Source organism: Telluria sp. Soil_C_11 (genome assembly GCF_057657395.1).
Genome location: NZ_JBDGIN010000002.1, coordinates 1 through 109,664, shown reverse-complemented (window position 1 = coordinate 109,664; position 109,664 = coordinate 1). Strand labels below are relative to the sequence as shown.

Sequence of the window (109,664 nt, the reverse complement as noted above, 5' to 3'; positions counted from 1 at the left end):
CGAGGTCGTCATCGGCTGCAATATCCACGACTGGATGGAAGCCTATGTGCTGGTGGTGGAGTCGCCGTATTTCGGCAAGACCGGGCCGGATGGCCAGGTCCATCTCGCCAATCTGCCGGCCGGGCGCTACCGCCTTCAGCTGTGGCACCCGCTGCAGAAGGCGCGCGTGGCGGCCAGCGAGATCGAGGTGGCGCCGGGCGGCTCCAGGCTGAACCTGGCGCTGGATGCGCGGGCGCGCGAACCGAGGCCGCACACCGAGGTCGACCAGGACCGCTACTGAGATAGAGGAAGCATCGTCCATGGTCCTGCCCTCGCTCCAGCGCCGCATCGTCCTCGTGTTCGTGGGCCTGCTGGTACTGGTCATGGGCCTGGTGCTGGCCCTCGTGCATGACAGCAGCGCGCGCATCGTCGGCAGCGAAGGCCGCAGCGAACTGGAAGTCGGCGCCAAGGTGTTCAAGCGCCTGCTCGAACAGAACCAGCGCCAGCTGGAGACGGCGGCCGGCGTGCTGTCCGCCGACTTTGCCTTCCGCGAGGCGATCGCGACCCAGGACCAGCCCACCGTGCGCTCGGTGATCCGCAACCACGGCCAGCGCATCCACGCCCAGGTCATGATGGTAGCCGGCACCGACGGCGCGCTGATCGCCAGCACCCAGCGCGAGACCGCCGCCGGCGACGCCTTCCCCTTCCCCGACCTGCTGCTCGAAGCGGAAGCCGCCGGCCGCAGCGCCGGCTTCAGGCAGATGCGCAACGGCCAGCTGTACCAGGTGGTGCTGGTGCCGATCATGGCGCCGCGCCGCATCGCCTGGGTGGCGATGGCGTTCCGCGTCGACGACGGCTGGGCGCGCGACATGGCCGAGATCACCGGCCTGGCCGTGCACGTGGTGCGCTTCGGCGCGCGCGGCCCGGTGCTGCTGGCGTCCTCGTTCGCGGCGCCGCAGCGCGCGGCCCTGTCGCTGGCCAGCCTGCCGGCGGCCGGCCGGCAGGACGTGCAGGACTTGCAGGGCGAGCCGTGGCGCACCATGCGCCTGCCGCTGGACGGCGCCATGCAGGCCGTGCTGCAGCTGCAGGTGGCCCAGGTGCAGGCGCCGTTCAACCTGCTGCAGTGGCGCCTGCTGGCGGTGGTCGGCGTCGCCGTGCTGCTGTTCGCGCTCGGCAGCGTGACCCTGGCGCGGCGCATCGTCAGGCCGCTCGACGAGCTGTCGAAAGCGGCGCAGCGCATCGCCCAGGGCGACTATGGCCAGGCCCTGCCGGCCCTGCCCCAGGACGAGATCGGCCAGCTCGCCGCCAGCTTCGCCCATATGCGCGACGGCATCGCCAGCCGCGAGGAACGGATCGTCCGCCTGGCCTACGTGGACGGGCTGACCGACCTGCCGAACCGCACCCGCTTCCTGGAGACCTTCGCGCGCCTGCCGGCCGGCGCGCCGCGCGCGGTGGCGGTGCTGAACATCGACCGCTTCGCCATGATCAACAACGCGCTCGGCTACCAGGTCGGCGACCGCCTGCTGCGCGAGGTCGGCACGCGCCTGTCGCACCTGGCGCATCCGCCGCTGATGGTGGCGCGCCTGTGGGGCGCCCGCTTCGCCTTCCTGCTCGAGATCGAGGGCGAGGATTGCGCGCGCGCCTTTGCCGATGCCGTGCTGGCCCAGTTGCGCGACCCGATCACGCTGGACGGCCAGCGCCTCGACATCGACGGCAGCATCGGCATCGCCCTGTATCCGCAGGATGGACTGGACGCGGGCACGCTGCTGCGGCGCGCCGAGCTGGCGCTGGCGGCGTCCAGGCGGCGCCGTTCCGGCCTGGCCTTCGCCCATGAAGCGCGCGCCGAACCGGCGCCGGAGCAGCTGTCCCTGATCGGCGACATGCGCGCGGCGATGGCGGGCGGCGCGCTCGGCGGCGAATTCCTGCTGGCTTACCAGCCCAAGCTCGATTTGAAGACCGGACGCGTGGTCGCCGCCGAAGCCCTGCTGCGCTGGCGCCATCCGGAGCGCGGCATGGTCCCGCCGGGCAGCTTCATCCCCTTTGCCGAACAGACCGGCTTCATCCGCGAAATCACGCCCTGGGTGCTGGACGCCGCGATCCGCCAGCTGGCGCAATGGCGCGCGGAAGGACTCGACATCGCCGTGTCGGCCAACCTGTCGACCCTCGACCTGCTGGATCCGGCACTGCCCGGCAGGGTCGGCGGCCTGCTGGAGCGCCACGGCGTGCCGCCGGCGCGCCTGTGCCTGGAGATCACCGAGAGCGCCCTGATGGACGAGCCGGCGCTGGCGCTGGCCCACCTGAACGCGCTGGCGGCGCTCGGGGTGAAGCTGTCGATCGACGACTACGGCGTCGGCCAGGCCTCGCTGGCCTACCTGAAAAGCCTGCCGGTGAATGAGCTGAAGCTGGACCGCAGCTTCATCACCGCGATCGCGGACTCGCCGCGCAACGCCGCCATCGTCGAGTCGACCGTCATGCTGAGCCATGCGCTGGGCCTGTCGGTGGTGGCCGAGGGCGTCGAGACGGCGGAGGAACTGGACTGGCTGCGCGCCCACGGCTGCGACGTGGCCCAGGGCTACCGCATCTCGAAGCCGGTCATGGCCGCCGAGCTGCCGGGCTGGGTGGCCGCGCAGCGCGCCGGCGAAGGCTACGCGAAGATCGACGTGCGCGTGGCCGGCCTGTCGACCCAGCCCTGATCGAAACGGCCGGACCACAGCGCGCTGCAGGTTGCCCGGCACTCGTCGAGCAGGCCATGCGCCTGCGCATACCGGACCATGCCATGCAGCGTCGATTCGTTCAGCTTGTCCATCACGCTGCGCCGGAAGGCGCCGATGGTGTCGGTGCCCATCTGCAGGATGTGGGCGCTTTCGATCGGCGTCATCCCGCACACCGCCATCGAGAAGACCTGGAATTCGCGCTTGCTGAAGGTGTCGTGCGGCTTGCTGCGGACATCGTATTTGCGCAGGCCGGTCGCGAATTCCGCCGCCAGCGCCGTGCTCAGATACACCTGTCCGCTGGCGACGCGCTTCACCGCGGCGCGGAACTGCTCCGCGCTGCAGTTCTTCATCAGGTAACCCTTGGCGCCGTTGCGGATCGCGTCGACGCCGAAGGTCAGTTCATCCAGTGCGGTGAACACCAGCACGTCCGACCAGGGAGAGTTGTCGCGCAGCTGCTTGACGAGGCTTGCGCCGCTGCCGCCGGACATCTTCGGCTCGACGATGATCAGTTCGTAGTAGCGCGCGCACAGCTTGGTGACCACTTCCATGCGGCTGCCGGCTTCGTCGATCTCCAGGGACTGGGCCTCCCTGCCAAGCAGCGAATGGATGCCGAGCCGCGCGACACCGCTTTCTTCGACGATCAGGGTCCGAATCATTCGACGCTCCAGGCTGATTTGTACGCAGAATGATGTCGATTATATATTTATAAGTTTGCGGTGGATCAGCATGGTTGAAAAAACCACGGTCCTGCAACGCCGCCATGCGACATGGCTGCGTTGCGGGACCCATGCCGGGTCAGCGTGCCGCCACGGTCGACCTGACCACGATCCGCTCGGCCAGGCGCGAGCTCGGCACATAACTCATCGTCATGTCGTCGCCGAAGGTGCCCTGGTTGAATTCCATCGCCACGTTGCCGTCGGCGGTGACATACCTGTCGGCGGACAGGGCGATCAGCCGCATCGGGGGCTGGTCGTCGATCTTCGCGAAGATGCCCCTGGAAGCGGACTTCACGTTCAGGCGCCAGCCGTTCGACATCGCGTAGGTGCCTTTGATCTGGTCGGTCTGGTCGGGCGTGACCATGACGCCCCGCTGCGGCGCCGTCACGTGCACGGTCGATACGGATGAATCCTCGGTGAGGGGATAATCCCGCGATTGGGCGTTGGCATGGGATGCAACCATCAGCAGGGACACGGGAATTGCCAGGAACAAGGTACGCATGATCTTCTCCTTCAGGAAGTGCTGCTTCCAGTCTAGGGCTGCGTCCGGCTGTTACAAGGGAATTGGCGCGGGCATCACGAAACGGTCTCGATTTGACGAAAACGAGATCATTACGAAATGAGTCATGCCTTGGCCGCCTGCGCCGATTTCAGTATCGGATCAAGCAGGGGCCATCGCCGGCAGTTCGACGAAGAAGGTCGTGCCCTGCCCCTCGGCCGTTTCGAACCGGATCCGCCCGCCATGCTCCTCGACGATGGTCTTGCAGATGCTCAGGCCGAGGCCGGTGCCGCCTTTGCGGCGCGAGTCGGCCGCATCGGCCTGGGCAAAGCGCTGGAAGATCCGGTCGCGGAAGGCTTCCGGAATGCCGGCGCCGTGGTCGGTGACCGACACCCGCAGCGTGCCGCCATGCGCTTCCAGGCGGGTCAGGACTGCGCCGCCCGTGTCGGAAAACTTGATCGCGTTCGACAGCAGGTTGGTCAGCACCTGGGTCAGGCGGTCGCGGTCGACGTCGGCGCGCACGGCGCCGGCGCCCTCGCCCGCCTCGAACCCGAGCGTCACGCCGGCCTGGGCCGCGAAACTGCCCATCGCGGCCAGCGCGGCTTCAAGGATCGGCTGCAGCGGCTGCGGCGCGCGGTGGTAGGCCATCTGCCCCGCTTCCATCTTCTGGATGTCGAGCACGTCGCCGATCAGGCGCACCAGGCGTTCCGAGCTGGCGCTGGCGACCCCGACCAGGCCGCGGGCGTCCTCCGGCAGCTCGCCGGCCATGCCGTCCGCCAGCAGCGACAGCGAGGCGCTTATCGCGGTCAGCGGGGTGCGCAGCTCGTGCGAGACGGTGGCGACGAACTCGTTCTTCAGGCGTTCGATTTCCTTGCGCTCCGAGACGTCGTGCAGGAACACGCTGAAGAACACGCCTTCGCCGGTGCCGACCAGGCCGACCGTCATCTCGGCCGTCAGTTCGGTCCCGTCGCGCCGCACCAGGCTGCGCTCGACGCGGCGCCCCAGCAGGTCGAGCTCGCCTGTTTCGCGGAAGTGCCGCAGCGCCTGCCGGGCGCTGTCGCGGAAGCGCTCCGGAATGGCCACCTCGATCAGCAGGCGGCCCACGGCTTCCTGGCGGCTCCAGCCGAACATGGCCCGGGCCGCCGAATTCCAGTCGGTGATGCGGCCGTCCAGGTCGACGCTGATGAAGGCGTCCTGGGCGGTCTCGATGATGTTCACGATGCGCTGCTGGCTGGCGCGCAGGGTGCCCAGGGCGCGCTCCAGTTCCAGCGTGCGCTGCTCGACCCGCAGCTCGAGCGTGGCGTTCAGGTGTTCCAGTTCGCGGCGCCGTCCGACCAGGTCGCTCACCAGCTGGTCCAGGGTGCCGGACAGGGCCTCCACTTCTTCGTAGCCGCCGCGGCCCGGTGCGATCGTCACGGTCTCGCCGGCGCGGATGCGGCGCGCCGAGTGCGCCAGTTCGTCCAGCGGCCGGGTAATGCGGCGCGCCACCACGACACCCACCAGCGAGCACAGCGAGGCCAGCAGCACGCCGGCCGCCAGGCCGAAGTCGCGCAGGCGGCGCACCGGGGCGTAGGCATTGTCGACGTTCTGGCGCACCAGCACGGTCCAGCCCAGGCCGGGATATTCGCCGTGGCCGTGGCCGCGGGCGAAGCCGACCAGCCAGGAGCGGCCGTCCGGCCAGGTCTCTTCCAGGTAGCCGCCCTCCTGCCGCGCCTGGGCCGCCTTCAGCCCGGCCAGCGAGAGCCGGCTGCCCTGCCAGCCGGGCGGGCCGAGCAGGACGGTGCCCTTGGCATCGACGATCAGCGCCTCGACCTGGCGCCGGGTCTCGACCGGCGCGATCACGGACCGCTCGACGTCGCGCGCCCACTGCCAGGACAGGTGCACGCCCAGCACGCCCTGGGGGTTGCCAGCCTGGTCCGGGACCGGGAAGGCCAGGTCGACGAAGCGCCACGGCTCGTCCTGCTGCGGCAGCAGCTTGGCCAGCAGCACGGCCTCGTGCACGTCGCCGGCGTGGACGCCGCGCAGCGCGTCGCGGAACCACGGGCGCCTGGACACGTCGGCGCCTTCCAGCAAGCCCTTGGCCGCGACCTGGACCTTGCCGTCCAGCCCGGCGATCCCGATCCAGCTGTAGTCGCCGTAGCTGTCCTGCAGCTGCTCGAGGGCCGCGCGGCGGCGCGCCAGCGGGCTGTCCGGACTCAGGCTCTGGCGCTGGGCGATCAGCCGCACTTCGCGGTAGCGCTCGTACATGCCGCGTTCCAGCTTGTCGGACGTCTGCAGGGCCAGCTCGGCCAGGCCGTAGCCGATGCTGGACTTGACCTGCTCGGTGTTGCGGCGCTCGATCACGGTCACCAGCAGCACCGCCAGGCCGATCGACAGCAGGGAGAAGGCGAGCGCCAGCCAGGCGGCCAGGCGGCGCGGCAGCAGGGTCATGGGGAAGGAGCGGGAGGACGGCATCGGGATCGGGTAGGAAAAGGCCGCCGCCAGCGTAGCACACCACGATGCCGTACGGACACAAATCCATGGCCGGATCGGCGGCTACCGCACGGCCATGTCGGATTTCCGGTAAACTTCAGCTTTACAGCCGTAGAAATCACTGATTTTGTCCCAGGAATCCGTCATGCAAGACAACGCCGCCGCTTCGTCCAACCTCGTCGACTACGTCACGTCGTGTACCCTGCCGACGCCGTGGGCGCAGTTCACGCTGCACGCCTTCGTCGAGCACTCGACCGGCAAGGAGCATCTCGCGATGACCCTGGGCGACCTCTCCACGGGCGAACCGCCGCTGATGCGCATCCATTCGGAGTGCCTGACCGGCGACGTGATGTTCTCGCAACGCTGCGACTGCGGCGCCCAGCTCGAGGGCGCCCTGAAGAAGATCGCCGCCGAAGGGCGCGGCATCCTGCTGTACCTGCGCCAGGAAGGCCGCGGGATCGGCCTGGTGAACAAGATCCGCGCCTACCGCCTGCAGGAAGCCGGCGCCGACACGGTCGAGGCCAACCTGCAGCTGGGCTTCCACGCCGACGCCCGCAACTACGAGCTGGTGCAGCCGATGCTGCGCCATTTCGGCATCGCATCGGTGCGGCTGATGACCAACAACCCGCGCAAGATCGACGCCCTGACCAAGCTGGGCTTCGAGGTCGCCGAACGCGTGCCGCTGCTGGTCAACCGCAATGCCTTCAACAACGGCTACCTGAACACCAAGCAGGCCAAGCTGGGGCACATGATGACGCCGGCGGCGGAGGTGGTGCTGGACGGCGAGTTGTAAAGTTACCGTCGTCCCCGCGCAGGCGGGGACCCAAGTTCTGTTTGATCTGCCGATATGCAGGCAAACTTGGATCCCCGCCTTCGCGGGGACGACGATGGCTGCGCGAGCGACGTATCGCCCATCGGGCGCGGCCATCGTGATTTCTCTGGCAAGATGCCCGGATGCGACTCGCCCCGATCGCCATCCTGATCTGCACCGCCTGCGCCCTGGCTGCCGTCCGTGGCGCCGCCGCTCCTGCCGTGCCGAAGAACGTTACAACAGTTCAAGGTGCCGGCAGCAAGCCGGCTCCCCAGCCGCCGCTGGTCATTCCGCCCGCCACGCCGCCGGCCACCACCCCGCCTGCTCCCGGTCCCGGCGAGACCGACGAAACCACGGCCCTGCCGACGCCCTCCAGCGCCGCCCAGCAGCTGTACTCGGCCGCCCGGTCCGACCTGCTGCAGATCCGCATGCTGCTGAGGAACGGCAGCAGCCAGTCCACCGTGGGCTCGGGCTTCCTGGTCGGCACCTCCAACCTGGTGCTGACCAATTACCACGTGGTGTCGCAGATGGCGCTCGACCCGGAGGTCTTCAGCGGCGAGTACGTCGACACCGACGGCAAGACCGGCCCGGTGGAACTGATGGCGGTCGACGTGCTGCACGACCTGGCCGTGGTGCGCGTGAACCGCGCCGGCACCGGCTTCTTCCAGGTGCCCGACCACCCGGTCCGGCTGACCCAGGGCCAGTCCCTGTATTCGCTCGGTAACCCTCTCGATCTCGGCTTCGCGATCTCGGAAGGCGCCTACAACGGCGTGGTCACGCGCAGCTTCTACGACCAGCTGATCTTCACCGGCCCGATCAACTCCGGCATGAGCGGCGGACCCAGCGTGACGGCCTCGGGCACGGTAGCCGGCGTCAACGTCTCGAAGCGCCTGGACGGCGAGTCGGTCAGCTTCCTGGTGCCGGTCCGCTACGCGCAGGAGCTGCTGCGCAAGGTCGGCGCCCAGCCGCATCCGCCGAAGAATTTCAATCCGCTGATCGCCCAGCAGCTGCTGGCCCACCAGCGCGAGATGATCGACCGCCTGCTGGCCGAGCCGCTGACGATCAAGACCATGGGCCCCTACCACGTGCCGGTGCGCGAGTCGCAGCAGTTGCGCTGCTGGGGACGTTCGAACTTCCGCCTCGAAGCCGAGTACACGGGCGATTCGGTGAGCTGCGCGATGGAAGTCGCGGTCTACGTCTCCGACACCCAGCAGACCGGGCACGTATCGATGTCGCACCTTTACCTGCGCTCGGCCGCCATGCATCCGCTGCAGTTCGCCCTGCTCGCCAGCGGCCGTTTCAGCGTCGACCGCGCCGGCGCCTCGCGCGACGTGCGCCTGACCCGCCCGTCCTGCACCGAGCAGTTCGTGCACACGGCCACCCTGCCGCTGCGCGCCGTCACCTGCGTACGCGCCTACCGCAAGTTCGCCGGCCTGTACAACTTCACCCTGCTCACCGCCAGCACCGACGACGGCCGCGCCAGCCTGCAGAGCCGCCTCGACCTGGCCGGGGTCTCCTTCGAAAACGGCCTGCGCACCACGCGCGCCTTCCTGTCCGCGCTGGGACGGAGCCGGCCGCAGGCGGTGCGCCGATGAGCGGCCCCTGGACCATCGAGACCCTGGCGCGCAACGGCGACGTGTTGCAGCGCAGCCGCGTCGAGACGCTGCCGATCCGGATCGGACGCGGCTACGATAACGACCTGATCCTCGACGACGACTACGTCGCCGCCTGCCATGCCGTGATCGAGCTGAACCCCGCCGGGCGCCTGCTGCTGCGCGACCTCGGCAGCAGGAACGGGATCGTCCATCGCGGCCGGCGCCGGCCGGAGCTGGTGCTGTCCGGCGACACCGTGGTGCGCATCGGCCATACCTCGCTGCGGGTGCGCGCCGCCAGCTTTCCGGTGGCGCCGGAACTCGAGGACCGCACCTTCCACCGCTGGGAAGGCGTGCTGCCGGGTGCGACGGGACTGGTGCTGGCCGGCGGCGTCGCCCTGTTCGCGCGCTGGATCAGCGACACCCAGGTCTTCGAGCTCGGGCGCTACTTCGAGGCGCTCGCCTGGAGCATCGGCGCAGCCCTGCTGTGGGGCGGTGTATGGGCCTTCGCCAACCGCTTGTTCGGGCGCCACGCGCGCCTGGGGCGTCACCTGTTCGTGTTCGGTTGCGGGCTGGCCGCGCTGACCGTGACGGCGCTGCTGGGCGCCACCGCCGCGTATGCCTTTTCGGCCGAATCCATTTCCCATTACGCCTCGCACGCGGCGACACTGCTGATGGCGGGAATGGTCTATTTCGGGCTCTGCACCGTCACGCCGCAGCACCGGCGCCGCTACCGCTGGGTCGCCGCCAGCCTGGCGGTGCTGGGCTCGGGCCTGATCCTGACTGTCAACCTGCAGCGCACCGGCCGCCTGGCGGACGAGCTGTACATGGCGGTGCTGCTGCCGCCCGGGGTCCGGGTCAGCCGCGACCATGGCATCGACGAATTCATGCGCGAGGTGGAGGGCATGAAGGGAGGACTCGACCGCGGCCGCGGACGCAAGCCGGGCGAGGATGCGCTGGAGGATTGATCTTGTCGCCGCGGCGTCTCAATGCCGGCCGCGCCAGCCGCCTCCATGCCCGCCCCATCCGCGTCCACCCCAGCCATGTCCGGCCCAGCCCGAGCCGCGCCAGCCATGGCCGCCGCGATAGCCGTAACCGCCGCCGTAGCGGTGTTCGTAATAGCCGAAGCTGAGCGAAATCGGCGGTCCCGCATACACCGGTCCGCCATAGCTGTAGGGGTAGGTGTAATAAGGCGCGGACACCGGCGCCCCATCGTAGGCCGCATACGGCGGACCATAATAGGCGCAGCCCGACAGGGCCGCGCCCGCCAGCGCCAGTGCCAGGCGCTTCGCCATGCTGATGTTTCGGGATTCCATCGCAATACTCCCGTTCGTACTTCCTCCTTTCATTCTAGGCCGGATGGTACTAATTACAATTTACTTTTTTCATTGCAGCTGGTCCTGCAAGGACGGGGCGCCCGCTACCGCAAGCGCCCCGCCTGCCTGCGCAGCTCAGTGCGTCGTTGCGCCCCGCTGGCCCTGGCTGCCCGACTGCGCGCCGGCCTGGGCGCCGGACGGCACGCGCTCCTGGCCGCCCTGGGCGCCCGGCGAAGAGGCGCCGCGCGCGCCATCGCCGCCGGGGCCCGCCTGCGCGGCGCCGTTGCCGGTGGCGTGGGCGAACGGATCGGCGAACTGGCGCACGGTTTCCTGCTGGGCGCGCAGGCCACGCTCGGTCTGCTCGGTGGCGTCGCGCGCCACTTCGTCGGCCAGGGCGCGTGCGGTGCGGGTGGTGTTCTGGACGTGCTGCTCGGTCACCCGCGCCATTTCCACCTGGGCGTCGGCCGCCAGGCGGGTGATGTGCTGCTGGTAGGCGCGCAGCTTGTCCGTGGTCGGCTGCGCGCGCGCGGTGGCGGCGCTCAGCAGTTCGGTCTGGCGGTCGGCGCTCAGCACCTGCTTGCTCGCCAGGGTGGTTTCCTCGATCAGGGTTTGCACCAGCTGGATGTTCAGGTCGCACATCTGCTGGAAGGAGCGGAACAGCGACTTGGAGATGTCGTTCAGGAATGCGGTCTGGGCGTCGACATGGGTGCGCACCGCCGGCGCCACGCTTTGCGGAAATGGGTACATGCGTTTGCCTCGCTTTAAGAATAGTGGATCGGAAAAGGCCACGGCGCCGCATGGGCACGGCAGGTCAGCCCCTTTGCTGCACTGCCGCATACCGTGGCGCGAAGCTAGAAGACTAAAGGTGCGCCGTCATGCGCATTTGAGATGAATTAATCGTGCCGGACTTGAAATCAGGACGGTGCGTCCTGCTGCGGCTGCGGCTGCGGCACCGGCAGCGCCGCCCCGCAGTCCTTGCAGAAACGTGCTCCCGGTTCATGTCCGCCGCTGCCGCAGGCGGCACAGTGGCGGACCGCCAGGATGCGTGCGGCGCCGCGCCGGCGGTCGTTGCGGCTGGCGGCGATCTCGGCCGTGACGATGCCGGTCGGCACCGCCAGGATGCCCCAGCCCAGCAGCATCATGAAGGAAGCGATCGCCTTGCCCAGGTGGGTGTGCGGCGTGATGTCGCCGTAGCCGACCGTGGTCATGGTGACGGTGGCCCAGTACATCGCGACCGGGATGCTGGTGTAGCCGTTCTTCGGCCCCTCGACCACGTACATGACGGTGCCGAGGATCAGGATCGCCATCAGCACCACCGACAGGAATACCATGATCTTGCGGCGGCTGGCGGACAGCGCCTCGCCCAGCCGCGTGTATTCCTCGATGTAGAGGGTGAGCTTGAAGATCCGGAACACGCGCAGCAGGCGCAGGATGCGGATGTCGAGCAGCAGCTCGGTGCCCGGCACCAGCAGCGAAAAATAACTGGGCAGCACCGCCAGCAGGTCGATGACGCCGTAGAAGCCCGTCGCATAGCGCCAGGGCCGCTGCACGCAGATCACGCGCGCCAGGTATTCGGCCGTGAACAGCCCGGTGAAGGTCCACTCGGCGATGTTCAGGAGAGCGCCGTGGTCCCGGTGCAGTCCCGGCACGCTGTCCAGCACCACCACCAGGATGCTGAGCAGGATCGCGAACACCAGCGCGATGTCGAAGCGGCGCCCGGCCGGGGTGTCGGCCTCGAAGATGATGTCGAACATGCGCCGCCGCAATCCGCCCGGCGGCTTGCCGTACGAGTCCGGCACCTGCGATACGTAAGGCGGGGCGGCGGGCTTGTCCGGCTTCACTTTGAGGCCGGCCCCTTCAGCTCGATCATATTGCCTTCCGGGTCGTGCAGGTAGATCGACGGCCCCTCCCCTTCGGCGCCGAAGCGCGATTCGAGCGGTCCCGCGTCGACGCCGTGCGCCGCCAGGTGGGCACGGATCGCGGCCTCGTCGAAAGGGTCGATGCGGAAGCACACGTGGTCGACATTGCGGCCCTCGCGGCCGGGCGCGGCGCCGCCCATGCGGCCCAGCTTGCCGTCCACCGGCACCAGGTCCAGCATCGCGCTGCCGGCGCGCAGCTGCACCAGGCCGATCTCGTCCTGGCGCCGCACTTCGGCGCAGCCGAGCACCTCGCCGTAGAAGCGCTGCATGCGCGCCAGGTCGACCACGCGCAGTACCACATGGTCGATCTCGCGGATCGCGATCGGGCCGCGCGGACCGGGCGCCCCGTCAGTCGGCATGGCGCTCGACCCAGGTGGCAAAGCATTCCATGAACTGCTGCAGGAAGCCGTTCAGCGATTCGTCGGTGAGCCTGTCGCCGTCGAACTTGTTGCCGATCCCGCCGATATACGCCTCGGGCGACTGCATGCAGGGCATGTTGAGGAACACCAGGCACTGGCGCACCGCGTGGTTGGCGCCGAAACCGCCCAGCGCGCCCGGAGAATTGCTGACCACGGCGCAGGGCTTGCCGGTCCACGCCGCCTTGCCGTAGGGACGCGAGCCGACGTCGATGGCATTCTTCAGCACGCCCGGCAGCGAGCGGTTGTACTCGGGCGTGCAGAACAGCACGCCATCCACCTCGCGGATGCGGTCGCGGAACTCGGTCCAGCGCGGCGGCGGCGACTCGGTCTCGTCATCCTGGTTGTACATCGGCAGATGGGAGATATCGATGATCTCCAGCTCCAGCGTGGGCGGAGCGACCAGCATCAGCTGCTTGGCCAGCTTGCGGGTGAACGATTCCTTGCGGAGGCTGCCTACCAGTACTGCGATCTTTCGCGTTGCCATGGGGATCCTCTGATGTTGTGCGGATGTCCACATGATAGCGCGGAAGCCGGCGCCGGGTGGCCGGCCTCGTGCGCCGCCATCAGCAGGCCGGCTGGCCGGCGCCGGCCCAGTAGCGCTGCCAGATACGGTCGTGGTAGGCCATCAATGCGGGCTGGGCCCGGGCAGCATCCTGGAGCGGACCGGGAAACGGGTGTTTAATGAGCGTGTGCAATTGGCCGAACAGGCTGGCATCGACAGTGCTGGGCACGGCGCCGAACAGGTAGTCCTGGCTGCCGAGCAGGGTGGCGACGGCCTGCAGTCCGGTGCGGCCGATCGCGATGACCTCGTCGTAGCTGTGGCGTCCGATGCCCTGCTGCCATGCCTGGCGCTTCACGTGGCGCCGAATGCGCGGCAACAGTATCGGAAACAGGAACGGTACAAGGGGCTGCTGCCAGGCGGGGACGCTGCGTTTCGCGTAGTCGAGCAGGAGCGGCCGGTAGCGCTCGAAACCGTCGTCGACGCTCCAGCGCAGGTAGAGGCCGACGAAATACAGTTGGCTTTCGACCAGCGCCTTGATCGCCTCGGCCTGGGCACATTGCAGCGGGCTCAGGTGTGTATCGCACAGCGCGCGCGGATCGTGCCGCTGCAGATGCGCGATGATGAAGGACGAGTCGGCAATCAGGCGGCCGTCCACCAGCGCGGTCGGCAGCTTGGCCTTCGGCATCTCGCGCGGGCCGCCTGTCCGGGTCTCGTAAGGAATGCCGGACATGCGCAGCCAGGTCTCCAGCTTGACGACGAACGGACTGATGTCCGGCGTTCCGGCGCCCTCGGGGTAGCCGTACTTGTAGACGACGATCATGTGTGCCCTTCCGCAAACGGTGCAGTGGTCGTTCCACTGTAACGCCGGACCGGGGCGCGGTCTACCCTCAACCCGGAGAGGACATCGCCGCACCCGCTCAGATGCGCCGGCGCCGATACTCGTCCAGGAAGCTGGCCGCCTCCCTGTCGTCCAGCACCTTCACCGGATCGCCATGGTGGGCATACAGGTAGGGCGCCCCGCCCGCCCGGTCGGTCAGCTTGGCGCGGATCAGGAAGCGCGTCCCGGCCGGATACACGGCCGGGTCGCGCAAGGCGCGCGCGCACTGCACGCGCATCGAAGTCGCGTAGGCCTGCCCGGCCATCGGCTTGATGCGCAACGTTCCGGTGCGCGGATCGACGGCCGATTCGACCGCGACGTCGCGGTAGGCCCAGGGATCGCGCGCCATCTCAGGCCTTTGCCGCGGCCGCTGCCGGCGCGTGCGGGCGCGCTTCGCGGATCGGCAGGTTGACCAGCGCGGCGGCCAGCGCCAGCAGGATGTCGGCGTACCACATCCACGAATAATCGCCGAAGTGGACGAAGGCCAGGCCGCCCAGCCAGGCGCCGAAGAAGCCGCCGACCTGGTGCGACAGCAGGGTCAGGCCGAACAGGGTCGACAGGTAGCGCGTGCCGAACAGCTTGCCGACCAGGCCCGCCGTCGGCGGCACCGTCGCCAGCCAGGAGAAGCCCAGCGCGGCGGCGAACAGGTAGAAGGTCAGCGCGGTCTTCGGCGCCAGCAGGTACAGGCCGATGATCACGGCGCGGCCGCCGTAGATCGCGGCCAGCAGCCACTTCATGCGGTAGCGCTGGCCGAGCGCGCCCGCGATCAGCGAGCCGGCGATGTTGAACAGGCCGATCAGGCCGAGCGCCTTGGCCGACACCGCGGCCGGCAGGCCGCACAGCGCAACTTCGCCCGGCAGGTGGGTCACCAGGAAGGCGATGTGGAAGCCGCAGGTGAAGAAGCCGGCGTGCAGGCACAGGTAGCTCTTGTCGCGCAGCGCTTCGCGGACCTGGCGGCCCAGCGTGGTTTCATCGATCGCGGCGGCCGCCCTCGCCGGCGCCTTCTGGCCGCGCATGAGGAAGGCCAGCGGGATCGTCAGCAGCGTGGTCGCGGCCAGCGAGATCATCGCCACCACCCAGCCGCTGGCCTGGATCACGGCCTGCACCAGCGGCGAGAACACGAACTGGCCGAACGAGCCGCCGGCGTTGATGAAGCCGGCGGCGAAGTGCCGGCGCCCGGCTGGCAGGCGCTGGGCGGTGGCGCCGATCAGGATCGAGAAGCTGCCGGCGCCCGCGCCCGCCGCCGACAGGACGCCGAGGGTCATCATCAGCCCGAACTGCGAGGAGACGAAAGGCGTGGCCGCCAGGCCGAGCGCCAGCATCACACCGCCCAGCACGATCACGCGCGCCGGCCCCCATTTGTCGGCCACGGCGCCGAACACCGGCTGCGAAGCGCCCCACATGAACTGGCCGACCGCCATCGCCAGGCTGATCGAGGCGACTCCGAGGCCGGTCGAGGTATTGATCGGCGAGAGGAACAGGCCGGTGGTCAGGCGCGCCGCCATCGTGATCATCAGGATCGCGCTGGCGGACAGGATCAGGAGCCAGGCGGCGCGCGGGCTCATTGCGGTGTCGGTGGTCATCTTGGGGGGCCGTGTTGTCTTTATTGCCGATAGTGTGGCACGGCGCGTGAAGACTTGCAGAGGACGGCATAAAAACGTCGGCCCAGCGCAGGCGGGGACCCAGGTTCTGCATGGGCTATCGAAACGCTGGCAAACTTGGGTCCCCGCCTTCGCGGGGACGACGGGAGGGTGCGGAGTCGGGTCGGGCAATGCCCGGCACGACGAATCGGACTGTTCAGGCCTTGACCAGCAAGGCCACCGCCTCGGCCGCCATGCCCTCTTCGCGGCCCAGGAAGCCGAGCTTCTCGTTGGTCTTGGCCTTGATGTTCACCTGCTGCGGCGAGACGCCGATGTCTTCGGCGATGCGCGACACCATTTGCGGGATGTGCGGCGCCATCTTCGGCTGCTGGGCGATGATGGTGGCGTCGATGTTGCCGATGGTGTAGCCGGTGGCGAGCACGCGCGAGGCCACTTCGCGCAGCAGGGTGCGCGAATCGGCGCCGGCGAACATCGGGTCGGTGTCCGGGAAGTGCTTGCCGATGTCGCCGAGGGCGGCGGCGCCCAGCAGCGCGTCGATGATGGCGTGCAGCAGCACGTCGGCGTCCGAGTGGCCGAGCAGGCCGAGGCGGTGCGGGATGGTAACGCCGCCGACGATCAGCTTGCGGCCTTCGACCAGGGCGTGGCAGTCATAGCCGGTCCCGATACGGAACGGCGGAGTGGGGTTATACGATGCAAGAGCCATGGCGTTCACACGAGTTCGGGTTGGGACACTGCCAGGTACAGCTCGGCGATCCGGATGTCGTCCGGCAGGGTCACTTTCAGGTTGCGGGGATGTCCTTCGACTAACTTGGGGGTCAATCCGAGGGCTTCAACCGCGCTGGCGTCATCGGTAATCGACGCCGGATCGCTGGCCGCCTTCAGGGCTTCGGCCAGCAGCTTGAAACGGAACATCTGCGGGGTCTGCGCCAGCCACAGGCCGTTGCGCGGAATGGTGCCGCAGGCTTCGCCTTCGATGCAGCGCTTGACGGTGTCGACCACCGGCAGTCCCAGCAGGCCGCCGACGGGATGCTCGCCGACGCTGGCGATCAGCTTTCCGATCAGCTCGGCGGTCAGGCCGGGACGGGCGGCGTCATGCACCAGCACCCAGTCGGTCGGCGCCAGGGTGTTGGCCAGCACGGCCAGGCCGTTGCGCACCGACTCCATGCGGCTGGCGCCGCCGCAGCGCAGCACGGTCACGCCATGCGTCGGGGCGACGGTGTCGATGTAGGGGTCGTCCGGGCTCACCACGACGAAAGTGTGCGCGATCAGGTCGCTCGACAGGAAGGCGTCGAGGGTATGGCGAAGCATCGGCTTGCCGCCGATTTTCAGGTATTGCTTCGGGCTGCCCGCACCCATGCGGGCGCCGACGCCGGCAGCCGGGATTAAGGCAAAGTAACGTGGTGCTTGATTCATTTATGAGCTTGTTGACGAACGTGGGTGTCTTGTCGATCCAATAAGAGACTGTACCTCACCTTGGCAAACTTTGCTGAGACGCGCGTATTCACCCGCGCTGTCAATACGGGCCTGCAGCCCCTTCGCCCTGCCCATTTCGCGCTTGATGAAGGGCATCCAGCGTCCGTCCAGTTCAGCCTGCACACGCGACAGCGACTGGCCTTGCGGCGCGACCACGGGACGGGCGTCGAACCGGCCCGCGAGCGCATCGCGCACCGTCCTTTCCACTTTCGGCAGGAATTCGACGTAGGCTTTGAGGTGGCGCATCTCATGCGCAAGTATTTCGCGGTACGCGCAGGTTCCCGGTGCGAACTCGCTGCCGACATACACCACGATGGGCAGGTAGGACAGGCTGACCGCGATCCGGGGCGACATGCATTCCATGCCGCTGTCCGGATCGCTCGCGATGCTGCCTTCGACGCTGATCGCGACCCGCGACTCGGCGCGCGTCAGCCCCAGCACGTACTCGCCCACGCGCTCGCGCTTGAGGCGCGTGAGCTCGCGGTAGGACAGGCTGTTGTCGACGCGGTAGCCAGTGTCGTGCGCTTCGACGCTGACCGCGGGGCGCCGGCCGGCGCCGCCCGGGCCGGCTTCGCAGCGGGCCCCGACCGGCGTGCCGGCGGCAGCCTCGCCCGCCGCCAGCATCAGCCAGAGAGGCAGGCCCAGCGCGAGCAGCGGCCGCAGCGCCGGCGTCGGCATCTCAGGTGGGTGTCCAGGTGCCGGCGGCGAATTTCTCCAGCCAGAAGGTACCGATGATGGTCTTCACGTCGGTGATCTCGCCGCGCCGGACCATCTCCAGCAGTTCCGGGATGGTGGCCGTGAACAGTTCGAGGAACTCGCCTTCATCCAGCTTCGCCTCGCCCTGAGTCAGGTCGCGCGCCAGGAAGATGTCGAGGTGTTCGTCGGAATACGCGATCGCGTTGTGGATGGTGCAGACGAAGTTCCACTCCTTCGCCGTGTAGCCGGTTTCCTCTTCCAGCTCGCGCCTGGCGGTGGCGAGAGGAAGTTCGCCCGGATCGATTTTCCCGGCCGGGAATTCGATGAAGACACGGTCGTTCGGATAGCGGAACTGGCGCTCCAGCAGCACGCGGCCGTCCGGCAGCAGCGGCAGGATCACGACCGCGCCGGGATGGCGGATGAATTCGCGCTGGCTCTCCGAGCCGTCGGGCAGCTTGATGCGGTCGCGCGTGACTTTGAGGAAGTGGCCGTCGTAGGCCAGCTCGCCGTCGATGCGGGTTTCTCTGAGGTGGGAATCCATGGATGCTCCGGTGATGCGTAGGTTTTCGACAGCACCGGCGCCATGGACGCGGGTGCTCAGCTCCGGCGCTTTCTCAGGTAACGCAGTACGAAACCGGGGAAGGCCAGCACGACGAACATGCACGCCGTGATTGCATAGAATTCCCAGGTCTGGGGAAAGGCATTGCCGATCCGGGATTCCAGCAAACGGGCGAGTCCGCCGACGACGAAGTATAAAACAAACAACTCGAGAAGGCGCACGACGAACAACTTCGCGTGCGCCCTGCCCTGCGCTGGCTTCAGGGGAATGAAGCCGAACACGCTCTCGTTCAGGAAAGGCAGGTTGGCGAACGCGATCGCGACCGCGATCACCAACCAGGTTGCCAGGGACAGGTCCACCGGCGAGTCTTACGAACCCAGGGTCTGGGTCATGGCGTTCAGGCATGCGCTCAGCAGGCCGTTCGGCACCACGCCCAGCACCACCACCAGCACGCCGTTCAGCGACAGGGCCACGCGCATGTCGATCGGGGTCACGATCGGCGAAGCGTCCACCACGTCGTCGAACCAGATGGTCTTCACCACGCGCAGGTAGTAGAAGGCGCCGATCAGCGAGAACAGCACGGCGACGATCGCCAGCCAGTACTGGCCGGTCGCGACCACGGCCTGCAGGACCGCCCACTTGGCCATGAAGCCCATCATCGGCGGCACGCCGGCCAGCGAGAACATCAGCACGGTCATGACCAGGGCGTACCACGGGCTGCGCTTGGCCAGGCCTTTGAAGTCGGAGATTTCTTCCGCTTCGAAGCCCGAGCGCGCCAGCATCATCACCAGGCCGAAACTGCCCAGGGTGGTCAGCACGTAGGTGATGGTGTAGTACATGGCGGCGCTGTAGGCCGGGGCGGCGTTGGCGGCGTTGAACGCATCGCGCGGTCCGGTGGTGCCTGCCATCATGCCGAGCAGCACGAAGCCGAGCTGGGCGATGGTCGAGTAGGCCAGCATGCGCTTGATGTTGGTCTGCGAGATCGCGGTCAGGTTACCCACGGCCAGCGACAGCACGGCCAGGGCCAGCAGCATCTGCTGCCAGTCGAAGGCCATCTGGAGCAGGCCTTCGGCCAGGATGCGGATCATCATCGCGAACGACGCCAGTTTCGGCGCGGCGCCCAGCAGCAGGGTCACGCCGGTCGGCGAACCCTGGTAGACGTCCGGCACCCACATGTGGAACGGGACCGCGCCCAGCTTGAAGGCCATGCCGGCGACGACGAACACCAGGCCGAACACCAGGATGGTGTGGTTGGCGGCGCTGGCGGCGGTCAGCTTGGCGATCGTGGTGATGTCCAGCGAACCGGTGGCGCCGTAGATCATCGAAATACCATAGAGCATGAAGCCCGAGGCCAGCGAACCCAGGATGAAGTACTTCATCGCGGCTTCGGTCGAGATCGCGTGGTCGCGGCGCATTGCCACCAGCGCGTACAGCGACAGCGACATCAGTTCCAGGCCCAGGTAGATCGGCAGCATGTTGTTGCCGGAGATCATGATCATCTGGCCCAGCATGGTGAACAGGGCCAGGACGTAGAACTCGCCGCCCATGTTACCGGACATCATGCCGCGGTCGCCCGAGTACTGGCGCGAATACACCAGGGTGATACCGACCGCCAGGTAGGTGAACAGCTTCAGCAGGTTCGCCATCGGGTCCGACACGAACATGTTGAAGAACGTATAGGTCGTGGTGCCGGCGTTGAAATCGGCCCAGGTGATCACCGCGCAGCCGACCAGGGTCAGCAGCGACAGGATGTAGGTGATATTCCGCTTCCCTTCCTTCAGGAACATGTCGATCAGGAGGATCGCGCAGGACGCGACCACCAGGAAGATTTCCGCGGACAACGGCGCCATGTTGATGGACGCCGCCGAAAGAGTCGTATTAATCATCGGATTCATATCGTTGTAGTTTCCTGCTTAGTGCAACGGCGGCAGCTTGCTGACCGACACGTGCTGCAGCAGGTCGGCCACCGACACTTGCAGCGAGTCGGTGAACGGCGCCGGATACAGGCCCATGTAGATGGTCAGGATCGCCAGCACGCCCAGCATGAAGAACTCGCGGCCGTTCAGGTCGGTCAGTTCGGCCACGTGGCGGTTAGCGATCTTGCCGAACACGACGCGCTTGACCATCCACAGCGAGTAGGCTGCGCCCAGGATCAGGGCGGTGGCGGCCAGCAGGCCGGTCCAGAAGTTGAACTTCACCGCGCCCAGGATCACCATGAATTCGCCCACGAAGCCGGAGGTCGCCGGCAGGCCGCAGTTGGCCATCGCGAACAGGACCGAGAAGGCGGCGAACTTCGGCATGGTGTTCACGACACCGCCGTAGTCGGCGATTTCACGCGAGTGCATGCGGTCGTACAGCACGCCGATGCACAGGAACATCGCGCCCGACACGAAGCCGTGCGAGATCATCTGGACGATGCCCCCCTGCACGCCGATCTCGTTGAAGATGAAGAAGCCGAGGGTGACGAAACCCATGTGGGCGATCGACGAGTACGCAACCAGTTTCTTCATGTCCTTCTGGACCATCGCCACCAGGCCGATGTAGATCACGGCGATCAACGACAGCACGATGATCATCGGCGCCAGGTAATGCGAGGCGTCCGGGGCGATCGGCAGCGAGAACCGCAAGAAGCCGTAGCCGCCCAGCTTCAGCATGATCGCGGCCAGCACCACCGAACCGCCGGTCGGCGCTTCCACGTGGGCGTCCGGCAGCCAGGTGTGCACCGGCCACATCGGGACCTTGACGGCGAAGGCCATCAGGAAGGCCAGGAAGATCAGGACCTGTTCCGTCATGGTCAGCGGCAGCTGGTGCCATGCCAGGATGTCGAACGAGCCGCCCGACTTGTTGTACAGGTAGATGATGGCGATCAGGGTCAGCAGCGAACCCATGAAGGTGTACAGGAAGAACTTGAACGCCGCGTACACACGGTTCGGGCCGCCGAACACGCCGATGATGATGTACATCGGGATCAGGGTGGCTTCGAAGAAGAAGTAGAACAGCAGGCCGTCCAGCGAGACGAACACGCCGATCATCAGGCCCGACAGCATCAGGAAGGAGCCCATGTACTGGGCCACGCGCTCCTCGATCACCTGCCATGCGGAGATGACGACGATGATCGTGATGAAGGCGGTCAGGGGCACGAACCAGAGGCTCAGGCCGTCGATGCCGAGGTAGTAGTGGATGTTGAAGCGAGCGATCCAGGCCGCCTTTTCGACGAATTGGGGGCCATGGGCGATATTGCTGAAGCTCGACATCAGCGGGATGGTCGGCAGGAAGCTGACCACCGCGCCGATCAGCGACAGCACGCGGGTGAAGCCCGCCTTGCTGTCACGGCCGACGGCCAGCACGATCATACCGAAGATGATCGGAAGCCAGACCGAGAGGCTCAGGTACGGGTAGGAGGAAATCGTGGACTGCATCTTGTTTTTCTCTCTGTTTAAGCGTGCCAGAACGGGAAGAAGTACAGCAGCGTACCCAGCACGCCCAGGATCATCACGAACGCATAGTGGTAGATGTAACCAGTCTGGAACGTACGGACGACGGTCGAGAACCAGCCCACCAGCTTGGCGGAACCGTTGACCAGCAGGCCGTCGATCAGGACACGGTCACCGATCTGCCAGAGGCCCTTGCCCAGGCCGCGTGCGCCGCCTGCGAAGAAGACCTCGTTGAACTTGTCCATGTAGTACTTGTTGTCCAGCAGAGTGTGGATCGGGCGCAGTTTGTTGTAGAACCAGGCCGGCACACGCGGATTGATCATGTAGCAGTAGTAGGCGGCGACGACACCGGCCAGGGCCAGGATGAACGGCAGCGAGGTGAAGGCGTGCACGCCCATCGCGGCGGCGCCGTGGAACTCGTGCGCCAGTTCTTCCATCGCCGGGTGGTTTTCGCCGACGAAGATCACGCCCTTGAAGAAGTCGCCGAACAGCATCGGACCGATCGCCAGGAAACCGATGATGACCGACGGGATCGCCAGCAGGATCAGCGGCAGGGTCACGACCAGCGGCGACTCGTGCGGCTTCTGGCCCGGGGCCAGGCCATGGTGGCCGTGTGCGTCTTCCTCTTCTTCTTCGTGGTGCGCGGTGGCTTCATGCAGCGCGGTCGGATCCTTGCCTTCGGCGCCATGGTTGTTGTCATGGGCGTGGTGGGCGTGCTCGTCATGGTGGTCGTGCGCATGGGCCTTGCCGAAACGCTCTTCACCGTGGAACACCAGGAAGTACATGCGGAAGGAGTAGAAGGCGGTAATGAACACGCCGGCCACGACCGCGAAGTAGGCGAAACCGGCGCCGGCCATGCCTGCGTGCTTGGCGGCGGCCACGGCCTCGATGATCGAGTCCTTCGAGTAGAAGCCGGCGAAGAACGGGGTGCCGATCAGGGCCAGCGAGCCGAGCAGCGAGGTGATCCAGGTGATCGGCATGTACTTGCGCAGGCCGCCCATGTTGCGCATGTCCTGGTCGTGGTGCATGCCGATGATGACCGAACCCGCGCCGAGGAACAGCAGGGCCTTGAAGAAGGCGTGGGTCATCAGGTGGAACACGGCCACGTTATACGCCGACACGCCCAGCGCGACGGTCATGTAGCCCAGCTGCGAAAGCGTGGAATAAGCAACCACGCGCTTGATGTCGTTCTGGATGATGCCCAGGAAGCCCATGAACAGCGCGGTGATCGAACCGATCACGACGATGAAGGACAGCGCGGTGTCCGACAGCTCGAACAGCGGCGACATGCGGGTCACCATGAAGATGCCGGCGGTAACCATGGTCGCGGCGTGGATCAGCGCCGAGATCGGGGTCGGGCCTTCCATCGAATCCGGCAGCCACACGTGCAGCGGGAACTGCGCCGACTTGCCCATCGCGCCGATGAACAGGCAGATGCAGGCCGCGGTCAGCAGCGGCCAGGTGGTACCCGGCACGAACATGGTCGACAGCGCGCCGGCCTTGGCGAAGGTCTCGCCGTAGTTCATGGTGCCGGTGGCGGCCAGCAGCAGGCCGATGCCGAGGATGAAGCCGAAGTCGCCGACGCGGTTGACCAGGAAGGCCTTCATGTTCGCGAAGATCGCCGTCGGACGGGTGTACCAGAAGCCGATCAGCAGGTACGAGACCAGGCCCACCGCTTCCCAGCCGAAGAACAGCTGCAGGAAGTTGTTGGACATGACCAGCATCAGCATCGAGAAGGTGAACAGCGAGATGTACGAGAAGAAGCGGTTGTAGCCTTCGTCCTCGGCCATGTAGCCGATCGTGTAGATGTGGACCATCAGCGACACCGAAGTCACCACGCACATCATCATTGCCGACAGCGCGTCGATCTGGAAACCGACCGTCATCTTCATGGTGCCGATGGTCATCCAGGTGTAGACGTCGCCGTTGAAGCTTGCGCCATCCAGCACGTTCATGAGCGTCATGATCGAGATGACCATGGCGATGAAGACGCCTGCGATGGTCGCGGTATGCGACACCTTGCGGCCGACCACGTTCCCGAAGAACTTGGTGCCGAGCAGGCCGGCGATCGCCGAGCCCGCGAGCGGCGCCAGAGGCACCGCCAGCAAGAGGTTAGGGTTAATTGGCCCCGTCATTTTCTATAGCCTTATGTCTTGTTTATCGAGGAGTTCACAGAACAAACCGATTAGCCCTTCAGGCTGTCGAGGTCTTCCACGTTGATCGTGTCCAGGTTACGGAACAGGACCACCAGGATCGCCAGGCCGATCGCCGATTCGGCGGCCGCGACAGTCAGGATGAAGAACACGAAGATCTGCCCTGCTGCATCACCCAGATAGTGCGAGAAGGCGACGAAGTTCAGGTTCACTGCCAGCAGCATCAGTTCGATGGCCATCAGCAGGATGATGATGTTCTTCCGGTTCAGGAAAATACCGACCACCGAGATCGCGAACAGGATCGCGCCGAGGATCAGGTAGTGAGCGAGCGACAGAGTCATGGAGCCTCCTTCTTGGCTTCTGCGGCGGCCACTGCGGCTGCATCGATCGCCTTCTGGTTCACCGCCTGCATCTTGACGATGCGCAGGCGGTCGTTACGCTTGACGCGGACGGCGAGCGCCGGGTCGATGGCTTTGGTGTCCTTGCGCTTGCGCAGGGTCAGGGCCACGGCGGCGATGATCGCCACCAGCAGGATCAGGCCGGCGATTTCGAAGCCGTAGATGTACTGGGTGTAGATCAGGCGGCCGAGTTCGCGGGTGCCGCCGATGTGGCCGACAGCCGTCTCGAGCGGGGCTTCGCCCTGGCCGAGGAAGCCGCGCCACAGGACGGCGGCCATCTCGACCACGATCAGGGCGCCGATCGCCGAGGCGATCGGGAGGTAGCCCCAGAAGCCTTCGCGCATGCGGTCGATGTTAATGTCGAGCATCATGACGACGAACAGGAACAGCACCATCACGGCGCCGACATAGACCAGCACCAGCACGATGGCGAGGAACTCGGCCTTCAGCAGCATCCAGATGCCGGCGGCGTTGAAGAACGCGAGCACCAGGAACAGCGCGGCGTGCACCGGGTTCTTGGCGGTAATGACGCGCAACCCGGCGATGATCATGACCGCCGAGAACACGTAGAACAGAACAGTTGTGAATTCCATGACTTACGCAGGAGCCCTCTTGTTATTAGCGATATTTCGCATCTGCTTCGCGAGCAGCGGCGATCTCGTTTTCGTAGCGGTCACCCACGGCCAGGAGCATTTCCTTGGTGTAGTACAGGTCGCCACGCTTTTCGCCGTGGTATTCCAGCACCTGGGTCTCGACGATCGAATCGACCGGGCACGATTCTTCGCAGAAGCCGCAGAAGATGCACTTGGTCAGGTCGATGTCATAGCGCGTGGTGCGGCGGGTGCCGTCCTCGCGCTGCGCCGATTCGATCGTGATCGCCATGGCCGGGCACACCGCTTCGCACAGCTTGCAGGCGATGCAGCGCTCTTCCCCGTTGGGGTAGCGGCGCAGCGCGTGCAGGCCGCGGAAACGCGGCGAGATCGGGGTCTTTTCTTCCGGGTACTGGACGGTAATCTTGCGCGACAGCGCATACTTGCCGGTCAGCGCCAGGCCCTTGAATAGCTCGGACAGCATCAGGCTGCCGAAGAAATCTTTTACTCGAGTCATTTCTGCGCTTCCTTACTTCCAAATGTTCCACGGCGTCTGCATCACGGCAGCAACCAGGACCAGCCACACCAGGGTCAGCGGGATGAACACTTTCCAGCCGAGGCGCATGATCTGGTCATAGCGGTAACGCGGGAACGTCGCGCGGACCCAGATCATCATCGACACGACCAGGAAGGCTTTCACGGCCAGCCAGAAGAAGCCGCCGAAGGCGCCGCCGAACTCGAGGAACGAGAACGGAGCCTGCCAGCCGCCCAGGAACATCACCGCGGTCAGGGTCGACACCAGGATCATGTTGGCGTACTCGGCCAGCATGAACATCGCGTACGACATGCCCGAGTACTCGACCATGTGGCCGGCCACGATTTCCGATTCGCCTTCCACCACGTCGAACGGGTGGCGGTTGCACTCCGCCAGGCCGGAGATGAAGTAGATCACGCACAGCGGCAGCAGCGGCAGCCAGTTCCACGACAGGAAATTCAGGCCGTGGGCCGCCATCGAGCCGACCGCCTGCTTGGCCACGATGTCCGAGAAGTTCAGCGAACCGGACACCATCAGGATCACCACCATCACGAAGCCCATCGGGATCTCGTACGAGATCATCTGGGCCGAGGCGCGCATCGCGCCCATGAAGGAGTACTTCGAGTTCGCGGACCAGCCGGCGATGATAATGCCGTACACCTCCATCGAGGTGATCGCCAGCAGCAGCAGCAGGCCGGCGTTGACGTTGGCCAGCGCGACTTCCGGGCCGAAGGGAATGACCGACCACGCGGCCAGGGCTGGCATGATGGTCATGATCGGGCCGATCACGAACAGCGGTGCGCTGGCCTTGGCCGGGATCACGATTTCCTTCAGCAGCAGCTTGACGCCGTCGGCGAGCGGCTGCAACAGGCCGATCGGGCCCACGCGGTTCGGGCCGACGCGGATCTGGATCCAGCCGATCAGCTTGCGCTCCCACAGGGTCAGGTAAGCCACCAGGCCCATCAGCGGAGCAACGATCACGAGGATCTTGATGACCGTCCAGACGAACGACCAGGCGGTCGCACCGAGCACGTTCGCGCCGCCGGCATTGAAGCTATTAATTACATCAGGCATCGACATTTTCATTAAGCCTTTTCAATCGAAATCGGACCGAACATGGCGCCCAGCGACGAGGTCAGCTGGTGAGCCGCGGCCACGCGCACGACGTTCGCCGGCAGGCGCGCATCGACGGCGGCGACCAGGGTCGCGCTGCCCTCCCCTTGCTGCACGGTGACCATGTCGCCGGCCTGCACGCCCAGCACCTCGGCCAGCTTGGCCGAAATGGTGGCCAGCGGGGCCTGGGCGTCGGCGGTGCGCAGCAGCGGTTCCGAACGGCGCGCGATGGCGTCGGCGAAGTAGATCGGCACGTCGGCCAGGCGCTCCAGCTTCAGCTCGCCGTCGGCGCCGTCGGCGTACCTGGCCGAGACCGGGGCCAGCTTGGCGACGTTGTTCAGCTTTGCCGACAGGTCGGTATTGCCCTTGCCCAGCGCTTCGTCGCGGATCGATTCCGAGTTCTCGTAATCGAAGCCCGACAGGCCCAGCAGGTTGCCCAGCACGCGCAGCACTTTCCAGGCCGGACGGGTCTCGCCCAGCGGCTTGACGGTGCCGTTGAAGCTCTGTGCGCGGCCTTCGCAGCTCACGAACGTGCCGGCGGTCTCGCTGAACGGCGAGATCGGCAGCAGCACGTCGGCGTAGTCCATGCCGTGCTTGAAGGCCGACATGGCGACGACCATCTCCGCGCCCTGCAGGGCCTTGATGGCTTGCTGCGGGTTGGCGGCGTCCAGTTCCGGCTCGGCGTTCAGCAGCACGTAGGCTTTCTTCGGCTGGGCGAACAGGTTCGCAGCGTTCTTCGAGACCGCGTTCACCAGGTAGCCGCCGACGGTGTTGGCGGCGTCGACGAAGTAACCGAGCTTGGCGCCGGTCTGTTCGGCGATCCACTGCGCCACGGCGTGCAGCTGCGACGCCTGCGGATGCTGTGCGGCGGCGTTACCCAGCAGAATAGCGCCAGGAACGTCAGCGCCCGCCAGGTCGGCCGCGCCTTCCACCACCAGGGTGGCGGCGATGGCTTTGGCGGCGTCCGTCGCCTCGATGCCCTCGAAGCCGGCCGGGGCGTTGACACCCTTGGCGGCGGCGATGGCGACGGCGATGTCCGACAGCGCGGCCAGCCAGTCCGACGGCGCGGCGATCAGGCGGCCGGCGGTCGGGATCAGGTTGTCGTCGTCCGAACCGTGGACGATCGCCAGCTTGGCGCCCGACTTGACGGCGGCGCGCAGGCGGGTCGCGGCCAGCGGGTGGTCCTTGCGCAGGAAGGAGCCGACCACCAGCACGCGCTTGAGGGTCGACAATTCGGCGACCGGCATGCCCAGCCACGGCGTGACCGCGCCGTCCAGCGCGAAGTCGCTCTGGCGCAGGCGGAAGTCGACGTTCTCGATACCGAAGCCACGCATGGCTTTCTGCAGCAGGTACAGTTCTTCGACGGTCGAGTGCGGCGTGGCGACGGCGGCGATGCTGTCGGCGCCATGCTCGTGGCGGATGTTGCGCAGGCCGTGGGCGACGTATTCGAGGGCGGTCTGCCAGTCGGTGTCGATCCACTTGCCGTCCTGCTTGATCATCGGGTTGACCAGGCGGTCGGCGTTGTCCAGCGCCTCGTACGCGAAGCGGTCCTTGTCGGACAGCCAGCACTCGTTGATGTGTTCGTTTTCCAGCGGCAGCACGCGCATCACCTTGCCGCCCTTGACCTGGACGATCAGGTTGGTGCCCAGCGAGTCGTGCGGCGACACCGAACGGCGGCGCTGCAGTTCCCACGGACGCGCCGAGTAGCGGAACGGCTTGCTGGTCAGCGCGCCGACCGGGCACAGGTCGATCATGTTGCCCGACACTTCGGAGTCGACGGTCTTGCCGACGAAGGTGGTGATCTCCGAGTGCTCGCCGCGGCCGACCATGCCGAATTCCATCACGCCGGCCACTTCCTGGCCGAAGCGCACGCAACGGGTGCACTGGATGCAGCGGCTCATCTCTTCCATCGAGATCAGCGGACCGGCTTCCTTCGGGGTCACGACGCGCTTTTCTTCGCTGTAGCGCGAGCCGCTCTTGCCGTAGCCGACCGCCAGGTCCTGCAGCTGGCATTCGCCGCCCTGGTCGCAGATCGGGCAATCCAGCGGATGGTTAATCAGGAGGAACTCCATCACCGACTTCTGTGCCTGCACCGCCTTGTCGCTGTGGGTGCGCACGATCATGCCCGGCGAGACCGGGGTCGCGCAGGCCGGCATCGGCTTCGGTGCCTTTTCGACTTCCACGAGGCACATGCGGCAGTTCGCTGCGATCGACAGTTTCTTGTGATAGCAGAAGTGCGGGATATAGGTTCCCAGTTTATTCGCGGCGTCCATCACCATGGAACCTGGCGGGACTTCTACTTTCTTGCCGTCTAATTCAATTTCAACCATTTGATCGTTACCTGACCTGGTTTAAAGGTATGCGGGCACGAGGCAGTGCTTGTGCTCGATGTGATATTCGAATTCCTCGCGGAAGTTCTTGATCATCGCTTCCACCGGCATCGCCGCGGCGTCGCCCAGTGCGCAGATGGTGCGGCCCTTGATGTTGAAGGCGATGTTGTTCAGCAGGTCCATGTCTTCCGGACGGCCCTGGCCGTGCTCGATACGGTGGACCATGCGGTACATCCAGCCCGTGCCTTCGCGGCACGGGGTGCACTGGCCGCACGATTCCTCGTAGTAGAAGTAGGACAGGCGCAGCAGCGACTTGACCATGCAGCGGGTCTCGTCCATGACGATCACGGCGCCCGAACCGAGCATCGAGCCGGCCTTGGCGATCGAGTCGTAGTCCAGGTCGGTGTCCATCATGACTTCGCCGCGGATCACCGGGGCCGACGAACCGCCCGGAATCACCGCCTTGATCTTCTTGCCGCCGCGCATGCCGCCAGCCAGTTCCATCAGCTTGGCGAACGGGGTGCCCAGCGGGACCTCGTAGTTGCCCGGACGCTCGACGTCGCCCGAGATCGAGAAGATCTTGGTGCCGCCGTTGTTCGGCTTGCCCAGCGCCATGTACTCGGCCGCGCCCAGGTTCAGGATGAACGGGACGGCGGCGAAGGTCTCGGTGTTGTTGATCGTGGTCGGCTTGCCGTACAGGCCGAACGAGGCCGGGAACGGCGGCTTGAAGCGCGGCTGGCCCTTCTTGCCTTCCAGCGATTCCAGCAGCGCGGTTTCTTCGCCGCAGATGTAGGCGCCGTAGCCGTGGTGCGCGTGCAGCTGGAAGCTGAACTGCGAACCCATGATGTTATCGCCCAGGAAGCCGGCGGCGCGCGCCTCTTCCAGCGCCTCTTCGAAGCGCAGGTATTCCTGGAAGATCTCGCCGTGGATGTAGTTGTAGCCCACGGTGATGCCCATCGCGTAGGCGCCGATGGCCATGCCTTCGATCAGCGCGTGCGGGTTGTAGCGGATGATGTCGCGGTCCTTGAACGTGCCCGGCTCGCCTTCGTCGGTGTTGCAGACGAGGTATTTCTGGCCCGGGAACTGGCGCGGCATGAAGCTCCACTTCAGGCCGGTCGGGAAACCCGCGCCGCCGCGGCCGCGCAGGCCGGAGGTCTTCAGGTCGGCGATGATCTGCTCGGGCGGGATGCCCTCTTCCAGGATGCGGCGCAGGGCCGAGTAGCCGCCACGCTTGACGTAGTCGGCCAGGTGCCAGTTGTCGCCGTTCAGATCCTTCAGGATCAGCGGATTGATGTGGCGGTCGTGCAGGCTGGTCATTTGTTCAGTTCCTCCAGCAGGGCGTCGATCTTTTCGTCGCTCATGAACGAGCACATGCGGTGGTTATTCACCAGCATCACGGGTGCGTCGCCGCAGGCGCCCATGCATTCGCCTTCGAGCAGGGTGAACTGCCCGTCTTCGGTGGTGCCGCGGTAGTCGATGCCGAGGGCATCCTTGATGCGCTGGCCAGCGCGCTCGCCGCCCGACAGGGCGCACGGCAGGTTGGTGCAGACGGTGATCTTGTGCTTGCCGACCGGCTTCAGGTTGTACATGTTGTAGAAGGTGGCCACTTCCTGGACGGCGATCGCAGGCATGCCGATGTAGTCGGCGATTTCCTGCATCGTTTCCGGCGCCAGCCATCCCTTTTCGACTTGCGCGTGGGCCAGCGCGGCCATCACGGCCGACTGGCGCTGGTCAGCCGGGTATTTCGCCAGCTCGCGGTCGATTTTCTTTAAGCACTGCTCAGATAACATTTTTCTCTTTCCTTCCGTCGCTCAGGTGACCACTCAGCGGTCGATCGAGCCGAACACGATGTCCTGGGTACCGATGATGGTGACGGCATCGGCGATCATGTGGCCGCGCGCCATCTCGTCCAGGCTCTGCAGGTGCACATAGTCCGGGGTACGGATCTTCAGGCGGTACGGCTTGTTGGCGCCGTCCGACACGATGTAGATGCCGAACTCGCCCTTCGGGTGCTCGACGGCGGCATAGGCCTCGCCCGGCGGCACGTGGAAGCCTTCGGTGAACAGCTTGAAGTGGTGGATCAGCGATTCCATGTTCGACTTCATGTCGACGCGCGACGGCGGCGCGATCTTGTTGTTGTCGATCATGACCGGGCCCGGGTTCGCAGCCAGCCAGGCAACGCACTGCTTGATGATGCGGTTCGACTGGCGCAGTTCTTCCACGCGGACCAGGTAGCGGTCGTAGGAGTCGCCGTTGGTGCCGACCGGGATGTCGAATTCCATCTTGTCGTAGACCGCGTAGGGCTGGGTCTTGCGCAGGTCCCAGGCCACGCCCGAGCCGCGCAGCATGGCGCCCGAGAAGCCCATCGCCTTCGCGTCTTCCGGCGACACCACGCCGATGCCGACGGTACGCTGCTTCCAGATACGGTTGTCGGTCAGCAGGGTCTCGTACTCGTCCACGTAGCCGTCGAAACGCTTGGTGAAGCCGTCGATGAAGTCGAGCACCGAACCCTGGCGGATCTCGTTCAGCTCGTCCACCGCGCGCTGGCTGCGCACCAGCGACGGGCGGTGCTTCGGCATCTGGTCCGGCAGGTCGCGGTACACGCCGCCCGGACGGTAGTAGGCCGCGTGCATGCGCGCGCCCGACACCGCCTCGTAGACGTCGAACAGGTCTTCACGGTCGCGGAAGGCGTACAGGAAGGGACCCATGGCGCCGATGTCCAGCGCGTGCGCGCCCAGCCACATCAGGTGGTTCAGGATACGGGTGATCTCGTCGAACATCACGCGGATGTACTGCGCGCGGACCGGGGCTTCGATGCCCAGCAGCTTCTCGATCGCCAGCACGTAGCCGTGCTCGTTGCTCATCATCGAGACGTAGTCGAGGCGGTCCATGTACGGCACCGACTGCAGGTAGGTGCGGGTTTCGGCCAGCTTCTCGGTGCCGCGGTGCAGCAGGCCGATGTGCGGGTCGGCGCGCTGGATCACCTCGCCGTCCAGCTCCAGCACGAGGCGCAGCACGCCGTGCGCTGCCGGGTGCTGCGGACCAAAGTTCAGGGTGTAATTCTTAAGCTCAGCCATTATTTCATCCCGTAGGTTTCTTCGCGGATCACGCGCGGAATGTTTTCACGCGGCTCGATCGTCACGGGTTGGTAGATCACGCGCTTCTGCTCGGGGTCGTAGCGCATCTCGACATAGCCCGAAATCGGGAAGTCCTTGCGGAACGGGTGGCCGATGAAGCCATAGTCGGTCAGGATGCGGCGCAGGTCGCCGTGACCTTCGAACAGGATGCCGAACAGGTCGAACGCTTCGCGCTCGAACCAGTTGGCGTTGCGCCAGATGCCGGTGATCGACTGGACCAGGGGCATCTCGTCGTCCGGGCAGAACACGCGCACGCGCACGCGCCAGTTATGCTTGAGCGACAGCAGGTGCACGACCACCGCGAAGCGCAGGCCATCCCAGGTGCCTTCGCCATAGTTCAGGTAGTCGACGCCGCACAGGTCGATCATTTCTTCGAAATGCAGCGACACGTCGTCGCGCAGGGTCTGCATCGCGGAAAGGTAGTCGGCGGCCTTGACCACCACGGTGACTTCGCCGAGCGCCGACGAAATGGCGGCGCGCTCGCCGAGCGCATTCTTCAGGGCGAGCTCAAGGACTTCGAGTTTTGTCGTCATGATTTAATTCGGCAGGTTCTCTTATCGCGCGATGGTATTGGTGCGCTTGATCTTGTTCTGCAGCTGGATGATGCCGTACAGCAGAGCTTCAGCAGTCGGCGGGCAGCCCGGGACGTAGACGTCGACCGGCACGATGCGGTCGCAGCCGCGCACGACGGAGTACGAATAGTGGTAGTAGCCGCCGCCGTTGGCGCAGGAGCCCATCGAGATGACCCAGCGCGGCTCGGCCATCTGGTCGTAGACCTTGCGCAGCGCCGGCGCCATCTTGTTGCACAGGGTGCCGGCGACGATCATCACGTCGGACTGGCGCGGGGACGGACGGAACACGACGCCGAAGCGGTCGAGGTCGTAGCGTGCGGCGCCGGCGTGCATCATCTCGACTGCACAGCAAGCCAGGCCGAACGTCATCGGCCACATCGAACCGGTACGCGCCCAGTTGATCAGCTTATCGGCTGTGGTGGTAACAAAACCTTCGTTTAAAACGCCTTCAATAGCCATGGCTTATTCCCAATCAAGGGCACCTTTCTTCCAGATGTACCAGAAACCGACAACGAATTCGGCGATGAAGACCATCATCGTGACGAACGCCGGCCAGCCCAGGTCACGCATCGAGACGCCCCATGGGAAGAAGAATGCCGTTTCCAGATCAAACAAAATAAAGAGGATCGCGACCAGGTAGTACCGGACGTCGAATTTCATGCGCGCATCTTCGAATGCTTCGAAACCGCATTCGTACGGCGACAGCTTGGCGGCGTCGGGACGGTGCGGACCGATGATGCGGCCAAGGAGTTGCGGAGCGACGCCAACGCCGATGCCGACAAGGATGAACAAAAGGACGGGGAAGTAATTCTCGAGGTTCACAGCAGAGAAGCCTTAGTTGAACGATCGGTTGATAAAACACTGCATGGGAGCAGCACCGCATCGGACAATCCTGGCTCTATGCCTTCGACCAGGATCGTTCGATCAGGATTCCAGGCTCGCCTGGACCCCTGAAGATCCTCGTAAAAAAGCCAGCTAAGGCAAGGAGCGGAGCTCATTCGCCCTAGCTGGCTTCTGTATCTTGGTGCCGACGGCGAGACTCGAACTCGCACAGCTTGCGCCACTACCCCCTCAAGATAGCGTGTCTACCAATTTCACCACGTCGGCTGGAGACCAGTATTTTACCCTGCCTTAGTACCTTTTTTCAATGCACAAATTGCGTTGGCACAAGGAAAAACACTTATTTTCTCTACTTTATTTTCGCTGTATTCACAGCCTGGCGGGTCGAGAAGCCGCCAGGGCTTGCTGGCGGAGAGAATCCACCGATACTACACCACCCCAAGCAAGCCTGCATGGAGGGGTCCGCTTTTGCCGTGCGGACCGGGAGCCTGCCTTACTTGGACGGAGCCGGGGCCGGAGCGGCCGGCACGCCAGCCGCCGGCGCCTGCGGCACATCCTGGGTCGCAGCAGGCGCCGGAGCCGTGGCGGCCGGGGCCGGCGCGGTATTCGGAACGGCATTGCCCGCATTGTTCGCCGGAGCGGTCACCGGAGCCGGTGCGCGTTCCATCACGCCACCGCTGACGCTGGCCGCCGGACGGCTGGTGCCGAAGTAGGCCAGGGCCAGGGTCGAGGCGAAGAAGATCGCTGCGGCGATGGCGGTCGACTTCGACAGGAAGTTCGAAGAGCCGCTGGCGCCGAACAGGCTGCCGGACGCGCCGGAGCCGAAGGCAGCACCCATGTCGGCGCCCTTACCGTGCTGGACGAGCACGAGGCCGATGATGGCCAGCGCGGACAGGACCTGCAGAACAACGATCAGATTGAACAACACGTTCATTATTATTCCATTCCAAGGTTAACTACGTTGCAAATTCTTACTCGGGCGGGATTCAGCTGGCGTGGATAATAGCCAGAAAATCCTGCGCCTTCAACGCCGCCCCGCCGATCAGGCCGCCGTCGATGTCGGGCTGGGCCAGCAGTTCACGCGCATTCTCCGGCTTCATGCTGCCGCCGTACAGGATGGCCACGCCATCCGCCGCCTCGCCATTGCGCGCCCGCAGCTGGGCGCGCAATTGCGCATGCACTTCTTGCGCCATCTCCGGCGTCGCGGTCCTGCCGGTGCCGATCGCCCACACGGGTTCGTAGGCGACCACGATCCTGCCGACCGCATCGGCCGGCAGCAGTTCCAGCACAGCGCCGAGCTGGGCGCCGACCACATCGAAGGTCTGCCCCGCTTCGCGCTGCTCCAGCGTTTCGCCGACGCAGACGATCGGGGTCAGGCCCTCCTTCATTGCCGCCTGCGCCTTCTTCGCCACCAGCTCGCTGCTCTCGCCGTGGTAGGCGCGGCGCTCCGAGTGGCCGACGATCACGTAGCGGCAGGCGAAGTCGGACAGCATCTTCGCGCAGATTTCGCCGGTATAGGCGCCGCCCGAGTACGCCGACACATCCTGCGCGCCCCAGGCGATCGGACCGCCCTTCAACGCATCTTCGCACTGCTGCAGGTAAGGCGCCGGCACGCACACGGCGACCGATGCCTTCGCGCCGTCCAGCCCTGCGGCGATCCCATCCAGCAAGGCCGCGTTGGCGGCACGGCTGCCGTTCATCTTCCAGTTGCCTACGATGAGCTTGGGCCGCATCAGAACCTCACGGTCAAATAACCCGCTATTTTAGCGGTCGTTGAAAGGACGGTCAAACGAAGGTTGACCAATTGCATGGTTTTCATGGTTGCTTCCAATTTGTGGGTATTCTGTCGCCGGGTGGGCCTAGCTGGCGGCCACCTCGAGCATGATCTTGCCGACGTGGGCGCTGCTCTCCATCAGCGCATGGGCCTGCGCCGCCTCGTCGAGCGGGAAGGTGCGATGGATCACGGGGCGGATCTTGCCGGCCTCGATCAGCGGCCAGACGCGTTCGCGCAGTTCGCGCGCGATCTGCGCCTTGAAGGACACCGGGCGCGGGCGCAGGGTCGAGCCGGTCACCGTCAGGCGGCGGCGCAGCACCTGGCCAAGGTCGATCTCGGTGCGGGCGCCGCCGAGCAGCGCGATCAGGACCAGGCGGCCGTCGTCGGCCAGGCAGGAAATTTCGCGCTTGAGGTAGTCGCCGCCGACCATGTCGAGCACCACGTCCACGCCCTTCCCGCCCGTCAGTTGCTTGACGATCTCCGAGAAATCTTCCGTCTTGTAGTTGATGGCGCGTTCGGCGCCCAGCTGCTCGCAGGCGCGGCATTTGTCTTCGCTGCCGGCGGTGGCGAACACGCGGTGGCCCATGGCAGCCGCAAGCTGGATGGCGGTGACGCCGATGCCCGAGCTGCCGCCCTGCACCAGCAGGCTCTCGCCCGGCTGGAGGGCGGCGCGCTGGAACACATTGCTCCACACGGTAAAGAAGGTCTCGGGCAGGGAGGCGGCTTCGAGCGGGCTCAGGCCCTTCGGCACCGGCAGGCACTGGTCCAGCGGCGCCGCGCAGTACTCGGCATAGCCGCCGCCCTGCACCAGCGCGCACACCAGGTCGCCTTTGCTGAAACCGCTGTCACCGAGGTCGCCGTCGACGATCTCGCCGGCCACTTCCAGGCCCGGCAAGTCGGAAGCGCCCGGCGGCACCGGATACTGGCCGATCCGCTGGAACACGTCCGGGCGGTTGACGCCGGCGGCGATCACACGGATCAGGACTTCGCCGGCCTTCAGTTCGGGCACGGGCCGCTCGCAGGGCTGCAGGACTTCGGGACCGCCGAACTGCGTGATTTCGATAGCGCGCATGGTAGTGGGAATGCCTGTTAAATAAGTGGCAATTGTACGCCACCGGCAAGCCCCTTACCAAGCGAACGCCCGCTCAAAAATTGCTGATAACGCTATCAATACGCAAGTAAATGCTCTTTTGCATCCTCAACGCGATATTCGGGAGGCTGAACGGGTCGCTTGGAAACGTCGTTCCCGCGCCTGAAAACGTCGTCCCCGCGAAGGCGGGGACCCAAGTTTGCAAGCGTTTCGATAGCTCACAAGACTTGGATCCCCGCCTGCGCGGGGACGACGGTTATAACGCGGGGACGGCGGTGATAAGTTACGTGGTGTTACTGACGACAATTACTTCTTGTTGTCGTTCTTGTGGCTCTGCGAGCCGGCCTTCGCATGCTGCTCCGAGGAGCCGCCGCGGGTTCCGCCGCTGCCGCCGCTGCCGCCGCCGCTCTGCTGGCTGCCGCCACCCTGGCTCTGCTGGCTGCCGTCATTCTTGTGGCTCATCGAGCCGGCACGGCGTGCCTCTTCCGAGGTGAACTCGTGGGCATTGCCCGAAGCGTGGGCTGCCTTGCCGCCTTCCGACGCGATTTCGCGCTGCTTTTGCGGGTCCATCGAGGCGAAACCGCGGTTGCTGGTGTCGCTCTGGTTGTTGCCCTTGTTGCCGCCGCCTTGGTTGTTCGATGCCATGATTGCCTCCAATAATAGTTGGGTTATGCACCAGCCCGTTGCAAAACTGGCTGAGAGAGAATCATGGTAGCCATCGTGGACGCGCCCGCCCACCATCGATACGCCATAGACTTGTAGGACTATGCCTTCGTGGGGCGTCGGCGCCGTCTTTGCATCAAAAAGCAACTCAAGGGCTGCCGGCCCCCGTGCGCGACTGGATCGGCAGGGGCGTGCCGGGCTTCCAGTTGCGCGACAGCGCCTGCGCTTCCTCGATCTGTTCCTGGGTCATCTGGCGCGCGATGAGGGCACGCTGCTCGGTCGCGCTGTGGTGGCCGTTGGCGGCCGCCAGGTTCCACAGCATGTAGGCGATCACCATGTCCTGCGGCATGCCGGCGACGTGGTAGCGGTACATCAGGCCGAGCGCGTGCTGGGCATCCGGATGGCCCTGCTCGGCGGCCTTGCGGAACCAGGTCACCGCCAGCTTCTGGTCCTGGGGCACCGCGTTGCCGGTGTAGTACATCGCCCCGATCACGTACTGGGCATCGGACTTGCCCTGCACCGCCGCCTTGTAGTGCCAGGCGAAGGCCTGCTTGTAGTCGCGCGGCACGCCGCGGCCCATGTAGTACATCAGGCCCAGCAAATGCTGCGCATCCGCGTTGCCGGCCTTGGCAAGCGGCGTGATCTCCTTCAGCGCCAGCGCATAGTTGCGGGCGTTGTAGGCAGTAGCGCCTTCCGTGAAGCCTGCCATCGCACTGCCGGTCACTCCCAGCGCCAGCAGAATGGCAACGATTAGTTTTCTCATTGTCTCGTTCGGAACGGAATGCCCTGTGGGTCCTCGCCCTCCGGGTCTTGTTCTTGTTGTCGTTCTGTAGGGTCTTATTTCCAGCTCACCTTGCCCAGGCCGTCGACCGCCACCTTGCGGTTCAGCGGCTTGCCGTACACCGTCACCGAACCCATGCCGGACAGGTTCAGGTTCGCATTCTGGTGCGCCGTGACGCTGGCGTTGCCTAGGCCCGACAGCTCGACGTTCACGCTGTCGGCAGTAAATTCCCTGGCGTCCAGGCTGCCCAACCCGCCGAGGTCGGCCTTCAGCCATTTCGCGCGCCCGCTCAGGGTCACGACGCCGGCGCCATGCAGGTTCAGGTCGACGCCCTCGCCGCTCAGGCTCTGCAGCTGCATGCTGCCGATGCCGCCCAGGCTGGCCGACACCAGCCGGTAATTGCAGGAGATGCGCATCGATCCGGCACCGTCCAGGCTCAGGTCCAGCTCGTCACCGGAGAAGCCGGAGACGTCGGTCGAGCCGAGGCTCTCGGAACTCACCTCGCGCAGCGCCGGCAGGGTCAGCTCGGCGTGCAGCGAGCCCAGGCGCACGCGGCCGTGGATGTCGGTGTCGATGTTCAGCGTATCCCCGCTCTGCACCGTGACGGTCTTGGCCAGCCAGCGCGGATCGCCGCTCAGCGTGAGCGTGGCGGTATTGCCCTGGCGGATCCGCAGGTCGACCGCGCCGTCCAGCTTGACGCGCACCACGCGCGCATCGATGGGGCGCGTCTCGGTGGCGACCTCGGGCGCTGCCTGCGCGATCCCGTAACACACCGAGAAGGCCGCTGCCGCCATGCCGAGCTTGAAAACCTTGTTCATCCCATTCTCCGAAATCCATGTTCCTGTTGTGCAAGCGTACCGTGCTCCCTGCAATTGTGCTACCTCGACAATTTCCAGGTTGGCATCACTACAGCCTCAGGGTAACCGTGCAACTCGTCCATGCCCATGGGATTGCGACGAACTGCAGAAAGCGCGCCCCGAGCGACACGACGGCGGGAATGACATGCAGATCCGGGCCGGCCATTATGCGGGAGGCCTGGTCGGGAAATTGTATGAATTTGTCATCGCCGCCACTCAGGTTGATATTGCTCTTGAACAAAAGGTTACTTTTTTGCATGGCATTACGTTAAGATAAACCGCTGCCTGGATACGATCCGGACAGAAAGACGCAGTTTCGAGTTCAGCCCAAACCAGAGGTTATCAATGCGCATGCGCCTATTACCCGCCCTGCTGGCCGGAGTATCGCTGTCGATGTCCGCGTACGCCGCGAACAGCGACCAGTGGACCCTGCCGGTCAACGTCAAGAAGCTCGACAACGGCCTGACGGTCGTCGTCTCCGAAGACCACAGCTCGCCGACCGTCGGCGTGTCGGTCGTCTACCATGTCGGCATGCGGCTCGAGCCGCGCAACCGCACCGGCTTCGCCCACCTGTTCGAACACCTGATGTTCCAGGGCACGCCGAACGCGCCGAAGGGCGTGTTCGACCGCACCATCACCGGTGGCGGCGGCCGCAACAACGGCTCGACCCGTCCGGACTTCACCAACTACATCGAGACCGCGCCGGTCTCCAGCATCGAGCCGATCCTGTGGCTCGAGGCGGACCGCATGAAGACCCTCGACTTCAACCCGGCCACGCTGAAGAACCAGCAGGACGTGGTGAAGGAAGAGATCCGCGTGAACGTGAAGAACCAGCCCTACGGCGGCTTCTACTGGATCGACATCAGCCAGCTGGCCTTCCAGAAGTGGGAGAACAACCACGACGGCTACGGCAGCTTCGAAGACCTCGAAGGCGCCAGCCTGGACGACGTGCGCGGCTTCCACCGCGACTACTACGGCCCGAACAACGCGGTGCTGGCGATCGCCGGCGACGTGACCCCGGCGCAGGGCTTCGCGCTGGCGCAGAAATACTTCGGCGGCATCGCGAAGCGCCCGACGCCGAAGAGCACCGACTTCAGCGAAGGCCTGAACACCCAGGAAAAACGCATCGAGCAGAGCGATGCCCTGGCCCAGGTGCCGGCCGTCGCCGCCGGCTGGAAAGTGCCGGCGCGGGCTAGCCGCGACCAGGCCCCGATGGCCGTGCTGTCCGAACTGCTGGCCGGCGACGACGCCTCGATGTTCTACCAGGGCATGGTCAAGGGCCGCGAGATCGCCCTCAACATCCAGGGCGGCTTCGGCCTGACCGGACCGTTCGAATACGATGGCCCGACCCTGTTCACCGTGTTCGGCCTGTACAAGCCGAACAGCAGCGCCGACGCCATGCTGGCCGCGATGGACGAGGAAATCGCCAAGGTCGCCAGGAACGGCGTCGACGACGCCACGCTGAAGCGCGTCAAGACCCGCATGCTGGCCGACTGGAACAACCGCCTGGAGAACTTCCTGAACCGCGCCGACACCCTGGCCAAGCTGCAGACCCTGTGGGGCGACGCCAACGTGGTCAACAAGGTGCCGGGCTGGATCGAGGGCGTGACCTCCGCCGACCTGCAGCGCGTCGCCGCGACCTACCTGGTCCCGGCCAACCGCACCGTGATCGACCGCAAGCCGGTGGCGAAACCCGCCCCGCCGGCAGCACCGCAGCCGGCAAATACGGCGGTCACCACCCCGGCCCCGGCCGAACAAAAAACCGCGCCGGCCGCCGCCGGCGTAAAAAATTAAGGAGAGCACGATGAAAAAACTGATGCTCATTTCCGCCATCTCGATGGCGTTCGCCGGTTCGGCCTTCGCGGCCGAAGCTGCCGCCCCGGCCGCCCCGTCCGGCATGCCCGCCTACGCCAAGGACAAGCCGCTGCCGTCCCCGCACATCGCCAAGAAGACCCTGGCCAACGGCCTGCAGGTCTGGGTGGTGCCGCGCAACGGCGTGCCGCGCGTGGACATGGTGCTGGCCGTGCGCGGCGCCGGCTACATCGCCGACGACGCCGCCCACCCGGCCTTTGCCAACATGATGGCCGGCCTGCTGAACGAAGGCACCGCCAAGCACGATTCGCGCGCCATCGCCGAACTGGCCCAGGGCCTGGGCGGCTCGGTGGGCGGCTCCGCCAGCGCCGACGGCATCACCGTCAGCGCCAACGCCCTGGCCTCGAAAGCCGGCCAGATGATGCAGCTGCTGGCCGAAGTGGCGCGCACGCCGTCCTTCCCGGCCAAGGAAGTGGCGCTGGCCAAGGCCAATGCGCTGCAGGCCCTGCGCGTGGCCGAGACCCAGCCGCGCTTCCGCGCCGACCGCGCGCTGAACCGCGCCCTGTTCGGCGAGCACCCCTACGGCCACACCGACCCGACCGTGGAAGGCATCAACTCCGTCGACGAGGCGCTGCTGCGCGCCGAGCACGCCAAGCGCTTCCGTCCCGACCAGGCGCTGCTGGTGATCACCGGCCGCATCAAGGAAGGCGAGGCGCTGAAACTGGCCCAGCAAGCCTTCGGCGACTGGAAGGCCGAAGGCAAGGCGCCCGCCGTGGCCAAGTCCGCGCCGGCCGCCGCCAAGCCGGTCCACATACTGCTCGAGCGTCCGGGCAGCGTGCAGTCGACCATCCGCCTGGGCGGCTCCGGCATCGCCGCCACCGCCGCCGACCAGGTGCCGCTGCGCCTGGCCAGCACGGTGCTGGGCGGCGGCTTCTCGAGCCGCGTCAACATCAAGCTGCGCGAGGAAAAGGGCTATACCTACGGCGCCTCGGCCGGCGCGCGCATGATGCGCGAAGGCGGCAGCATCGTCGGCGGCGCCGACGTGCGCAACGAAGTGACGGGTGCGGCCCTGACCGAGTACTTCAACGAGTACAAGCGCATCGGCAGCGAACTGGTCTCGCCGGAAGAAATGCGGATGCACAAGCGCTACGTGGCCGGCGGCTACCTGCTGAGCAACCAGATGCAGCGCGCCGTGGCCGCGACCCTGGCGAACAACTGGCTGGTCGGCCTGCCGGCCGAGTTCCTGTCGCAATATGTGCCGCTGATCGAGAAGGTCACGCCGGAACAGGTGCGCGACGTGTCGAAGAAGTACTTCGCGCCCGAAAACCAGTCGATCGTCGTGGTCGGCGCCAGCCAGGCCGTCGGCGAGCAGCTGAAGGCCTTCGGCGACTTCACCGTCACCGACAAGTAATCACGCGAAGGCGAACCGAAGCCTCCCGGGTGCGAGCCCGGGAGGCTTTTTTCATGGATCCGTTTATTTCTTGGCCGACTGCTTGCTGCCGCCGCTGGACGACTGCTTGGTCTCGCCGTGCTCGGCGCGCTGCTTGTTGACGATGCGCGACGCTACCTCTTCCTCGCGGCCGGGATAGCGGTGTTCCTTCTTGAACTCGGTCTCGAGCTTCTTGTACTCGCGCTCGCGTTTCGGGCTGGCTCCCTTGGGCATGATCGCCTCCGTCTGGTGGTTGGGTGCCGCCAGATTAGGACGATTGCGATCACGATTCGGTGCGATGACGAACGTAACGCGCGCGTGGCATGTTCAGCCTTGAAGCGCTTTCTCGAGGTCGGCCAGCTCGGCCGGCTTGACCAGGTGGGCATCGAAGCCCGCCTCCTGCGCCTTGCGGCGGTCTTCCGGCGAGCCGTAGCCGGTGTGCGCCACCAGCCGGATCGACTTCAGCTCCGGATGCTGCTTGAGCATGCGCGCCACCTCGTAGCCGTCGACGTTCGGCAGTCCGATGTCGAGCACGATCACGTCCGGACGGCGCTCCAGCGCGAGATCGATGATGTGGGTGGCGTCGGCCGTGGTGGTGGCGTCGTAGCCCATCTCGGCCAGCAGGAAGGCCATCATCTCCATGGCGTCGACGTTGTCGTCGACCAGCAGCACGCGGCGGCCGCCCTGGCCGCCCTGCCCGCCCTGTTCGGCGACCGGCGCGGACTGCTCCGGCGCCGACGTGCGCAGCACCGGCAGCTCGACCGTGAAGGTGCTGCCCATGCCGATCCCGGGGCTGGTCGCCGACAGGTGCCCGCCGTGCATCTCGAGCAGGCGCGACACCAGCGACAGGCCGATACCCAGCCCTTCCGGCGCGCGGTCCGGCGGCACCGCGGCCTGCGCGAACATGCCGAAGATGCGCGGCAGGTTGTCCTCGGCGATGCCGATGCCGTTGTCCTGCACCGCGATGCGCACGGTGTCGCCGTCCAGCCGCACCTCGACCCTGATCTGGCCGCCCTTGGGCGTGAACTTGGCGGCGTTGTGCAGCAGGTTGCCCATCGACTGCGCCAGCCGCACCGGATCGCCCAGCACCCAGATCTGGCGCTCCGGCTGGACCACGTCCAGGCGGTGTTCGCGCGCCGCGATCAGCGGGCCGGCGGTCTCGATCGCCTGCGCGATCACGCCCTTCATTTCGACCTCTTCCTTGCGCAACGCGATCTTGCCTTCCGAGATGCGCGCCACGTCCAGCAGGTCGTCGACCAGGTGGGCCAGGTGATCGACCTGGCGCGTGATGACTTCGCGCGCCTTGGCCTGGCGCTCGGGGGCGCCGGGGCCGGCGGAACCAAGCAGCGCGGCGGCATTGCGGATCGGCGACAGCGGATTGCGCAGCTCGTGCGCCAGCGTCGCCAGGAATTCGTTCTTGTTGCTGTCGGCCGCGCGCAGAAGGCTTTCCATCTCCTTGCGCCGGGTGATGTCGCTGGTCACGCGCGCCACCCGGTACACCTCGTCGCGCCCGTCGCGCACCGGGAACAGGCGGTCGCGCACCCAGCGCGTCGGGCCGTCCTTCGAGACGATGCGGAATTCGGCTTCGTAATGCGGGTGTTCCTTCATCCCGCTCCACAAGCCTTCGACGTAGGCGCGGTCATCCGGGTGCACGGCATCCATCCAGCTGCCCGGCTCGCGCTCGAGCGACTCGATGCTGCGGCCCCAGATCGCGGGATAGGCCGGGCTGACGTATTCGAGGGTGCGGGCCGGCACCGAGAACATCCAGAACACGTCCTCGATGTTCTCGGTCAGCTGGCGGAAGCGTTCCTCGCTGTCGCGCAGCGCGCTCTGGGTGCGGCGCATGCGCAGCAGCGCGTTGACGTTGGCGACCAGTTCGTCGGCCTCGATCGGCGCCGCCAGGTAGTTGTCGGCGCCGCCTTCCAGGCCGCGGATCTTGTCGGCGCGCCCGGTCAGCGCGGCCGAGGTCTGCAGCACCAGCACCATCGCGCTGTCCGGGTCCGCCTTGATGCGGCGGCAGACTTCGATGCCGTTGATGTCCGGGAGCTTCACGTCGAGCAGGACCAGCGCGATTCCGCCGTGCTTGACGGCCGCCAGCGCATCGGTGCCATTGGTGGCTTCCATGACCTCGAACCCGGCGCTCTGCAGGATCCGGGTCTTGGCGTAGCGGGCGCCATCGTTGTCGTCGACATTCAGGATGAGTGGGGAGTTCGTCATCGTCTATCCATCAATTTGCGGTAGGCTGCGCGGGAGGACCAGCCTGAAGGTCGAGCCGGCGCCGGGCTGGCTCTCGACCTCGACCCGGCCGCCCAGCAGCCCGGCCAGCTTGCGGCACAACGGCAGGCCCAGGCCGGTACCCTTGCTGCGGCGCTGGAGCGGATGCTCGATCTGGCTGAATTCCTCGAAGATCAGCTGCAGGTTATCCGGGCTGATGCCGATCCCGGTGTCGCTCACCTCGAAGGTGATGGTATCAAGTTCGCGGTTCCAGTCCGCCTTCACGTGCACCGAACCCTGCTCGGTGAATTTCAGCGCGTTCGAGATGAAGTTGCGCAGGACCTGGGAAATCTTGCCCTCGTCCTGCTCGAACGGCTCGTCGAAGTCCGGCGTCTCGAACACCAGCTCGACCCTGGACTCGTCGACCAGCGGGCGCAGCATGCCCTTGAGCGCCCGGAACAGGTTCTCGGCCACCACCGGCGCCGCCTGCAGCTCGACCTTGCCGGCCTCGATCTTGGCCAGGTCGAGCAGGTCGTTGACCAGCTCCGACAGGTCGTTGGCGGCCTTCTCGATGAACTTCACCTGGCGCTCCTGCTCGACGGTGAGGTCGCCGTCCAGGCGGTCCAGCAGCAGCTTGGCCAGCGCCCGGATCGACGACAGCGGCGTGCGCAGCTCGTGGCTGGTGTTCGACAGGAAGCGCGACTTCATCTCGTCGGCGCGGCGCAGGCGCTCGGCCTTGTCCTCGATCTCCGCGTACAGCGCGACGATGCCTCGGTTGGTGTCTTCCAGCTCGCGGGTCAGCTCGAGCAGGTCTTCCTGGCGCTCGCGCAGCTCGGCCAGGGTGGACACCAGCTCCTGGTTCTGCTGGTGCACTTCCAGGTAGCTGTTCGCCACCGGGCTGTCCTTGGCCAGCTGGGCGCTCAGCTCGGCCAGGCGCGCGCCGTCGACCCAGGACTGGGGCGGCAGCATCTTGCACATCGTGACCGTCGGCCCGCCGCGCGCGTCCACCCCGAGCGTGCACTCGTCCATCAGGCGGTGCGCCGGCACCACTGCCTCGTCCGGCAGGGAGGCGCCGGCGGCCGCATTGCCGGTCGAAATCGTCATCTCCAGGCTCTGGCGGCCGCCCCGCTCGCTCACCTGGAACATGGCGCGCCCGCCGAAGCCCAGCTGGCAGGCGCCGCGCGCCACTTCCGACACCGCGGTGGCGATGCGCACCTGGTCCTGCTGCGAAAACCCGAGCAGGGCCGAAACCTGGCGCGCGCGCTGGCGCACCAGCACCACGTCCTGGTCGCCGGACAGGCTCACACTCAAAATACGCTGGTTGCTCATGCATGTCCTCCCCGGCGCCGGCCGACCAGCACCATGGCGTCGTCGCGGCGGCGGATGAAATCGCGTATCAGGACGCCCGCCACCAGCAGCGGCACGCGCGCATGCAGGCCAGGGTAGTCGCTCAGGTCCCACTGGGTCTGCACGCCGTCCGAATGCAGGATGACGATCGCGCCCGGCGGGCAGTCCGCCGTGAACTCCTGCACCTTGCGCATGTTGGCGCCGACGATGCCGTTGTGCGAGACCAGCGCGCGCCGCGTCGTGCCGTCGACCACCAGGCCGTTCACGTTGCCGATGCCGGCGAAGCGCAGCTCGTCGCCGCCATAGCTGATGCGCGCCACCGACAGCGCGGCGCCGCGCGTGATGCGCAGCGCCTCGTGCGCCGTATGCAGCACCTCGGCCGGCACCGCGGACGGGCGGCGCGCGAGGGCGTCGATGGCCGCGCGCGCGGCCTTGGCGGCCTCCGGGCCGTGCCCCAGGCCGTCCACCCCGAGCAGGGTGGCGCCGTCCAGGTCGCAACTCGTGGCCCAGCCGTCGCCGCAGGCGTCTTCGCCGGCCATCGGCACGCACAGCGCGCCGATCTCGACCCCGCACGCCTCGGGCGGCGGGCTGCCGCGCCACAGGCGCATGAAGAAGGCCGCGCCACGGCCAGGGCGAGACCAGACGTCGAACTCGTCGGACTGGCGCTGCAGCGCGCCCAGGCCGGTGCCGGCGGTGCCGACGGTGGAGACGCCGTCCTGGATGCTGGTCGCGAGGTCGGCGATGCCGGGGCCGTCGTCGATCGCCAGCACGTCGATGCCGGCCATGCTCGCGGCGGATTGCGCGCGCATGATGTACAGGGTGCCCTCCCCGGCGTGCTTGAGGATGTTGGTGCCGGCCTCCGTGACCACGATCGCCAGCCGGCCCGCCTGGACATCGTCGAACCCGAGCTCGTCGGCCAGCTTCTGGCCGGCGCGGCGGGCGGCGGCGATATCGCTGGCGTGGACGACCGGGAACACGAGCTGCGGTAACAGCGAACTGATCAGCGTTTCCATTTGACGACAGACACTGCCGTGCCCTCTCCCGGACGGGAATCGATGTCGAACTCGTCGACCAGGCGCTTCGAACCGCCCAGCCCAAGGCCCAGCCCGCCGCCGGTGGTGAAACCGTCGCGCAGCGCCTGGTCGAGATCGGGGATGCCCGGCCCGTTATCCACGAAGATCAGGCCGACGCCGCGCCTGAAGCCGTCTTCCAGCGCGTCGAGATGGACTTCTCCGCCGCCGCCGTACTTGATCGTGTTGCGGGCCAGTTCGCTGGCCGCCGTCACCAGCTTGGTCTGGTCGACCAGCGACAGGGCGATCGCGACCGCGCGCTCGCGCACATGCTTGCGCAGCCCGACCACGTCCTCGTCGGAACGCAGGGGCAGGGTCATGCGCGCGGTACGCAGGCGGCTGTTGCGCTCGAGGAGCGCGCTGGCGAAAGCCACTGCGTGATGGAGAGCTGCGCTCATCAAAAGTGCGTCTTTCCTAACAGGGCCATGCCCTTTTCCACGTTGAGTGCCGTCTTCACGCCGTGCAGGGTCAGGCCCAGCTCGACCAGCGTGATCGCGACCGCCGGCTGCATGCCGACCACCACGGTCTGGGCGTCCAGCACGCGCGCCATCGCGGCGGTGTTGCTGATCATACGCCCGATGAAGGAATCGACCAGGTCCAGCGCCGAGATGTCGATCAGCACGCCCTTGGCATTGTCGCGCACGATGCGCTCGGTCAGGTCGTCCTGCAGCGTCATCGCCAGGCGGTCATGCATGTCGACCTGGATCGTCACCAGCAACAGGTCGCCCATGCGGAGAATCGGGATACGTTCCATGCGGGTCTCAGGCTTTCTTCACGATCGAGGTGCCGGTGCGCTCGAGCGCCACGACGAAGGCATCGGCCAGGCTGGCCTTGGTCGTCACGTCTTCCAGGTTCACGCCGAGGTGGACGATGGTCTGGGCGATCTGCGGGCGGATGCCGCTGATGATGCAGTCCGCGCCCATCAGGCGGGCGGCGGCGATGGTCTTCATCAGGTGCTGGGCCACCAGGGTGTCGACGGTCGGCACGCCGGTGATGTCGATGATCGCGATGGCCGCGCCGGTGTCGACGATCTTCTGCAGGATGTTTTCCATCACGACCTGGGTGCGCGCCGAATCGAGGGTGCCGATCAGCGGCAGCGCCAGGATGCCGTTCCACAGCTTGACGACCGGGGTCGACAGTTCCAGCAGTTCCTGCTGCTGGCGCACGATGATCTGGTCGCGGGCGCGCTGGAACACCTCGATGGTGTACAGGCCCAGCTTGTCGAGCAGGGTGCTGACCACCCAGGAGGCGTTGGCCAGCACCGCCGGCTCGCCGGCAAAGCCCGCGTTCAGGCGCGAAAAAATCGGCTGCTTGAGCGAGAACACGAAGGTCGCGGTCTCGCTCGGGGTCGAACCGCCCTTGGCGCGCGACGAGGAGATCTCGGCCAGCAGGTCGCGCACTTCGTCCCAGGAGCGGTGCTCGATGTTCTGCAGTTCGCCGCCACGGGTGGCGTTGCTGAGCGCCGTCAGGAACTGCTGGCAATGCTTGCGCAACTGCTCCTTGGAGACCACGTTCGAGCGGACCGTCAGCGCTTCCAGCTGGGCCATCCATTCGGCGCCGATATCGGCTTCGTGCTCCTGGATGATCTGGCTGATACGGGTGGCGTAGTCCTGAGTGGTCATCTTTTTTTTCCTTTAGGGTCTTGGACGGTGGAAGGCCTCTTCTGTCACATGACAAGGCCATTCTGTTAAATGACCAACTATACCATTCCTTTCCTTCGTGACACGACACGATTGCGTGCGAGCTGGTGCATTTTTGCCTTACAGTCGAGTCTGACTGTTACTGATGGGATGGACGATGAGTTTAGAGAACCTGTTGGAAATCGGCAGCCTCGACAAGGCTGAACCGCGGCGCGACGATATCCGGCGCCTGCTGGCCGCCGCCGAGCGCAATCTGGCCGATGCCGGAGTCACCGGCATCAGCGACGAAAACCGTTTCGATGCAGCCTACAAATGCGTGATGCAGTGCGCGATCGTGAGCCTGCTGGCGAATGGCTACCGCACCGCGGCCAGCAAGCCCGGCCATCACCAGACCGCGATCCAGTCCCTGCCGACCGCCATCGGGCTCGACAAGGCGACCGTGGTCGAGCTCGACGACCTGCGCCAGTTGCGCAATTGCGACGACTATGAAGGCAGTCCCGTCGGCCCCGGCGCGGTCGAGAACGCGCAGGCGCATGCGAAGGCACTGCTCGCGCATGTGCGCGCCTGGATCGGAAAGCACCATCCCGAACTGGCCTGACGACGATAAAAAAACCGCCAGGCTCACGCACTGGCGGTTTTTTATCGGCTGGCCGCAGCAGCGGCCTGGCAAGGCCGCTTACTGCGCGGCGGCTTCCACCGGATCGGCAGCCTTCATCGACAGCTTCAGGCGGCCGCGCTCGTCGGTCTCGAGGACCTTCACGCGCACTTGCTGGCCTTCCTTCAGGTAGTCGGCCACGGCGTTGACGCGCTCGTTGGCGATCTGCGAGATGTGCAGCAGGCCGTCCTTGCCCGGCATCACTTGCACGATCGCGCCGAAGTCCAGCAGCTTCAGCACGGTGCCGTCGTAGGTCTTGCCCACTTCGACCGATGCGGTCAGCTCTTCGATGCGGCGCTTGGCTTCCTGGCCGGCGGCGGCGTCGACCGAAGCGATGGTCACGATGCCTTCGTCGGTGATGTCGATCTGGGTGCCGGTTTCTTCGGTCAGCGCGCGGATCACGGCGCCGCCCTTGCCGATCACGTCACGGATCTTTTCCGGGTTGATGCGGATGGTGATCAGGCGCGGTGCGAAGTCCGACAGCTCGGTCTTCACGCTCGGCACGGCCTTCTGCATCTCGACCAGGATGTGCTGGCGGGCTTCCTTGGCCTGGGCCAGCGCCACCTGCATGATTTCCTTGGTGATGCCCTGGATCTTGATGTCCATCTGCAGCGCGGTGATGCCCGCGGTGGTGCCGGCCACCTTGAAGTCCATGTCGCCCAGGTGGTCTTCATCGCCCAGGATGTCGGTCAGGACGGCGAACTTGCCGCCTTCCTTGATCAGGCCCATGGCGATGCCGGCCACGTGCGCCTTCATCGGCACGCCGGCGTCCATCAGCGCCAGGCAGCCGCCGCAGACCGAAGCCATCGACGACGAACCGTTCGACTCGGTGATTTCCGAGACCAGGCGCACCGAGTAGCTGAACTCTTCCGGCGACGGCAGCGCGGCGACCAGCGCGCGCTTGGCCAGGCGGCCGTGGCCGATTTCGCGGCGCTTCGGAGTGCCCACGCGACCGGTTTCGCCAGTGGCGAACGGAGGCATGTTGTAGTGCATCATGAAGTCGTCGGTGTACTCGCCCATCAGCGCGTCGATCTTCTGGCTGTCGCGGCCGGTGCCGAGGGTGGCGATGACGAGGGCCTGGGTTTCGCCGCGGGTGAACAGGGCGGAGCCGTGGGTACGCGGCAGGACGCTGGTGCGGATCGAGATCGGACGCACGGTGCGGGTGTCGCGGCCGTCGATGCGCGGCTCGCCTTCCAGGATCTGCGAACGCACGACCTTGGCTTCCATGTCGAACAGGATGTTGCCGACTTCGACGGCGTCCACGCCTTCGCCCAGCTCGGCCATCACTTGCGCGTTCATGTCCTTCAGCTTCTGGGTACGGGCCTGCTTGTCGCGGGTCTGGTAGGCTTCGCGGATCTTGCCTTCGGCCAGCGCGGTCACGCGGGCGATCAGTTCTTCGTTCTTCGGCGCCGGGCTCCACTCGACTTCCGGCTTGCCGCCTTCTTCGACCAGGGCGTGGATCGCGTCGATCACGGCCTTCATCTGCTCGTGGCCGTAGACGACCGCGCCCAGCATGACTTCTTCCGACAGCTGCTGGGCTTCGGACTCGACCATCAGCACGGCGTGCTCGGTACCGGCGACGACCAGGTCCATCTGCGAGGTCTTCAGCTGGGTGGTGGTCGGGTTCAGGATGTACTGGCCGTTGGCGTAGCCGACGCGGGCGGCGCCGATCGGGCCGTTGAACGGGATGCCGGCCACGCACAGGGCGGCCGAGGCGCCGATCATCGACGGGATGTCCGGATCGATCTCAGGATTCACGGACAGGACGTGGATGATGACCTGGACTTCGTTCAGGTAGCCTTCCGGGAACAGCGGGCGGATCGGACGGTCGATCAGGCGCGACGTCAGGGTCTCCTTCTCCGACGGACGGCCTTCGCGCTTGAAGAAGCCGCCCGGGATCTTGCCGGCGGCGTAGCTCTTCTCGATGTAGTCGACGGTCAGCGGGAAGAAGTCCTGGCCCGGCTTGGCGTCTTTCTTCGCCACCACGGTTGCCAGGACGACGGTGTCCTCGACCGACACGACGACGGCGCCGCTGGCCTGGCGAGCGATTTCGCCGGTCTCCAGGGTCACGGTATGGTCGCCGTACTGGAAGGTTTTCGTAACTTTGTTAAACATGGGTAATCCCTTTCTATTTGCCGACAGAATTTCAGGCGCTGTCGTTCACCTCACCACGGGCTATCTGGCTTCGATAGCCTTTACTGCAAGTCAGTTGGCGCCTTTCGGGGTCAGAGCCCACCCGCATGAACCGGGATCCGGCCCCGAAAGCCGCCAAAACTCAGAAAAGCAAAATGCCTGCGGCAGTCGGGCTGACGCAGGCATTTCGTGATCAAGCCGTTCGGCTCAATGCGCAGATTACTTACGCAGACCGAGCTTGGCGATCAGATCGCGGTAGCGGTTCAGGTCCTTGCGCTTCAGGTAAGCCAGCAGGCTCTTGCGACGGTTGACCATCATGATCAGGCCGCGGCGCGAGTGGTGGTCCTTCTGGTGTTCCTTGAAGTGGCCGTTCAGTTCATTGATACGGGCGGTCAGCAGTGCAACCTGGACTTCCGGCGAGCCGGTGTCTTTGTCGCCACGTGCGTTGTCCGCAATGATGGCGGCCTTGTTGATGTTTTCTACGGTCATGATGTTACCTTTCACATGCGGTGCAAGAGTCGGAACCCAGCGCACCGTGAATTATTAAAAAAACCTGGCATCGAAAGCCAAGACCGGGAAGTATAGGTGAAAACGTCCAGTGAAGCCAGTTTTTCGTCAGCTTCGCTACAATGCACTCGTCGGCAATGCCACTTTGGCAAGTATCGAGGACGAAACGATGAACAGAACGCTCAAGAAGACGGCGCAGCCCGCCATCGCCCTGGCCCTGCTGCTGGCGCTGCCGGCCTGCGCTCCGCTGGTCCACAGGGAACCCGCCGCAGGAACCCCGCTGGCCGAGGTGACGGCGAGGCTCGGCAAGCCGGACGCCGTGTATCCGGAACCGGGCGGCGGCCAGGTGCTCGAATACCGCGGCCAGCCGATGGGCCAGTTCCAGCACATGGCGCGCTTCGGCGCGGACGGCCGCCTGCTCTCCTACGGCCAGGTGCTGACCACCGAACAGTTCGCGCAGGTCGACATCGGCCGCTGGAACAAGGACGATATCCTGCGCCATTTCGGCCGTCCGGCCGAGGTCTCGCGCGAGCGCGTGAACGATGACGAAGTCTGGTCCTACCGCTACAAGGAAAAGGGCGTCTGGGACTCGCTGATGAACATTACCTTCACCCGGCTCGGCGTGGTGCGCCGGATGGAGAATACGCCGGACCCGGTGCTCGACACACGCTTCAAGGGAGTATGAGGGCAATGATGACCTACCCGATCGAACGAAGGACGCGCGCGGCCCTGGCGCTGCTGGCCGCGCTTTCCCTGTCCGCCTGCGCGCCGCTGTTTCGCCAGCCGCCGCCCGCCGGTGCGCCGCTGGCGCAGGTCACCGCCGCGCTGGGCCAGCCGGCCGCCAGCTATCCCGAACCGGATGGCGGGCAGGTGCTGGAGTACCGCGGCCAGCCGATGGGCCAGTTCCAGTACATGGCGCGCATCGGCCCGGACGGCCGCCTGGTCTCCTACGACCAGGTCCTGACCAGCGAGAATTTCGCGAAGGTGAAGATCGGCCAGTGGACCAAGGCCGACATCCTGCGCAACTTCGGCCAGCCCGCCGAGACCTCGGCCGTGGCTTTCCACGACTACGAGGTCTGGTCCTACCGCTACAAGGAAGCCGGGGTGTGGAATTCGCTGATGCACGTGCACTTCGACCAGCAGGGCGTCGTGCGCCAGATGCTGAACGGGCCGGACCCGCGCTACGACGACCGGTTCCGGCGGTTCTAGGCGGTGAGAAAGTGTGAGAAAGCGGCGTCCGCGGTCGCCTATACTCTTTCCACATGAACATTGCCTATCGCGCTAATGAGACCGACCGCCGACTCGGCCTGCTGCTGATGGCCCTCGTGCACATCGGACTGTTGATCGGCTGGCAGGCGGTACGCACGCTGCCGGCGCCGGCATCCCGGGACGATGGCCCGCGCACCCGCATCCTGTGGCTTCCCCTGCCCCGGCCGGCGCTGCGCAACAAGGCGCCTGCGCCGCCGCGCAAGGAAACCGCTGCGCGGCCAATCCAGCTGGCCCCACGCCCTGCTCCCGCCCTCACCCTGCCGCCTGTGCCGGCGATCGCGCCCCAGCCGGCGCCCGCGCCTGCCGCGGCGACCGCGCCGGCCCAGCGTACTCCTCCCGGCGCAGCCACGCAGCCGGTCCCGGCCAAACCGGGCGCAGAACAGATCCTGGAGCGCGCCAGACGCGACATCGGCGGCATCGACAAGGCGCTGCGCAAGGAAAACAGGCCGTACATCGCGGCGCCGCTGGACAGCCCGCAGATCCGCCTGCGCAGGGGCATGGAACAGGCGGCGTTGATGGCGCCAAACCGGATCTGGGAAGCGCCCAAGGTGGAGGAACTGGTGAACAACACCGGCGACGGCGCGCGCCGCACGCGCGTCATCAGCGGCAACGGCACCTATTGCGTCACGGAGCGGGCGACCAACACCAACGTCGAGATGATCGAAATGCACGGCAAGCTGCGCATCACGAACTGCCCGGAGCACGAGGAGCCTTCCAGGCAGCAAAACTGGCGCACTCTCCAGGACTGAGCCGGGAGGGCTGTTATTCGTCGAAATCCTCGGCCAGGTTCTTCCAGCCCCGGCTCTTGGCGAAGGCGGCGAACTCCTCCGGCGCTTCGAGCACGATGAGCTGGCTTTCCTGCAAGCCGGGGTCGCTGTGGCCGAAGTCCGGCCCCTTGTAGCCGAGCGCGCGCAGGCGGTCGACGAGCTGGCGCACCAGCACCGGGTCCTTGTAGGCGCCGGGGTCGAGCCTAGCCTTGAAGTCCACGTACACGTCGATGATCCCGTAGCCCTCGTCGAAGATGCGGATCGCCTTCACGTCGAGGGTACGGCCGTTGCTGTCCCTGGCCTGGAACGGGCCGGACAGTTCAATGTCGGAGTCGGTAGTCATGGCCTGAGCATACACCCTGCGGCCGGATCAACGCCGCTCGCTCGGATCGAGCGGCTCTTCCTCGGTCTGCACGATGCTGACCGGCTTGCCCTTGGCCAGGCGCCAGAAATACACGACGTAGCCGGACAGTCCGTACACCACGAACAGCGGCCACAGCACCTTCGGCGGGTCGATCGCCAGCAGCGCGAAGAACAGCGCGATCAGGAACACCACGATGAAGGGCACCGACTTGCGGAAGTTGACGTCCTTGAAGCTGTAGAACGGCACGTTGGTGACCATGGTCAGGCCGGCGAACAGGGCCAGGCCCCACGAGATCCAGTCGACCTGGCGCGCGCTGACGTTGATGTCGGGGTCGGTCATCATCATCACGAAGCCGACCACCAGGGCCGCCGCGGCCGGGCTGGGCAAGCCCTGGAAGAAGCGCTTGTCGACGACCTCGATGTTGGTATTGAAGCGGGCCAGGCGCAGCGCGGCGCCGGCGCAGTAGACGAAGGCGGCGATCCAGCCCAGCTTGCCGAGGCCGCGCAGCGACCATTCGTAGATCACCAGGGCCGGCGCGGCGCCGAAGGACACCATGTCGGACAGCGAGTCATACTGGGCGCCGAATTCGGACTGGGTGTTGGTCAGGCGCGCCACGCGGCCGTCCAGGCCGTCGAGGACCATGGCGATGAACACGGCCCAGCAGGCATGGTCGAAGCGCTGGTTCATCGCCATCACGATCGCGTAGAAGCCGCCGAACAGGGCGGCGGTGGTGAAGGCGTTGGGCAGCAGGTAGATGCCGCGGCGCGGACGGGCGGCGGCGTCGGTCTTGCGGGCGGCGCGGCTGAAGCGGCTGAAACGGCCGAAGCGGCCCGTCTTGGGAGCGCCGTTCTTTCTGCGGCGTGGGAATGTTGGCATAAGTATTGTTATTCGGTAACAGCGCGCCAGTGCGCGAACCACGCCATTATATGGCCGCGCAGGGGTGTTAGCGAACCGATACGCTTACCTGAATTTCACTTTTCCGACCAGGCGCATCTGCAGCAGGGTTTCGCCGGGCTCGAAGCTGGGCTCGGGCATCTCGGCGGCTTCCGCATGTTTTCCGCGCATCATCGCCATCGGCGCCGCCGCGGCGACCGGCCCGCCCGCGTAATTGCCGCTGCCTTCGAAGTCGACGGTGTCGATGACCGCATCGCCGACATTGCGCCCCATCGCGCGCGCGATCGCCGCGATGCGCTCGTTCAGGTTGCGGTAAGTGGCGGCGATGCGCTCCTCGTCCAGCTTCTTCGTCAGCTCCGGGCTGAGGTGGTAATCGATGTTGCTGATCCCCAGCACCTTCTGGGCCGCGGCGGCCGTCTTCGGCAGCCTGTCGAGGTTGTGCGTCTTGACTTCCAGGTACTGGCCGACGCGCCAGCCGATCGGGATCCGGCGCGCGGCCTGGCTGGCCAGCGGACGCGGGCCGTCCGGCACTTCCGGATACACCGGGTAGCTGTAGTAGTTGATGGTCTTCAGCTCGGCCTGCGGATCTTCGCGGCGCACGATCTCGGTGCCCTGCTTCATCTTCTGGTTCACGCGCGCCTGCGCGGCGGCGCGGTCCTTGTCCTGCTCTTCGACGGAGAAGGTGACGGTGGCTTCGTCGTTGGCGTGCTTGACTTCACCGAAGGCGGGGACGATGACCAGGGTGCCGCTGGTCGTGGCCGCGGCGGGCGCGGTCTGCGGCTGCGCCTGGGCGTCGAGGGCGAGTCCGAGGCTGGCGGCGAGGATGAGGTGCGAGGGACGCATTGCTGTTCTCCGGTTGGGTTACGGGAAGAACGATAGCGTGTTTTGCTGCTGCGGGGTGTGGATGTAATGGAAAGTTGCAAAGAGATGCAACTTATTACCGTCGTTCCCGCGCAGGCGGGAACCCAAGTTTGTATAACGAAGCCAGAGACGTCGCGAGCGCGCGGGATTTCGGGCTTCTGACAGGAACTTGGGTCCCCGCCTGCGCGGGGACGACGTTCAAAAGCTATCGGCCTTGATCAGTTCTTCGACTGGTCCACCAGCTTGTTCTTCGCAATCCACGGCATCATCGCGCGCAGCTTGCTGCCGACTTCTTCGATCTGGTGCTCGGCGGTCAGGCGGCGGCGCGAGATCAGGGTCGGGGCGCCGGCCTTGTTCTCGAGGATGAACGACTTGGCGTACTCGCCGGTCTGGATGTCCTTCAGGCACTGGCGCATCGCTTCCTTGGTCTGCTCGGTGACGACGCGCGGGCCGGTCACGTATTCGCCGTATTCCGCGTTGTTCGAGATCGAGTAGTTCATGTTGGCGATGCCGCCTTCGTAGATCAGGTCGACGATCAGCTTCAGCTCGTGCAGGCACTCGAAGTAGGCCATCTCCGGCGCGTAGCCGGCTTCCACCAGGGTCTCGAAGCCGGCCTTGATCAGCTCGACGGTACCGCCGCACAGCACGGCCTGCTCGCCGAACAGGTCGGTCTCGGTCTCTTCGCGGAAGTTGGTCTCGATGATGCCGGCGCGGCCGCCGCCGTTCGCCATCGCATACGACAGCGCGATGTCGCGCGCCGCGCCCGATTTGTCCTGGTAGACCGCCACCAGGTGCGGCACGCCGCCGCCCTGGGCGTAGGTGTTGCGCACGGTGTGGCCCGGGGCCTTCGGCGCCACCATGATGACGTCGAGGTCGGCGCGCGGCACCACCTGCCCATAATGCACGTTGAAGCCGTGCGCGAAGGCCAGCACCGCGCCCTGCTTGGCGTTCGGCTCGATGTTTTCCTTGTAGACCTGGGCGATGTTCTCGTCCGGCAGCAGGATCATGATGACGTCGGCGGCCTTGACCGCCTCGTCGACCTCGGCGACCTTCAGGCCGGCCTGCTCGACCTTGCCCCACGATGCGCCGCCGCGGCGCAGGCCGACGGTCACGTTGACGCCGGAATCGTTCAGGTTCTGGGCGTGCGCATGGCCCTGCGAGCCGTAGCCGATGATGGCGACGTTCTTGCCTTTGATGAGGGAGAGGTCGCAGTCTTTGTCGTAGAAAACTTTCATTTTTATATCCTGTGTTTTGGTGTATTCGGTACATGGTGGGCACGTGGCGCCCACCCTACATTGCTTGATGCGTCAAACCTTGAGGATGCGCTCGCCCCGGCCGATGCCGGAGCCGCCCGTACGGACGGTCTCGAGGATGGAAGCGCGGTCGATGGCGTCGATGAAGGCGTCCAGCTTGCTCTTGGCGCCGGTCAACTCGATCGTGTAGGTCTTCTCGGTCACGTCGATAATGCGGCCGCGGAAGATATCGGCGGTGCGCTTCATCTCTTCGCGTTCCTTGCCGACCGCCCTCACCTTGATCAGCATGAGCTCGCGCTCGATGTGCTGGCCTTCGGTCAGGTCGACCACCTTGACCACCTCGATCAGGCGGTTCAGGTGCTTGGTGATCTGCTCGATGATGTCGTCCGAGCCCGTGGTCACGATGGTCATGCGCGACAGGGTCGGGTCTTCGGTCGGCGCCACCGTCAGCGTCTCGATGTTGTAGCCGCGTGCGGAAAACAGGCCGACCACGCGCGACAGGGCGCCCGCTTCGTTCTCGAGCAGGACGGAAATAATGTGGCGCATTACAGGTCCTCCGAGCTCAGCAGCATCTCCGACAGGCCCTTGCCCGTCTTGACCATCGGCCAGACGTTCTCGCTGCGGTCGGTGATGAAGTTCATGAACACCAGGCGGTCCTTCATCGCGAAGGCGTCGCGCAGGGCGCCCTCGACGTCGCCCGGCTTCTCGATGCGCATGCCGACGTGGCCAAAGGACTCGGCCAGCTTCTCGAAATCGGGCAGCGAATCCATGTAGGACTCGGAATAGCGCGAGTTATAGTCGAGCTCCTGCCACTGGCGCACCATGCCCAGGAAGCGGTTGTTCAGGAGGATGATCTTCGGGGTCAGGTGGTACTGCTTGCAGGTCGCCAGCTCCTGGATGTTCATCTGGATCGAGCCCTCGCCCGTGATGCAGGCCACGGTGGCGCCGGGATTCGCCATCTGCACGCCCATCGCGTACGGCAGGCCCACGCCCATCGTGCCCAGGCCGCCCGAGTTGATCCAGCGGCGCGGCTGGTTGAACGGGTAGTACTGGGCCGCCCACATCTGGTGCTGGCCGACGTCCGAGGTGACGAAGGCGTCGCCGCCGGTCACCTGCCAGAGCTTCTCGACCACCGATTGCGGCTTGATGACCTCGTCGGACGGCGCGTACTTCAGGCATTCGCGCGCGCGCCATTCGCCGATCTGCTGCCACCATTTGCGCAGCGCCCCTTCGTTCGGCTTCTGGTCGGCGGCGTCGAGCTGGGACAGCAGCTCCACCAGCACGTCCTTGACGTTGCCGACGATCGGGATGTCGACCTTCACCCGCTTCGAGATCGACGAGGGGTCGATGTCGATGTGGATGATCTTGCGCGGGTGGCTGGCGAAGTGTTTCGGGTTGCCGATCACGCGGTCGTCGAAGCGGGCGCCGATCGCGATCAGCACGTCGCAGTGCTGCATCGCCATGTTCGCCTCATAGGTGCCGTGCATGCCCGGCATGCCGACGAAATGGCCGCTGGACGCGCGGTAGGCGCCCAGGCCCATCAGCGTGTTGGTGATCGGGAAGCCGAGCTTGTCGACCAGGCGGTTCAGCTCGTTCGATGCATTGGCCAGGATCACGCCGCCGCCCGTGTAGATCATCGGGCGCTCGGCTTGCAGCAATAACTGCACCGCCTTGCGGATCTGGCCCGCATGGCCCTTGTCGACCGGCTTGTACGAGCGCATCTCGATCTCGCGCGGATACTCGTACTGGCACTTCTGCATGCTGATGTCCTTCGGGATATCGACCAGGACCGGGCCGGGACGGCCGGTGCGGGCGATATAGAAGGCTTTCTTCATCGTCGCGGCGAGATCGCGCACGTCCTTGACGAGGAAGTTGTGTTTGACCACGGGACGGGTGATGCCGACCGTGTCGCATTCCTGGAAGGCGTCCTGGCCGATCGCGTGGGTCGGCACCTGGCCGGAGATCACCACCATCGGAATCGAATCCATGTAGGCGGTGGACAGGCCGGTGACGGCATTCGTCACGCCCGGACCGGAAGTGACCAGGGCCACGCCGACCTGGTTCGAGCTGCGCGAATAGGCGTCGGCTGCGTGGATGGCCGCCTGCTCGTGGCGTACCAGGATGTGCTGGAATTTGTCCTGCTTGAAGATGGCGTCGTAGATATAGAGGACCGCGCCGCCGGGATAACCGAAGACGTGCTTCACGCCCTCCTCGGCCAGGCAACGGACAACTATTTCAGCGCCCGTGATGGGAACTGCTGCGTCATGACTCATTACGTTTCCTTTCAAGACCCATAGGGAGATTGATCGGATGCTCGTTCCTGACGAGATACGTGTCACGCAACAGTGCTCATGCTTCCCTTCTTCCTGCGGTCACGGCGATCTTTCAGCTACCCGTAGATAACTTACGAACCGTCGCTGGTCGCAAACTCGTTTGGCGTGAGTTTCTGTGTGCGGAATGCGTGTCTCTCGCGCTTTTGGCACGGGTTGGAGCAAACTGCCTACATGTGAAAGCGCGTCATTCCGGGAGCGACGGGATATGCCGTTCCGGATGACCTTGGGCTTCGGGGTTGCAAAGCTTCAGATACCTTACTGCGTTGCACCATTCCGGTCAAGTACAAATATGGAAATAACTTTTTTGGTGCACGGGGGCGTGTACGAAATTATCGTCGGTTTTGAAGCCGGGAATGGCCGAATATTGCCGAGATCCCGTCATTCGCAGGCATCAGGCCGTGCCGTTCATGCAGAACGCCAGGCATCCCGGGCGCTGGCGCAGCAATCCGGCATATGCCCGCAGGGCCGGGTAATCGGGCCGTTCCATCGGCGTCATCAGCCAGCGGTTGAGCGACAGTCCCAGCACGATGTCGGCCAGCGAGAACGCCGGGCCGGCGGCATACGCACGGCGCAGGTCCACAAGACCTTGCGCACATTGATCGAACTTGCCTTCCCCAGGATGCGCAGCATGGTCGTCTTTCGTCATGTTGATCGCCTGATCGGATGATCATGGCCGGTCCCGTTCCCCCGGATGGCTGTTTACAGTGCGCTCAGCCGTAAATTTTGCTAGGATTCGAAGGTTTTCCGACCCTTCATCGCATGGCCACTGACAAAGAACTAAACGACTTCCTCGAGAGTGTCGAGCGGCGCGCCTTCAAGCAGGCTGCATACGCGGTCCGCAAGGACGAGGCAGCGCTGGACATCGTTCAGGACGCCATGATCAAGCTGGCCGAGAAATACGGTGACAAGCCGCTGGCCGAACTGCCGATGCTGTTCCAGCGCATCCTGCAGAACACCATCCTCGATTATTTCCGCCGCGAGAAGGTCCGCAACACCTGGATCAGCCTGTTTGGCGGCCTGGGAAGGCGGGATGAAGACGACGAGGACTTTGATATACTCGCCACTTACGAGGCCGAGGAAGGGACTGCCGCCGCCGAGTCGAGCGCAGACCAGGTCGAACGCGCCGAAACCCTGCGCCTGATCGACGAAGAGATACAAAAGCTCCCGGCGCGTCAACGGGAAGCCTTCCTCATGCGTTACTGGCAGGACATGGACGTGGCCGAAACGGCCCAAGCGATGGGATGCTCCGAGGGCAGTGTAAAGACGCATTGTTCTCGCGCTACGCATGCCCTGCAAAAAGCCCTGGAGGCCAAGGGAATTAAATTATGAACACCGACGACATCAACCTGGCGTACAAGATCCGCCATGCCCTGAACGAGAATCTCGACAAGCTGCCGGCCTCGACCACCGACCGGCTGGCGGCCGCGCGCGCGCAGGCCCTGGCGCGCAAGAAGGCCGCTGCGCCGGCGCCGGTACGCGCACAGGAAAAGCGCCCGCTGTTCGATCTCGGCTCCTTGTTCTCGATGCAATGGGTGGCGCGCGCCGCCGTGGTCGCACCGCTGCTGGCGATGGTCGCCGGCCTGGTCGGCGTCTACCAGGTCGAGCGCGAGCAGCGCATCGCCGAGCTGGCCGACCTGGACGCCGCCGTGTTGTCCGACGACCTGCCGCTCACCGCGTACACCGACCACGGCTTCAATGCCTACCTGGCCCAGCAACAGCAGCAAGTGCCGCAGCGCACTCAGTAAGGCCCAGCTTGATGACGGCAAACAAGGGTAAAGTCGCAGCCGGCGCCGCCGCGGCCGTGTTCGCCGCCATCGTGCTGCTGTTCAGCCAGCAGCACGACCGTCTCGGCTTGACGGACGCGGGCAGCGCCGCGCCCGCTTCCAGCGCGGCCGCCGCCGACGCCTCCGCCCATCCCGGCAAGCCCGGCAGCGCGTCCGCCCACAAGGGCGGCGACAAGCCCTTGTGGCATACCCTTACCCCGGCCCAGCAGGTGGCGCTGCAGCCGCTGCAGGCCGAATGGGACCAGATGGACGGCGTGCGCAAGCAGAAATGGCTGCAGCTGGCGAACCGCTTCGCGGGCATGAAACCGGAAGAACAGCAGCGTGTGCACGAGCGCATGCGCGAATGGGTCAAGCTGACGCCGGCCCAGCGCGAACTGGCGCGCGAAACCTATGCGCGTGCGCGCAAGATCGCGCCCGACCAGAAGACCGCGAGCTGGGAGAGCTACCAGCTGCTGCCCGACGAACAGAAGAAGAAACTGGCGGCGTCGGCCGAGGGCCGCAAGCGGACCTCCGTGGTGCCGAGCCAGGCCAGCGGCAAGGTCGTGGCCCCGCTCGGCCAGGGGGCCACTTCCTGCCCTGCCGGCACCGTCAGGAACAGCGTCTCCGCCACCCCGCCCTGCGTGGCCGCACCAGGCACGCCGCAGCAGCCTGCGCCGGCCGCACCGGCGCCGCAACCCGCCCAACCGGCCCAGCCGGCCAATCCGCCCCAGCAGGAAAAGCCGGTGCCGGCCAACTGGGGCATCAGTCCAAACAACGCCTGAGCCAGCCCATGTCCGACACGCCCGGCAGCACGCCGACCATCAAGCGCCGCCTGACGATCATGGTCTACGAGACCTTCCTCCTGCTGGCCGTCGAGATGCTGGCCGTCGCGCTCTACCTGCTGGTCACGCGCAACAGCCACGCGCCGCTGGCCCAGCACGGCCTCAAGGCGTTCCTGTTCCTGGTGACGGGCGCCTACTTCGTCTGGTGCTGGACCGACAGCGGCCATACGCTGGCGATGAAGACCTGGCGCGTGCGCCTGACCGTCGGCGGCCAGGGCCGCGTGCCCGTGCGGACGGCGGTGCTGCGTTACCTGCTGGCCTGGGGCTGGTTCCTGCCGGCGCTGATCGTCTGCGCCGCGTTTGGTTTGAAAAGCAAGACCGAAGTCTCGGCGGCGGTCGCCGCCGGCATCGCCGCCTGGGGTCTCACGGCCTTCCTCGACCGGGACCGCCAGTTCCTGCACGACCGCCTGGCGGGCACGCGCCTGGTGCAATTGCCGAAGCCCTCGAAGGCCAGGCCGGCCGCGGATGCGGCGCAGGCTGCCGGCGCCTGAGCGCCTTCCTCAGAACTTCTCGACGTCCTTCAGGTAGCGCCACTGCCCGACCGGCAGGCTGCTCAGCGCGACCCGGCCGATGCGCAGGCGGCGCAGGGCCTTCACTTCCAGTCCGACCTGGGCGCACTGCGCTTCGATCTGGCCCGGCACGATGCCCTTGCCGGCAAAGCGCAGCCGCGCCTCGCTCTGCCAGCTGGCCTTGATCGGCGCATTCGGCTTGCCGCCCCTGTTCAGGCGCGCCAGGCCATCTTCGAGAATCGCGCCCGTGACCTCGGCCACATATTCCTGCTCGATGCGGTCGCCATCCTCGCCCAGCTTGCGCAGCACGCGCCAGTCCTGGCTGAACACGACCAGGCCGCTGGCCATGGCTTCCAGCGGCATCGCCGGCGTCAGCTTCGTCAGGTGGCGCTTCAGCACGCGCTGGCCCTGCCCGGCCTCGAACAGCGTCTCCACCTGCAGCGAGTCGAGCGCGGCCTTGCCGTGCAGGCCGGCCGGCTTGTGCAGCAGGATGGTGACCGGCAGCGGCTCCTCGGCCGTCGCGCCAGGCAGGAGCAGCACCCGCTGTTCCGGCGAGACGCGGGTCGCCGGCTCGTCGACGACAGCACCGTCAACGCTGACCCAGCCGCCGGCGATGTAGCGCTCGGCCTCGGCGCGCGAACACGGTACGATCTCGGCCACGCGCTTGGCCAGGCGGATGCCTTCTTCGGTCATTTAAAAAAATCCTTGAACACCGCGATGGTCTTCTGCACGTCTTCGCGGCTCACGTCCAGGTGGGTCACCAGGCGCGTGTGCGGGCCGATGGACGCCCGGATACCGGCCCTGGCCAGGTGCTCGCGCAGCGGCGCGCACGCGGCTTCCGGAATCTGGACGTAAAAGATGTTGGTCTGCGGCGCGGTGACGCGCAGCTGTTCGATCTGTGCCAGCCCCGCCGACAGGTCGGCCGCGTTCTGGTGGTCGTCCGCGAGGCGCTCGACGTTATTCTCGAGCGCGTACCGGGCCGCCGCGGCGATCACGCCGGCCTGGCGCATGCCGCCGCCCAGCATCTTGCGCCAGCGCTTGCCCTGCTCGATGAAGGCCTTCGGGCCCAGCAGCACCGAGCCGACCGGCGCGCCCAGGCCTTTCGACAGGCAGACCGACACGGTATCGAAACCGGCCACCGCCGCGCGCAGGCTGATGCCGTTCTTGACGGCGGCATTGCAGATGCGCGCGCCGTCCAGGTGGGTCGCCAGGCCCTTCTCGTGCGCCAGCGTGGTCGCCGCCAGCACGTAGTCCTGCGGCAGCACGCGGCCGCCGATGGTGTTCTCGAGCGCGAGCAGGCGCGTGCGCGCGAAGTGCATGTCGTCCGGCTTGATGTAGGCCGCGATGTCGGACAGCGCGATCGAGCCGTCCGGCTGGTTGGCGATCGGCTGCGGCTGGATGCTGCCCAGCACCGCGGCGCCGCCGCCTTCGTACTTGTAGGTGTGCGCTTCCTGGCCGACCAGGTATTCGTCGCCGCGGCCGCAATGGCCCATCAAGGCGATCAGGTTGGTCTGGGTGCCGCTCGGCGCGAACAGGCCGGCCTCGAAGCCGAACAGCTCGGCGGCGAAGTCCTGCAGGCGGTTGACGGTCGGGTCATCGGCATACACGTCGTCGCCGACCGGGGCGGCCGCCATGGCAGCGCGCATCGCGGCGGATGGTTGGGTGACGGTGTCGCTGCGCAGGTCGATCCAGTGTTGTTCGCTCATGGCTCTTTGTCGGTCAGTCGGTAGGGGAGTCGGCGGGCTCGCCGGTATAGAAGCGCCGGGCCATCTCTTCCAGGCCCACTTCGGCCAGCACCTGCTGCAGGCGCTCGGCGGGCCGCTTGCGCGGCAGGTTTTTATACGTAGCGACGATCAGCTCGTTCTTCATCGAGTGCTCCCACCCCACCAGTTCCGTCACCGTGACCTGGTAGCCGTGCGCCTCCAGCTGCAGGCAGCGCAGCACGTTGGTGATCTGGCTGCCGAATTCGCGGGTGTGGATCGGGTGGCGCCAGATCTCGGTCAGCGCGCTGCGGCCCAGGTCCTTGCCCTTGTTCTTGCGCAGCACCGACGCGACTTCGGCCTGGCAGCACGGCACCAGCACGATGTGCCTGGCCTTCTTCTTCAGCGCGAAGTCGATCGCGTCGTCGGTCGCGGTGTTACAGGCGTGCAGCGCGGTGACCACGTCGACGGTCGGCGGCAGCCTGTCGGATTCGGTGGATTCGGCCACCGACAGGTTCAGGAAGGACATGCCCTCGAAACCCAGGCGCGCCGCCAATTCCGTCGACTTCTGCACCAGCTCTTCGCGGGTCTCGATACCGTAGATGTGGCCGTCCTCGCCTGCGGATCGTCCCTTGAACAGCAGGTCGTACAGGATGAAGCCGAGGTAGGACTTGCCGGCGCCATGGTCGACCAGGGTCACGCCCTGCTTGTTCCCACCCTGCTTTTCGAGAACCTCGTTGACCAGCGGTTCGATGAACTGGACCAGGTGGTAGACCTGCTTGAGCTTGCGCCGGCTGTCCTGGTTCAGCTTGCCGTCGCGGGTGAGGATGTGCAGCTCCTTGAGCAGCTCGATCGACTGTCCCGGCTTGATCTCCGGCGCCAGTTCGTAAATGGTCGGCGCCGGCTTCTTCGCGGCGTTATCTCGTTTAACTTGCTTCATCTATCCAGGCCGTTTGAATGGCTTCCAGCACGCGCTCGCCTCCGCGGGCACGGTCGTCGTCGAAGCCGTCCAGCCCGACGACCCAGTTATGCAGGTCCACGAAGCGCACCGCCCTGGGGTCGACATCCGGGTACTTCTCGACCAGCGCTTCGGCGATGGCGGTGACGTCGGTCCACTTCATGGCGGGCTCCCTGGAATCGGTGATCAGTGGTTCTCGGCTGCGTGGTTGATCGTGTACTTCGGGATCTCGACCACGAGGTCTTCGTCGGCGATGATGGCCTGGCACGACAGGCGCGAGTTCGGCTCCAGGCCCCAGGCCTTGTCCAGCATGTCCTCTTCCTTTTCTTCCTGCTCGTTCAGCGAGTCGAAGCCTTCGCGCACGATCACGTGGCAGGTGGTGCAGGCGCACACGCGGTCGCAGGCGTGCTCGATCTCGATGTCGTTCTCCAGCAGGGTGTCGCAGATCGACTTGCCCTGCTGGCCTTCGAGCACGGCGCCTTCGGGGCAGAAGACGGGATGGGGGAGGATGACGATTTGTGGCACTTCTTTTACCTCGTTTGTTTTATGTAATCCGTCGTTCCCGCGAAGGCGGGAACCCAATTTTGCCAGCGTTTCGTTACCGCACGCAGAACTTGGGTCCCCGCCTTCGCGGGGACGACGGTATTTTCAGACCTGATCCAGCGACTTACCCGCCAGCACCTTGCGCACGCTCTTGTCCATGCGCCGCGCCGCGAAATCCTCGGTGCCCTGGGCCAGCGACTGCACCGCATCGTGCAGCCTGTTCTGGCGCTCGTCGATGGCGACGGCCTCGTCGTTCGAGCGGGCCAGCGCATCGCGCACGCCCTGCTCCAGCGCCGCGATGGCCGCGCGTTCTTCCTCGTCCAGCAGTTCGGCATCGGCATCCAGCGCCGACTGCGTGGCCAGCAGGATGCGCTCGGCCTCGACCTGTTCTTCGCGCAGCGCGCGGGCGACCATGTCGACCTGGGCCGAGTTGTACGAGTCCTGCAGCATGCGCGCCACCTCGTCGTCACCCAGGCCGTAGGACGGTTTCACGGTGATCGAGGCTTCGACGCCGGAACGCGTCTCGCGCGCCGAGACCGACAGCAGGCCGTCGGCGTCGACCTGGTAGGTCACGCGGATGCGCGCGGCGCCGGCCGCCATCGGCGGGATGCCGCGCAGTTCGAAGCGCGCCAGCGAGCGGCAGTCGGACACGAGCTCGCGCTCGCCCTGCACCACGTGCACCGCCAGCGCGGTCTGGCCATCCTTGAAGGTCGTGAATTCCTGGGCGCGCGCACACGGGATCGTCGAGTTGCGCGGGATGATCTTCTCGACCAGGCCGCCCATGGTCTCGATGCCCAGCGACAGCGGGATCACGTCCAGCAGCAGCCAGTCGTCGCCCGGCGCGCGATTTCCCGCCAACAGGTTCGCCTGGATCGCTGCGCCCAGCGCCACCACCTTGTCCGGGTCGATGTTCGCGTGCGGGATGGTCTTGAAGAAGTCGCCCACGGCGCGGCGCACGTTCGGCATGCGGGTGGCGCCGCCGACCAGCACCACGCCGTCCACGTCTTCGACCGACACGTTGGCGTCGCGCATGGCCTTGCGCACCGCATTCATGGTCTTGGCGACCAGCGGCTGGGTGATCTCGGCGAAGGTCCTGGCGCTGACCGTCACCTGCACGATCTCGCCCGACTTCAGGATCGCCTCGACCGTCGTTTCTTCGTTCGTCGACAGCAGTTCCTTGGCCTGGCGCGCCTTGACCATCAGGGTCGCCGTGTCTTCATCCGACAGCGGCGCGAGGCCGGCCTGCTGGGTGATGTGGCAGAACAGGCGCTGGTCGAAGTCGTCGCCGCCCAGGGCCGAATCGCCGCCGGTCGACAGCACTTCGAACACGCCTTTCGACAGCTTCAGGATCGAGATGTCGAAGGTGCCGCCGCCCAGGTCGTAGACCGCGAACACGCCTTCCTTGCCATGGTCCAGGCCATAGGCGATGGCGGCGGCGGTCGGCTCAGACAGCAGGCGCAGCACGTTCAGGCCGGCCAGCTGGGCCGCATCCTTGGTCGCCTGGCGCTGGGCGTCGTCGAAATAGGCGGGCACGGTGATCACGGCGCCGACCAGTTCGTCGCCGAGGGCGTCTTCCGCGGTCTGGCGCAGGGTGGCCAGGATCTGCGCCGACACCTCCACCGGGCTCTTCACGCCGGCCACGGTCTTCAGCTGCACCATACCCGGAGCGTCGACAAAGTCATACGGCATGTTCTCGGCATGCGCGATGTCCTTCAGGCCGCGCCCCATGAAGCGCTTGACGGAGACGATGGTGTTCTTCGGGTCGGTGGTGCGGTGGGCCTGGGCCTTGTAGCCGATGTTGGCGTGGCCGTTCGGCAGGTAACGCACGATCGATGGCAGCAGCGCGCGGCCGTCCTCGTCGCTCAGCACTTCGGGAATGCTGGAGCGCACGGTCGCGACGAGGGAATTGGTGGTGCCCAAGTCGATGCCCACCGCCAGCCGGTGCTGGTGCGGCGCGGTCGACATGCCGGGTTCGGAAATCTGCAGTAGTGCCATGGTCGTGTTACCTGGTTTTATTATTCGATATGTCCGCGCCCGTGGGCACCGCGGGCACGGGGGATTACGATTCGAGCGCTTCGAAGGCGTAGTGCAGCTCGTCCGCGAACTTATCGAGGAACATCAGCGCCCGCACGCCCTGCGCGGCCTGGGTGTAGTCGCCGGCGTCGAGCAGCTTGCCGACCTGGGCCAGCCTGCTCTTCTTTTCGCTGCGCACCTGCGCGTCGAGTTCGTCCAGCGCCTCGGCGTCCTTGCCTGCCCGCGCATCGAACAACGCCTCGCGCAGTTCCATCTGCTGCATCAGGAAGTCCATCGGCATCGCCGTATTGGATTCGGTCTGCAGGTCGACGCCATGCAGCTCGCACAGGTAGCGCGCGCGCAGCATCGGGTTGCGCAGGGTCTGGTAGGCCTCGTTGGCGCGGGTCGCCCACTGCATCGCGACGCGCTTTTCGGCGTCGCTGGCGTTCACGAAGCGGTCCGGGTGCACCCGGCCCTGGATTTCGCGGTAGGCCGAATCCAGCGCGTCCATGTCGACGTCGAAGCGGGCCGGCAGCTGGAACAGCTCGAAGTGATTCTGCATTGGGCTGAGCTTCCTGCGTCAGATGCGGAAGCTTTCGCCGCAGCCGCAGTTGTCCTTGACGTTCGGGTTATTGAAGCGGAAGCCCTCGTTCAGGCCTTCGCGCGCGAAGTCCAGTTCGGTGCCGTCGATGTAGGGCAGGCTTTTCGGGTCGACGAAGACCTTCACGCCGTGCGACTCGAAGATGTTGTCTTCGGTCGCCGGCTCGTCGACGTACTCCAGCTTGTAAGCCAGGCCGGAGCAGCCGGTCGTGCGCACACCGAAACGCAAGCCGACACCCTTGCCCCGGCGTTCGAGGTAACGGGTGATGTGACGCGCGGCTTTTTCGGTCAGGGTGATTGCCATTGTCGTTATGCCTGTTCGGTGGCGTGCTTGTGCTTGTAGTCGGCGACAGCGGCCTTGATCGCGTCCTCCGCCAGGATCGAGCAGTGGATCTTCACCGGCGGCAGGGCCAGTTCTTCGGCGATCTGGGTGTTCTTGATCGACAGCGCTTCGTCCAGCGACTTGCCCTTGACCCACTCGGTCACCAGCGAGCTCGAGGCGATTGCCGAGCCGCAGCCGTAGGTCTTGAACTTCGCGTCTTCGATCACGCCCGCTTCGTTCACCTTGATCTGCAGCTTCATTACGTCGCCGCAGGCCGGGGCGCCGACCATGCCGGTGCCGACGTCGTCGGAGTTCTTGTCGAACGAGCCGACGTTGCGCGGGTTTTCGTAGTGGTCCAGGACTTTATCGGAATATGCCATGTCAGTGCTCCTTCAGTATTCAGTGATTAGTGGGCTGCCCATTGGATCGAATTCAGGTCGATCCCGTCCTTGTGCATTTCCCACAGCGGCGACAGTTCGCGCAGCTTGCCGACTTTCGACTTCAGCAGGTTGATCGCGAAGTCGATGTCTTCCTCGGTGGTGAAGCGGCCGATGGTGAAGCGGATCGAGCTGTGCGCCAGTTCGTCGCTGCGGCCCAGGGCGCGCAGCACGTACGACGGTTCCAGCGACGCCGAGGTGCAGGCCGAACCGGACGACACCGCCAGGTCCTTGACCGCCATGATCAGCGACTCGCCTTCGACGAAGTTGAACGAGACGTTCAGGTTGTGCGGCACGCGGTGCTCCATGTCACCGTTGATGTAGACCTCTTCGATCTCCATCAGGCCCTTGGCCAGGCGGTCGCGCAGCGCCTTCACCTTGGCGATCTCGGCGTCCATCTCTTCCTTGGCGATGCGGAAGGCTTCGCCCATGCCCACGATCTGGTGGGTCGGCAGGGTGCCCGAACGCAGGCCGCGCTCGTGGCCGCCGCCGTGCATCTGCGCTTCCAGGCGCACGCGCGGCTTGCGGCGCACGTACAGGGCGCCGACGCCTTTCGGGCCGTAGGTCTTGTGCGCGGTGAAGGTCATCAGGTCGACCTTCAGCGCTTCCAGGTTGATGTGGACCTTGCCGGTGGCCTGGGCGGCGTCGCAGTGGAAGATCACGCCCTTCTTGCGGCACAGTTCGCCGATCTCGGCGATCGGCTGGATCACGCCGATCTCGTTATTCACCAGCATCACGGAGACCAGGATGGTGTCCGGGCGGATCGCCGCTTCCAGCTGCTCCAGCGAGACCAGGCCGTTGTCCTGCGGCTCCAGGTAGGTCGCCTCGAAGCCCTGGCGCTCCAGTTCGCGCACGGTGTCGAGCACCGACTTGTGCTCGGTCTTCACGGTGATGATGTGCTTGCCCTTCGTTTTATAGAAGTTGGCGGCGCCCTTCAGGGCCAGGTTGTTCGATTCGGTCGCGCCCGAGGTCCAGATGATCTCGCGCGGATCGGCGCCGACCAGGGCGGCGACGTTGGCACGCGCTTCCTCGACGGCCGCCTCGGCGCTCCAGCCGTAGGCGTGGCTGCGCGAGGCCGGATTGCCGAACTGCTCGCGCAGGAACGGAATCATCGCGTCTGCCACGCGCGGATCGATCGGCGTGGTCGCCGAGTAGTCCATGTAGATCGGGAAATGCGGTGCAGTCTGGAAGCTCTGCTCGATTTTTTTGTCCAGGGGCGCGTTCATCAGTTCACTCCATTCAATATGCTGTGCGTTGCTTCGGTATTGTCCGACGCCGCGTGGCGGTGCATCACCACGACGTTCTGTTCCTTCTGTTCTTTCAGCTTTTGCTGCTCGACCAGGTCCTGCAGGGAGACCGAATCGAGATAGTCGACCATCTTCGCGTTCAGGGTGGCCCACAGCTCGTGGGTCATGCAGCGCGTGCCGCTGGCGGCATCGGCGCCGTGGCAGTTTTCCTTGCCGCCGCACTGGGTCGCGTCGAGCGGTTCGTCGACGGCGATGATGATGTCGGCGACGGTCACCTTGTCGGCGCTGCGCGCCAGGCTGTAGCCGCCGCCCGGGCCGCGCACCGATTCGACGATCTCGTGACGGCGCAGCTTGCCGAACAGCTGCTCCAGGTAGGACAGCGAAATGGCCTGGCGCTGGCTGATGCCCGACAGCGTGACGGGACCGTTGCCCTGGCGCAGGGCAAGATCGATCATCGCAGTAACAGCAAAACGGCCTTTGGTGGTCAGACGCATCACAACCCCGGGTTGGTTTCCAAACAGTGTTAAAATCTTGCTTCTCTTCAACGCCTCAAGTTCCATCTCCCTGCGTTGGCAAGAATAAAAACCCGATTAGTTGATTGATTTAGTCAAGTATAGCGTATTTGGTGGGGTTTGTCTTGCAGCCCCATTTTTTGACTTGGCATAAACCGGGGTCAGACTCCCGATTTTCGCAACGTCCCCCGAACAATTTCCAAACACCGGAGTCTGACCCCGGTTTGAGCCAATTCAATCAGTTTCGGTGCAGCAGTTGCATCGGGCCGAACAGTTTGTGCATGCCTTCGTGGCCGATGAAGCTGAGGTTGTAGGGGTGCTCGGTGTGGATCTGCGGGAAGCCTTCGGTTTCCGGCACTTTCTTCAATTGCTCGGCGATCTTGCCCCACAGGACCAGGGTCGGCTTCTCCGCGCACTGGCCCAGCGCCGCGAACACGGCGCGCTGGAACGGCAGCCAGGCGCGCGCGTCCACCACCGGGGCGACATGCTTGCGGAATACCAGCGAGGCATTCAATAACAGGAAGCCCTGCCCGGTCAGCTTGTCCTGCAGTTCGGCCAGGGTCCGGATCGCGCCGCCTTCGCGCGCCGCTCTGGCGATGGGCGCCAGGGCCGCGCCGCCGGTGTCGTCGATGCTGAGCTGGCCATCGGCCACCAGCAGCATCTTCATGAAGTTGCGCAGCGAAGTCGCGCGGTTGACCGGCTTCGACAGCCCCGTCTCCGACCACAGCTCGCCCACCGCGCCGTCCATGAAGCACACCCCGGTGGCGCTCTCCGGCCGCGGATACGGCCCCTCGCCCACCAGCACGTAGCGCACTTTTTCCAGCGGCAGCGCGAAGGCCGCGAACAGGCGGCCGCCGTTCGGCAGGTAATCGTCGTCGGCCAGCGCGGGCAGGTAGGCCGGATCGGCTTCCACCATGGCGCGCAGGCCGGCTTCCAGGTGCGGGCGCCAGGACGGATCGGCCAGTTGCAGGGCCTCGTGGATGGCAGCGGGGATCGGGGCGGAAATCGTGGCAGTCGGCATGGCGGATCGGCAGGCTGAAAAGGGTCCAGATTGTAGCCGACCCGGCCGTCCGCAAGGGCGCAGGCGCCCCTTTTTTCCGGGCTGTGCCGGGAGTCAAGCTAGCGTCGGGCTTGCGCAAATCGGTGCATCATCGGCCCGCATTCGACTATCGATCACGCAACCGACAGGAGGAATTCCATGCAAACGATCCAGGATGTGATGACCCGCGATGTGCAAAGCATTTCGCCGCAGGAAACGATACAGCGCGCCGCCCAGATGATGGACGAGCTGAACGTCGGCGCGATTCCGGTGCTCGACGGCCGGAAACTGGTCGGCATGATCACCGACCGCGACATCACCGTGCGCGCCACCGCCGCCGGCCAGGCGCCGGGCAGCACCCGCGTCGGCGACGTGATGAGCACCGACGTGCGCACCTGCTCGCCGGAACAGACCGTCGATGAAGTGCTCGGCCAGATGGGCGACGTGCAGATCCGCCGCGTACCGGTAATCGACGAGAACTCGCAGGAAGTGGTCGGCATCGTCTCGATGGGCGACATGGCGACCAAGCATTCGGCCGGCGTCGACCGCGCGCTGGAAGAGGTATCGTCGCCGTCGGAACCGGACCGTACCGGCATGCACTCGGCAACCCGGCATTGAAGTCCCGGCCGGGATATGCCCACGGCATCGCCCGGCCATACAATACATCAAAGCAACAATAATTTTTTTTCGAAAATCTTTACACTTATTCAATAAGGGTTTGCGTTATATCAAGTGATTGCAATTAAAACAATGACTTGTAGTAACTGGCACGTTCGTTGCTATTAAGGCTGGGGTAACTCCTCATCCAAAACTAGAACGGACGCCACCATGAAAATCTCGAAGCATCTTGCCAAAGCAGCAATGATCGCCGCTGGTGCGATCACCATGTGCTCCATGACCCCGGCCGCACTGGCCAACCCAGTCGGTACCACCTACGTCTTCACGCTGGATATCTCGCAATCGGCCTCCGGCCTGCCGGACACGAACTACGGCACGGTCACCCTGACCCAGGGGCAGGACGAGGTGGATGTGAACGTGACCCTGGCCAACGGCTTCGTGTTCGCCAATACCGGCGTCGGCCCGCAGTTCGCGTTCAACCTGGCCCAAGCGTTTGCGAACGCGACCATCACCCTGGATGCGGGCACCGCCGCGAATTTCGTGGTGGGCACCGCCAGCCCGTTCAACTTGACGCCTTACGGCCTGTTCACGGATGCCCTGCAGTTCAAGAGCGGCGTCAAGGGCGGCATCTCGGGCAACATCGGTACCCCGCTGAACTTCAGCGTGGCCCAGGCCGGCATCACCCTCGATGACTTCACGAAGAGCGGCCCGCGCAACAATGGCCAGCCTGGCGGCTACAGCTTCGCGGCGGATGTCGGCTTTGTTGCCTCCGGCAATTCCGGAGGCGTGGCGGCCGTTGGCCACACTACCCAGGAACCACCGCCGAACCCGGTTCCGGAACCGGTGTCGGCTGCCCTGCTGGGCCTGGGCCTGGCCGGCATGGGACTGGCGCGCCGCCGCAAGTAAAAAAGGGCCGCGCATGCGGCCCTGTTGTTATTCTGCGTCCGGCTGGTTGGACGGATGCGCCGCTACGAAGGCAGGTATCTTGACGCACTGCGCGTTGATGCGCGAGATGTTCGGATAACCCGACACCTCGACGCCATGGCGCTGGGCGTTGAAGACTTGCGGCACCAGCAGGCAGTCGGCGATGGTCGGCGTGTGGCCATGGCACAGCGGCCCGGCGCTCGGGTCGCGCGCCAGGTGTTTTTCCAGCACCTCGAGGCCGCTCACCAGCCAGTGGCGGTACCACTCGTTCTTCTGCTCGTCGGATACGCCGAGGTCGTGCTTCAGGTAGCGCAGCACGCGCAGGTTGTTCACCGGGTGGATGTCGCAGGCGATGATCTGGGCCAGCTCGCGCACGCGGGCGCGCTCGGTGGCGTCCTTCGGCATGATCGGCACCTGCGGGTAGGCGTCTTCGAGGTATTCGAGGATGGCCATCGACTGCGTCAGCGTGATGTAGTCATCCTGGAAGGCCGGCACCAGGCCGCTCGGGTTGATCGAGCGGTACTTCTCCTGCAACTGTTCGCCGCCGTCACGGAGGAGGTGGACGGGGATGGCCTCGTACTGCAAGCCCTTCAGGTTCAGCGCGATGCGAACCCTGTAGGCGGCCGAGCTGCGAAAATATGTGTAGAGCTTCATGCTTTCCTCCCGTGATAATGGGCGACCTCCTGGTCGATCGCCCCGAAAATGCTCGCCCCGGCCGCATCCAGCATCTCGATGCGGACCGTGTCTCCATAGCGCAGGAATGGCGTCTGCGGCGCCCCCTGTTCGATCGTCTCGTACATGCGCAGCTCGGCCAGGCAGCAGTAGCCGACGCCGCCATTGGCGATGCTCGAGCCGTGCAGGCCGCCCTGCTTGTTCGATACCGTGCCGGAGCCGATGATGCTGCCGGCCGCCAGCTCGCGGGTGCGGGCGGCGTGCGCGACCAGCTGCGCGAAACTGAACGTCATGTCGTCGCCCGCGTTCGGGCGGCCGAAGGGCTGGCCGTTCAAGGTCACCTGCAGCGGCAGGCAGAGCTTGCTGTCGCGCCAGGCGTCGCCCAGTTCGTCCGGGGTCACGGCCACCGGCGAGAACGCGCTCGCGGGCTTCGACTGGAAGAAGCCGAAGCCCTTCTCCAGTTCCTTCGGGATCAGGTTGCGCAGCGATACGTCGTTCACCAGCATCACCAGGCGGATCGCCTGCGCTGCCTGCTCGAGGCTCGCGCCCATCGGCACATCGCCGGTCACGACCGCCACTTCCGCCTCCAGGTCCACGCCCCACTCTTCGGACAGCACCGCGATCGGATCGCAGGGGCCGACGAAGGAATCCGAACCGCCCTGGTACATCAGGGGATCGGTGTAGAAGGATGGCGGCACCTGGGCGCCGCGCGCCTTGCGCACCAGCTCGACGTGGTTGATGTAGGCCGAGCCATCGGCCCACTGGTAGGCGCGCGGCAGCGGCGAGGCGCATTCTTCTTCGAGGAAGGAGACCGCATCGGGAGCCGTGCCCTGGTTCAGCTGTTCGTACACCTGCTGGAGTTGCGGTGCGCTGCGGTCCCAGTCGTCCAGCGCGGCCTGGAGGGTGCGCGCGATCGCCGGGACGGCCTGGCAGGTGACGAGGTCGCGGCTGACGACGACGAGGGTTCCGTCGCGGCCGCCGGCTTTCAGGGTGGCGAGTTTCATGATGTTCCTTAACAATCAGACATTGCCGCCATTAAAGACTAATCCGGACTATCATACAAACAATATTTTTCACTTCATTTATCGGATTGTCTGATGAATCCCACCCTACGCCAGATGCGCGCCTTCGTCGCTGTGGCCAAGACTGGTAACTTTACGCTGGCTGCCCAATACATGCACGTCACGCAGTCAGCTTTGTCCGGTTTGATCAAAGAACTGGAGCAAACGCTTGGCGCGCGTGTGATCGACCGCAGTACGCGCCGGATTGCGCTGACCGATATGGGTAACGAGCTCTACCCCCTATTCAGCCAGATGATCGACGATCTCGACAGTGCGCTTGCTAACGTTGCGGATCACACGCAACTCAGGAAGGGTATCGTGCGGGTCGCCGCGCCACAGTTGATGGCCTGTACCCTGCTGCCCCAGGCGATCGCGGCGTGGCGCGCGCGCCACCCCGAAGTCAAGGTCAGCCTGGCCGACAGCGCCGTCGAAAACGTCACGGCGCGGGTGCTGTCCGGGGAGGTCGACTGCGGCGTCGGCCCCGAACGCGACGACACCCCCGAACTGGACGCCCGTCCGCTGCTCGATATGCCCTTCGAGGCCGTGATGCCGCCCGGCCATCCCCTCGAAAGCCGCGCGCGGCTGGCCTGGAGCGACCTGGCCGGCTATCCCTTCATCTCCTTGCGCGGCCAGTTCACCGAGCGCCTGCTGGCCGACATGGGCGAGTCCCTGCGCGAAGCCACGCTGAAGCCGGAACACGAGGTGACCTTCATGACGACCGCGCTGGCGATGGTGGCGGCCGGACTCGGGCTGACGATCTGCATGCCCTACGCCTCGGCGCTGGTGCGGCGCCACGGCCTGCTGACGCGGCCGCTGGTCGATCCGGTGCTGACGCGCCGCTTCTTCATCTACACCCGCGGCCAGCGTTCGCTGTCGCCGGCGGCCGAGGCCTTCACCGCCTTCCTGGCCGACTACGTGGGCCAGGGCCAGGCGCTACAATAGCGGCATGTCTTACAACACCATCGCCATCAACCAGCGCATGGACCGTTTCGACAGCCACGCCAGCGTCTGGCTGTTCGGCTACGGCTCCCTGATCTTCAAGGCCGACTTTCCCTTCCTGGAACGGCGCCCGGCCCATATCGCCGGCTGGACCCGGCGCTTCTGGCAGGGCTCGCACGACCACCGCGGCACCGAGACGGCGCCCGGGCGCGTCGTGACCCTGGTGCCGGACGCCGGCGCCCTGTGCCACGGCATGGCCTACCTGGTCACGCCGGAAGAATTCGCCCACCTCGACTACCGCGAAAAGAACGGCTACCTGCGCCTGGCCACCGAGATCCATTTCGAGGACGGCAGCGCGGCCGAGGGCCTGGTCTACATCGCCACCCACGAAAACGCGGCCTACCTGGGCCCGGCCAGCGAACGCGAGATCGCGCGCCAGATCGCCGCCGCCTGCGGACCGAGCGGCCCGAACAGCGAATACCTGCTGGAACTGGCCAAAGCCCTGCGCGAGCTGGGCAAGTTCGACGAACACGTGTTCGAGATCGAGCGCCATCTGATGGCGTTTGCAGCCTGATCCTGCGACCGGATCCGGGCGGCTGTGGTCTAATCGTCATGCATCGACGCGCCAGGAGACCATCATGCAGACAGCGCAAGCGCGGCCGCCTTCGGCCGGCGAACTCGACGACGACACCCTCGCCTTTGTGCGCCGGGTATTCGGCCATGCCCGCGCCGGCGAAGCCGCCGAGCTGGCCGCCCTGCTGGGCCAGGGCCTGCCGCCCAACCTGCGCAACGAACGCGGCGACAGCCTGCTGATGCTGGCCTGCTACCACGGCCACCATGACGCCGCCAAGGTGTTGCTGGAGCACGGCGCCGATCCGGAGATCATGAACGACGCCGGCCAGGCCCCGCTGCACGGCGCCGCCTTCAAGGGCGACCTGCGCGTCGCCACCCTGCTGCTCGACCACGGCGCCCGGGTCGACGCCGCCGGCCCGAACGGCAAGACGGCGCTGATGTTCGCCGCCATGTTCAACCGCGCCGACATCGCCCGACTGCTGCTGGCGCGCGGCGCCGACCCCTTCCAGGCGGATGCGGACGGCAATACCCTGCCCGACGCGGCCCGCAAGATGGGGGCAATGGACACGATGGAACTGCTGGCGGCGGCAACGAACGAACGCTAGCGCGCCCGGCGCCGATCAGCGCTGGTCCGCGGGTAGTGGGCAAATGCGGTTACGCCCGCCCTGCTTGGCTTCGTACAGCATGGCATCGGCGCGCAGGAACAGCGCGTTTTCCGTTTGCTGCGCCGGGTACGCCGCCAGGCCGCCGCTGAAGGAGAAGCGCCGCACGTCGCCCTGCCGGATCTCGAAGGGCATGGCGCCGAAGGCCTGGCGCATGGCGTCCAGCCGGCGCCATCCCTGTTCCAGCGTGCAATCCCAGAACACCACCACGAATTCCTCGCCGCCGAAGCGGCTGAGCAGGTCGCGCTCGCCCAGGTGGGACGCCAGGCAGACCGCCAGGCGCTTGATCACGATATCCCCGAAATAATGTCCCCAGGTATCGTTGATGGTCTTGAACTTGTCGATGTCGATCACGCCGAAGGCCAGCGGGCGTTCCTCGCGCGCGGCCTGGCGGATCAGTTCCTGGGCCTTCTTCTGCAGTCCCACCTTGTTGAGCAGGCCGGTCGCACGGTCTTTCGCGATCAGGTCCTTGCTGATACGGATCTTGCTGGCGCGGTTGACGAGCTGCGCGCACAGCAGTCCGGGATCGCCGGCCGGCAGTACGGCGTCGAAGCCGCTGGCCAGGGCGCGCTGCATCAGGCCGGCATCCGGCTGGCGCTGCAGCAGCACGATCTCGCGAACCGGATCGGCTTCGATGTTCTTTTTCAGGATCCGGGCCAGTGAATCGGTGCGCGCGAACTCGGCGTCGCCGACCAGCACCATGTCCGGCTGCAGCTCGCGCACCCGCAGGTGCAGGGTCTGCGGCTGGTCGTGCGGAACAAGTTCGATGCGGGCCTGGCGCAGGCAGTCCTCGTCCAGCCCGGCGGGGTCGCCCAGGTGGACCAGGCGCACCAGCTCGCCGCGCTTTTGCTGGACGAAGAGGTTGAACAGCTTGTCGACCAGGACGTCGTTGGCGATCGGCTTTTCCGCATAGGCCAGGCAATGGCTGCCAACCAGTTTCTGCTGCAGCAGGTAGCGGCCGCCCTGGCGCGAGCTTTGCAGGTAGACATATTCGCGCCCGGCCGGCAGGCGCTGCAGCAGCTCGCCCAGCATCAGGGTCTTGCGGCTGTCCTGCATGTCCGACTGCATGTTGTGCAGCGCGTCGAGATCGATCACGAACAGGCCATTCCCGGCATCGCCCTCCACCGCGGCCACGAATTCGCTGACTTCGCTGAAGAAGGCCATGTCGAAATCGTATTTATGCGCGTGCAGGCGCAGCTCGGCCGCGTTGTCCTTGATGAAGAAGTTCTGCGATAACAGCAGTGCGCGGTATTTATAGAGCGGGACGTTGCCTGACATGGGGTCTGCGATCCATATGCTTGAGTTGCATATCAAACATACATCGAACTCGCCCGATGTTGTGTGAAAAAAAGAAAGTTTTTTTGGAAACATCCGCGCGCATGGCGCGGCAACAACAAGCTTATCCGCCCTGGGTAGCCGCCGCGGCGTGGCGGAGGTAGGTCGGCTTCACCGCGCCGGTCAGCCAGACGCCGTTGTCGGACAGGTAAAATGCGATCCCGTCGGCGCGCATGCGTGCCGCATCGACGGCCAGCACCGCCGGGAAGCCGTGCCGGGCGCCGACCCGCATCGCGGTCTGCACGTCGGCGGACAGGTGCACGTGGTGGCGGGCGCCGGCGTGCAGTCCGGACGCCAGGATGGACTTCAGGAAGCGGCTGGCGGTGCCATGGAAGAGCACCGCGGGCGGTTCGGCTTCGCGCAGCTGCAGGTCGACGGCAATCGAATGGCCCTGGCTGGCGCGGATGCGGGTCCGGTCTTCGTTGAAGGCGAAGCGCTGCTTGTCGTTCTGCGCCACCGTGCGTTCGAGCAGGTCGCGGTCGACCACCTTGCCGTGCTGCGCGAGGCGCGCCAGCAATTCATCGACCTCGGCCCAGCCGTGGGCATCCAGCGCCAGCCCGACGCTGTCGGGGCGGTGGCGCAGGATGTAGCTGAGCAGCTTGCTGGTGGCGAGGACCGGGTCTTTCCGCATGCGGCGCTCAGGCCACGCCCTCGATCACGCGCCGCACCTGCAGCGCGCGCTCTTCGACGCTGCCGCTCACCAGCGTGTAGGGAATACCGCGCGCTTCGAGGTCTTTCAGCACCAGCTGGTGGATGCGCCCGCGCCAGGCTTCGTTCTCGCGCGCGGCCTGCTCTTCGTAGGGAATGTCGTCGGCGCAGACGAAGGTGTAGGCGTAGCGTTCGCGGCAATCGTCGGCGCAGCGCAGCAGCTCGGCAGGCACCGGCTGCGTGACCTGGCCGAATTCCAGGCCCAGCAGCAGCGTGGTCAGGGCATTCGTGTCGACGAACAGGTAGCGCCTGGCGTAGGGCATCTGCTCATCCTCGGCTTCGCGGTGGCGCAGGGCGATGTCGACATAGTCGTCGGCATTCAGCTGGCCCTGCTTGTCTTCCCAGATGTAGCGGCCGATCTCGGGCACGGCGACGCTGCCGTACTGGCGCGCCAGGTATTCGCACAAGGTCGATTTGCCGGTCGACTCCGCGCCGACGAAGACCACGCGCCGGATCCGGCCCGCCGCGCCGCCCGCTGTGTCCTTTCCTGTCCTACCCGATGTACCGCCCTGCTCTTCCATATGCATCCCGTGTTCGAAAATAAGCACTCGCTACAGAAAAACGCGAGGCGCCATCCTAGCCGAGCGCGGCCTCCGCCACAAGACACCCGCCGCAGGATCGCCTGCCGCAGGATCGCCTGCCGCTCAGAACAGATCCAGCTGCGGGCTCGCCTTCACCGGCTTGCGGCGCCCCGTCTGCCCACCGGCGGCCTCCGCCGGCGCCCCGCCGAACAGGTCCAGCTGGGTGACGTCTTCTTCCCGGCGCTGGCAGGCAGCTGCCGACGGCACCACCAGCGGGCGGCGGAACTGCGTGCCGTCCATCTTGCTGAAGCGCCCATTGAAACCATCCATGCCGAGGCGCTTGACGGCCTTGCTGAAGCGCTGGCGGATCAGGTCGGCCCACACGCCTTCGCCGGTCATGCGCTTGCCGAAGTCGCTGTCGTATTCCTTGCCACCGCGCATGTCTTTCATGCGGTTCAGCACGCGTTGCGCACGGTCTGGAAAATGAGCGTACAACCATTGGTGGAACAGCGGATTGACTTCCCACGGCATGCGCAGCACGACGTAATGGGCGCCGACCGCGCCGGCATCCTTGGCGGCTTCGAGGATGCGCTCGATCTCCGGCTCCGTGATGAAGGGAATGATGGGCGCGACGCTGACGCTGACCGGGATGCCGGCTTCGGTAAGGGTGCGGATCGCGCGCAGGCGGCGCGCGGGCGCGGCCGCGCGCGGCTCGAGCGTGCGCGCGATCTCGCCGTCCAGGGTGGTCAGCGTGATGGCGGCGGCGGCCAGGCCCTTCTCCGCCATCGGCGCGACCAGGTCGATGTCGCGCTCGATCAGCGCCGACTTGGTGATCAGGCCATATGGATGGTTGCACTCGGCCAGCACCTCCAGCACCTCGCGCGTGATGCGGCGTTCGCGCTCGCAGGGCTGGTAGGCGTCCGTATTCACGCCGATGGCGATGCTTTCGGGCACATAGCCGGGACGCGCCAGTTCGCGCCGCAGCAGGTCGGCGGCGTTCACCTTGGCGAAGATGCGGCTTTCGAAGTCCAGGCCGGGCGACAGGCCGAGGTAGCTGTGCGAAGGCCGTGCGAAGCAGTAGATGCAGCCATGCTCGCAGCCGCGGTAGGGATTCAGCGAGACATTGAAGGGAATGTCCGGCGAAGCGTTGCGGGTCAGGATGGTCTTGGCAAACTCATCCGTAACGACGGTCTTCGGCGCCGCCGGGACCTCTTCCTTCAGTCCCGGGACCGTCCAGCCGTCGTCGAACCGTTCGCGGCCGTGGACTTCGTAGCGGCCCTGGAGGTTGGACACGGCGCCACGGCCCTTGTGCGGCGTCAGCGGCCGCGGAGGGATCATGACTTGTCCTTGCAATTCCACGTCTTCAGCCCAAGCTTGTTGGCGATTCACTATGGCGCTCCCGAGTACTGTATGGATATACAGTATCGTACACCCGCTTCCGTGCGGGTTCAAGCGCGAAATCGTTCTGCTTGTTGTTCCACAAACCCGTCGAAGCTGGCAAACAACGGTGCGTAATGCTCAGGGGAATTTTCCAGCTGAATTAGCGCATGGGCGGCCGCTTCCAGCGACGAGAGCTGGTCCGCCGCGTGGGCCTTGCGAATCCGATAAGCGGAGGGCGGCAGGTCGTGCAAAGCGAGGCGCGGCAGGCCCTGCAGCGAGGGATTTACGTAGAGCATCTTGCGGCTCTTGCGCCAGGTAGCGTCCAGCAGCACCAGGCGCAACCTGTCCGGCTGCGCCAGCAGGTTCGGCTCGACACCGGGCGGCGCCGGCAGGCCGAGCGCGGCCTCGCCCGGCATCTGCGGATACAACAGCAGCGGCGTGCGCCCGGCGGCGTGCAGGGCGGCGTCGAGTTCCACGGCATCGAATACTTCACCGACCAGCAGGCGGCTGGAAACCAGGCAAAGGTGCAGCAGGCGCGCGCTGTTCTTGGCGTTGTGCACCTCGAGCGGATGTTGCAGCACCAGCAGTTCGACCCGGCTGGCAAGCGGCGTCGCGAAGCGGCAGATGCAGGCGCTTTCCGCCCGCAGGCAGGCGGCGCAGGTGGCGCGGCGGGAAATCCTGGTCGTCATGGGCGGCGATTGTACCGCCGCCCGCCCGGCACGGCACTCAGAAACTGCCGCCGACCCGCTCCCCGCGCGGCGGCATATTGTCCGGCGCCGGCACCGGCGGATCGTCCTTGCGCAGGGGCTTGAGCGCCGCGCTCCACTGCACCACCTGGTCGAGCATGGTCTCGACGGACCGCTCATGGTGCTCGGCCGGGTTGAAGGTCGTGAAATTCTCGAAGTCGGTGAACAGCGACAGCATCACCTGGGCGCGCACGTCGGCCACCATCAGCTCGCCCATCACCAGGCGCAGGCTCTCGATCGCGCGCGCGCCGCCGGCGCTGCCGTAGCCGACGAAGCCGGCGGCCTTGTTGTTCCACTCCTTGTACAGGAAGTCGATGGCGTTCTTCAGCGCGCCGGACGTGCCGTGGTTGTATTCGGGGGTGACGAACACGAAGCCGTCGAACTCGGCGATCTTCGCCGCCCACGCCTTCGTATGCGGCTGCGAGTACTGTCCCATCGAGGGCGGCACCGGCTCGTCCAGCAGCGGCAGCCTGAAATCCGCGATGTCGACCAGTTCGAAGGCGGCGTCGCCGCGCGTACCCGCGCATTCCATCACCCAGCGCGCCACGTCGAGCGCCTTGCGTCCGGGGCGGGTGCTGCCCACGATGACTCCGATATTGATCATGCTGCCCTCCGATGTTGGTCAATCGTTCATTGTTCAGCCGATTCTAGTCAGGGTCACCGACATGGCGCGCCCGATTCACGGCGACGTCTTCCAGCCGCCGCCCAGGGCCCGGTACAGGTCCACGTGCGCCGCCAGCCAGCTCGCCCGCAACTGCAGCACGCTGGTCTCGGCATTGAAGGCGTTGCGTTGCGCGTCCAGCTCTTCCAGGTAGGACGAGTAGCCGTTGCGGTAGCGGTTGTGGGCGATGCGCAGCACCTCGGCGGCGGCCACCCGGCGCGCCTCGGCCTGCTCCAGCTGCTCGCGCAGGCGCTGCACCGCGCTCAAGCCGTTCTCGGTCTCGGCGAAGGCATTGCGCACCACGGATTCGTAGGCGAACACGGCGCGGTCGCGCAGCGAGGCGGAGATCTCGGCCTGGGCGCGCAGGCGGCCGGCGTCGAAGATCGGCGCCAGCACGCTGCCGCCCACGCTCCACAGCATGGTCCCGGAGCCCAGCAGGTCCGGCAGGTTGTGCGCATAGCCGCCCACCGATGCGGTCAGGCGCAGCGACGGCAGCATCTGCCCGCGCGCCGCGGCCAGGCTGGCGTCCGCCGCGGCGACGGCCGCTTCCGCCTGGGCGATGTCGGGCCGGCGCCGCAGCAGTCCGGACGGCAGGCCCGGCGCGATTCCCGGCGGCTGCAGGGCCGCCAGTTCGGCGCCGCGCGCGACCGGCCCCGGGCTGGCGCCGGCCAGCACGTTGAGCGCATTTTCCTGCTGGGTGATCGCACGTTCGAGCTGGGGCACCACGGCGGCCGTGGTGCGGTACTCGGCCTCGGCCTGCGACAGTTCCAGGCGCGAGCTGTAGCCGACCTCGAACTGGCGCCGCGCCAGCTCCAGCGACCGCTGGCGCGAGGCCAGGGTCTGGCGCGCCAGGGCCAGCTGGGCATCCAGGCCGCGCAGGTTCAGGTAGCCGGACGCGGTGCTGGCCGCCACCGACAGCGCCACCGCGTCCGCCGCCGCCTGCTGGGCCGCATAGTCGAAGCGCGCCGCCCGCGTGGCTTCTTCCAGCCTGCCCCACGGGTCGAACTCGTAGGCCGCCTGCACGTTGCCGGTGATGCTGGTCGATTCGATCGGCGTACCAAATGGTCCGATCGTGCGCGCCCGCGTCGGCCCGGCGCTGAGCGAGACGCTGGGCTCCTGGGCCGAACGCGCGACCTGGATCCGGGCCTGGTATTCCTGCAGGCGCGCGCGCGCGGTGCGCAGGTCGCCGTTGCGCGCCAGGGCCTGGGCCACCAGCGCATCCAGCGCCGGGTCGCCGAATGCGCGCCACCACTCTTGCTCGACGGCGGCGTTCGGCCCGACCGCCAGCGGCGCGCGCCAGGCGGCCGGCACCTCGAGCGTGGGCGCCGGCCGGTCCTGCACCGGAATCCGGCAGCCGGCCAGCGGCAGCAACAGCAGCAACTGCGCCGCGCCGAGGGCGCACACGCGCCTCATCGCTGCTGCCCTTTCGCGGCCGCGGCGGGCGCTCCCGTATCGATGCTGGCCACCACCGACATCCCCGGCCGCAAGCGTGCGGCCAGCTCCTGGTTCGGATCGATGCTGATCCGCACCGGGATGCGCTGGGCGATCTTGACGAAGTTGCCGGTCGCGTTGTCGGGCGTGATTACCGAGAATTCGGAACCGGTGGCCGGCGCGATCTGCTCGACATGGCCGCGCATCTTCGCGTGGTTCAGGGCGTCGACCGTGAACGTGACGGGCTGGCCCAGGCGCACGTCGGCCATCTGCGTTTCCTTCATGTTCGCCACCACCCACATGGCCTGCGGCACCAGCGCGGTCAATTGCGCGCCGGCGTTGACGAAGGCGCCGAGGCGCACCGTCACCTGGCCGAGCTGGCCGTCGCGCGGCGCCACGATACGTGTATTCGCCAGGTCGATCTCGGCCAGGCGCACCGCCGCTTCGGCATTCGACACCGCCGCTTCCAGCGAGGCCCGGTTGACGTCCACCGTGCGCAGGTTCTGGCGCGAGATCTCCAGCGCGGCCCTGGCCTGCGCGGTCTGCGCCAAGGCCTGGGCATGCGCGGCGCGGGCGGCGTCGCGTTCGCGCGCGGACAGCGAACCGTCGGCGGCCAGTTCCTCGACCCGGCGCAGATCCGCCTGGGCGCGCTGGGCCTGGGCGCCGGCATTCGCCACCGCCGCCTGGTTCTGGGCGATGGTGGCGCTCGCGCTCTTCTGGCTCTGCGCGAAGTTGGCGAGCGCGGCGCGCTGGGTGGCAAGCTGGGCGCGCGCCTGCGCCAGGCGCTGCTGGTAGATGCGGTCGTCGATGCGCATCAGCAGCTGGCCCTGTTTCACGTTCTGGAAATCCTGGACGTCGACCTCGACGATGTAGCCGGACAGCTGCGGACTGATGATCGTCACCTGGCCGCGCACCGTCGCGTTCTCGGTGGTCTGCATGCTGCTGCGGAACGGCGGCAGGTCCCAGGCGTAGAGGACGATCAGGACGCCGATCAGGGCGATGAAGGCGAACAGCAGGCCGCTCACGATCACGTGGCGGTTCGATTTTTCCTGGGTGGTTGCGGTGTTGGTCTCGGCCATGGCGGTCTTCGGATGGTCATCGGTTTCACAGTTGGCGGGGCGCGGTGTCGGCGACCGGTTCGGGCGGCACGCCGGCGGGGGTCGCGATCGGCGAATCGGTCACCATCTCCGGCGCGGTCTTCGGCGCCGGCGCCGGCGGCGGCGCGGGCGGCGCCACGTACTTCAGCCACAGCGCGCGCCCGAAGATCCAGGCCGCCAGCAGGCTGGCCAGGATCGCGATCAGCAGGAACACGTCGTTGAAGGCGAGGATGTTGGCTTCGCGGGTGGCGGTCTGCGCCAGCACCGAGATGCCCTGCCGCGTGCGCGAGGACGGATCGGCCAGCACCCGCCCATAGGCCGCCCCGCCCTGCTGGATGCGGGCGGCCACCAGCGGATCGAGGCTGCTGAGCTGGTCGGCCAGGTTCGACGAGTGGAATTTTTCGCGCGTCACCTGCCAGGTGCCCAGCAGCGAAGAGCCGAGCAGGCCGCCGAGGTTCTGGGTCAGGCCGAACAGCACCGAGAAGGTGATCAGGTTGGCCGGGTTCGAGATCACCGAACCGAGCAGGGTCAGCAGCAGCGGCCCGAGGAAGAACACGCCGCCGAAGGCCAGCAGGCCCTGGCTGACGTACATCTCTTCCGGGCGCGTCTGGCTGGTCGCATGCGAGTCGATCCAGGCGCCCAGGGCCATGATCAGGAGGGCGATCACCTGCGGTCCCATCAGGTGCTTCGGATTCAGGACCAGCACCGACATGGCGATGCCGAGCAGGGTCGATGCCAGCACCACCAAGAACAGGGTCTGCAGCTGGTCGTTGTTCAGCCCCACCATGCGCAGGAAGCCGACCGCGCCCACGCTCTGCTCGGACAGCACCACGCGCACCAGCACCATGGCGATGAACAGGCGCGCGATCATGCCGTTGCTCAGCCAGCGGATGTTCAGCAGCGGATTCTTGCGGTTGTGCTCGACGGCGATGGCGGCCAGGATCAGCACGATGGACACCGCCAGCGCCACCCCGATCCAGGGCTGCGAAGTCCACCACAGCACGCGGCCGAAGGTGAGCGCCGCGCACAGCAGCGCCATGCCCGGCGCGAACAGGGCGAAGGTCACGAAGTCGGTGGGGCGGAAGGCCTTGAAGCGGTCGCCCGGGGGCAGCTTCAGCCACAGCACGGCGCCCAGCGTCACCAGGGTCAGCCCGAGTTCGAACAGGTACAGGCCGCGCCACTCCGCGATCTCCAGCAGGCGGGTCGAGAACAGGTAGGCGATCGGCAGCGACAGCTGCGAGATGCCGGTCGAGATGATGATGCCGCGCGGCCGCCACTCCTTGGTGAAGGACTGCAGCGTGTAGTACAGGCCCAGCGTGGACAGCGCGGCGCCGACCATGCCGTGCGCCGCGCGCACCGCGATCGCCGAGCCGAGGTCGTTGACGAACAGGTGGGCGAAGGTCACCAGCGCGTACAGCACCAGGAAGAATTCGGTGAAGGCGCGCAGGCCGAACTGCTGGCGGAACTTCACCAGCAGCAGGTTCATCGAGACGTTCGTCATCACGTAGGCGGCCGGCAGCCAGTTGGTCTCCGCGGCGTAGGCGCCCAGCGCGCCCTGCAGGTTGACCAGGTTGACCGTCACCAGCGCGTTGCCGAGGCCGCCGGTCAGCGTGACCAGGGTCCCGACCAGGAAGAACGCGGCGCGGCGCGGCGTGGAGTGGCGCGGAAAGGACGGGCCGCCCGGCATGGTCGGGCGTTCGTCCGGGTGCCATTCGCGCGGCGCGTACTTGTCGCTCATGCATTCTCCAGCGCCTGCTGCAGGCTTTCCAGCACCGCGGCGGCGGTCGCCACCTCGGCCGGATCCAGGCGCGCCAGCACCGCGCGCCGCAGGTCTTCCGCCTGCGCCCTCACCTTTTCCTCCAGCGCCCGGCCTTCCGGCGTGAGCACCACCAGCTTGACGCGGCGGTCGCTCCGGCTCGGGATGCGCTCGATGAAGCCGGAAGCCGCCAGGCGGTCGATGGTGGCGACCAGGGTCGCGCCGTCGACGCCCAGCTGCTGGGCCAGTTCGGTCTGCGACGGCGGGTGCGGACGCGCTTCGCCGGCGCCGCGCTGCATCTCCGCCAGCGCGGCGACGGCGCTCCAGCCGGCCGCGGTCAGGCCGCAGGCCTTCAGCTGGCGTTCGAGCGCCTGGCGCCAGGCGCGCCCGCCGGCCTGCAGGGCCTGGGTGAAGCGCTCGCTGAGTTGTTCATCGGAAGCAACCATGGGGCCACCAAATCGTTGGACGTTCCGATTATCTGCGTGTTCTGGAATTTGTGGCCACACACGAAGATTTAATGCGCGAATTGGTTAATCGGATATTGCTCTAGGAAATTACAGTGCTTAGAATCAACTCATTCCGCTAAGCAAATGGTTCCTGACGGACACACCGTGAGGTCCCGCCGTTCCAGAGTTTTCCATGTTTAGAGCACGCGCATCTGTTCGCAAACTGACCTCCGCTCTCATCGTCGGCCTGGCCATGCTGCCGGGCCTGTCGGTCGAGCAGGAACTGCAACTCGACTACAGGATCAACGAGCACATCATGCTGATCCCGGCCGGCCAGAACCATCAGGCCCGCCTGGAGACGACGGTGTTCCAGCCGAACGGCCCGGGTCCGTTTCCGCTCATCATCATCAACCACGGCAAGGACCCCGGCCACCCGAACCTGCAGCCGCGCGACCGCTTCTATCACATGGCCCACGCCTTCGTCGCGCGCGGCTATGCGGTGATGGTGCCGATGCGCCAGGGCTTCGCCAACTCGACCGGCCGCTACCGCGACCACGGCTGCGACATGACCGCCAACGGCTACACCCAGGCCGAGGACATCCGCGACACCCTGGAATTCGCCCGCGCGCAGAAGTGGATCGACGCCGACCGCATCGTGGTGGCCGGCCAGTCCTATGGCGGCCTGGCGACGATGGCGCTGGGCACCCAGGAACTGCCGGGCGTGCGCGCCCTGATCAACTTCGCCGGCGGCCTGCGCGACGACAGCGACGGCTGCGGCTGGCGCTCGGCGCTGGTCTCGGCCTTTGCCGAATACGGTGCGCAGAACAAGATCCCGAGCCTGTGGATGTACGGCCAGAACGATTCGCTGTTCGGCCCGGAACTGGTGGCGCGCATGCACGACGCCTTCGAGCAGGCCGGCGGCAAGGCCCGGCTGGTCGAGTACGCGGCGTTCAAGCGCGATGCGCACGGCATGCTGGCCAGCCGCGACGGCGAAAAGGTCTGGCTGGCCGACACCATGCGTTTCCTGGACCAGGTCGGCATGCCGACCAGGGTGCTGTACAAGGTCCCGGAGCCGCCGCTGCCGCAGCCGACCAATTTTGCCAAGGTCGACGACGTCGACTCGGTTCCTTTCCTCAGCGAAAACGGCAAGCGTGCCTATGCCGAATATCTTACCAAGATGACCCCGCGCGCCTTCGCCGTGTCGCCGAGCGGCGCCTGGTGCTGGGCCGAGGAAGGCGAGGCCCCGGAAGCGCGCGCCCTGGCGACCTGCTCGGCCAAGAGCGACAAGCCGTGCCGCCTCTATTCGGTCGACGAGCACGTGGTGTGGAACCCGGACCTGGCCGAGAAGGCGGCGGTGACGGCCTCGAACACGCCGGCGCCGGCGCCGGATGGGGCGGGGACGGCGCAGCTGGGTGGGACTGCGGCGGTTACCAACTGACATTCCCGTCGTTCCCGCGCAGGCGGGAATCCAGGTTGGTGGCAGATCGCGAAACTTGGGTCCCCGCCTGCGCGGGGACGACGTTCGAGAGCCGGGGGCCACGCTTTGGTCCGGCTCAAATCCCTCCCCCAGTACCAATTCGACAATGTAGCGTCCGTCACCCACCAAGGGAGAGCTGCATGTCATCCATGAACAGGGCCTGGGCCCGAGCGCTGCTGGCCCTGGCCTGCCTGCTGGGCACGGCAACGGCCGGGGCCGCCAATAACTATCCGGTCGTGCTGGTGCACGGCTTCCTCGGCTTCGGGCCGGACACCTTTCCCGGCAGCAGCTTCCTGTACTGGGGCGGCTACCATGACATCGCCGGCCGCATGCAGCGCTACAAGGGTCCGCATGCCGTCTACACGGCCGGGGTCGGCGCGATCAGCTCCAACTGGGACCGCGCCGCCGAGCTGTATGCCCAGATCAAGGGCGGCTGCGTCGACTACGGCGCCACCCACGTCGTGCGCTACGGCTATCCCGGCCAGCCGCGGAAGCCCGCCGGCAAGTGCTGGGCCGCCGATCCAGACGACAACCCGCATGGCTATCCCCTCGCCTTCTATCCGCAATGGGATGCCGCCCACCCGATCCACCTGATCGGCCACAGCCAGGGCGGCACCACGATCCGCGCCCTGGTCCAGCTGCTGGAACACGGTTCGCCCGACGGCGACGAAGGCGGCGGCGAGCTCTACCGCGGCGGCAAGACCGGCTGGGTCAGGAGCGTGGTGACGATCTCGGCGCCGCACAACGGCACCACCTTGCGCGATGCGGTGCTGGACGTCCTGCCGCATCTGCGCAGCCCGCTGCGCGACATCCTCGACAACCGCCTCGCGCACTGGGAACTGGCGCCGGACGGGGCGCGCGAATTCAACCGCTGGGCGCTCACCTCGCCCTGGGTCTATTATTTTTCGGTGGGGACGCGGGCCACGGTGGCGGGCGCCTGGTGCTGCAACGGCAGCGATCGCCAGCTGGCGCCGATCCAGAGCAGCAACTACCAGTACCCGCGCGACGACATGATCCCCTACTTCAAGCTGTTTTCAGGAGAATGGATCGTGGGTTCACTGGCCCAGCCGGGCATGGGCTCCTATACCCAGTCGGACCCGGGACGGGTGCGCATCGACAGCAGCTGGTTCGCCAGCGACGGCGTGGTCAACACGGTCAGCATGCGCGCGCCCGCGGGCCATCCGGTGCGCGACTACGACGGCCGGGCCGTGCGCGGCAGCTGGAACTTCCTCGGCACCTACGACGGCTACGACCACTTCGACATCCTGGACTGGCCGAACCCGGGTCCGTCGGCGGATCCGGTCTACGACCGCATCTGCGACATCATCTTCGGCCTGGAATAAGGCTCCCTTCCCATCGGATGACGCCGCCCTATATCGCGGTGCGCAGGGTGCGCGCCAGGTCGGACAGGCGGTAGGGCTTGTTGACGAAGGCGAACTCGTTCAACACCCCGCCATGGCGCTGCTTGAGCGCCGGCAGCGGATAGCCGGACGCCAGCATGATCTTGGTGTCCGGATAATGGGTGCGGGTGTAGGTGGCCAGCTCGATCCCGTCCATCCCGTCCGGCATGACGACGTCGGTGAACAGGATGTCGATGTCGCGCTGCTCCAGCAGGTCGACCGCCTCGCGGCCGCTGGAGGCGGTCACCACGTCGTAGCCCATGCTGGTGAACAGCGAGGCCGCGACGTCCATCAGGTCCGGCTCGTCCTCGACGATCAGCACGCGCTCGACATGGGCGCGGCGGTCTTCCTGCGCCTCGGACAGCACCGCCGGCAGGTAGATCGCGATCGTGGTGCCCTCGCCCGGCTTGCTCTCGATGACGACCTCGCCGTCCGACTGCTTGATGAAGCCATACACCTGGGACAGGCCCAGGCCGGTGCCCTTCCCCACTTCCTTGGTCGTGAAGAAGGGTTCGAAGGCGCGCGACACCACGTCGGGCGGCATGCCGGTGCCGGTGTCGCTGACCGTGATCCGCACGTAGTCGCCGGCCGGCAGGCTGCCCGCCTCGTGCTGGCCGAGCGTGACGTTGCGGGTGGCGATGACGATGCTGCCGCCGTCCGGCATGGCGTCGCGCGCGTTCACCACCAGGTTCAGCAGGGCCGATTCGAGGCGCGCGCTGTCGATCACCGCGCTGTGCGCCTTGCGGTCGAGGTCGACCTTGAATTCGATGTTGGCATTGCCGGCGCGCCGCAGCACCGGCTCGAAGCCGGTGATGATGCGGTTCACGTTGCGGGTTTCGGCCTGCAGCGGCTGCTGGCGCGCAAAGGCCAGCAGTTGCTGGGTCAGGCGCGCGCCGCGGTCGACCGCGCGCCGCATGCTCTCGATGGTGCGGCTGTCGCCGCTCTCGCCGCGCTGCAGCGCCAGCACTTCCAGGCCGCTCGACAGCACCGACAGCAGGTTGTTGAAGTCGTGCGCGATGCCGCCCGTGAGCTGGCCGATCGACTCCATCTTCTGGGCCTGGTACAGCGCGGCGTTCGCCGCTTCCAGGGCCTCGGCGGCGCGCTTCTTCTCGGTCAGGTCGCGCGTGATCTTGGCGAAGCCGACCAGATGGCCCTCGTCGTCGCGGATGGCGTCGATGATCACGTGGGCCCAGAAGCGCGTGCCGTCCTTGCGCACGCGCCAGCCCTCGGCCTCGAAGCGCCCGGCCGAGCCGGCGGTGGACAGGGCGCGCTTGGGCACGCCCGCGATCCGGTCTTCCTCGGTGTAGAAGCGCGAGAAGTGGCTGCCGACGATCTCGTCCTGGGTGTAGCCCTTGATGCGCTCGGCGCCCGAGTTCCAGTTGGTGACCACGCCTTCCGGCGACAGCATGTAGATCGCGTAGTCGGTCACGCCCTGCACCAGCAGGCGGAAGCGCTGTTCGCTCTCGCGCAGCTTGTCCTCGGCCTCCTTGCGCTCGGTGACGTCGCGGGTCACCTTGGCGAAGCCGAGCAGGACCTTGTCTTCGTTGTAGATCGGGTCGAGCACCACGTGGGCCCAGAAACGGGTGCCGTCCTTGCGTACGCGCCAGCCCTCGGCTTCGTACTTGCCTTCCGTGAGCGCCGTCGCGAGGGCGCGCGCCGGCAGGCCGGCGGCGCGGTCCTCCTCGGTATAGAAGCGCGAAAAGTGCTCGCCCAGGATTTCCTGCGCCACGTAGCCCTTGAAGCGGTTGGCGCCCGCGTTCCAGCTGCTCACATGTCCCTGCGGATCCAGCATGTAGATCGCATAGTCGTTGATGCCGGAGATCAGGTATTGGTAACGCCGCTCATCCGACAGGACTTTTTTATCTTGCATGTGTTCGCTCATGGCTGTGCACTCGTGTCCAGATGCACGAATTCATTGATTCAAATCCACTTAATCATACACCCACCCCGTTTGCCCTGCCCACGCACGCGCAATGCAATCCAACGTTCACGCATGGCGCATACCGTTGTGTTCACGCTGCATCGGCAAAATTGTCAAAAGCTCCAATGAAAGTGCAACATCCTTTCATTGTAAAATGGAGGACTTGCAATTAACGTTTACCGTCACTATTTCATGAATCCGGCCTCTTCCGCCCCTGTACTCGACCTGTCGGCCTGCGACAGGGAGCCGATTCGCACGCCCGGGAGCATCCAGCCGCACGGTTTCCTGCTGACCCTGTCGAGCGGACTCGAGGTATTGCAGGCCAGCGCCAATCTCGGCGACTGGACCGGCTGCCCGGCCCAGGCCGCTGCCGGCCGGCCGCTCGCCGAGGTGATCGGCGAAGCTGCCGCGCTGCGCCTGGCGCCCGAACTGGCGCCGGGGCCGGGTTCGAAGCTGGGCGCCCGCCCGTATTACGTGGGCACGGTCACGCTGGAGAACGGCCGCCATTTCGACGTGCTCGGGCACCAGTGGGATGGCCTGGCCCTCCTCGAATTCGAAAGCGTCGAGCGCGCCGAGCCGGCCGACTTCCGCCACCTGTACCCGCTGATCGGCGACTTCCTGCTGAAGGTCAACGACGCCGCCCGCATCGAGGCGCTGGCCGGGCTGGCCTGCCAGCACATCCGCGCTGTGACCGGCTTCGGCCGCGTGATGGTCTACCAGTTCGACGCCGACGGCCACGGTCACGTGGTGGCGGAATCGAAGGAAGATGGCTACCACTCCTACCTGGGGCAGCACTTCCCGGCCTCCGACATCCCGGTCCAGGCCCGCGAGCTGTACGCGCTGTCGCGCATCCGCCTGATCCAGGACGCCAACTACACGCCGGCGCCGCTGGTCCCGGCCCTCAACCCGCTGACGGGCAAGCCGAACGACCTGTCGTTCGCGGCCCTGCGCAGCGTTTCGCCGGTGCACCTGCAGTACATGCGCAACATGCAGACGCTGGCCTCGATGTCGGTGTCGCTGATGGTCAAGGGCAAGCTGTGGGGCCTGATCTCCTGCCACAACGCCGACCCGGCCCCGGTCTCGTTCGAAAAGCGCACCGCCTGCGAGCAGCTGGGCCAGATCCTGGCGCTGTGCATCGAGTCGCGCGAGGACGCGCACGAGCTGCAGTTCCGCCTCGAAGTGCGCCGCATCATGGTGTCGATGCTGGCCGGCCTGACCCAGGGCAGCGACTTCATCGAGAACCTGTCGAGCGTGTTCCCCGAGCTGCTGCGCTTCGCGCGCGCGTCCGGGGCCGCGATCGTGGTCGACGAGCGCGTGCTGACCTTCGGCGACGCCCCGGCGGAGAACGACATCCTGGCCCTGGTCGACTGGCTGGCGGTGCACGACCACGGCGACATCTACCATACCGACAAGCTGTCCGCGGCCTGGCCCGCGGCCGGCAAGTTCGTGCGCAACGCCAGCGGCCTGCTGGCGATGCCGATCTCGCGGATCCACAAGCACTACCTGCTGTGGTTCCGCCCCGAGTACGTGCACACGATCGAATGGGCCGGCAATCCGCATGGGAAGGAGCAGCAGCCGGACGCGCCGACCCAGCTCTCGCCGCGCACCAGCTTCGCTTCCTGGCGCGAAACCATCCACGGCACCAGCGTGCCCTGGCACGCCGGCGAGATCGAACTGGCGCTGGAGTTCCGCACCGCGCTGCTGGGCATCGCCCTCGAGCGCGCCGAGCAGATGGCCGAACTGGCCGAGGAACTGGGACGCGCCAACAAGGAACTGGAAGCCTTCTCCTACTCGGTGTCGCACGACCTGCGCGCGCCGCTGCGCCACATCGTCGGATTCGCCGACCTGCTGATCGAGTCGGCCGGCAGCGAGGATGGCGAACAGCGCATGCGCTTCCTGAAGAACATCAAGGACGCGGCGCGCCTGGCCGGCAAGCTGGTCGACGACCTGCTGTCGTTCTCGCAGATGGGCCGCGCCTCGCTGCGCCCGACCACGGTCGACATGGGCGAGCTGGTGGCCTCCTGCATCGACAAGCTGACGCTGGAAACCCGCGGCCGCCGCATCGAATGGGACATCGCCCCGCTGCCGACGGTCCATGCGGACCCGACCTTCCTGCACCTGGCGATGTTCAACCTGCTGTCGAACGCCGTGAAATTCACCGGCCAGCGCGACCCGGCCATCATCCGCGTCAGCGCCGAAGAGGCGCCCGACGAAACCATCTTCCACGTGGCCGACAATGGCGCCGGCTTCAACATGGAATATGTGCACAAGCTGTTCGGCGTATTCCAGCGCCTGCATCGCATGGAAGACTTCCAGGGCACCGGCATCGGCCTTGCCAACGTGCGCCGCATCGTCGAGCGTCACAACGGCCGCGTGTGGGCCAAGTCAGTCCAGGGCGAAGGCGCGACCTTCTCCTTTGCAATACCGAAACATGTACCAGACAACTGAATCAACCGAATTCACTGAACGAATCCTGAAAGAACGCATGCTCAAGCCCATCCTGCTCGTCGAAGACAACCCGAACGACCTGGAGCTGACGCTGATCGCGCTATCGAAAAGCCAGCTCGCCAACCAGGTGATCGTCGTGCGCGACGGCGCCGAAGCCCTCGACTACCTGCACCGGCGCGGCGAACACGCCCAGCGCCCCGCCGGCAATCCGGCCGTGGTGCTGCTCGACCTCAAGCTGCCGAAGGTCGACGGCCTCGAAGTGCTGAAGGACATCCGCGAGACGCCCATCCTGAAGCCGCTGCCGGTGGTGATGCTGACCTCGTCGAAGGAAGAACAGGACCTGGTGCGCAGCTACGAACTGGGCGTGAACGCCTATGTGGTCAAGCCGGTCGACTTTACGGAATTCGTGCGCGCGATCGCCGACCTGGGCATCTTCTGGGCGGTGCTGAACGAACCGCCGCCAGGGTCGCAACGCTACATCAAACCGGTCAAATAATGTAGGGTGGGCACCCCGTGCCCACGCGTGAACAACCGGTCAGGCCGACCGGCGGCGCAGCAAATGACGGATCCGGGCGCTCAGGGCGTCCGGGTGATAAGGCTTCTGCAGCAGGTTGATGTTCGCCTCCACCTTGCCTTCATGCGCCAGCACGCCTTCGGCGTAGCCCGAGGTGTACAGGATCTGCGCCCGCGGCAACCGCTCGCGCACCACTTCCCCCAGCTGCAGGCTGCTCACCGGTCCCGGCATGATGACGTCGCTGAACACCAGGTCGATCTGCTCGCCGCTCTCCACGATCGCCCTGGCCACCGCCGCATCCGGCGCTTCCAGCACGCGGTAACCGAGCGCCGACAGGATGCCGCAGGTGGCGCTGCGCACGTCTTCCTCGTCCTCGACCACCAGGATGGTTTCCGGGCCGCCCAGCAGCGGCGCCGCCGCCACGTCCTCGACCACGCCCGGCTCGGCCTCGCTGCGCGGCAGCCAGATGCGCACGCTGGTGCCCTTGCCTTCTTCGCTGTGGAGGACGATCTCGCCGCCCGACTGCTTCACGAAGCCGTAGGCCATCGACAGGCCCAGGCCCGTGCCCTGTCCGGTCGGCTTGGTGGTGAAGAAGGGTTCGAAGGCGCGCTCCAGCACTTCCGGCGCCATGCCCTTGCCGGTGTCGGCGATCTCGATCATCACGTAATGGCCCGCCGCCAGCGCGGGCGGCAGCGCGCCGCCGGGCCCCACGTTGGCGGCGCGGATGGTGAGCGTGCCGCTGCCGGCCATCGCGTCGCGCGCGTTGATGGCCAGGTTCAGCAGCACGTTGTTCAGCTGGTTCGGGTCGACCAGGGTGCTGCCCAGGCGGTGCTCGATCTCGGTGACGATGCGCGCGCGCGGTCCGAGCACGCGCCGCATCATGTCTTCCATCTCGCGCAGCAGGTGCCCCGGATTGATGACCACGGCCTGCAGCGGCTGGCGGCGGGCGAAGGCCAGCAGGTGCGAGGACAGCTTGGCGCCGCGCTCGACGCCGGCCAGCGCCATGTCGACGCGCGCCTTGCCGGCCTCGTTCAGGTGGCCGACCAGTTTCAGGAGCTGCAGGTTGCCGCCGATGATCTGCAGGACGTTGTTGAAATCGTGGGCCACGCCGCCGGTCAGCTGGCCGATCGCTTCCATCTTCTGGGCATGGAACAGGGCCGACTGGCTGGCCGCCAGCTGTTCCTGGCTGTGGCGCAGCGACACGAAGGCGGCGTCGCGCTGGCGCCGCGCGATGAAGGCGTCGCTGTGGTAGCGCACGCGCGCCACCAGTTCGCGCGGGTCCGGCCATTTCACCAGGTAGTCGTTGGCGCCGACCGCGAAGGCCCTGGCCTTGATGTCCGGATCGTCCTCGGACGACAGCACGATCACGGGGATGTGTTCGGTGTCGCGGTCGGCGCGCAGGCGCCGCGTCACTTCCAGGCCATCGATCTCCGGCATGCGCAGGTCGACCAGCACGACCGTCGCGCCGATCTCCTTGGCGAGTTCGACCGCCATCTCCGGCCGGCTCGCGAAGCGCAGCGTATGCGGCGAGCAGGCTTTCATGCCATGCGTGATGATGTCCTCGGCAAAAGGTTCGTCATCGATGAGCAGAACGGAACAGCGGGTGGAGTCGTCTTGGGTCATTGCAACTGCGGTGGAAGTCGGTGATCGGAGAGCGCGAATTGCAAAATCGTAAGCTTTGATTTTACATCAAGCCCAGCAGCGATGACGTCTTACCCATGGGGAAATCGTCAAATTTTTATACAGTCATTGCCGTATCGGCAAGCAAAACGTCGAGCTCCAGGTGGTTGACCGGCTTGGTCAGGTGGAAGTCGAAGCCAGCGTCGCGCGTCAGGCCGCGGTCCCGCTCCTGCCCCCAGCCGGTCACGGCGATGATGCGCAAGGCTTCCTCGCGCTGGCGCTGGCGCAGTTCGCGCGCCACTTCGAGGCCGTTCATGCCGGGCATGCCGATGTCGAGCAGGACCACCTCCGGCTTGAATTCGCCGGCCAGCCGCAGCCCTTCGGGTCCGTCATGCGCCTCGCGCACCTGGTGGCCGGACGCCTGCAGCAGGGCGACCATGCTGGCGGCGGCGTCGAGGTTGTCGTCCACCACCAGCACCCGGCGCGCGTGCAGCCGGACGTCGATGCTGACGCGCGGCTCGGCGACGCCTGGCCGGCCCTCGGTCGCCAGCAACGGCAGCCGCACCGTGAAGGTGGTGCCATGCCCGTGGCCCTCGCTGGCCGCGACCACCGTGCCGCCGTGCAGTTCGACGAAGCCCTTGACCAGCGACAGGCCGATCCCCAGGCCGCCCTGGCTGCGCTCGAGCGCCGGCGCGACCTGGGAAAACAGGCCGAAGATGTCCTGCAGGTGTTCCGGCGCGATGCCGATCCCGCTGTCGGCGATCGTCACCCGGGCTTCCTGCCCGCTGCGCTCCGCCTCGATGCGGATGATGCCGCCGTGCGGGGTGAACTTGATGGCATTGTTCAGCAGGTTCAGGAAGCACTGGGCGATGCGGGTCGCGTCCGCGTCGGCGCACAGGGGGTCGTCGGTGATGTGCAGGGCGACCTCGTGCCCGGCCGTCTTGAGCGCCCCTTCCACCGCATGCAGGGCATCCGACAGGCAGTCCACCAGCGACACCGCCTGCCGGCGCAACGTGACCTTGCCCTGGGTGATGCGCGACACTTCGAGCAGGTCGTCGACCAGCCGCGCGAGGTGGCGCGACTGCCGGTCGATCACCGCCAGCGCGCGCTCGACCTGCGGCGGCAGCTGCGAGAACCGGGTCAGCAGGGCCGCCGCGTTCCTGATCGGCGCCAGCGGATTGCGCAGCTCGTGCGCGAGGGTGGCCAGGAATTCATCCTTGCGCTGGTCGGCCAGCCGAAGCGCGTTCCGGGCTTCGGTCTGGGCCGTGATGTCGGTGTGGGTGCCGAACCAGTGCAGCACCCGCCCATCGCCGTCCTTCAGCGGCACGATGCGGGTGAGGAAGGGGAAATAGTGGCCGTCGGCGCGGCGCAGCCGGGATTCCATCTCGTACGGTTCGCCGGTGCCGAGCGAGTGCCGCCAGCGCTGGTCCGCCGCCGGCAGGTCGGCCGGCTCGTAGGCCTGCTGCCAGCGCCAGCCCATCGAGCCCTCGGTATCCAGTCCGGTATATTCGTACCAGCGCCGGTTCAGCCAGTACACGCCGCCGTCCGGGCTGGACATCCAGGCCAGCTGCGGTATCTCGTCGGCCAGGGTGCGAAAGTGCGCTTCCAGTTCCGCCGCCGCTTCCTCGCTGCGCTTGCGGTCGCTGATGTTGGCGATCACGCCGAAGGCCGACACCGGCGCGCCGTGTTCGTCGTATTCGGCCTGCGCGCGCAGGTGCAGCCACAGCGTGTCTCCGCGCGCCGTGCGCAGCCTGAACTCGGCCTCGCATGCGCCCCTGAGCCGGATGCTCTCGAAGATCCGCTGGCGCAGCGCCGTCCGGTCCTCGGGCAGGACGTACTGCAGCAGCGCGTCCGGCTCGGGAAACAGGGTGCGCGACGCGAAGCCCAGCATGTGTTCCAGCTCCGGGCTCCACCACGCGCGCCGGCGCGGCAGGTCCAGGCTGAAAGCGCCCATCTGGCCGGCCTGCAGCGCCATGCGCAGGGTCTGCTGCCGCTCGCGCAGGCGCGCGGCCGCGCGCGAGGTCTTTTCGGCCCGGGCCAGGTCGCGGTACATGCTGACGTGCTCGGTGAGCAGCATGACCAGGACGAAGCTGGACGCGAACAGCGCATACACCCGGCCGGCGTAGAAGCCGACGTCCCACCTGCCGGCGTTCACGATGGCGACCAGGCCGATCTCGAAGAACCACGCCGACAGGACCACCATCAGCCACAGGTCCATCGCCGAGGGCGAGCGGCGGGTGAACAGGACCGCCAGCGCCACGGCGGTCATGATCCACTGGCCGTAGCGTCCCAGGTTGAACCAGGCCGAATAGTGTACGCCGGCGAGCATCGGCGGCAGGAAGTCGTTGCCGAGGATGGCCAGGGCGCTCAGGGCGGCCGCGCAGGCCAGCGTCACGCCAGCCGCCAGCAGCTCCGCCGCCGGTCCGCGCGCGCGCCGGGCCTTGTCCTTGAGCAGGGCGTAGCCGATGACGCACAGCGGAAAGCCGGTGTGCCAGAACACGTGCAGATAGCCGGTGGTCTGCGCGCCGCCGCCCACGACGCCGCCGGGCGCGAACACGCCGGGGTAGCTCAGCAGGTGGATGCTGGCCATCAGCGCCGAGTACAGGTACCCGCAGGCCAGCACCAGGATGGCCAGTTGCCGGTGCAGGCGCAGGTAACCGAACAGCAGCGTGGCGGTGATCAGGTCGTTGATGACGATGACCGGCTGGTACAGCGGGATGAACCAGTTGGCGATGCCGACGAAGCGGTCCGCGACGGGGATGAGCGCGACGAACATCGCGAGCGATGCGGCAAACAGGCCCAGCGCCAGGCGCCGCGATGCCGGACCAGCCGGATACTCGGACAAGGTTCTCGGGTGAAGCTGGGGTATCGGGGCTTCCTGGATCATGCGCCAGCATAACAAACCCCATCTTTACGGGCAGTCCGATTGAACGCTCAGCGGCGGCCGCGCTTGCTGTTCGCCGTGTAGGTGCGGGTATAGAACTCCGGCGGCTTGTTCGCCACCCAGCCGATGAAGGACTGGATGTCTTCGTGCCGCTTCAGTGCGTCCCAGGTGTGGTAGGCGCGCAGCAATTCGCGCTCCGACAGGGTCGCATGGATCTTCCGGTGGCAGATCTTATGGATCGGAAACTGTTCCCTGCCCTTCAGCGATTTCGGCACAAGGTGGTGGCGGTCGATGTTGACGGTGCCGAGCGGGCGCCCGCACAAGGGGCACAAGGCTTCGTCGGCGGGAGCGTTGGAAGCCTCGGGAAAGTCGGGAATGCGGGAGCGGCGCGCCATCCCTCCCATATCGAGGCGGGCGGCGCCGTTTAAAGGGTTGCTGCCCAGCCAGGGCAGCGGCGTTTTGCCCAGATGCTGGATGACGCGATCACTGAAAAGACGGGTAATGATTACAAAGACTTTTTCGCCATCTTCGTTACATCAGGCGTGGTGAAGTGACTAGGGAAGTGAAAATTTTCGGCTGACGTGACCTGGATACTGAAAAATTCGGATGCCTTGGCAGGATGTATCGGCACGGTGCTTCCGACCCTTAGCGGACGTCAGGCTAACGTTCAGGTGCGGGCATCCGCCAAGGTTCGCGTGTCCGTGTATCTTGCTACAAATGAACGAGCCGCTTGGTCAGGTAGATTGATAAGGATGGTCGCGCTACTGTCCCAACAGGCGATCTCAAACAAGGCACCGTCAAGTTGAGGGGCAGGCTCCTCCCCGCTCCAGTAAGTGGGGTTACCATCAGCGTATGGGGCAATCCAACAGTGCGAGCGGAACCCTTTAGGGACAGCGCTAAATACTGCCCAGATAAATTGCACTTCATGTTTGCGCAGGAAAGACGCTAATTCCTCGCCAGAAAACCATTGATCAACTGGAGAGAAATCAGGAGGTGTCCAATTCGTTTCAATGTCGCTGACGTACCAATCATAGTGTTGAGGGGCGATGTTCGCGGCATCAAACACATCGCGCATGTTGGTGAACCAACAGACTTGATCGGTTTTTTCTAAGATGAGGTTCATTGTCTCTTTGTAGAGTGCGGGCTTCGTGCCTCCGCTCTTGTCCGGTTGCGGATTCATTGTAGCGTCCGCCTTCGACCCAGAGCAGACATTGCGAAATCAGCTTTAACGGCTAATCGAGCTTCAACAAGCGGTTTTTCGAAGACGGCGAAGTCTCGGACTACCACCACCATGCTGCCCTGAGTCAGGGTAATCCATAACCCATCGTTCGCCAGTTCGATCATCGTCGTAATAGATCTCCCAGCCCGACTCGTCCTGCCCAACTTTTTTCAGCGCTGCTGCTTTCTCGTACGCGGCAACCCCTCGATACTCATCGTCATGATTCATGGGTGTTCGGCCTCTCTTAGGCAACAGCATTCCCTTTTGGCGGAGGTCCGCTCCTGGCCGATAGCGGAAGTTCAACAAGTCTACGGCAGTTATTGCTTATCTCGCAACAAATCAATCTGTCTGAACGAATTTTTCAAAAAGTACGTCAGGCGTTTTTCACTAACTTGACGCAGCTTTCACGTTCCGTGTCACCCGACACCAGAAAACCGGCGATGGCATTCCTGGTTTCCGCGCCGATGTCTTCGAACCGGGCCCCGACCTTGAATCCGACCGGCACGCCGGATGCCGTGTGATGCACGATGTGGATGCGCACGCGGTGAAGCACAGGGCTGCCCGGCATCCTGAACTGCAGCTGGCGCAGCTCGCCGTGGATGATGGCCGACGGGGACGCGAAGCTGATTCCGCTAAGGGAAATATCGAGCAGGACGACCGGCGCCCAGGAAGTCGTGCCGGCATCCGCCAGATACGCCTGCTCTCGCATCAGCTTTCGGGCATGGGCGCGCTGTTCTTTCATGCCGTCGCTCACTCAGCTGCGTGCCGGCGCGGCAACCACCAGGCGCGAGAAGCTGGCGATGCTGGCCACCGCGGCAAAGGCGGCGGCGATGGCGATCGCATACCAGGTGCCGCGCAGGTGGAACATGGTCAGGCACAGCGCCACCAGCGCCGCGCCGGTCGATTGCCCGACCAGGCGCGCGGTCGCCACCATGCCGCTGGCGCTGCCGCTGCGCGAGGGCGGCGCGCTGCCCATGATCGCTTTCACGTTGGGCGCCTGGAAGAAACCGAAACCGACGCCGCACACGGCCATGCGCCAGCCGATGTCGAGCGCCGAGGGAGCGCTCGACATGCCCAGCAGCAAGCCCAAACCGGCCGCCAGGATCAGCAGGCCGACGCCTCCCAGCAGGCCCGGAGAATAGCGGTCGCTGAGGCGCCCCGCCAGCGGCGCCATCACGCCGACCATGACCGGCCACGGCGTCAGCAGGAAGCCGGTCTCCACCGCCGTGCGGCCCAGCTGGCTTTCGAAGTAGAACGGCAGCGCGACGAAGGCCAGCGCCTGGGCCGCGAAGGTGCACACCGCGGTCAGGGTCGACAGCGAGAACAGCGGCAGGCGGAACAGGTCGACCGGCAGCAGCGGCGCCGGATGGTTCTTCTGGCGGCGCAGCAGCAGGAAGAAGAACAGCAGCGCCAGCACTACCTCCGGCAACAGGGTGCGCAGGCCGACGCGGTGGGCGGCGTCGCCCAGCGCCAGGATCGCGATGCCGAAGGCGGCCACGTTGTACAGGCCGGCCACGCCATCGACCTTGTGGCTGGCGCGCCCGGTTTCCGGCAACGCCTTGCGCGCCAGGAACCAGCCAAGGATGCCGGGAACCACGTTGATGCCGAACAGCCACTCCCATGACGAAGTGGCGAGGATCACGGAGGCGAGGCTGGGGCCGACGGCAAAGCCGATCGCCACCACCAGCGCGTTATTGCCGAAACCGCGCCCGTGCAGCCGGGCCGGATAGACGGCGCGGATCAGGGCCGAGTTGACGCCCATGAGGGCCGCCGCGCCGAGCCCCTGGAACAGGCGCGCCACGATCAGCGCCGGCAGCGACCAGGCCAGCGCGCACCCCAGCGAGGCGGCCGTGAACAGGGCCATGCCGGCCATGTAGACGCGCTTGTAGCCGATGGTCTCGCCCAGCGCCGCCACCGGCAGCAGGGTCGCGACCATCGCCAGCTGGTAGGCGTTGACGATCCAGACGGAGTTGGCGGGGGTGGCGTGCAGCTGGTCGGCCATCGCCGGCAGTGCGGTGTTGGCGATCGCGGTATCGAGCGCGGACATGCCCACCCCCAGCGACAGCGCGATGACGGCCCACATCAGCTGTCCTTTTTCCAGGCCGTCGACCGGCACCTTGTCTTGCTCGTAACTGCCTGTATTGACTGGGGATTTCATGCTGGGTCCGCGACAAAACAGCGATTATAGGTGGCGCGGGCGAGGTCTGCTGGAGAGGGGGAAAAATGCCGGCCTTCCCCACGGCTTCCATGAGAGCAACAGACGCCTTACACTGTCCGGAATCCGCCGCTCAACAAGAAAAAGACCTGCGATGCCGCTCGAATCCCCCCGTGACCCCGATCGCACCACCGGACCGCGGTCCTTGACGCCAGGCGCCATCGAGGCCAGCCGGCGTCTCGATGCCATCGATATCCTGCGCGGCATCGCATTGTTCGGTGTCCTGGCCGTCAATCTCGTCGCCGAATTCCGGGTATCGATCTTCGCCCAGTTCGCGCCGGCGACCGCCGAGCCGGGCCTCGCCGACCGGATCGCGACGGCCTTCGTGCGCGACGGCCTGGAACTCAAGGCCTTCGCGCTGTTCTCTTTCCTGTTCGGCGTCGGGCTGGCCATGCACTTCGAGCGCCTGTCCGGCACGGGAAGGCCGCTCTATTGGCTGGTGCGCCGCCTTCTGGCCCTGCTCGCTTTCGGCCTCGTTCACCTGCTGCTGATCTGGAATGGCGACATCCTGACCGAATACGCAATGGCGGGATTGCTCGTCCTGCCCCTGCTATACGCATCGCGCCGGGTGCTGGCGTTCGCCGCAGCGGCGCTGTTCGCCCTCTACCTGGCGCTGCCCGCGCTGCCCTTGCCGCTTGCCTGGCCGGAGCCCGTGTGGATCGCGCACCATCTGGCACAGGCGAACCAGGTACTGCGTACAGGCGACTGGTTCCAGGTGACGCGTTTCAGCCTGCGGGAACTGCCCTTCCTGCTGCCCTTGCACGTGTATATTTTCCCCCGCACCCTCGGCCTGTTCGTGCTTGGCATGCTGGCCTGGCGCTGCGGGATCTTTTCCAGGCCCGCCGAACGCAGGGGGCAGATCGCCGGCCTGGGCTGCCTGCTCGGGGCCAAGGGCATTGCGCTGGCCTCGACCAATGCGCAAGAACTGTCCAATCTGGTCCCGGTCTGCCTGGCGCTGGCGTTCGCGGCAGCGATCCTGTATGCCGTCGAGTTCACCTCGGCGCACGCCCTGCTCCGCCCATTCTCCGCGATTGGCCGTATGGCCTTCACCAACTATATTGCGCAGTCGCTCGTCTTCGGGTGGCTGTTTTTCGGCTATGGACTGGGCCAGTTCGGTCTGCTGCGCCCCGCACCGGTCCTTGCCTTGGGCGTTGCCGTGTATGTCGTGCAGATGCGGGTAAGCGTGCTGTGGCTGCGCCGTTACCGCTTCGGTCCCATCGAATGGCTGTGGCGTACGCTGATGTACGGCGTGCGGCAGCCGATGAAGCGCTCCTAGATCTCGACCTGCGTTCCCAGTTCGACCACTCTGTTGGCCGGTATCCGGTAATAATCGGCCGCGTCGCGGGCATTGCGGGACATGGTGGCGAACAAGGCTTCGCGCCACATGGCCATGCCGCTGCCGACCGTGGGAATCACGTTCTGGCGGGCGATGAAGTAGGAAGTCTGCATCGGCTCGAAGGCCAGCCCCTCGGCCGCACACGACTCCAGCGCGGCCGGGATGTCGCGGTCTTCCACGAACCCGTAACGCAGGTCGATCTGGTAGCAGTCGTGTCCCAGGTTCGTGACCGACATGCGCTGCTCCGGCCGTATGCGGGGAATGTCTTCATTATGGATGGTCAGGAAAATCGTGCGTCCGTGCAGGATGCGGTTATGCATGAGGTTGTGCAGCATGGCGTGAGGCACGCCGTCGCCTTCGGCGCGGAAGAATACCGCGGTCCCCTCGACCCGCGTCGGCGCGCCGGTGAACAGGGATTGCAGGAAGTCGTCGAGCGGCACCAGGTGCTGGCGCAGGTTGTCGTGCACCAGTGCCCGCCCCCGCTGCCACGTCAGCATCACCACGACGGCGACTGTGCCGAGCACCAGAGGGAACCAGCCGCCGTGCAGGATCTTGAGGGTATTCGCCGAAAACAGTGCGATATCGATTACCAGGAATAATCCGGTGGCGGACCAGGCCAGCAGCGCGTTGTACTTCCAGCCATGGCGGACGACGAAGAAGGTCAGGATCGTCGTCATCAGCATCGTCGCGGTCACCGCGATGCCATAGGCCGAGGCCAGGTTGGACGACGATCCGAAACCGACGACGGCCAGCACCACGGCACACAGCTGCAGCCAGTTCACGAAAGGCACGTAGATCTGCCCCATCTGCCGCTCGGAGGTGTACACGATGCGCAGGCGTGGGAGATAGCCGAGGGCGACCGCCTGTTGCGTGATCGAAAAGGTGCCCGAGATCGTCGCCTGCGAGGCGATCACGGTCGCCAGCGTCGCCAGCGCCACCAGGGGATAGACGCTCCAAGGGCCGAGCTGCTGGTAGAAGGGATTCGACACCGCTTCCGGCCGCGACAGCAGCAAGGCCCCCTGGCCGAGGTAGTTCAGGGCCAGGCCGGGAAAAACGATGGTGAACCAGGCGATACGGATCGGCTTTTTACCGAAGTGCCCCATGTCGGCATACAGCGCTTCGGCTCCCGTGAACGCCAGCACTACCGCGCCGAGCGCCAGGAAGGCGAGCCAGCCGTTGTCAAGGAGGAAGCGCAGCGCGTGCCAGGGATTGATGGCGGCCAGGATGCGCGGATTGTCGGCGATATTCAACATTCCCATGACTCCCAGCATGGCGAACCAGACCAGCACGACCGGGCCGAACCAGCGGCCGATGCCCGCGGTTCCCTTGTGCTGGACGGAATACAAGGCAAACAGCACGGCCACGGTAAGCGGCACGACATAGGGCTTCAGCGCCGGCGTCGCCACTTCCAGGCCCTCGATCGCCGACAGCACCGAGATCGCGGGCGTGATGACGCCGTCGCCGAAGAACAGTGCCGCCCCGATCAGCCCGATGATGGCGAGCGGTCCCTGCCAGCGTGAGCGGGCACCCACGGATTTCAAGGCCAGGGCTACCAGCGCCATGATGCCGCCTTCCCCCCGGTTGTCCGCCCGCAGGATCAGCGCGACATACTTGATCGAGACGACCATGGTCAGTCCCCACAGGATCAGGGAGACCACGCCCAGCAGGTTGCCCTCGTCGAGCGGCAGTCCATGCTCGGGCGAAAACACTTCCTTCAGCGTGTAGAGCGGGCTGGTGCCGATATCGCCATAGACGATGCCGATGGCGGCGAGCGTCAACGCCGCCGTGCCGGTTTTCTTTTGTTCGATGCTCAAGCTATCCTCGCGTGCGGGAGGTGGCCGGTTACAGCTGGAAGCGGTAGCCGACCCCGGTTTCGGTGAGAAAGTGAACCGGCTGTGCCGGGTCGACTTCCAGTTTCTGGCGCAGGCGGCTCATGTAGACCCGCAGATAGTGGCCGCGCTCGCCGTGATTCGGTCCCCATACTTCCTGCATGAGGTGGCGCTGGGTCAGGACTTTCCCGGCATTGGCGACAAGAACACCGAGGAGGCGGTACTCGATCTGGGTCAGGTGAATGTGCTCGCCATTGCGCTCGACGATCCTCTTCGGGCGGTCGAACGTAACCTGGCCGAAGCGGATCGTCGGCGTCGCCTCCTGGCCCTGGAAGCGGCGCCGCAACAGGGCGCGGACCCGGGCGGCCAGCTCGGCCACGCCGAACGGCTTGGTCAGGTAATCGTCCGCGCCCGCATCGAGGGCCTCGACCTTTTCGCGCTCCTCGGTGCGGGCCGACAGGATCAGGACCGGCGCCTGCGACCAGCCGCGGAACTCGCGGATGACGTCAACGCCGTCCATGTCCGGCAGGCCCAGGTCGACGATCAGCAGGTCCGGCTTCCTGGTTCCGGCTTCGGTCAGGCCGGCGCTTCCCGAATCCGCCTCGTGCACGCGGCAGCCTTCCGACTCCAGGCTGGCGCGGACGAAACGCCGGATCTGGGGCTCGTCCTCGATCAGCAGCACATGCGGCTCGGTACTCATGCTTCGTCCTCGACGGCCGGTGGATTGCCGAGCGGTAGGCGGATCGTGACGCAGGCCCCGCCGCCGTCGCGGTTGGCCGCCTCGATGCGGCCGCCGTGCGCGTCCATGATCGAGCGGCAGATCGCCAGGCCCAACCCCACGCCCGAGGTTGGGGATTCGGCCCGGCCGCGCTCGAACATGCCGAACACCCGGTCGATGTCTTCTGCAACGAAGCCCTGTCCCCGGTCGCACACCGCGACACCTGCGCAGCCGGACTCCACGAACGCGCGGATCTCCAGCGGGGTGCCGGGGGCCGAATACTTGGCCGCGTTTTCCAGCAGATTGCAGAGGACCCGTTCGATCAGTACCGCATCGAACTCGACTAGGGGCATGTGCGGCGACAGCGCGACCCGCACGGCCCGCCCCTCCAGGGTGGAGCGCATCAGCTGCAGGCTGCTGCCGATCACGTCCTCCAGCAATTGCCACTCCCGGTTCAGCCTTACCTTGCCCGCCTGCAGCCTGGCCATGTCGAGCAGATTGTTCAACAGGCGCGTCATCGCCTGCGCCTGGTCGCGGATCGCGCCCGCCATGCCGCGCGCCTTCTCGCCCACGTCGGCCTGGTTGGCGGCCAGCGCGTCGGCCGTGCCGACCAGCGCGGTCAGTGGCGTGCGCAGGTCGTGCGACAGGGCCGACAGCACCGAGTTGCGCAGGCGCTCGGCGTCCGCTTCCAGCTGGCTGGTATGGGCCACCTCGACGTAATGCAGGCGTTCGACGGTCAGCGCCACCACGGAGGCGACCGCGTCGATCATCTGCAGGTTCGCGTCGATGACGCTCGCATGGGCGGCGGACACGATCAGCACCCCGCGGTCGCGGGTCGCGCCGCGCAAGGGATTGACGCGGCAGACCTGGCCGGCGCCCGTGTCCGCTTCCACCGGCCTGCCTTTCTGCAAGGCAAGCGCCGCGAACCTGGCCTGGACGAGGTGCGGCGCAAGGGTCGGCAGGCTGCCGGCATCGTCGAGAAGATGCAGCTCCGCCTGGCATCCCTGCCCGCTCATGTAGCGCTCCAGCGGCCCGGCCACCTGCCCGATCTCGATCACGCCCGCCAGCTCGCGCGCCAGCCCGTACAAGCCCTCGGCCTGCAGTTCGCGTTCGCGCGCCGCTACCGCCTGCCGCTGCAGGCCGGCAGTGAGATTGGCCGTGACCAGGCCGACGGCCAGCATGACCGCGAACGTCACCAGGTACTGGACGTCGCTGACCGCCAGGGAAAATCGTGGGGGCACGATGATCACGTCGAACAGGGCCACGCTGAGAAAGGAGGCGACGACGGCAGGGCCGCGGCCAAGAAAGCGTGCGACCAGGAACACGGCGAGAAGATAAATCATCACCGTGTTGGCGGCGTCGAGAATGTCGTGCACCAGCGTGACCAGCACGGTGGTGGCAATGCAGGCAAGGACGGACAGTCCGTAGGCGGTGACACGCTTCCCTGACGGAGGAAATCTTGTGCTCATGCAGGGGAGATTACCGGACAGCGGCAAAAAACTGCGTAGAGAAATGGCTGGGGCGCGTAAAAATGTTGTAAACGTACAAGATGAGCGGCGCCAGCTCGCGCGCGGCAGAGCCGGAAATAAAGAAGGGCCGCGTTCGCACGCGGCCCTTCTTCGTATTCTGGCTCCCCGACCTGGACTCGAACCAGGGACCTGCGGATTAACAGTCCGTCGCTCTACCGACTGAGCTATCAGGGAATTGAGGCTCGTATTATAGCGGCATAGTTGCCGTTTGACCAGTGTCGGCGCGCGGCATCAGCAAGGCATGCTGCGATGCCGTATGGAAGTCGCGCCAGACCCGGTTGATCGGACTGTCCTCGCGCGCCGCGTACAGGCCGCAGTACGGATACAGCGCATCGACCGCACGGCGCGAGGCGGTTACCCACTCCATCGACAGGGCTTCCATCTGCGCCGCTTCCTCATCGCTGACCGTGCCGCCGGCCGCGACCTGGGCCCAGGTCGCGTCCAGCAGCGCGTAGAAGCGCGCGCGGACTTCCTCCAAAGCCGCACGCGTGGCGTCCAGCAGCGCGCGTACGGCGGGCACCTCGATCAGCGGCTCGCCCTGCCCGCCGAAGCGGTTGCGGCGCCGCGCGATGCACTCCTGCGCCAGTTCGACGAAGTGGAAAGCCATGCCGGCCACGTTGGCCGACAGGGTCACGAACGCGAACGGGAGGAAGGGAAAACGGTACAGCGCGCCCTGCTCCCGGGCCCGGGCAGGATCGATTGCGAAGCCATGGTCGGCGTGCAGCCATTGCCCACGCACGCGGTAGGCATGCGAGGCGGTGGCGCGCAGGCCGATGCTGCGCCAGTTGGGCACGATCTCGACCAGCGCGGCCGGCACCACGAAGGCCTGGATGCGCGGCTGGCCGGCGTCGTCGAGCAGCGGCTGGCCGCCCTCGCGCAGGATCGCGTTGAAGGTGAAGTGGGTGGCCATCGGCGCGCCGCTGGCGTAGTCCCACAGACCTTCGATGCGCCAGCCCTCCCCTTCCTGGTCGGCGTAACCGGTCGGCGCGCCGCTGCCGGCCAGGCAGACCTGCGGCGTCGCCAGGATCGCGCGCGCCAGGGCCGGGGCCAGGAAGCCCGCGAACCAGCCGGCGCCGGCGCACAGGGTCACGGTCCAGCCCATGCTGCCGTCGACGCGGGCGATCGCCTCTTCCAGCCGCACGACGTCCGGCAGCGCCAGCTCTTCGCCGCCGACCGCGCGCGGGGCCAGCATGCGCAGCCAGCCGCGCTCGTGGATCAATGCCTGCTGGGCCGGATGCAGCCAGCCCGCGGCATCGGCCTGGGCGGCATGTCCGGCGATGAGGGCGGCGTCGTGTTCGGAAAGTGCGGAGATCATGGGCATGCCCTGGAAAAGCAAAAGGCCGCTTCGATGAAGCGGCCTTTCCGTATTCTGGCTCCCCGACCTGGACTCGAACCAGGGACCTGCGGATTAACAGTCCGTCGCTCTACCGACTGAGCTATCAGGGAATTGAGGCACGCATTATAACCGCTGGGAGGAATCCGGCAAGGTTTTTTTGCGACGCTGTTAGTGCTAAGTAGTAATGTCCCGTCTCCGCAAAGTAGAGATGTCCCCTAGGATATGTCCGAAGGGAGGAAAGGA

The 109,664-nt window shown here is 66.1% G+C and carries 113 protein-coding genes, 3 tRNA genes and 1 pseudogene (1 of these 117 running past the window's edge); 25 read left to right on the top strand and 92 right to left on the bottom strand.

Features of this window, described 5'->3' with window-relative positions; all coding sequences use genetic code 11:
* Together AC3A6M_RS03410 and AC3A6M_RS03405 are read left to right on the top strand one after the other, a co-directional pair.
* Positions 1 to 280, top strand: partial view of a methylamine utilization protein gene (locus AC3A6M_RS03410; protein ID WP_487851330.1) — the end only. It extends 374 nt beyond the left edge of the window; only the last 280 of its 654 coding nucleotides appear in the window; its start codon lies beyond the left edge, outside the window; the stop codon is at positions 278 to 280.
* A gap of 19 nt (positions 281 to 299) precedes the next feature.
* Complete coding sequence (locus tag AC3A6M_RS03405) at positions 300 to 2,672, top strand: putative bifunctional diguanylate cyclase/phosphodiesterase (RefSeq protein ID WP_487851329.1); 2,373 nt, start codon at positions 300 to 302, stop codon at positions 2,670 to 2,672.
* On the opposite strand, the gene AC3A6M_RS03400 is transcribed toward AC3A6M_RS03405, so the two are convergent.
* The 3 genes from AC3A6M_RS03400 to AC3A6M_RS03390 all read right to left on the bottom strand — a co-directional run bounded on the left by AC3A6M_RS03400 (position 2,624) and on the right by AC3A6M_RS03390 (position 6,362).
* The gene (locus tag AC3A6M_RS03400) at positions 2,624 to 3,349 is read right to left on the bottom strand and encodes a response regulator (RefSeq protein ID WP_487851328.1); all 726 of its coding nucleotides are present in this window, start codon (positions 3,347 to 3,349) and stop codon (positions 2,624 to 2,626) included. The two genes, AC3A6M_RS03405 and AC3A6M_RS03400, sit on opposite strands and share 49 nt — an antisense overlap.
* A gap of 139 nt (positions 3,350 to 3,488) precedes the next feature.
* On the bottom strand, positions 3,489 to 3,911 hold the full coding sequence (locus AC3A6M_RS03395; protein ID WP_487851327.1) for a hypothetical protein: 423 nt from the start codon (positions 3,909 to 3,911) through the stop codon (positions 3,489 to 3,491).
* A gap of 159 nt (positions 3,912 to 4,070) precedes the next feature.
* Entirely contained in the window at positions 4,071 to 6,362 is a 2,292-nt protein-coding gene (locus tag AC3A6M_RS03390; protein WP_487851326.1) for a sensor histidine kinase, read from the bottom strand.
* Between the two features lie 163 nt (positions 6,363 to 6,525).
* Here AC3A6M_RS03390 and ribA point away from each other — a divergent pair, with 163 nt between their 5' ends.
* From ribA to AC3A6M_RS03375, 3 genes are all read left to right on the top strand, one after another.
* Positions 6,526 to 7,173: a GTP cyclohydrolase II gene (gene ribA, locus AC3A6M_RS03385; protein ID WP_487851325.1), complete on the top strand. Its 648-nt coding sequence runs from the start codon at positions 6,526 to 6,528 to the stop codon at positions 7,171 to 7,173.
* Positions 7,174 to 7,334: 161 nt separating this feature from the next.
* The gene (locus AC3A6M_RS03380; protein ID WP_487851324.1) at positions 7,335 to 8,786 is read left to right on the top strand and encodes a S1 family peptidase; all 1,452 of its coding nucleotides are present in this window, start codon (positions 7,335 to 7,337) and stop codon (positions 8,784 to 8,786) included.
* Positions 8,783 to 9,751, top strand: coding sequence for an FHA domain-containing protein (locus AC3A6M_RS03375; protein ID WP_487851323.1), 969 nt, complete (start codon positions 8,783 to 8,785; stop codon positions 9,749 to 9,751). The genes AC3A6M_RS03380 and AC3A6M_RS03375 overlap by 4 nt, the downstream gene beginning before the upstream one ends.
* A gap of 18 nt (positions 9,752 to 9,769) precedes the next feature.
* On the opposite strand, the gene AC3A6M_RS03370 is transcribed toward AC3A6M_RS03375, so the two are convergent.
* From AC3A6M_RS03370 to AC3A6M_RS03205, 34 genes are all read right to left on the bottom strand, one after another.
* A complete protein-coding gene (locus AC3A6M_RS03370; RefSeq protein WP_487851322.1) occupies positions 9,770 to 10,099 on the bottom strand; it encodes a hypothetical protein in 330 nt (109 codons plus the stop codon).
* A gap of 135 nt (positions 10,100 to 10,234) precedes the next feature.
* Positions 10,235 to 10,846 (bottom strand): phasin family protein, encoded by a 612-nt coding sequence (locus AC3A6M_RS03365; RefSeq protein ID WP_487851321.1) that lies wholly within the window; start codon positions 10,844 to 10,846, stop codon positions 10,235 to 10,237.
* A gap of 167 nt (positions 10,847 to 11,013) precedes the next feature.
* The gene (locus AC3A6M_RS03360) at positions 11,014 to 11,940 is read right to left on the bottom strand and encodes an ion transporter (RefSeq protein WP_487851320.1); all 927 of its coding nucleotides are present in this window, start codon (positions 11,938 to 11,940) and stop codon (positions 11,014 to 11,016) included.
* Positions 11,937 to 12,377: a VOC family protein gene (locus AC3A6M_RS03355; protein ID WP_487851319.1), complete on the bottom strand. Its 441-nt coding sequence runs from the start codon at positions 12,375 to 12,377 to the stop codon at positions 11,937 to 11,939. Before AC3A6M_RS03355 ends, AC3A6M_RS03360 begins: the two co-directional genes overlap by 4 nt.
* Positions 12,367 to 12,921, bottom strand: a complete 555-nt coding sequence (locus AC3A6M_RS03350; RefSeq protein ID WP_487851318.1) for an NADPH-dependent FMN reductase — start codon at positions 12,919 to 12,921, stop codon at positions 12,367 to 12,369. Before AC3A6M_RS03350 ends, AC3A6M_RS03355 begins: the two co-directional genes overlap by 11 nt.
* 79 nt (positions 12,922 to 13,000) lie before the next feature.
* Positions 13,001 to 13,759 carry a glutathione S-transferase family protein gene (locus AC3A6M_RS03345; RefSeq protein WP_487851317.1) on the bottom strand — a complete coding sequence of 253 codons (759 nt, stop codon included), beginning with the start codon at positions 13,757 to 13,759 and terminating at the stop codon, positions 13,001 to 13,003.
* A gap of 97 nt (positions 13,760 to 13,856) precedes the next feature.
* Positions 13,857 to 14,165 carry a hypothetical protein gene (locus AC3A6M_RS03340; RefSeq protein ID WP_487851316.1) on the bottom strand — a complete coding sequence of 103 codons (309 nt, stop codon included), beginning with the start codon at positions 14,163 to 14,165 and terminating at the stop codon, positions 13,857 to 13,859.
* A 1-nt stretch (position 14,166) separates the two neighbouring features.
* Complete coding sequence (locus AC3A6M_RS03335) at positions 14,167 to 15,399, bottom strand: MFS transporter (protein ID WP_487851315.1); 1,233 nt, start codon at positions 15,397 to 15,399, stop codon at positions 14,167 to 14,169.
* A gap of 214 nt (positions 15,400 to 15,613) precedes the next feature.
* The gene (ispF, locus tag AC3A6M_RS03330) at positions 15,614 to 16,120 is read right to left on the bottom strand and encodes a 2-C-methyl-D-erythritol 2,4-cyclodiphosphate synthase (protein ID WP_487851314.1); all 507 of its coding nucleotides are present in this window, start codon (positions 16,118 to 16,120) and stop codon (positions 15,614 to 15,616) included.
* Positions 16,121 to 16,125: 5 nt separating this feature from the next.
* Positions 16,126 to 16,830: a 2-C-methyl-D-erythritol 4-phosphate cytidylyltransferase gene (ispD, locus tag AC3A6M_RS03325; protein ID WP_487851313.1), complete on the bottom strand. Its 705-nt coding sequence runs from the start codon at positions 16,828 to 16,830 to the stop codon at positions 16,126 to 16,128.
* Positions 16,831 to 17,568 carry a hypothetical protein gene (locus tag AC3A6M_RS03320; protein ID WP_487851312.1) on the bottom strand — a complete coding sequence of 246 codons (738 nt, stop codon included), beginning with the start codon at positions 17,566 to 17,568 and terminating at the stop codon, positions 16,831 to 16,833. It lies immediately after the preceding gene.
* Position 17,569: 1 nt separating this feature from the next.
* Positions 17,570 to 18,127, bottom strand: coding sequence for an NUDIX domain-containing protein (locus AC3A6M_RS03315; protein WP_487851311.1), 558 nt, complete (start codon positions 18,125 to 18,127; stop codon positions 17,570 to 17,572).
* A 56-nt stretch (positions 18,128 to 18,183) separates the two neighbouring features.
* Positions 18,184 to 18,504, bottom strand: coding sequence for a DUF2818 family protein (locus tag AC3A6M_RS03310; protein ID WP_487851310.1), 321 nt, complete (start codon positions 18,502 to 18,504; stop codon positions 18,184 to 18,186).
* A gap of 9 nt (positions 18,505 to 18,513) precedes the next feature.
* Positions 18,514 to 20,040: an NADH-quinone oxidoreductase subunit NuoN gene (nuoN, locus tag AC3A6M_RS03305; protein ID WP_487851309.1), complete on the bottom strand. Its 1,527-nt coding sequence runs from the start codon at positions 20,038 to 20,040 to the stop codon at positions 18,514 to 18,516.
* Between the two features lie 18 nt (positions 20,041 to 20,058).
* A complete protein-coding gene (locus tag AC3A6M_RS03300; protein WP_487851308.1) occupies positions 20,059 to 21,564 on the bottom strand; it encodes an NADH-quinone oxidoreductase subunit M in 1,506 nt (501 codons plus the stop codon).
* Positions 21,565 to 21,581: 17 nt separating this feature from the next.
* Positions 21,582 to 23,714 (bottom strand): NADH-quinone oxidoreductase subunit L, encoded by a 2,133-nt coding sequence (gene nuoL / locus AC3A6M_RS03295; RefSeq protein WP_487851307.1) that lies wholly within the window; start codon positions 23,712 to 23,714, stop codon positions 21,582 to 21,584.
* Positions 23,715 to 23,764: 50 nt separating this feature from the next.
* The gene (nuoK, locus tag AC3A6M_RS03290) at positions 23,765 to 24,073 is read right to left on the bottom strand and encodes an NADH-quinone oxidoreductase subunit NuoK (protein ID WP_036168632.1); all 309 of its coding nucleotides are present in this window, start codon (positions 24,071 to 24,073) and stop codon (positions 23,765 to 23,767) included.
* On the bottom strand, positions 24,070 to 24,723 hold the full coding sequence (locus tag AC3A6M_RS03285) for an NADH-quinone oxidoreductase subunit J (protein WP_487851306.1): 654 nt from the start codon (positions 24,721 to 24,723) through the stop codon (positions 24,070 to 24,072). The genes nuoK and AC3A6M_RS03285 overlap by 4 nt, the downstream gene beginning before the upstream one ends.
* A 25-nt stretch (positions 24,724 to 24,748) precedes the next feature.
* Positions 24,749 to 25,237, bottom strand: a complete 489-nt coding sequence (gene nuoI, locus AC3A6M_RS03280; protein WP_487851305.1) for an NADH-quinone oxidoreductase subunit NuoI — start codon at positions 25,235 to 25,237, stop codon at positions 24,749 to 24,751.
* Between the two features lie 12 nt (positions 25,238 to 25,249).
* The gene (nuoH, locus tag AC3A6M_RS03275) at positions 25,250 to 26,335 is read right to left on the bottom strand and encodes an NADH-quinone oxidoreductase subunit NuoH (RefSeq protein WP_487851731.1); all 1,086 of its coding nucleotides are present in this window, start codon (positions 26,333 to 26,335) and stop codon (positions 25,250 to 25,252) included.
* Between the two features lie 5 nt (positions 26,336 to 26,340).
* The gene (gene nuoG, locus AC3A6M_RS03270; protein ID WP_487851304.1) at positions 26,341 to 28,698 is read right to left on the bottom strand and encodes an NADH-quinone oxidoreductase subunit NuoG; all 2,358 of its coding nucleotides are present in this window, start codon (positions 28,696 to 28,698) and stop codon (positions 26,341 to 26,343) included.
* 21 nt (positions 28,699 to 28,719) lie between these two features.
* Positions 28,720 to 30,015 (bottom strand): NADH-quinone oxidoreductase subunit NuoF, encoded by a 1,296-nt coding sequence (gene nuoF / locus AC3A6M_RS03265; RefSeq protein WP_487851303.1) that lies wholly within the window; start codon positions 30,013 to 30,015, stop codon positions 28,720 to 28,722.
* Positions 30,012 to 30,488, bottom strand: a complete 477-nt coding sequence (nuoE, locus tag AC3A6M_RS03260; RefSeq protein ID WP_487851302.1) for an NADH-quinone oxidoreductase subunit NuoE — start codon at positions 30,486 to 30,488, stop codon at positions 30,012 to 30,014. The genes nuoF and nuoE overlap by 4 nt, the downstream gene beginning before the upstream one ends.
* 33 nt (positions 30,489 to 30,521) lie before the next feature.
* Entirely contained in the window at positions 30,522 to 31,775 is a 1,254-nt protein-coding gene (locus AC3A6M_RS03255) for an NADH-quinone oxidoreductase subunit D (RefSeq protein ID WP_487851301.1), read from the bottom strand.
* Entirely contained in the window at positions 31,775 to 32,368 is a 594-nt protein-coding gene (locus tag AC3A6M_RS03250; RefSeq protein ID WP_487851300.1) for an NADH-quinone oxidoreductase subunit C, read from the bottom strand. The genes AC3A6M_RS03255 and AC3A6M_RS03250 overlap by 1 nt, the downstream gene beginning before the upstream one ends.
* Positions 32,369 to 32,389: 21 nt before the next feature.
* On the bottom strand, positions 32,390 to 32,866 hold the full coding sequence (locus tag AC3A6M_RS03245) for a NuoB/complex I 20 kDa subunit family protein (protein ID WP_135190173.1): 477 nt from the start codon (positions 32,864 to 32,866) through the stop codon (positions 32,390 to 32,392).
* Positions 32,867 to 32,869: 3 nt separating this feature from the next.
* Positions 32,870 to 33,229: an NADH-quinone oxidoreductase subunit A gene (locus AC3A6M_RS03240; RefSeq protein WP_487851299.1), complete on the bottom strand. Its 360-nt coding sequence runs from the start codon at positions 33,227 to 33,229 to the stop codon at positions 32,870 to 32,872.
* 200 nt (positions 33,230 to 33,429) lie between these two features.
* Positions 33,430 to 33,514 (bottom strand) — tRNA-Leu (locus tag AC3A6M_RS03235).
* A 226-nt stretch (positions 33,515 to 33,740) separates the two neighbouring features.
* Positions 33,741 to 34,181, bottom strand: coding sequence for a preprotein translocase subunit SecG (gene secG / locus AC3A6M_RS03230; protein WP_487851298.1), 441 nt, complete (start codon positions 34,179 to 34,181; stop codon positions 33,741 to 33,743).
* 52 nt (positions 34,182 to 34,233) lie between these two features.
* Positions 34,234 to 34,980: a triose-phosphate isomerase gene (gene tpiA, locus AC3A6M_RS03225; RefSeq protein WP_487851297.1), complete on the bottom strand. Its 747-nt coding sequence runs from the start codon at positions 34,978 to 34,980 to the stop codon at positions 34,234 to 34,236.
* 126 nt (positions 34,981 to 35,106) lie between these two features.
* Positions 35,107 to 36,093, bottom strand: a complete 987-nt coding sequence (locus AC3A6M_RS03220) for an NAD(P)H-quinone oxidoreductase (RefSeq protein ID WP_487851296.1) — start codon at positions 36,091 to 36,093, stop codon at positions 35,107 to 35,109.
* 324 nt (positions 36,094 to 36,417) lie between these two features.
* Positions 36,418 to 36,756 (bottom strand): KGG domain-containing protein, encoded by a 339-nt coding sequence (locus tag AC3A6M_RS03215; protein ID WP_487851295.1) that lies wholly within the window; start codon positions 36,754 to 36,756, stop codon positions 36,418 to 36,420.
* A 166-nt stretch (positions 36,757 to 36,922) separates the two neighbouring features.
* The gene (locus AC3A6M_RS03210) at positions 36,923 to 37,537 is read right to left on the bottom strand and encodes a tetratricopeptide repeat protein (protein WP_487851294.1); all 615 of its coding nucleotides are present in this window, start codon (positions 37,535 to 37,537) and stop codon (positions 36,923 to 36,925) included.
* Positions 37,538 to 37,611: 74 nt separating this feature from the next.
* Positions 37,612 to 38,373, bottom strand: a complete 762-nt coding sequence (locus AC3A6M_RS03205; protein ID WP_487851293.1) for a GIN domain-containing protein — start codon at positions 38,371 to 38,373, stop codon at positions 37,612 to 37,614.
* Between the two features lie 390 nt (positions 38,374 to 38,763).
* On the opposite strand from AC3A6M_RS03205, the gene AC3A6M_RS03200 reads away from it, so the two are divergent.
* Both AC3A6M_RS03200 and AC3A6M_RS03195 read left to right on the top strand, forming a co-directional pair.
* The gene (locus AC3A6M_RS03200; protein WP_487851292.1) at positions 38,764 to 40,206 is read left to right on the top strand and encodes a M16 family metallopeptidase; all 1,443 of its coding nucleotides are present in this window, start codon (positions 38,764 to 38,766) and stop codon (positions 40,204 to 40,206) included.
* A 10-nt stretch (positions 40,207 to 40,216) separates the two neighbouring features.
* A complete protein-coding gene (locus tag AC3A6M_RS03195; protein ID WP_487851291.1) occupies positions 40,217 to 41,635 on the top strand; it encodes a M16 family metallopeptidase in 1,419 nt (472 codons plus the stop codon).
* Positions 41,636 to 41,698: 63 nt separating this feature from the next.
* On the opposite strand, the gene AC3A6M_RS03190 is transcribed toward AC3A6M_RS03195, so the two are convergent.
* The 7 genes from AC3A6M_RS03190 to AC3A6M_RS03160 all read right to left on the bottom strand — a co-directional run bounded on the left by AC3A6M_RS03190 (position 41,699) and on the right by AC3A6M_RS03160 (position 47,906).
* Entirely contained in the window at positions 41,699 to 41,887 is a 189-nt protein-coding gene (locus tag AC3A6M_RS03190) for a hypothetical protein (RefSeq protein ID WP_075796307.1), read from the bottom strand.
* Positions 41,888 to 41,980: 93 nt separating this feature from the next.
* Positions 41,981 to 43,870 (bottom strand): hybrid sensor histidine kinase/response regulator, encoded by a 1,890-nt coding sequence (locus AC3A6M_RS03185; protein WP_487851290.1) that lies wholly within the window; start codon positions 43,868 to 43,870, stop codon positions 41,981 to 41,983.
* Positions 43,871 to 43,873: 3 nt separating this feature from the next.
* Positions 43,874 to 45,196, bottom strand: coding sequence for an ATP-binding protein (locus AC3A6M_RS03180; protein ID WP_487851289.1), 1,323 nt, complete (start codon positions 45,194 to 45,196; stop codon positions 43,874 to 43,876).
* Positions 45,193 to 46,227 (bottom strand): SpoIIE family protein phosphatase, encoded by a 1,035-nt coding sequence (locus tag AC3A6M_RS03175; RefSeq protein ID WP_487851288.1) that lies wholly within the window; start codon positions 46,225 to 46,227, stop codon positions 45,193 to 45,195. The genes AC3A6M_RS03180 and AC3A6M_RS03175 overlap by 4 nt, the downstream gene beginning before the upstream one ends.
* Positions 46,215 to 46,604 (bottom strand): anti-sigma regulatory factor, encoded by a 390-nt coding sequence (locus tag AC3A6M_RS03170; protein ID WP_487851730.1) that lies wholly within the window; start codon positions 46,602 to 46,604, stop codon positions 46,215 to 46,217. Before AC3A6M_RS03170 ends, AC3A6M_RS03175 begins: the two co-directional genes overlap by 13 nt.
* Before the next feature lie 77 nt (positions 46,605 to 46,681).
* Positions 46,682 to 47,038 carry an STAS domain-containing protein gene (locus AC3A6M_RS03165; RefSeq protein WP_379769646.1) on the bottom strand — a complete coding sequence of 119 codons (357 nt, stop codon included), beginning with the start codon at positions 47,036 to 47,038 and terminating at the stop codon, positions 46,682 to 46,684.
* A 7-nt stretch (positions 47,039 to 47,045) separates the two neighbouring features.
* Entirely contained in the window at positions 47,046 to 47,906 is an 861-nt protein-coding gene (locus AC3A6M_RS03160) for an STAS domain-containing protein (RefSeq protein WP_487851287.1), read from the bottom strand.
* Positions 47,907 to 48,081: 175 nt separating this feature from the next.
* Here AC3A6M_RS03160 and AC3A6M_RS03155 point away from each other — a divergent pair, with 175 nt between their 5' ends.
* Positions 48,082 to 48,522, top strand: a complete 441-nt coding sequence (locus tag AC3A6M_RS03155; protein WP_487851286.1) for a DNA-binding protein — start codon at positions 48,082 to 48,084, stop codon at positions 48,520 to 48,522.
* Positions 48,523 to 48,600: 78 nt separating this feature from the next.
* Here AC3A6M_RS03155 and pnp read toward each other — a convergent pair whose 3' ends face one another.
* Entirely contained in the window at positions 48,601 to 50,694 is a 2,094-nt protein-coding gene (gene pnp / locus AC3A6M_RS03150; protein WP_487851285.1) for a polyribonucleotide nucleotidyltransferase, read from the bottom strand.
* A 237-nt stretch (positions 50,695 to 50,931) separates the two neighbouring features.
* The gene (gene rpsO / locus AC3A6M_RS03145; RefSeq protein WP_036175277.1) at positions 50,932 to 51,201 is read right to left on the bottom strand and encodes a 30S ribosomal protein S15; all 270 of its coding nucleotides are present in this window, start codon (positions 51,199 to 51,201) and stop codon (positions 50,932 to 50,934) included.
* Positions 51,202 to 51,388: 187 nt separating this feature from the next.
* Between rpsO and AC3A6M_RS03140 the strand changes: the two genes are divergently transcribed.
* The 3 genes from AC3A6M_RS03140 to AC3A6M_RS03130 are packed head-to-tail and all read left to right on the top strand — an operon-like array spanning position 51,389 to position 53,237.
* The gene (locus AC3A6M_RS03140) at positions 51,389 to 51,904 is read left to right on the top strand and encodes a hypothetical protein (RefSeq protein ID WP_487851284.1); all 516 of its coding nucleotides are present in this window, start codon (positions 51,389 to 51,391) and stop codon (positions 51,902 to 51,904) included.
* Between the two features lie 5 nt (positions 51,905 to 51,909).
* Entirely contained in the window at positions 51,910 to 52,428 is a 519-nt protein-coding gene (locus AC3A6M_RS03135) for a hypothetical protein (protein WP_487851283.1), read from the top strand.
* A 53-nt stretch (positions 52,429 to 52,481) separates the two neighbouring features.
* Positions 52,482 to 53,237, top strand: coding sequence for a hypothetical protein (locus AC3A6M_RS03130; protein WP_487851282.1), 756 nt, complete (start codon positions 52,482 to 52,484; stop codon positions 53,235 to 53,237).
* Between the two features lie 13 nt (positions 53,238 to 53,250).
* On the opposite strand, the gene AC3A6M_RS03125 is transcribed toward AC3A6M_RS03130, so the two are convergent.
* The 8 genes and pseudogenes from AC3A6M_RS03125 to AC3A6M_RS03090 form a co-directional block, all read right to left on the bottom strand.
* Entirely contained in the window at positions 53,251 to 53,598 is a 348-nt protein-coding gene (locus AC3A6M_RS03125) for a hypothetical protein (protein WP_487851281.1), read from the bottom strand.
* A gap of 27 nt (positions 53,599 to 53,625) precedes the next feature.
* Entirely contained in the window at positions 53,626 to 54,495 is an 870-nt protein-coding gene (gene pssA, locus AC3A6M_RS03120) for a CDP-diacylglycerol--serine O-phosphatidyltransferase (protein WP_487851280.1), read from the bottom strand.
* Positions 54,496 to 54,579: 84 nt separating this feature from the next.
* Positions 54,580 to 55,356: an SIMPL domain-containing protein gene (locus AC3A6M_RS03115; RefSeq protein ID WP_487851279.1), complete on the bottom strand. Its 777-nt coding sequence runs from the start codon at positions 55,354 to 55,356 to the stop codon at positions 54,580 to 54,582.
* Positions 55,357 to 55,592: 236 nt separating this feature from the next.
* Positions 55,593 to 56,609 (bottom strand): ketol-acid reductoisomerase, encoded by a 1,017-nt coding sequence (ilvC, locus tag AC3A6M_RS03110; protein ID WP_487851278.1) that lies wholly within the window; start codon positions 56,607 to 56,609, stop codon positions 55,593 to 55,595.
* Between the two features lie 72 nt (positions 56,610 to 56,681).
* Positions 56,682 to 57,173, bottom strand: coding sequence for an acetolactate synthase small subunit (ilvN, locus tag AC3A6M_RS03105; protein WP_442121815.1), 492 nt, complete (start codon positions 57,171 to 57,173; stop codon positions 56,682 to 56,684).
* Positions 57,173 to 58,900 (bottom strand): acetolactate synthase 3 catalytic subunit, encoded by a 1,728-nt coding sequence (locus AC3A6M_RS03100; RefSeq protein ID WP_487851277.1) that lies wholly within the window; start codon positions 58,898 to 58,900, stop codon positions 57,173 to 57,175. Before AC3A6M_RS03100 ends, ilvN begins: the two co-directional genes overlap by 1 nt.
* A gap of 451 nt (positions 58,901 to 59,351) precedes the next feature.
* Positions 59,352 to 59,540, bottom strand: a complete 189-nt coding sequence (locus AC3A6M_RS03095) for a glutathione S-transferase family protein (protein WP_487851276.1) — start codon at positions 59,538 to 59,540, stop codon at positions 59,352 to 59,354.
* Positions 59,495 to 59,590: pseudogene (locus AC3A6M_RS03090) on the bottom strand (glutathione S-transferase); the annotation flags it as partial. The pseudogene AC3A6M_RS03090 and the gene AC3A6M_RS03095, both read right to left, overlap by 46 nt.
* Before the next feature lie 129 nt (positions 59,591 to 59,719).
* On the opposite strand from AC3A6M_RS03090, the gene AC3A6M_RS03085 reads away from it, so the two are divergent.
* Genes AC3A6M_RS03085 through AC3A6M_RS03070 form a run of 4 tightly spaced genes read left to right on the top strand, consistent with a single transcriptional unit; the run spans position 59,720 to position 62,056 of the window.
* Positions 59,720 to 60,289, top strand: coding sequence for an RNA polymerase sigma factor (locus AC3A6M_RS03085; RefSeq protein WP_487851275.1), 570 nt, complete (start codon positions 59,720 to 59,722; stop codon positions 60,287 to 60,289).
* Positions 60,286 to 60,705, top strand: coding sequence for a DUF3619 family protein (locus tag AC3A6M_RS03080; protein ID WP_487851274.1), 420 nt, complete (start codon positions 60,286 to 60,288; stop codon positions 60,703 to 60,705). Before AC3A6M_RS03085 ends, AC3A6M_RS03080 begins: the two co-directional genes overlap by 4 nt.
* Before the next feature lie 11 nt (positions 60,706 to 60,716).
* Positions 60,717 to 61,505, top strand: coding sequence for a DUF3106 domain-containing protein (locus AC3A6M_RS03075; protein WP_487851273.1), 789 nt, complete (start codon positions 60,717 to 60,719; stop codon positions 61,503 to 61,505).
* Between the two features lie 8 nt (positions 61,506 to 61,513).
* On the top strand, positions 61,514 to 62,056 hold the full coding sequence (locus AC3A6M_RS03070; protein ID WP_487851272.1) for an RDD family protein: 543 nt from the start codon (positions 61,514 to 61,516) through the stop codon (positions 62,054 to 62,056).
* Positions 62,057 to 62,065: 9 nt separating this feature from the next.
* Here AC3A6M_RS03070 and AC3A6M_RS03065 read toward each other — a convergent pair whose 3' ends face one another.
* The 12 genes from AC3A6M_RS03065 to AC3A6M_RS03010 all read right to left on the bottom strand — a co-directional run bounded on the left by AC3A6M_RS03065 (position 62,066) and on the right by AC3A6M_RS03010 (position 71,427).
* Complete coding sequence (locus tag AC3A6M_RS03065) at positions 62,066 to 62,767, bottom strand: RNA pseudouridine synthase (RefSeq protein ID WP_487851271.1); 702 nt, start codon at positions 62,765 to 62,767, stop codon at positions 62,066 to 62,068.
* Positions 62,764 to 63,780: a low-specificity L-threonine aldolase gene (ltaE, locus tag AC3A6M_RS03060; RefSeq protein ID WP_487851270.1), complete on the bottom strand. Its 1,017-nt coding sequence runs from the start codon at positions 63,778 to 63,780 to the stop codon at positions 62,764 to 62,766. The genes AC3A6M_RS03065 and ltaE overlap by 4 nt, the downstream gene beginning before the upstream one ends.
* Positions 63,781 to 63,793: 13 nt before the next feature.
* Positions 63,794 to 64,714: a class I SAM-dependent methyltransferase gene (locus AC3A6M_RS03055; protein WP_487851269.1), complete on the bottom strand. Its 921-nt coding sequence runs from the start codon at positions 64,712 to 64,714 to the stop codon at positions 63,794 to 63,796.
* A complete protein-coding gene (iscX, locus tag AC3A6M_RS03050) occupies positions 64,701 to 64,895 on the bottom strand; it encodes a Fe-S cluster assembly protein IscX (protein WP_487851268.1) in 195 nt (64 codons plus the stop codon). Before iscX ends, AC3A6M_RS03055 begins: the two co-directional genes overlap by 14 nt.
* A 23-nt stretch (positions 64,896 to 64,918) precedes the next feature.
* Positions 64,919 to 65,257, bottom strand: a complete 339-nt coding sequence (fdx, locus tag AC3A6M_RS03045) for an ISC system 2Fe-2S type ferredoxin (RefSeq protein WP_060567016.1) — start codon at positions 65,255 to 65,257, stop codon at positions 64,919 to 64,921.
* Positions 65,258 to 65,380: 123 nt separating this feature from the next.
* On the bottom strand, positions 65,381 to 67,270 hold the full coding sequence (hscA, locus tag AC3A6M_RS03040) for a Fe-S protein assembly chaperone HscA (RefSeq protein WP_487851267.1): 1,890 nt from the start codon (positions 67,268 to 67,270) through the stop codon (positions 65,381 to 65,383).
* A gap of 64 nt (positions 67,271 to 67,334) precedes the next feature.
* Positions 67,335 to 67,850, bottom strand: a complete 516-nt coding sequence (gene hscB / locus AC3A6M_RS03035) for a Fe-S protein assembly co-chaperone HscB (RefSeq protein ID WP_487851266.1) — start codon at positions 67,848 to 67,850, stop codon at positions 67,335 to 67,337.
* An 18-nt stretch (positions 67,851 to 67,868) separates the two neighbouring features.
* Positions 67,869 to 68,192: an iron-sulfur cluster assembly protein IscA gene (gene iscA / locus AC3A6M_RS03030; RefSeq protein WP_487851265.1), complete on the bottom strand. Its 324-nt coding sequence runs from the start codon at positions 68,190 to 68,192 to the stop codon at positions 67,869 to 67,871.
* A gap of 5 nt (positions 68,193 to 68,197) precedes the next feature.
* Complete coding sequence (gene iscU, locus AC3A6M_RS03025; RefSeq protein ID WP_060567023.1) at positions 68,198 to 68,590, bottom strand: Fe-S cluster assembly scaffold IscU; 393 nt, start codon at positions 68,588 to 68,590, stop codon at positions 68,198 to 68,200.
* Positions 68,591 to 68,616: 26 nt separating this feature from the next.
* Complete coding sequence (locus AC3A6M_RS03020) at positions 68,617 to 69,873, bottom strand: IscS subfamily cysteine desulfurase (protein ID WP_487851264.1); 1,257 nt, start codon at positions 69,871 to 69,873, stop codon at positions 68,617 to 68,619.
* Complete coding sequence (gene iscR / locus AC3A6M_RS03015) at positions 69,873 to 70,388, bottom strand: Fe-S cluster assembly transcriptional regulator IscR (protein WP_487851263.1); 516 nt, start codon at positions 70,386 to 70,388, stop codon at positions 69,873 to 69,875. Before iscR ends, AC3A6M_RS03020 begins: the two co-directional genes overlap by 1 nt.
* 256 nt (positions 70,389 to 70,644) lie before the next feature.
* Positions 70,645 to 71,427: a uracil-DNA glycosylase family protein gene (locus tag AC3A6M_RS03010; RefSeq protein WP_487851262.1), complete on the bottom strand. Its 783-nt coding sequence runs from the start codon at positions 71,425 to 71,427 to the stop codon at positions 70,645 to 70,647.
* 177 nt (positions 71,428 to 71,604) lie between these two features.
* On the opposite strand from AC3A6M_RS03010, the gene AC3A6M_RS03005 reads away from it, so the two are divergent.
* Positions 71,605 to 72,063 (top strand): CBS domain-containing protein, encoded by a 459-nt coding sequence (locus AC3A6M_RS03005; protein ID WP_487851261.1) that lies wholly within the window; start codon positions 71,605 to 71,607, stop codon positions 72,061 to 72,063.
* A gap of 210 nt (positions 72,064 to 72,273) precedes the next feature.
* Positions 72,274 to 72,969, top strand: coding sequence for a PEP-CTERM sorting domain-containing protein (locus AC3A6M_RS03000; RefSeq protein WP_487851260.1), 696 nt, complete (start codon positions 72,274 to 72,276; stop codon positions 72,967 to 72,969).
* 27 nt (positions 72,970 to 72,996) lie between these two features.
* Here the strand turns inward: AC3A6M_RS03000 and maiA are convergent, their stop codons facing one another.
* The gene (maiA, locus tag AC3A6M_RS02995) at positions 72,997 to 73,641 is read right to left on the bottom strand and encodes a maleylacetoacetate isomerase (protein WP_487851259.1); all 645 of its coding nucleotides are present in this window, start codon (positions 73,639 to 73,641) and stop codon (positions 72,997 to 72,999) included.
* The gene (locus AC3A6M_RS02990) at positions 73,638 to 74,663 is read right to left on the bottom strand and encodes a fumarylacetoacetate hydrolase family protein (protein WP_487851258.1); all 1,026 of its coding nucleotides are present in this window, start codon (positions 74,661 to 74,663) and stop codon (positions 73,638 to 73,640) included. Before AC3A6M_RS02990 ends, maiA begins: the two co-directional genes overlap by 4 nt.
* Positions 74,664 to 74,756: 93 nt before the next feature.
* On the opposite strand from AC3A6M_RS02990, the gene AC3A6M_RS02985 reads away from it, so the two are divergent.
* The 3 genes from AC3A6M_RS02985 to AC3A6M_RS02975 all read left to right on the top strand — a co-directional run bounded on the left by AC3A6M_RS02985 (position 74,757) and on the right by AC3A6M_RS02975 (position 76,837).
* Positions 74,757 to 75,662 (top strand): LysR family transcriptional regulator, encoded by a 906-nt coding sequence (locus AC3A6M_RS02985; RefSeq protein WP_487851257.1) that lies wholly within the window; start codon positions 74,757 to 74,759, stop codon positions 75,660 to 75,662.
* A gap of 4 nt (positions 75,663 to 75,666) precedes the next feature.
* Positions 75,667 to 76,233, top strand: coding sequence for a gamma-glutamylcyclotransferase (locus AC3A6M_RS02980; protein WP_487851256.1), 567 nt, complete (start codon positions 75,667 to 75,669; stop codon positions 76,231 to 76,233).
* A gap of 64 nt (positions 76,234 to 76,297) precedes the next feature.
* On the top strand, positions 76,298 to 76,837 hold the full coding sequence (locus tag AC3A6M_RS02975; RefSeq protein WP_487851255.1) for an ankyrin repeat domain-containing protein: 540 nt from the start codon (positions 76,298 to 76,300) through the stop codon (positions 76,835 to 76,837).
* 15 nt (positions 76,838 to 76,852) lie between these two features.
* On the opposite strand, the gene AC3A6M_RS02970 is transcribed toward AC3A6M_RS02975, so the two are convergent.
* The 10 genes from AC3A6M_RS02970 to AC3A6M_RS02925 all read right to left on the bottom strand — a co-directional run bounded on the left by AC3A6M_RS02970 (position 76,853) and on the right by AC3A6M_RS02925 (position 86,975).
* Positions 76,853 to 78,172 (bottom strand): GGDEF domain-containing protein, encoded by a 1,320-nt coding sequence (locus AC3A6M_RS02970; protein WP_487851254.1) that lies wholly within the window; start codon positions 78,170 to 78,172, stop codon positions 76,853 to 76,855.
* 121 nt (positions 78,173 to 78,293) lie between these two features.
* On the bottom strand, positions 78,294 to 78,860 hold the full coding sequence (locus AC3A6M_RS02965; protein WP_487851253.1) for an RNA 2'-phosphotransferase: 567 nt from the start codon (positions 78,858 to 78,860) through the stop codon (positions 78,294 to 78,296).
* A gap of 7 nt (positions 78,861 to 78,867) precedes the next feature.
* The gene (locus AC3A6M_RS02960; RefSeq protein ID WP_487851252.1) at positions 78,868 to 79,464 is read right to left on the bottom strand and encodes an AAA family ATPase; all 597 of its coding nucleotides are present in this window, start codon (positions 79,462 to 79,464) and stop codon (positions 78,868 to 78,870) included.
* 117 nt (positions 79,465 to 79,581) lie between these two features.
* Positions 79,582 to 80,796, bottom strand: coding sequence for a PA0069 family radical SAM protein (locus AC3A6M_RS02955; RefSeq protein ID WP_487851251.1), 1,215 nt, complete (start codon positions 80,794 to 80,796; stop codon positions 79,582 to 79,584).
* A gap of 110 nt (positions 80,797 to 80,906) precedes the next feature.
* Complete coding sequence (locus AC3A6M_RS02950) at positions 80,907 to 81,527, bottom strand: tRNA-uridine aminocarboxypropyltransferase (RefSeq protein ID WP_487851250.1); 621 nt, start codon at positions 81,525 to 81,527, stop codon at positions 80,907 to 80,909.
* 37 nt (positions 81,528 to 81,564) lie between these two features.
* Positions 81,565 to 82,188 carry an NADPH-dependent FMN reductase gene (locus AC3A6M_RS02945; RefSeq protein ID WP_487851249.1) on the bottom strand — a complete coding sequence of 208 codons (624 nt, stop codon included), beginning with the start codon at positions 82,186 to 82,188 and terminating at the stop codon, positions 81,565 to 81,567.
* Between the two features lie 75 nt (positions 82,189 to 82,263).
* Positions 82,264 to 83,658, bottom strand: coding sequence for an efflux transporter outer membrane subunit (locus AC3A6M_RS02940; protein WP_487851248.1), 1,395 nt, complete (start codon positions 83,656 to 83,658; stop codon positions 82,264 to 82,266).
* Positions 83,655 to 84,755 carry an HlyD family secretion protein gene (locus AC3A6M_RS02935; protein ID WP_487851247.1) on the bottom strand — a complete coding sequence of 367 codons (1,101 nt, stop codon included), beginning with the start codon at positions 84,753 to 84,755 and terminating at the stop codon, positions 83,655 to 83,657. The genes AC3A6M_RS02940 and AC3A6M_RS02935 overlap by 4 nt, the downstream gene beginning before the upstream one ends.
* A gap of 25 nt (positions 84,756 to 84,780) precedes the next feature.
* Entirely contained in the window at positions 84,781 to 86,511 is a 1,731-nt protein-coding gene (locus tag AC3A6M_RS02930) for an MFS transporter (protein ID WP_487851246.1), read from the bottom strand.
* Positions 86,508 to 86,975, bottom strand: a complete 468-nt coding sequence (locus AC3A6M_RS02925) for a MarR family winged helix-turn-helix transcriptional regulator (RefSeq protein WP_487851245.1) — start codon at positions 86,973 to 86,975, stop codon at positions 86,508 to 86,510. Before AC3A6M_RS02925 ends, AC3A6M_RS02930 begins: the two co-directional genes overlap by 4 nt.
* 193 nt (positions 86,976 to 87,168) lie before the next feature.
* Between AC3A6M_RS02925 and AC3A6M_RS02920 the strand changes: the two genes are divergently transcribed.
* The gene (locus tag AC3A6M_RS02920; RefSeq protein ID WP_487851244.1) at positions 87,169 to 88,413 is read left to right on the top strand and encodes a dienelactone hydrolase family protein; all 1,245 of its coding nucleotides are present in this window, start codon (positions 87,169 to 87,171) and stop codon (positions 88,411 to 88,413) included.
* A 179-nt stretch (positions 88,414 to 88,592) separates the two neighbouring features.
* Positions 88,593 to 89,795 (top strand): esterase/lipase family protein, encoded by a 1,203-nt coding sequence (locus AC3A6M_RS02915; RefSeq protein ID WP_487851243.1) that lies wholly within the window; start codon positions 88,593 to 88,595, stop codon positions 89,793 to 89,795.
* Positions 89,796 to 89,823: 28 nt separating this feature from the next.
* On the opposite strand, the gene AC3A6M_RS02910 is transcribed toward AC3A6M_RS02915, so the two are convergent.
* On the bottom strand, positions 89,824 to 91,722 hold the full coding sequence (locus tag AC3A6M_RS02910) for a hybrid sensor histidine kinase/response regulator (protein WP_487851242.1): 1,899 nt from the start codon (positions 91,720 to 91,722) through the stop codon (positions 89,824 to 89,826).
* Between the two features lie 243 nt (positions 91,723 to 91,965).
* On the opposite strand from AC3A6M_RS02910, the gene AC3A6M_RS02905 reads away from it, so the two are divergent.
* Both AC3A6M_RS02905 and AC3A6M_RS02900 read left to right on the top strand, forming a co-directional pair.
* On the top strand, positions 91,966 to 94,221 hold the full coding sequence (locus AC3A6M_RS02905; protein WP_487851241.1) for an ATP-binding protein: 2,256 nt from the start codon (positions 91,966 to 91,968) through the stop codon (positions 94,219 to 94,221).
* A gap of 37 nt (positions 94,222 to 94,258) precedes the next feature.
* Positions 94,259 to 94,717, top strand: a complete 459-nt coding sequence (locus AC3A6M_RS02900) for a response regulator (protein WP_487851240.1) — start codon at positions 94,259 to 94,261, stop codon at positions 94,715 to 94,717.
* Positions 94,718 to 94,756: 39 nt separating this feature from the next.
* Here AC3A6M_RS02900 and AC3A6M_RS02895 read toward each other — a convergent pair whose 3' ends face one another.
* The 7 genes from AC3A6M_RS02895 to AC3A6M_RS02865 all read right to left on the bottom strand — a co-directional run bounded on the left by AC3A6M_RS02895 (position 94,757) and on the right by AC3A6M_RS02865 (position 102,616).
* Positions 94,757 to 96,358, bottom strand: coding sequence for a response regulator (locus tag AC3A6M_RS02895; protein WP_487851239.1), 1,602 nt, complete (start codon positions 96,356 to 96,358; stop codon positions 94,757 to 94,759).
* 115 nt (positions 96,359 to 96,473) lie between these two features.
* On the bottom strand, positions 96,474 to 99,200 hold the full coding sequence (locus AC3A6M_RS02890; RefSeq protein ID WP_487851238.1) for a PAS domain-containing protein: 2,727 nt from the start codon (positions 99,198 to 99,200) through the stop codon (positions 96,474 to 96,476).
* Positions 99,201 to 99,289: 89 nt separating this feature from the next.
* On the bottom strand, positions 99,290 to 99,634 hold the full coding sequence (locus tag AC3A6M_RS02885) for an HNH endonuclease (protein ID WP_487851237.1): 345 nt from the start codon (positions 99,632 to 99,634) through the stop codon (positions 99,290 to 99,292).
* A gap of 272 nt (positions 99,635 to 99,906) precedes the next feature.
* Complete coding sequence (locus AC3A6M_RS02880) at positions 99,907 to 100,419, bottom strand: hypothetical protein (RefSeq protein ID WP_487851236.1); 513 nt, start codon at positions 100,417 to 100,419, stop codon at positions 99,907 to 99,909.
* Positions 100,420 to 100,482: 63 nt separating this feature from the next.
* The gene (locus tag AC3A6M_RS02875) at positions 100,483 to 100,686 is read right to left on the bottom strand and encodes an Imm27 family immunity protein (protein WP_487851235.1); all 204 of its coding nucleotides are present in this window, start codon (positions 100,684 to 100,686) and stop codon (positions 100,483 to 100,485) included.
* Between the two features lie 145 nt (positions 100,687 to 100,831).
* Positions 100,832 to 101,200 carry a PilZ domain-containing protein gene (locus tag AC3A6M_RS02870; protein WP_487851234.1) on the bottom strand — a complete coding sequence of 123 codons (369 nt, stop codon included), beginning with the start codon at positions 101,198 to 101,200 and terminating at the stop codon, positions 100,832 to 100,834.
* Between the two features lie 12 nt (positions 101,201 to 101,212).
* Positions 101,213 to 102,616, bottom strand: a complete 1,404-nt coding sequence (locus tag AC3A6M_RS02865; RefSeq protein ID WP_487851233.1) for an MFS transporter — start codon at positions 102,614 to 102,616, stop codon at positions 101,213 to 101,215.
* Positions 102,617 to 102,767: 151 nt separating this feature from the next.
* Between AC3A6M_RS02865 and AC3A6M_RS02860 the strand changes: the two genes are divergently transcribed.
* Positions 102,768 to 103,949: a DUF418 domain-containing protein gene (locus tag AC3A6M_RS02860; RefSeq protein ID WP_487851232.1), complete on the top strand. Its 1,182-nt coding sequence runs from the start codon at positions 102,768 to 102,770 to the stop codon at positions 103,947 to 103,949.
* Here AC3A6M_RS02860 and AC3A6M_RS02855 read toward each other — a convergent pair.
* The 6 genes from AC3A6M_RS02855 to AC3A6M_RS02830 all read right to left on the bottom strand — a co-directional run bounded on the left by AC3A6M_RS02855 (position 103,946) and on the right by AC3A6M_RS02830 (position 109,531).
* Positions 103,946 to 105,823, bottom strand: a complete 1,878-nt coding sequence (locus AC3A6M_RS02855) for a potassium transporter Kup (protein ID WP_487851231.1) — start codon at positions 105,821 to 105,823, stop codon at positions 103,946 to 103,948. The two genes, AC3A6M_RS02860 and AC3A6M_RS02855, sit on opposite strands and share 4 nt — an antisense overlap.
* Positions 105,824 to 105,851: 28 nt before the next feature.
* On the bottom strand, positions 105,852 to 106,538 hold the full coding sequence (kdpE, locus tag AC3A6M_RS02850) for a two-component system response regulator KdpE (protein WP_487851230.1): 687 nt from the start codon (positions 106,536 to 106,538) through the stop codon (positions 105,852 to 105,854).
* Entirely contained in the window at positions 106,535 to 108,025 is a 1,491-nt protein-coding gene (locus AC3A6M_RS02845) for a DUF4118 domain-containing protein (RefSeq protein WP_487851229.1), read from the bottom strand. The genes kdpE and AC3A6M_RS02845 overlap by 4 nt, the downstream gene beginning before the upstream one ends.
* 158 nt (positions 108,026 to 108,183) lie before the next feature.
* Positions 108,184 to 108,259, bottom strand: a tRNA-Asn gene (locus AC3A6M_RS02840).
* 13 nt (positions 108,260 to 108,272) lie between these two features.
* Positions 108,273 to 109,400 carry an acyl-CoA dehydrogenase family protein gene (locus tag AC3A6M_RS02835; protein ID WP_487851228.1) on the bottom strand — a complete coding sequence of 376 codons (1,128 nt, stop codon included), beginning with the start codon at positions 109,398 to 109,400 and terminating at the stop codon, positions 108,273 to 108,275.
* A gap of 55 nt (positions 109,401 to 109,455) precedes the next feature.
* Positions 109,456 to 109,531, bottom strand: a tRNA-Asn gene (locus AC3A6M_RS02830).
* Positions 109,532 to 109,664 lie beyond the last annotated feature (133 nt).

Bases quoted from the DNA above. Each gene is read 5' to 3' on its own strand.
- hscB (WP_487851266.1), bottom strand. From the start codon at position 67,850: ATGCAGAATCACTTCGAGCTGTTCCAGCTGCCGGCCCGCTTCGACGTC.
- AC3A6M_RS03185 (WP_487851290.1), bottom strand. From the start codon at position 43,870: ATGACGAACTCCCCACTCATCCTGAATGTCGACGACAACGATGGCGCC.
- AC3A6M_RS02910 (WP_487851242.1), bottom strand. From the start codon at position 91,722: ATGCAAGATAAAAAAGTCCTGTCGGATGAGCGGCGTTACCAATACCTG.
- AC3A6M_RS03340 (WP_487851316.1), bottom strand. From the start codon at position 14,165: ATGGCGCGCGATCCCTGGGCCTACCGCGACGTCGCGGTCGAATCGGCC.
- AC3A6M_RS03320 (WP_487851312.1), bottom strand. From the start codon at position 17,568: ATGCCGACGCCGGCGCTGCGGCCGCTGCTCGCGCTGGGCCTGCCTCTC.
- rpsO (WP_036175277.1), bottom strand. From the start codon at position 51,201: ATGACCGTAGAAAACATCAACAAGGCCGCCATCATTGCGGACAACGCA.
- AC3A6M_RS02950 (WP_487851250.1), bottom strand. From the start codon at position 81,527: ATGACGACCAGGATTTCCCGCCGCGCCACCTGCGCCGCCTGCCTGCGG.
- AC3A6M_RS03350 (WP_487851318.1), bottom strand. From the start codon at position 12,921: ATGGCAACGCGAAAGATCGCAGTACTGGTAGGCAGCCTCCGCAAGGAA.
- nuoE (WP_487851302.1), bottom strand. From the start codon at position 30,488: ATGTTATCTGAGCAGTGCTTAAAGAAAATCGACCGCGAGCTGGCGAAA.
- AC3A6M_RS03055 (WP_487851269.1), bottom strand. From the start codon at position 64,714: ATGAAGCAAGTTAAACGAGATAACGCCGCGAAGAAGCCGGCGCCGACC.
- AC3A6M_RS03115 (WP_487851279.1), bottom strand. From the start codon at position 55,356: ATGCGTCCCTCGCACCTCATCCTCGCCGCCAGCCTCGGACTCGCCCTC.
- AC3A6M_RS02930 (WP_487851246.1), bottom strand. From the start codon at position 86,511: ATGAGCGACAAGTACGCGCCGCGCGAATGGCACCCGGACGAACGCCCG.
- pssA (WP_487851280.1), bottom strand. From the start codon at position 54,495: ATGCCAACATTCCCACGCCGCAGAAAGAACGGCGCTCCCAAGACGGGC.
- ispF (WP_487851314.1), bottom strand. From the start codon at position 16,120: ATGGCTCTTGCATCGTATAACCCCACTCCGCCGTTCCGTATCGGGACC.
- AC3A6M_RS03160 (WP_487851287.1), bottom strand. From the start codon at position 47,906: ATGACCACTCAGGACTACGCCACCCGTATCAGCCAGATCATCCAGGAG.
- AC3A6M_RS02970 (WP_487851254.1), bottom strand. From the start codon at position 78,172: ATGTCAGGCAACGTCCCGCTCTATAAATACCGCGCACTGCTGTTATCG.
- AC3A6M_RS02960 (WP_487851252.1), bottom strand. From the start codon at position 79,464: ATGCATATGGAAGAGCAGGGCGGTACATCGGGTAGGACAGGAAAGGAC.
- AC3A6M_RS02935 (WP_487851247.1), bottom strand. From the start codon at position 84,755: ATGGCCGAGACCAACACCGCAACCACCCAGGAAAAATCGAACCGCCAC.
- pnp (WP_487851285.1), bottom strand. From the start codon at position 50,694: ATGTTTAACAAAGTTACGAAAACCTTCCAGTACGGCGACCATACCGTG.
- iscU (WP_060567023.1), bottom strand. From the start codon at position 68,590: ATGGCATATTCCGATAAAGTCCTGGACCACTACGAAAACCCGCGCAAC.
- tpiA (WP_487851297.1), bottom strand. From the start codon at position 34,980: ATGCGGCCCAAGCTCATCGTAGGCAACTGGAAGATGAACGGCAGCCGT.
- AC3A6M_RS02885 (WP_487851237.1), bottom strand. From the start codon at position 99,634: ATGGCGCGCCGCTCCCGCATTCCCGACTTTCCCGAGGCTTCCAACGCT.
- AC3A6M_RS02845 (WP_487851229.1), bottom strand. From the start codon at position 108,025: ATGAGCACAAGATTTCCTCCGTCAGGGAAGCGTGTCACCGCCTACGGA.
- AC3A6M_RS02895 (WP_487851239.1), bottom strand. From the start codon at position 96,358: ATGACCCAAGACGACTCCACCCGCTGTTCCGTTCTGCTCATCGATGAC.
- AC3A6M_RS03140 (WP_487851284.1), top strand. From the start codon at position 51,389: ATGAACAGAACGCTCAAGAAGACGGCGCAGCCCGCCATCGCCCTGGCC.
- AC3A6M_RS03395 (WP_487851327.1), bottom strand. From the start codon at position 3,911: ATGCGTACCTTGTTCCTGGCAATTCCCGTGTCCCTGCTGATGGTTGCA.
- AC3A6M_RS03285 (WP_487851306.1), bottom strand. From the start codon at position 24,723: ATGGAATTCACAACTGTTCTGTTCTACGTGTTCTCGGCGGTCATGATC.
- hscA (WP_487851267.1), bottom strand. From the start codon at position 67,270: ATGGCACTACTGCAGATTTCCGAACCCGGCATGTCGACCGCGCCGCAC.
- AC3A6M_RS03365 (WP_487851321.1), bottom strand. From the start codon at position 10,846: ATGTACCCATTTCCGCAAAGCGTGGCGCCGGCGGTGCGCACCCATGTC.
- AC3A6M_RS03335 (WP_487851315.1), bottom strand. From the start codon at position 15,399: ATGACCACCGACACCGCAATGAGCCCGCGCGCCGCCTGGCTCCTGATC.
- AC3A6M_RS03085 (WP_487851275.1), top strand. From the start codon at position 59,720: ATGGCCACTGACAAAGAACTAAACGACTTCCTCGAGAGTGTCGAGCGG.
- AC3A6M_RS02915 (WP_487851243.1), top strand. From the start codon at position 88,593: ATGTCATCCATGAACAGGGCCTGGGCCCGAGCGCTGCTGGCCCTGGCC.
- AC3A6M_RS02990 (WP_487851258.1), bottom strand. From the start codon at position 74,663: ATGAAACTCGCCACCCTGAAAGCCGGCGGCCGCGACGGAACCCTCGTC.
- nuoN (WP_487851309.1), bottom strand. From the start codon at position 20,040: ATGAATCCGATGATTAATACGACTCTTTCGGCGGCGTCCATCAACATG.
- nuoK (WP_036168632.1), bottom strand. From the start codon at position 24,073: ATGACTCTGTCGCTCGCTCACTACCTGATCCTCGGCGCGATCCTGTTC.
- AC3A6M_RS03300 (WP_487851308.1), bottom strand. From the start codon at position 21,564: ATGCAGTCCACGATTTCCTCCTACCCGTACCTGAGCCTCTCGGTCTGG.
- AC3A6M_RS02875 (WP_487851235.1), bottom strand. From the start codon at position 100,686: ATGAATCATGACGATGAGTATCGAGGGGTTGCCGCGTACGAGAAAGCA.
- AC3A6M_RS03175 (WP_487851288.1), bottom strand. From the start codon at position 46,227: ATGGAAACGCTGATCAGTTCGCTGTTACCGCAGCTCGTGTTCCCGGTC.
- AC3A6M_RS03125 (WP_487851281.1), bottom strand. From the start codon at position 53,598: ATGACTACCGACTCCGACATTGAACTGTCCGGCCCGTTCCAGGCCAGG.
- AC3A6M_RS03250 (WP_487851300.1), bottom strand. From the start codon at position 32,368: ATGACGACAAAACTCGAAGTCCTTGAGCTCGCCCTGAAGAATGCGCTC.
- AC3A6M_RS03075 (WP_487851273.1), top strand. From the start codon at position 60,717: ATGACGGCAAACAAGGGTAAAGTCGCAGCCGGCGCCGCCGCGGCCGTG.
- AC3A6M_RS02860 (WP_487851232.1), top strand. From the start codon at position 102,768: ATGCCGCTCGAATCCCCCCGTGACCCCGATCGCACCACCGGACCGCGG.
- secG (WP_487851298.1), bottom strand. From the start codon at position 34,181: ATGAACGTGTTGTTCAATCTGATCGTTGTTCTGCAGGTCCTGTCCGCG.
- nuoF (WP_487851303.1), bottom strand. From the start codon at position 30,015: ATGACCAGCCTGCACGACCGCCACATCAATCCGCTGATCCTGAAGGAT.
- AC3A6M_RS03375 (WP_487851323.1), top strand. From the start codon at position 8,783: ATGAGCGGCCCCTGGACCATCGAGACCCTGGCGCGCAACGGCGACGTG.
- maiA (WP_487851259.1), bottom strand. From the start codon at position 73,641: ATGAAGCTCTACACATATTTTCGCAGCTCGGCCGCCTACAGGGTTCGC.
- AC3A6M_RS03345 (WP_487851317.1), bottom strand. From the start codon at position 13,759: ATGATCGTCGTCTACAAGTACGGCTACCCCGAGGGCGCCGGAACGCCG.
- AC3A6M_RS02905 (WP_487851241.1), top strand. From the start codon at position 91,966: ATGAATCCGGCCTCTTCCGCCCCTGTACTCGACCTGTCGGCCTGCGAC.
- AC3A6M_RS02865 (WP_487851233.1), bottom strand. From the start codon at position 102,616: ATGAAATCCCCAGTCAATACAGGCAGTTACGAGCAAGACAAGGTGCCG.
- nuoG (WP_487851304.1), bottom strand. From the start codon at position 28,698: ATGGTTGAAATTGAATTAGACGGCAAGAAAGTAGAAGTCCCGCCAGGT.
- AC3A6M_RS03255 (WP_487851301.1), bottom strand. From the start codon at position 31,775: ATGGCTGAGCTTAAGAATTACACCCTGAACTTTGGTCCGCAGCACCCG.
- AC3A6M_RS02945 (WP_487851249.1), bottom strand. From the start codon at position 82,188: ATGATCAATATCGGAGTCATCGTGGGCAGCACCCGCCCCGGACGCAAG.
- AC3A6M_RS03220 (WP_487851296.1), bottom strand. From the start codon at position 36,093: ATGCGCGCTATCGAAATCACGCAGTTCGGCGGTCCCGAAGTCCTGCAG.
- AC3A6M_RS03315 (WP_487851311.1), bottom strand. From the start codon at position 18,127: ATGGATTCCCACCTCAGAGAAACCCGCATCGACGGCGAGCTGGCCTAC.
- ilvN (WP_442121815.1), bottom strand. From the start codon at position 57,173: ATGCGCCACATTATTTCCGTCCTGCTCGAGAACGAAGCGGGCGCCCTG.
- AC3A6M_RS03000 (WP_487851260.1), top strand. From the start codon at position 72,274: ATGAAAATCTCGAAGCATCTTGCCAAAGCAGCAATGATCGCCGCTGGT.
- AC3A6M_RS02965 (WP_487851253.1), bottom strand. From the start codon at position 78,860: ATGCGGAAAGACCCGGTCCTCGCCACCAGCAAGCTGCTCAGCTACATC.
- AC3A6M_RS02955 (WP_487851251.1), bottom strand. From the start codon at position 80,796: ATGATCCCTCCGCGGCCGCTGACGCCGCACAAGGGCCGTGGCGCCGTG.
- AC3A6M_RS03130 (WP_487851282.1), top strand. From the start codon at position 52,482: ATGAACATTGCCTATCGCGCTAATGAGACCGACCGCCGACTCGGCCTG.
- AC3A6M_RS02925 (WP_487851245.1), bottom strand. From the start codon at position 86,975: ATGGTTGCTTCCGATGAACAACTCAGCGAGCGCTTCACCCAGGCCCTG.
- AC3A6M_RS03080 (WP_487851274.1), top strand. From the start codon at position 60,286: ATGAACACCGACGACATCAACCTGGCGTACAAGATCCGCCATGCCCTG.
- AC3A6M_RS02900 (WP_487851240.1), top strand. From the start codon at position 94,259: ATGCTCAAGCCCATCCTGCTCGTCGAAGACAACCCGAACGACCTGGAG.
- AC3A6M_RS03400 (WP_487851328.1), bottom strand. From the start codon at position 3,349: ATGATTCGGACCCTGATCGTCGAAGAAAGCGGTGTCGCGCGGCTCGGC.
- AC3A6M_RS03200 (WP_487851292.1), top strand. From the start codon at position 38,764: ATGCGCCTATTACCCGCCCTGCTGGCCGGAGTATCGCTGTCGATGTCC.
- AC3A6M_RS03380 (WP_487851324.1), top strand. From the start codon at position 7,335: ATGCGACTCGCCCCGATCGCCATCCTGATCTGCACCGCCTGCGCCCTG.
- AC3A6M_RS03100 (WP_487851277.1), bottom strand. From the start codon at position 58,900: ATGAGTCATGACGCAGCAGTTCCCATCACGGGCGCTGAAATAGTTGTC.
- AC3A6M_RS02940 (WP_487851248.1), bottom strand. From the start codon at position 83,658: ATGAGGCGCGTGTGCGCCCTCGGCGCGGCGCAGTTGCTGCTGTTGCTG.
- ilvC (WP_487851278.1), bottom strand. From the start codon at position 56,609: ATGAAAGTTTTCTACGACAAAGACTGCGACCTCTCCCTCATCAAAGGC.
- AC3A6M_RS03020 (WP_487851264.1), bottom strand. From the start codon at position 69,873: ATGAACGCGCCCCTGGACAAAAAAATCGAGCAGAGCTTCCAGACTGCA.
- AC3A6M_RS03155 (WP_487851286.1), top strand. From the start codon at position 48,082: ATGAGTTTAGAGAACCTGTTGGAAATCGGCAGCCTCGACAAGGCTGAA.
- nuoL (WP_487851307.1), bottom strand. From the start codon at position 23,714: ATGACGGGGCCAATTAACCCTAACCTCTTGCTGGCGGTGCCTCTGGCG.
- AC3A6M_RS03215 (WP_487851295.1), bottom strand. From the start codon at position 36,756: ATGGCATCGAACAACCAAGGCGGCGGCAACAAGGGCAACAACCAGAGC.
- AC3A6M_RS03005 (WP_487851261.1), top strand. From the start codon at position 71,605: ATGCAAACGATCCAGGATGTGATGACCCGCGATGTGCAAAGCATTTCG.
- ltaE (WP_487851270.1), bottom strand. From the start codon at position 63,780: ATGAGCGAACAACACTGGATCGACCTGCGCAGCGACACCGTCACCCAA.
- iscA (WP_487851265.1), bottom strand. From the start codon at position 68,192: ATGGCAATCACCCTGACCGAAAAAGCCGCGCGTCACATCACCCGTTAC.
- AC3A6M_RS03195 (WP_487851291.1), top strand. From the start codon at position 40,217: ATGAAAAAACTGATGCTCATTTCCGCCATCTCGATGGCGTTCGCCGGT.
- iscX (WP_487851268.1), bottom strand. From the start codon at position 64,895: ATGAAGTGGACCGACGTCACCGCCATCGCCGAAGCGCTGGTCGAGAAG.
- AC3A6M_RS03390 (WP_487851326.1), bottom strand. From the start codon at position 6,362: ATGCCGTCCTCCCGCTCCTTCCCCATGACCCTGCTGCCGCGCCGCCTG.
- ispD (WP_487851313.1), bottom strand. From the start codon at position 16,830: ATGAATCAAGCACCACGTTACTTTGCCTTAATCCCGGCTGCCGGCGTC.
- AC3A6M_RS02920 (WP_487851244.1), top strand. From the start codon at position 87,169: ATGTTTAGAGCACGCGCATCTGTTCGCAAACTGACCTCCGCTCTCATC.
- AC3A6M_RS03170 (WP_487851730.1), bottom strand. From the start codon at position 46,604: ATGACCCTGCCCCTGCGTTCCGACGAGGACGTGGTCGGGCTGCGCAAG.
- AC3A6M_RS03135 (WP_487851283.1), top strand. From the start codon at position 51,910: ATGATGACCTACCCGATCGAACGAAGGACGCGCGCGGCCCTGGCGCTG.
- kdpE (WP_487851230.1), bottom strand. From the start codon at position 106,538: ATGAGTACCGAGCCGCATGTGCTGCTGATCGAGGACGAGCCCCAGATC.
- AC3A6M_RS02980 (WP_487851256.1), top strand. From the start codon at position 75,667: ATGTCTTACAACACCATCGCCATCAACCAGCGCATGGACCGTTTCGAC.
- ribA (WP_487851325.1), top strand. From the start codon at position 6,526: ATGCAAGACAACGCCGCCGCTTCGTCCAACCTCGTCGACTACGTCACG.
- AC3A6M_RS03370 (WP_487851322.1), bottom strand. From the start codon at position 10,099: ATGGAATCCCGAAACATCAGCATGGCGAAGCGCCTGGCACTGGCGCTG.
- AC3A6M_RS02985 (WP_487851257.1), top strand. From the start codon at position 74,757: ATGAATCCCACCCTACGCCAGATGCGCGCCTTCGTCGCTGTGGCCAAG.
- AC3A6M_RS03210 (WP_487851294.1), bottom strand. From the start codon at position 37,537: ATGAGAAAACTAATCGTTGCCATTCTGCTGGCGCTGGGAGTGACCGGC.
- AC3A6M_RS02870 (WP_487851234.1), bottom strand. From the start codon at position 101,200: ATGAAAGAACAGCGCGCCCATGCCCGAAAGCTGATGCGAGAGCAGGCG.
- AC3A6M_RS03065 (WP_487851271.1), bottom strand. From the start codon at position 62,767: ATGACCGAAGAAGGCATCCGCCTGGCCAAGCGCGTGGCCGAGATCGTA.
- AC3A6M_RS02880 (WP_487851236.1), bottom strand. From the start codon at position 100,419: ATGAATCCGCAACCGGACAAGAGCGGAGGCACGAAGCCCGCACTCTAC.
- nuoH (WP_487851731.1), bottom strand. From the start codon at position 26,335: ATGTCGATGCCTGATGTAATTAATAGCTTCAATGCCGGCGGCGCGAAC.
- nuoI (WP_487851305.1), bottom strand. From the start codon at position 25,237: ATGACTCGAGTAAAAGATTTCTTCGGCAGCCTGATGCTGTCCGAGCTA.
- iscR (WP_487851263.1), bottom strand. From the start codon at position 70,388: ATGCGTCTGACCACCAAAGGCCGTTTTGCTGTTACTGCGATGATCGAT.
- AC3A6M_RS03010 (WP_487851262.1), bottom strand. From the start codon at position 71,427: ATGCCGACTGCCACGATTTCCGCCCCGATCCCCGCTGCCATCCACGAG.
- AC3A6M_RS03180 (WP_487851289.1), bottom strand. From the start codon at position 45,196: ATGAGCAACCAGCGTATTTTGAGTGTGAGCCTGTCCGGCGACCAGGAC.
- AC3A6M_RS03245 (WP_135190173.1), bottom strand. From the start codon at position 32,866: ATGGCTATTGAAGGCGTTTTAAACGAAGGTTTTGTTACCACCACAGCC.
- AC3A6M_RS03190 (WP_075796307.1), bottom strand. From the start codon at position 41,887: ATGCCCAAGGGAGCCAGCCCGAAACGCGAGCGCGAGTACAAGAAGCTC.
- AC3A6M_RS03205 (WP_487851293.1), bottom strand. From the start codon at position 38,373: ATGAACAAGGTTTTCAAGCTCGGCATGGCGGCAGCGGCCTTCTCGGTG.
- AC3A6M_RS03070 (WP_487851272.1), top strand. From the start codon at position 61,514: ATGTCCGACACGCCCGGCAGCACGCCGACCATCAAGCGCCGCCTGACG.
- AC3A6M_RS03405 (WP_487851329.1), top strand. From the start codon at position 300: ATGGTCCTGCCCTCGCTCCAGCGCCGCATCGTCCTCGTGTTCGTGGGC.
- AC3A6M_RS03355 (WP_487851319.1), bottom strand. From the start codon at position 12,377: ATGCCGACTGACGGGGCGCCCGGTCCGCGCGGCCCGATCGCGATCCGC.
- AC3A6M_RS02975 (WP_487851255.1), top strand. From the start codon at position 76,298: ATGCAGACAGCGCAAGCGCGGCCGCCTTCGGCCGGCGAACTCGACGAC.
- AC3A6M_RS02835 (WP_487851228.1), bottom strand. From the start codon at position 109,400: ATGATCTCCGCACTTTCCGAACACGACGCCGCCCTCATCGCCGGACAT.
- AC3A6M_RS03165 (WP_379769646.1), bottom strand. From the start codon at position 47,038: ATGGAACGTATCCCGATTCTCCGCATGGGCGACCTGTTGCTGGTGACG.